Source organism: Coriobacteriia bacterium, assembly GCA_034370385.1.
GTDB lineage: Bacteria > Actinomycetota > Coriobacteriia > Anaerosomatales > PHET01 > JAXMKZ01.
Genome location: JAXMKZ010000044.1, coordinates 1 through 114,449, shown reverse-complemented (window position 1 = coordinate 114,449; position 114,449 = coordinate 1). Strand labels below are relative to the sequence as shown.

At 65.2% G+C, this 114,449-nt stretch carries 117 protein-coding genes and 1 riboswitch (1 of these 118 running past the window's edge); of the genes, 11 read left to right on the top strand and 106 right to left on the bottom strand.

Translation table 11 applies throughout. From position 1 onward, the window contains the following. A protein-coding gene (rnr, locus tag U1E26_09405; protein ID MDZ4169859.1) for a ribonuclease R crosses the window boundary here: on the bottom strand, positions 1-785 show its 5' end (the start). Its footprint begins 1,261 nt before the window's first position; only the first 785 of its 2,046 coding nucleotides appear in the window; the start codon lies at positions 783-785; its stop codon lies off the left edge, out of view. 9 nt (positions 786-794) lie between these two features. Between rnr and U1E26_09400 the strand changes: the two genes are divergently transcribed. Further along, positions 795-1,229 carry a hypothetical protein gene (locus tag U1E26_09400; GenBank protein MDZ4169858.1) on the top strand — a complete coding sequence of 145 codons (435 nt, stop codon included), beginning with the start codon at positions 795-797 and terminating at the stop codon, positions 1,227-1,229. Positions 1,230-1,242: 13 nt separating this feature from the next. Here U1E26_09400 and U1E26_09395 read toward each other — a convergent pair whose 3' ends face one another. The 32 genes from U1E26_09395 to U1E26_09240 all read right to left on the bottom strand — a co-directional run bounded on the left by U1E26_09395 (position 1,243) and on the right by U1E26_09240 (position 39,037). Continuing rightward, complete coding sequence (locus U1E26_09395; GenBank protein ID MDZ4169857.1) at positions 1,243-2,445, bottom strand: S41 family peptidase; 1,203 nt, start codon at positions 2,443-2,445, stop codon at positions 1,243-1,245. Between the two features lie 37 nt (positions 2,446-2,482). Further along, complete coding sequence (ftsX, locus tag U1E26_09390) at positions 2,483-3,397, bottom strand: permease-like cell division protein FtsX (GenBank protein MDZ4169856.1); 915 nt, start codon at positions 3,395-3,397, stop codon at positions 2,483-2,485. Next, the gene (gene ftsE / locus U1E26_09385; GenBank protein ID MDZ4169855.1) at positions 3,387-4,073 is read right to left on the bottom strand and encodes a cell division ATP-binding protein FtsE; all 687 of its coding nucleotides are present in this window, start codon (positions 4,071-4,073) and stop codon (positions 3,387-3,389) included. Before ftsE ends, ftsX begins: the two co-directional genes overlap by 11 nt. Before the next feature lie 186 nt (positions 4,074-4,259). Next, positions 4,260-5,189, bottom strand: coding sequence for a transketolase family protein (locus U1E26_09380; protein MDZ4169854.1), 930 nt, complete (start codon positions 5,187-5,189; stop codon positions 4,260-4,262). After that, complete coding sequence (locus U1E26_09375) at positions 5,190-6,023, bottom strand: transketolase (protein MDZ4169853.1); 834 nt, start codon at positions 6,021-6,023, stop codon at positions 5,190-5,192. A gap of 65 nt (positions 6,024-6,088) precedes the next feature. Then, positions 6,089-7,108 (bottom strand): polysaccharide deacetylase family protein, encoded by a 1,020-nt coding sequence (locus U1E26_09370; GenBank protein MDZ4169852.1) that lies wholly within the window; start codon positions 7,106-7,108, stop codon positions 6,089-6,091. A 9-nt stretch (positions 7,109-7,117) separates the two neighbouring features. Then, positions 7,118-8,014: a YitT family protein gene (locus tag U1E26_09365; GenBank protein ID MDZ4169851.1), complete on the bottom strand. Its 897-nt coding sequence runs from the start codon at positions 8,012-8,014 to the stop codon at positions 7,118-7,120. A gap of 3 nt (positions 8,015-8,017) precedes the next feature. Beyond that, positions 8,018-8,821 carry a PHP domain-containing protein gene (locus U1E26_09360; GenBank protein MDZ4169850.1) on the bottom strand — a complete coding sequence of 268 codons (804 nt, stop codon included), beginning with the start codon at positions 8,819-8,821 and terminating at the stop codon, positions 8,018-8,020. 5 nt (positions 8,822-8,826) lie between these two features. Continuing rightward, a complete protein-coding gene (prfB, locus tag U1E26_09355; protein ID MDZ4169849.1) occupies positions 8,827-9,966 on the bottom strand; it encodes a peptide chain release factor 2 in 1,140 nt (379 codons plus the stop codon). A gap of 9 nt (positions 9,967-9,975) precedes the next feature. Then, the gene (gene secA, locus U1E26_09350; GenBank protein ID MDZ4169848.1) at positions 9,976-12,741 is read right to left on the bottom strand and encodes a preprotein translocase subunit SecA; all 2,766 of its coding nucleotides are present in this window, start codon (positions 12,739-12,741) and stop codon (positions 9,976-9,978) included. A 388-nt stretch (positions 12,742-13,129) separates the two neighbouring features. Next, positions 13,130-16,252, bottom strand: coding sequence for a BTAD domain-containing putative transcriptional regulator (locus tag U1E26_09345; GenBank protein ID MDZ4169847.1), 3,123 nt, complete (start codon positions 16,250-16,252; stop codon positions 13,130-13,132). A 662-nt stretch (positions 16,253-16,914) separates the two neighbouring features. Continuing rightward, a complete protein-coding gene (locus tag U1E26_09340) occupies positions 16,915-17,460 on the bottom strand; it encodes a DUF5317 family protein (protein ID MDZ4169846.1) in 546 nt (181 codons plus the stop codon). Then, positions 17,457-18,551, bottom strand: a complete 1,095-nt coding sequence (locus U1E26_09335; protein MDZ4169845.1) for a hypothetical protein — start codon at positions 18,549-18,551, stop codon at positions 17,457-17,459. Before U1E26_09335 ends, U1E26_09340 begins: the two co-directional genes overlap by 4 nt. Before the next feature lie 14 nt (positions 18,552-18,565). Then, complete coding sequence (locus U1E26_09330; protein ID MDZ4169844.1) at positions 18,566-19,900, bottom strand: HD-GYP domain-containing protein; 1,335 nt, start codon at positions 19,898-19,900, stop codon at positions 18,566-18,568. A gap of 265 nt (positions 19,901-20,165) precedes the next feature. Further along, positions 20,166-20,837 (bottom strand): hypothetical protein, encoded by a 672-nt coding sequence (locus U1E26_09325; GenBank protein ID MDZ4169843.1) that lies wholly within the window; start codon positions 20,835-20,837, stop codon positions 20,166-20,168. A 196-nt stretch (positions 20,838-21,033) separates the two neighbouring features. Beyond that, entirely contained in the window at positions 21,034-21,594 is a 561-nt protein-coding gene (raiA, locus tag U1E26_09320) for a ribosome-associated translation inhibitor RaiA (GenBank protein MDZ4169842.1), read from the bottom strand. Positions 21,595-21,699: 105 nt separating this feature from the next. Continuing rightward, positions 21,700-22,467 (bottom strand): amino acid ABC transporter ATP-binding protein, encoded by a 768-nt coding sequence (locus U1E26_09315; protein ID MDZ4169841.1) that lies wholly within the window; start codon positions 22,465-22,467, stop codon positions 21,700-21,702. A gap of 5 nt (positions 22,468-22,472) precedes the next feature. Continuing rightward, positions 22,473-23,333 carry an amino acid ABC transporter permease gene (locus U1E26_09310; protein MDZ4169840.1) on the bottom strand — a complete coding sequence of 287 codons (861 nt, stop codon included), beginning with the start codon at positions 23,331-23,333 and terminating at the stop codon, positions 22,473-22,475. 94 nt (positions 23,334-23,427) lie between these two features. Continuing rightward, positions 23,428-24,270 (bottom strand): basic amino acid ABC transporter substrate-binding protein, encoded by an 843-nt coding sequence (locus U1E26_09305; protein ID MDZ4169839.1) that lies wholly within the window; start codon positions 24,268-24,270, stop codon positions 23,428-23,430. 197 nt (positions 24,271-24,467) lie between these two features. Further along, positions 24,468-25,310, bottom strand: coding sequence for a transporter substrate-binding domain-containing protein (locus U1E26_09300; GenBank protein ID MDZ4169838.1), 843 nt, complete (start codon positions 25,308-25,310; stop codon positions 24,468-24,470). Positions 25,311-25,624: 314 nt separating this feature from the next. Next, the gene (locus U1E26_09295) at positions 25,625-26,308 is read right to left on the bottom strand and encodes a phosphoribosyltransferase family protein (GenBank protein ID MDZ4169837.1); all 684 of its coding nucleotides are present in this window, start codon (positions 26,306-26,308) and stop codon (positions 25,625-25,627) included. 35 nt (positions 26,309-26,343) lie between these two features. Continuing rightward, complete coding sequence (locus U1E26_09290) at positions 26,344-27,252, bottom strand: AEC family transporter (protein MDZ4169836.1); 909 nt, start codon at positions 27,250-27,252, stop codon at positions 26,344-26,346. A gap of 9 nt (positions 27,253-27,261) precedes the next feature. Beyond that, complete coding sequence (mtnA, locus tag U1E26_09285; GenBank protein ID MDZ4169835.1) at positions 27,262-28,521, bottom strand: S-methyl-5-thioribose-1-phosphate isomerase; 1,260 nt, start codon at positions 28,519-28,521, stop codon at positions 27,262-27,264. Between the two features lie 148 nt (positions 28,522-28,669). Beyond that, the gene (gene ahcY, locus U1E26_09280; protein MDZ4169834.1) at positions 28,670-29,929 is read right to left on the bottom strand and encodes an adenosylhomocysteinase; all 1,260 of its coding nucleotides are present in this window, start codon (positions 29,927-29,929) and stop codon (positions 28,670-28,672) included. A gap of 135 nt (positions 29,930-30,064) precedes the next feature. Continuing rightward, entirely contained in the window at positions 30,065-31,645 is a 1,581-nt protein-coding gene (locus U1E26_09275; GenBank protein MDZ4169833.1) for an Ig-like domain-containing protein, read from the bottom strand. Between the two features lie 159 nt (positions 31,646-31,804). Further along, positions 31,805-32,362, bottom strand: a complete 558-nt coding sequence (locus U1E26_09270) for a DapH/DapD/GlmU-related protein (protein ID MDZ4169832.1) — start codon at positions 32,360-32,362, stop codon at positions 31,805-31,807. Between the two features lie 14 nt (positions 32,363-32,376). Then, positions 32,377-33,201, bottom strand: coding sequence for a purine-nucleoside phosphorylase (locus U1E26_09265; GenBank protein MDZ4169831.1), 825 nt, complete (start codon positions 33,199-33,201; stop codon positions 32,377-32,379). Further along, entirely contained in the window at positions 33,198-34,529 is a 1,332-nt protein-coding gene (locus U1E26_09260; protein MDZ4169830.1) for a glycosyltransferase, read from the bottom strand. Before U1E26_09260 ends, U1E26_09265 begins: the two co-directional genes overlap by 4 nt. Further along, positions 34,522-35,673 carry a glycosyltransferase gene (locus U1E26_09255; protein MDZ4169829.1) on the bottom strand — a complete coding sequence of 384 codons (1,152 nt, stop codon included), beginning with the start codon at positions 35,671-35,673 and terminating at the stop codon, positions 34,522-34,524. The genes U1E26_09260 and U1E26_09255 overlap by 8 nt, the downstream gene beginning before the upstream one ends. After that, on the bottom strand, positions 35,670-36,827 hold the full coding sequence (locus tag U1E26_09250; protein MDZ4169828.1) for a glycosyltransferase: 1,158 nt from the start codon (positions 36,825-36,827) through the stop codon (positions 35,670-35,672). Before U1E26_09250 ends, U1E26_09255 begins: the two co-directional genes overlap by 4 nt. A gap of 39 nt (positions 36,828-36,866) precedes the next feature. Then, the gene (locus U1E26_09245; protein MDZ4169827.1) at positions 36,867-37,649 is read right to left on the bottom strand and encodes a hypothetical protein; all 783 of its coding nucleotides are present in this window, start codon (positions 37,647-37,649) and stop codon (positions 36,867-36,869) included. Next, complete coding sequence (locus U1E26_09240; GenBank protein ID MDZ4169826.1) at positions 37,649-39,037, bottom strand: O-antigen ligase family protein; 1,389 nt, start codon at positions 39,035-39,037, stop codon at positions 37,649-37,651. Before U1E26_09240 ends, U1E26_09245 begins: the two co-directional genes overlap by 1 nt. 102 nt (positions 39,038-39,139) lie before the next feature. Between U1E26_09240 and U1E26_09235 the strand changes: the two genes are divergently transcribed. Further along, entirely contained in the window at positions 39,140-41,731 is a 2,592-nt protein-coding gene (locus U1E26_09235; protein ID MDZ4169825.1) for a SpoIID/LytB domain-containing protein, read from the top strand. 11 nt (positions 41,732-41,742) lie between these two features. Here U1E26_09235 and U1E26_09230 read toward each other — a convergent pair whose 3' ends face one another. The 8 genes from U1E26_09230 to U1E26_09195 form a co-directional block, all read right to left on the bottom strand. Continuing rightward, positions 41,743-42,162, bottom strand: coding sequence for a hypothetical protein (locus tag U1E26_09230; GenBank protein ID MDZ4169824.1), 420 nt, complete (start codon positions 42,160-42,162; stop codon positions 41,743-41,745). Continuing rightward, positions 42,122-42,772 carry a nucleotidyltransferase domain-containing protein gene (locus U1E26_09225; GenBank protein ID MDZ4169823.1) on the bottom strand — a complete coding sequence of 217 codons (651 nt, stop codon included), beginning with the start codon at positions 42,770-42,772 and terminating at the stop codon, positions 42,122-42,124. Before U1E26_09225 ends, U1E26_09230 begins: the two co-directional genes overlap by 41 nt. 94 nt (positions 42,773-42,866) lie before the next feature. After that, a complete protein-coding gene (locus U1E26_09220; protein ID MDZ4169822.1) occupies positions 42,867-43,901 on the bottom strand; it encodes a Fic family protein in 1,035 nt (344 codons plus the stop codon). A gap of 208 nt (positions 43,902-44,109) precedes the next feature. Next, positions 44,110-44,352, bottom strand: a complete 243-nt coding sequence (locus U1E26_09215; GenBank protein ID MDZ4169821.1) for a hypothetical protein — start codon at positions 44,350-44,352, stop codon at positions 44,110-44,112. Between the two features lie 17 nt (positions 44,353-44,369). Further along, on the bottom strand, positions 44,370-44,759 hold the full coding sequence (locus U1E26_09210; GenBank protein MDZ4169820.1) for a hypothetical protein: 390 nt from the start codon (positions 44,757-44,759) through the stop codon (positions 44,370-44,372). A gap of 82 nt (positions 44,760-44,841) precedes the next feature. After that, entirely contained in the window at positions 44,842-45,963 is a 1,122-nt protein-coding gene (locus tag U1E26_09205) for a polysaccharide pyruvyl transferase family protein (GenBank protein MDZ4169819.1), read from the bottom strand. Between the two features lie 3 nt (positions 45,964-45,966). Further along, entirely contained in the window at positions 45,967-47,037 is a 1,071-nt protein-coding gene (locus U1E26_09200) for an N-acetylneuraminate synthase family protein (GenBank protein MDZ4169818.1), read from the bottom strand. Further along, positions 47,034-48,674, bottom strand: a complete 1,641-nt coding sequence (locus U1E26_09195; protein ID MDZ4169817.1) for a hypothetical protein — start codon at positions 48,672-48,674, stop codon at positions 47,034-47,036. Before U1E26_09195 ends, U1E26_09200 begins: the two co-directional genes overlap by 4 nt. A 119-nt stretch (positions 48,675-48,793) precedes the next feature. On the opposite strand from U1E26_09195, the gene U1E26_09190 reads away from it, so the two are divergent. Further along, positions 48,794-50,626: a hypothetical protein gene (locus tag U1E26_09190; GenBank protein MDZ4169816.1), complete on the top strand. Its 1,833-nt coding sequence runs from the start codon at positions 48,794-48,796 to the stop codon at positions 50,624-50,626. On the opposite strand, the gene U1E26_09185 is transcribed toward U1E26_09190, so the two are convergent. The 4 genes from U1E26_09185 to U1E26_09170 all read right to left on the bottom strand — a co-directional run bounded on the left by U1E26_09185 (position 50,604) and on the right by U1E26_09170 (position 55,295). Next, positions 50,604-50,729, bottom strand: coding sequence for a hypothetical protein (locus U1E26_09185; GenBank protein ID MDZ4169815.1), 126 nt, complete (start codon positions 50,727-50,729; stop codon positions 50,604-50,606). The genes U1E26_09190 and U1E26_09185 overlap by 23 nt on opposite strands. A 36-nt stretch (positions 50,730-50,765) precedes the next feature. Beyond that, positions 50,766-51,734 (bottom strand): NAD(P)-dependent alcohol dehydrogenase, encoded by a 969-nt coding sequence (locus U1E26_09180; GenBank protein ID MDZ4169814.1) that lies wholly within the window; start codon positions 51,732-51,734, stop codon positions 50,766-50,768. 209 nt (positions 51,735-51,943) lie between these two features. After that, entirely contained in the window at positions 51,944-53,407 is a 1,464-nt protein-coding gene (locus tag U1E26_09175) for a GEGP motif-containing diheme protein (GenBank protein ID MDZ4169813.1), read from the bottom strand. 143 nt (positions 53,408-53,550) lie between these two features. Next, positions 53,551-53,671: riboswitch (molybdenum cofactor riboswitch) on the bottom strand. A gap of 52 nt (positions 53,672-53,723) precedes the next feature. Beyond that, complete coding sequence (locus U1E26_09170) at positions 53,724-55,295, bottom strand: oligosaccharide flippase family protein (protein MDZ4169812.1); 1,572 nt, start codon at positions 55,293-55,295, stop codon at positions 53,724-53,726. Between the two features lie 216 nt (positions 55,296-55,511). Here U1E26_09170 and U1E26_09165 point away from each other — a divergent pair, with 216 nt between their 5' ends. After that, complete coding sequence (locus U1E26_09165) at positions 55,512-56,837, top strand: UDP-glucose/GDP-mannose dehydrogenase family protein (GenBank protein MDZ4169811.1); 1,326 nt, start codon at positions 55,512-55,514, stop codon at positions 56,835-56,837. Positions 56,838-56,859: 22 nt separating this feature from the next. Further along, a complete protein-coding gene (locus U1E26_09160; GenBank protein ID MDZ4169810.1) occupies positions 56,860-58,083 on the top strand; it encodes a glycosyltransferase family 4 protein in 1,224 nt (407 codons plus the stop codon). A gap of 20 nt (positions 58,084-58,103) precedes the next feature. On the opposite strand, the gene U1E26_09155 is transcribed toward U1E26_09160, so the two are convergent. From U1E26_09155 to rpmE, 26 genes are all read right to left on the bottom strand, one after another. After that, on the bottom strand, positions 58,104-59,651 hold the full coding sequence (locus U1E26_09155) for an LCP family protein (protein ID MDZ4169809.1): 1,548 nt from the start codon (positions 59,649-59,651) through the stop codon (positions 58,104-58,106). A 95-nt stretch (positions 59,652-59,746) separates the two neighbouring features. Beyond that, complete coding sequence (locus tag U1E26_09150) at positions 59,747-61,042, bottom strand: nucleotide sugar dehydrogenase (protein ID MDZ4169808.1); 1,296 nt, start codon at positions 61,040-61,042, stop codon at positions 59,747-59,749. A 61-nt stretch (positions 61,043-61,103) separates the two neighbouring features. Then, complete coding sequence (gene fabZ, locus U1E26_09145; GenBank protein ID MDZ4169807.1) at positions 61,104-61,526, bottom strand: 3-hydroxyacyl-ACP dehydratase FabZ; 423 nt, start codon at positions 61,524-61,526, stop codon at positions 61,104-61,106. Positions 61,527-61,573: 47 nt separating this feature from the next. Further along, a complete protein-coding gene (murA, locus tag U1E26_09140) occupies positions 61,574-62,857 on the bottom strand; it encodes a UDP-N-acetylglucosamine 1-carboxyvinyltransferase (GenBank protein MDZ4169806.1) in 1,284 nt (427 codons plus the stop codon). Positions 62,858-63,001: 144 nt separating this feature from the next. Continuing rightward, positions 63,002-63,427, bottom strand: a complete 426-nt coding sequence (gene atpC / locus U1E26_09135; protein MDZ4169805.1) for an ATP synthase F1 subunit epsilon — start codon at positions 63,425-63,427, stop codon at positions 63,002-63,004. A gap of 6 nt (positions 63,428-63,433) precedes the next feature. Next, complete coding sequence (gene atpD, locus U1E26_09130) at positions 63,434-64,867, bottom strand: F0F1 ATP synthase subunit beta (protein MDZ4169804.1); 1,434 nt, start codon at positions 64,865-64,867, stop codon at positions 63,434-63,436. Next, a complete protein-coding gene (gene atpG / locus U1E26_09125) occupies positions 64,868-65,749 on the bottom strand; it encodes an ATP synthase F1 subunit gamma (GenBank protein ID MDZ4169803.1) in 882 nt (293 codons plus the stop codon). Between the two features lie 13 nt (positions 65,750-65,762). After that, positions 65,763-67,328, bottom strand: coding sequence for a F0F1 ATP synthase subunit alpha (atpA, locus tag U1E26_09120; GenBank protein ID MDZ4169802.1), 1,566 nt, complete (start codon positions 67,326-67,328; stop codon positions 65,763-65,765). Then, complete coding sequence (atpH, locus tag U1E26_09115) at positions 67,329-67,886, bottom strand: ATP synthase F1 subunit delta (protein ID MDZ4169801.1); 558 nt, start codon at positions 67,884-67,886, stop codon at positions 67,329-67,331. Next, a complete protein-coding gene (gene atpF / locus U1E26_09110) occupies positions 67,876-68,445 on the bottom strand; it encodes a F0F1 ATP synthase subunit B (protein ID MDZ4169800.1) in 570 nt (189 codons plus the stop codon). Before atpF ends, atpH begins: the two co-directional genes overlap by 11 nt. A 43-nt stretch (positions 68,446-68,488) precedes the next feature. Beyond that, on the bottom strand, positions 68,489-68,725 hold the full coding sequence (gene atpE / locus U1E26_09105; protein MDZ4169799.1) for an ATP synthase F0 subunit C: 237 nt from the start codon (positions 68,723-68,725) through the stop codon (positions 68,489-68,491). Between the two features lie 98 nt (positions 68,726-68,823). Further along, a complete protein-coding gene (gene atpB, locus U1E26_09100; GenBank protein ID MDZ4169798.1) occupies positions 68,824-69,675 on the bottom strand; it encodes a F0F1 ATP synthase subunit A in 852 nt (283 codons plus the stop codon). Between the two features lie 27 nt (positions 69,676-69,702). After that, a complete protein-coding gene (locus U1E26_09095) occupies positions 69,703-69,975 on the bottom strand; it encodes a hypothetical protein (protein ID MDZ4169797.1) in 273 nt (90 codons plus the stop codon). Between the two features lie 305 nt (positions 69,976-70,280). Next, complete coding sequence (locus U1E26_09090) at positions 70,281-71,372, bottom strand: MraY family glycosyltransferase (GenBank protein MDZ4169796.1); 1,092 nt, start codon at positions 71,370-71,372, stop codon at positions 70,281-70,283. After that, on the bottom strand, positions 71,369-71,833 hold the full coding sequence (locus tag U1E26_09085) for a cytidine/deoxycytidylate deaminase family protein (GenBank protein MDZ4169795.1): 465 nt from the start codon (positions 71,831-71,833) through the stop codon (positions 71,369-71,371). Before U1E26_09085 ends, U1E26_09090 begins: the two co-directional genes overlap by 4 nt. A 10-nt stretch (positions 71,834-71,843) precedes the next feature. Next, positions 71,844-72,485 carry a uracil phosphoribosyltransferase gene (gene upp, locus U1E26_09080; protein MDZ4169794.1) on the bottom strand — a complete coding sequence of 214 codons (642 nt, stop codon included), beginning with the start codon at positions 72,483-72,485 and terminating at the stop codon, positions 71,844-71,846. Positions 72,486-72,512: 27 nt separating this feature from the next. Further along, complete coding sequence (gene glyA, locus U1E26_09075; GenBank protein ID MDZ4169793.1) at positions 72,513-73,760, bottom strand: serine hydroxymethyltransferase; 1,248 nt, start codon at positions 73,758-73,760, stop codon at positions 72,513-72,515. A 53-nt stretch (positions 73,761-73,813) separates the two neighbouring features. After that, positions 73,814-74,263 (bottom strand): ribose 5-phosphate isomerase B, encoded by a 450-nt coding sequence (rpiB, locus tag U1E26_09070; protein ID MDZ4169792.1) that lies wholly within the window; start codon positions 74,261-74,263, stop codon positions 73,814-73,816. A 145-nt stretch (positions 74,264-74,408) separates the two neighbouring features. Further along, entirely contained in the window at positions 74,409-75,050 is a 642-nt protein-coding gene (locus tag U1E26_09065) for an L-threonylcarbamoyladenylate synthase (protein MDZ4169791.1), read from the bottom strand. A 47-nt stretch (positions 75,051-75,097) separates the two neighbouring features. After that, positions 75,098-75,964, bottom strand: a complete 867-nt coding sequence (gene prmC / locus U1E26_09060) for a peptide chain release factor N(5)-glutamine methyltransferase (protein ID MDZ4169790.1) — start codon at positions 75,962-75,964, stop codon at positions 75,098-75,100. Positions 75,965-75,978: 14 nt separating this feature from the next. Further along, the gene (gene prfA / locus U1E26_09055) at positions 75,979-77,052 is read right to left on the bottom strand and encodes a peptide chain release factor 1 (GenBank protein ID MDZ4169789.1); all 1,074 of its coding nucleotides are present in this window, start codon (positions 77,050-77,052) and stop codon (positions 75,979-75,981) included. Between the two features lie 88 nt (positions 77,053-77,140). Beyond that, complete coding sequence (locus U1E26_09050) at positions 77,141-77,482, bottom strand: type II toxin-antitoxin system PemK/MazF family toxin (GenBank protein ID MDZ4169788.1); 342 nt, start codon at positions 77,480-77,482, stop codon at positions 77,141-77,143. After that, entirely contained in the window at positions 77,476-77,727 is a 252-nt protein-coding gene (locus U1E26_09045; GenBank protein ID MDZ4169787.1) for a hypothetical protein, read from the bottom strand. Before U1E26_09045 ends, U1E26_09050 begins: the two co-directional genes overlap by 7 nt. Positions 77,728-77,829: 102 nt before the next feature. Next, positions 77,830-78,864 carry a DUF1385 domain-containing protein gene (locus tag U1E26_09040; GenBank protein MDZ4169786.1) on the bottom strand — a complete coding sequence of 345 codons (1,035 nt, stop codon included), beginning with the start codon at positions 78,862-78,864 and terminating at the stop codon, positions 77,830-77,832. Between the two features lie 4 nt (positions 78,865-78,868). Next, positions 78,869-79,552: an FAD-dependent thymidylate synthase gene (gene thyX, locus U1E26_09035; protein ID MDZ4169785.1), complete on the bottom strand. Its 684-nt coding sequence runs from the start codon at positions 79,550-79,552 to the stop codon at positions 78,869-78,871. A gap of 105 nt (positions 79,553-79,657) precedes the next feature. After that, positions 79,658-80,131 carry a 50S ribosomal protein L31 gene (rpmE, locus tag U1E26_09030; GenBank protein MDZ4169784.1) on the bottom strand — a complete coding sequence of 158 codons (474 nt, stop codon included), beginning with the start codon at positions 80,129-80,131 and terminating at the stop codon, positions 79,658-79,660. 202 nt (positions 80,132-80,333) lie between these two features. On the opposite strand from rpmE, the gene U1E26_09025 reads away from it, so the two are divergent. Next, a complete protein-coding gene (locus U1E26_09025; protein ID MDZ4169783.1) occupies positions 80,334-81,200 on the top strand; it encodes a Gmad2 immunoglobulin-like domain-containing protein in 867 nt (288 codons plus the stop codon). 147 nt (positions 81,201-81,347) lie between these two features. Here U1E26_09025 and rho read toward each other — a convergent pair whose 3' ends face one another. From rho to U1E26_08980, 9 genes are all read right to left on the bottom strand, one after another. Beyond that, positions 81,348-82,700 (bottom strand): transcription termination factor Rho, encoded by a 1,353-nt coding sequence (rho, locus tag U1E26_09020; GenBank protein MDZ4169782.1) that lies wholly within the window; start codon positions 82,698-82,700, stop codon positions 81,348-81,350. Beyond that, entirely contained in the window at positions 82,697-83,359 is a 663-nt protein-coding gene (gene fsa / locus U1E26_09015) for a fructose-6-phosphate aldolase (protein MDZ4169781.1), read from the bottom strand. Before fsa ends, rho begins: the two co-directional genes overlap by 4 nt. A 51-nt stretch (positions 83,360-83,410) precedes the next feature. Further along, a complete protein-coding gene (locus U1E26_09010) occupies positions 83,411-84,313 on the bottom strand; it encodes a 2-phosphoglycerate kinase (protein MDZ4169780.1) in 903 nt (300 codons plus the stop codon). Between the two features lie 5 nt (positions 84,314-84,318). After that, positions 84,319-85,668, bottom strand: a complete 1,350-nt coding sequence (locus U1E26_09005; GenBank protein MDZ4169779.1) for a 2,3-diphosphoglycerate synthetase — start codon at positions 85,666-85,668, stop codon at positions 84,319-84,321. Then, the gene (locus U1E26_09000; protein ID MDZ4169778.1) at positions 85,665-86,483 is read right to left on the bottom strand and encodes a metallophosphoesterase; all 819 of its coding nucleotides are present in this window, start codon (positions 86,481-86,483) and stop codon (positions 85,665-85,667) included. The genes U1E26_09005 and U1E26_09000 overlap by 4 nt, the downstream gene beginning before the upstream one ends. 19 nt (positions 86,484-86,502) lie before the next feature. Then, positions 86,503-87,573 (bottom strand): signal peptide peptidase SppA, encoded by a 1,071-nt coding sequence (gene sppA / locus U1E26_08995; GenBank protein ID MDZ4169777.1) that lies wholly within the window; start codon positions 87,571-87,573, stop codon positions 86,503-86,505. A gap of 119 nt (positions 87,574-87,692) precedes the next feature. Beyond that, the gene (thrB, locus tag U1E26_08990; GenBank protein MDZ4169776.1) at positions 87,693-88,610 is read right to left on the bottom strand and encodes a homoserine kinase; all 918 of its coding nucleotides are present in this window, start codon (positions 88,608-88,610) and stop codon (positions 87,693-87,695) included. A 4-nt stretch (positions 88,611-88,614) separates the two neighbouring features. Further along, positions 88,615-89,904 (bottom strand): homoserine dehydrogenase, encoded by a 1,290-nt coding sequence (locus U1E26_08985; protein ID MDZ4169775.1) that lies wholly within the window; start codon positions 89,902-89,904, stop codon positions 88,615-88,617. 120 nt (positions 89,905-90,024) lie between these two features. After that, on the bottom strand, positions 90,025-90,414 hold the full coding sequence (locus U1E26_08980; protein ID MDZ4169774.1) for a hypothetical protein: 390 nt from the start codon (positions 90,412-90,414) through the stop codon (positions 90,025-90,027). A 94-nt stretch (positions 90,415-90,508) separates the two neighbouring features. Between U1E26_08980 and U1E26_08975 the strand changes: the two genes are divergently transcribed. Continuing rightward, entirely contained in the window at positions 90,509-90,736 is a 228-nt protein-coding gene (locus tag U1E26_08975; protein ID MDZ4169773.1) for a hypothetical protein, read from the top strand. Positions 90,737-90,740: 4 nt separating this feature from the next. Here U1E26_08975 and lysA read toward each other — a convergent pair whose 3' ends face one another. The 22 genes from lysA to U1E26_08865 all read right to left on the bottom strand — a co-directional run bounded on the left by lysA (position 90,741) and on the right by U1E26_08865 (position 108,917). Next, positions 90,741-92,102 carry a diaminopimelate decarboxylase gene (gene lysA / locus U1E26_08970; protein MDZ4169772.1) on the bottom strand — a complete coding sequence of 454 codons (1,362 nt, stop codon included), beginning with the start codon at positions 92,100-92,102 and terminating at the stop codon, positions 90,741-90,743. 107 nt (positions 92,103-92,209) lie between these two features. Continuing rightward, positions 92,210-93,916 carry an arginine--tRNA ligase gene (argS, locus tag U1E26_08965; protein ID MDZ4169771.1) on the bottom strand — a complete coding sequence of 569 codons (1,707 nt, stop codon included), beginning with the start codon at positions 93,914-93,916 and terminating at the stop codon, positions 92,210-92,212. A gap of 124 nt (positions 93,917-94,040) precedes the next feature. After that, positions 94,041-94,256 carry a hypothetical protein gene (locus U1E26_08960; protein ID MDZ4169770.1) on the bottom strand — a complete coding sequence of 72 codons (216 nt, stop codon included), beginning with the start codon at positions 94,254-94,256 and terminating at the stop codon, positions 94,041-94,043. Positions 94,257-94,261: 5 nt separating this feature from the next. Then, on the bottom strand, positions 94,262-94,741 hold the full coding sequence (locus U1E26_08955) for a DUF4395 family protein (protein MDZ4169769.1): 480 nt from the start codon (positions 94,739-94,741) through the stop codon (positions 94,262-94,264). 127 nt (positions 94,742-94,868) lie between these two features. Further along, a complete protein-coding gene (rlmH, locus tag U1E26_08950; GenBank protein ID MDZ4169768.1) occupies positions 94,869-95,336 on the bottom strand; it encodes a 23S rRNA (pseudouridine(1915)-N(3))-methyltransferase RlmH in 468 nt (155 codons plus the stop codon). Then, on the bottom strand, positions 95,336-96,784 hold the full coding sequence (locus tag U1E26_08945; GenBank protein MDZ4169767.1) for a trypsin-like peptidase domain-containing protein: 1,449 nt from the start codon (positions 96,782-96,784) through the stop codon (positions 95,336-95,338). The genes rlmH and U1E26_08945 overlap by 1 nt, the downstream gene beginning before the upstream one ends. 165 nt (positions 96,785-96,949) lie before the next feature. Continuing rightward, positions 96,950-98,311: an NADH-quinone oxidoreductase subunit N gene (locus U1E26_08940; GenBank protein MDZ4169766.1), complete on the bottom strand. Its 1,362-nt coding sequence runs from the start codon at positions 98,309-98,311 to the stop codon at positions 96,950-96,952. Further along, a complete protein-coding gene (locus tag U1E26_08935; protein MDZ4169765.1) occupies positions 98,312-99,772 on the bottom strand; it encodes an NADH-quinone oxidoreductase subunit M in 1,461 nt (486 codons plus the stop codon). Position 99,773: 1 nt separating this feature from the next. Next, positions 99,774-101,684, bottom strand: a complete 1,911-nt coding sequence (gene nuoL, locus U1E26_08930; GenBank protein ID MDZ4169764.1) for an NADH-quinone oxidoreductase subunit L — start codon at positions 101,682-101,684, stop codon at positions 99,774-99,776. A 2-nt stretch (positions 101,685-101,686) separates the two neighbouring features. Then, on the bottom strand, positions 101,687-101,998 hold the full coding sequence (gene nuoK / locus U1E26_08925; protein MDZ4169763.1) for an NADH-quinone oxidoreductase subunit NuoK: 312 nt from the start codon (positions 101,996-101,998) through the stop codon (positions 101,687-101,689). Further along, entirely contained in the window at positions 101,998-102,504 is a 507-nt protein-coding gene (locus U1E26_08920) for an NADH-quinone oxidoreductase subunit J (protein ID MDZ4169762.1), read from the bottom strand. The genes nuoK and U1E26_08920 overlap by 1 nt, the downstream gene beginning before the upstream one ends. Continuing rightward, entirely contained in the window at positions 102,497-103,030 is a 534-nt protein-coding gene (locus U1E26_08915) for an NADH-quinone oxidoreductase subunit I (GenBank protein MDZ4169761.1), read from the bottom strand. The genes U1E26_08920 and U1E26_08915 overlap by 8 nt, the downstream gene beginning before the upstream one ends. After that, positions 103,027-104,028: an NADH-quinone oxidoreductase subunit NuoH gene (gene nuoH, locus U1E26_08910; GenBank protein ID MDZ4169760.1), complete on the bottom strand. Its 1,002-nt coding sequence runs from the start codon at positions 104,026-104,028 to the stop codon at positions 103,027-103,029. The genes U1E26_08915 and nuoH overlap by 4 nt, the downstream gene beginning before the upstream one ends. Further along, positions 104,025-105,230: an NADH-quinone oxidoreductase subunit D gene (locus tag U1E26_08905; GenBank protein MDZ4169759.1), complete on the bottom strand. Its 1,206-nt coding sequence runs from the start codon at positions 105,228-105,230 to the stop codon at positions 104,025-104,027. Before U1E26_08905 ends, nuoH begins: the two co-directional genes overlap by 4 nt. Continuing rightward, a complete protein-coding gene (locus tag U1E26_08900; GenBank protein ID MDZ4169758.1) occupies positions 105,230-105,694 on the bottom strand; it encodes an NADH-quinone oxidoreductase subunit C in 465 nt (154 codons plus the stop codon). The genes U1E26_08905 and U1E26_08900 overlap by 1 nt, the downstream gene beginning before the upstream one ends. Continuing rightward, positions 105,666-106,172 (bottom strand): NADH-quinone oxidoreductase subunit B family protein, encoded by a 507-nt coding sequence (locus U1E26_08895; GenBank protein MDZ4169757.1) that lies wholly within the window; start codon positions 106,170-106,172, stop codon positions 105,666-105,668. The genes U1E26_08900 and U1E26_08895 overlap by 29 nt, the downstream gene beginning before the upstream one ends. Next, positions 106,163-106,525, bottom strand: a complete 363-nt coding sequence (locus U1E26_08890) for an NADH-quinone oxidoreductase subunit A (GenBank protein ID MDZ4169756.1) — start codon at positions 106,523-106,525, stop codon at positions 106,163-106,165. Before U1E26_08890 ends, U1E26_08895 begins: the two co-directional genes overlap by 10 nt. Positions 106,526-106,907: 382 nt before the next feature. Further along, positions 106,908-107,330: a type II toxin-antitoxin system VapC family toxin gene (locus tag U1E26_08885; GenBank protein MDZ4169755.1), complete on the bottom strand. Its 423-nt coding sequence runs from the start codon at positions 107,328-107,330 to the stop codon at positions 106,908-106,910. Next, positions 107,318-107,593 carry a hypothetical protein gene (locus tag U1E26_08880; GenBank protein MDZ4169754.1) on the bottom strand — a complete coding sequence of 92 codons (276 nt, stop codon included), beginning with the start codon at positions 107,591-107,593 and terminating at the stop codon, positions 107,318-107,320. Before U1E26_08880 ends, U1E26_08885 begins: the two co-directional genes overlap by 13 nt. A gap of 91 nt (positions 107,594-107,684) precedes the next feature. Next, on the bottom strand, positions 107,685-108,140 hold the full coding sequence (locus U1E26_08875; GenBank protein ID MDZ4169753.1) for a hypothetical protein: 456 nt from the start codon (positions 108,138-108,140) through the stop codon (positions 107,685-107,687). Then, positions 108,137-108,541, bottom strand: a complete 405-nt coding sequence (locus U1E26_08870) for a helix-turn-helix domain-containing protein (protein ID MDZ4169752.1) — start codon at positions 108,539-108,541, stop codon at positions 108,137-108,139. The genes U1E26_08875 and U1E26_08870 overlap by 4 nt, the downstream gene beginning before the upstream one ends. Next, complete coding sequence (locus tag U1E26_08865) at positions 108,531-108,917, bottom strand: hypothetical protein (GenBank protein MDZ4169751.1); 387 nt, start codon at positions 108,915-108,917, stop codon at positions 108,531-108,533. Before U1E26_08865 ends, U1E26_08870 begins: the two co-directional genes overlap by 11 nt. Positions 108,918-109,086: 169 nt before the next feature. Here U1E26_08865 and U1E26_08860 point away from each other — a divergent pair, with 169 nt between their 5' ends. Beyond that, positions 109,087-109,413 carry a hypothetical protein gene (locus U1E26_08860; protein ID MDZ4169750.1) on the top strand — a complete coding sequence of 109 codons (327 nt, stop codon included), beginning with the start codon at positions 109,087-109,089 and terminating at the stop codon, positions 109,411-109,413. Here the strand turns inward: U1E26_08860 and U1E26_08855 are convergent. Next, complete coding sequence (locus U1E26_08855) at positions 109,410-109,655, bottom strand: hypothetical protein (protein MDZ4169749.1); 246 nt, start codon at positions 109,653-109,655, stop codon at positions 109,410-109,412. The genes U1E26_08860 and U1E26_08855 overlap by 4 nt on opposite strands. Positions 109,656-109,722: 67 nt before the next feature. After that, entirely contained in the window at positions 109,723-110,346 is a 624-nt protein-coding gene (locus tag U1E26_08850; GenBank protein MDZ4169748.1) for a DUF6088 family protein, read from the bottom strand. Between the two features lie 110 nt (positions 110,347-110,456). On the opposite strand from U1E26_08850, the gene U1E26_08845 reads away from it, so the two are divergent. Next, positions 110,457-110,660 (top strand): DUF1016 N-terminal domain-containing protein, encoded by a 204-nt coding sequence (locus U1E26_08845; GenBank protein MDZ4169747.1) that lies wholly within the window; start codon positions 110,457-110,459, stop codon positions 110,658-110,660. On the opposite strand, the gene U1E26_08840 is transcribed toward U1E26_08845, so the two are convergent. Then, a complete protein-coding gene (locus U1E26_08840; GenBank protein MDZ4169746.1) occupies positions 110,587-111,492 on the bottom strand; it encodes a nucleotidyl transferase AbiEii/AbiGii toxin family protein in 906 nt (301 codons plus the stop codon). The two genes, U1E26_08845 and U1E26_08840, sit on opposite strands and share 74 nt — an antisense overlap. After that, a complete protein-coding gene (locus U1E26_08835) occupies positions 111,489-112,106 on the bottom strand; it encodes a type IV toxin-antitoxin system AbiEi family antitoxin domain-containing protein (protein MDZ4169745.1) in 618 nt (205 codons plus the stop codon). The genes U1E26_08840 and U1E26_08835 overlap by 4 nt, the downstream gene beginning before the upstream one ends. A 212-nt stretch (positions 112,107-112,318) precedes the next feature. Here U1E26_08835 and istA point away from each other — a divergent pair, with 212 nt between their 5' ends. Together istA and istB are read left to right on the top strand one after the other, a co-directional pair. After that, complete coding sequence (gene istA / locus U1E26_08830) at positions 112,319-113,320, top strand: IS21 family transposase (GenBank protein MDZ4169744.1); 1,002 nt, start codon at positions 112,319-112,321, stop codon at positions 113,318-113,320. After that, positions 113,317-114,087, top strand: a complete 771-nt coding sequence (istB, locus tag U1E26_08825) for an IS21-like element helper ATPase IstB (protein MDZ4169743.1) — start codon at positions 113,317-113,319, stop codon at positions 114,085-114,087. Before istA ends, istB begins: the two co-directional genes overlap by 4 nt. The last annotated feature ends 362 nt before the right edge of the window (positions 114,088-114,449 follow it).

Genomic DNA, 114,449 nt, shown 5'->3' with positions numbered 1-114,449 from the left:
ACGCCGAGGCGCACGAGGCCGTCGACGTGCTCGATAGTGATCGCGTCGTCGAAGTCCCGAGCGTCGACCGGGTCGATGGTGAAGGTGAACCGGTCACGGATGTCGCGGCGCTCGGGTTCGGCCGCAAGCGCGCGGTCGACGTCGAGCGCGATCTGGGCCGCCTGCGCGCTCGCCTCCTCGGGGAACTCGGTGTGAAGCCCGTGCTCCCGGATGATGATCTCGATGCGCATGCCGGGATCGTCTTCGCGCCCGACGATCTCGTCGATGACGCCCTGCGCGGCCTGGGTGCGTGACGGGTACCCAACGAGACGTGCGACTACGATGTCTCCGGGGGTCGCGTCACCTATCGCGTTGTTCGCGATGAAGACGTCGGTGCGTATGCGGCGGTCGGAGGGCACGACGATGCCGATGGCCCCGTGCCGCTCGAATCGGCCCACGACCTGAGTCGTCGCACGCTCCAACACGCGCACGACGGTACCGCTGCGACCTTCACGACCGCGCTGGGATGAGGGGCGCAGCGAGACCATATCGCCGTGCATGGCCCCGTTCGTATCGCGGGCACCGACGTAGTAGTCGCCGTGCTCAGCGGCGACAAAACCATAGCCGCGCCGCGTGATCGAGATGCGTCCCACGATGAAGCCGGAGCGCCTGTTCTTCGCACTCTTGTTCGGCTTGGCCATCCGGCTCCTCCCGTCCTTTCGTCGCACCGAGTCTACCGCACGCCAGATGGCATGAGCATCGCTTCGCAACGGTGCTAGAATCTCGTCCAAGCGAAACGACCTCACGGAGTTGCCATGGAACAGCGTCGCCCACTTGCCCCCTGCCTCGTTGGACGAGGATCGTTGTCGAGCTTCCGCGATATGCTGCGGGCGCTTGAGACGATCGAGACCCTCGAGTACCGCTATCTTGTCGATGGCTCCGTCATCGACGAGGGCCGCGCAGCGCTTGTGAAGCTCATGGCGGACCCGGACTCCTCGACGATCGTGGTCAACGGGTGTCTCTTCCTCAACGTCGCCTCCTTCCGCTACCTGGACTTCGAGGCCGCGGGTGAGGACCGCTGGCGGTTCATGCTCCGCGGGGACGAGACCCTCCTCGAGCTCGTGTCGCTACCGGAAGAGGACGGCAACGGGGAAGACGTGGAGAGTCGTCGCCCTCATCTGCTCATGACCGAGGAGATGCAGGACTTCGAGAGCCTGATACTGCTTGACGACGAGGACGACGAGGACTGATCGTCAGCCCCCGCTACTTCGCGAGCTTCTTCGCCTCGACCAGCGCACGCTTGAGCTGAGCGTCCTTCTCTGGATCCATCTCATCCTCGATGTCCATCTTGACGACGACATCCGGGGTGAGTCCCTTTTTGTTGATGACACGGCTCTTCGGCGTCAGGTAGTGGGCTGTGGTGAACTTCATCGCCCCGCCGGTGGACAGACGCTTGATCGTCTGCACGCTGCCCTTGCCGAAGCTCTGCTCGCCAACGAGGATCGCGCGATCGTAGTCCTGCAGTGCGCCGCCGACGATCTCGCTCGCCGAAGCCGAGTTGCCGTTGACAAGCACGACGAGCGGGGCGTCCGTGATGGTCTTGCCGACGGCCCGATACTCGGTCTCGGGCTTGCCGCGCTCGTCAACTCGCACGATGACCCCGTCATCGATGAACAGCGAGCTTACGTTCACAGCCTGCTGCAGCGCGCCACCAGGGTTGTTTCGCAGGTCGAGCACGAACGACTTCGCGCCCTTCTTGGTCAACTCGCGAATCGCCTCGGAGATCTCGCCCGTGGCGTTGTCGTTGAACTGTGCGAGTCTGATGTATCCGACGTCGCCCTTGAGCTCGCTCTTGGTGTTGGGGAACGTGATCACGTCGCGAGTGAGCTCGACCGAGAACTCCTTGCCCGGCGTCCCCTTCTTGCCGGGACGGAGCATGGTGAGCTTCACCGGCGTGCCCTCTTCGCCGCGAACGCGCTTCACGACCTCATCGCTCGTCCACCTGTCGCGACGGACGTCGTCGATGACCACGAACCGGTCGCCTGACTTCAGGCCCCCGCCCTCGGCCGGAGTACCCTCAAAGACCTCGACGACGTAGGTCGTCCCGTCCTGCTCGCCAAGCGTGACACCGATGCCGCCGAACTCACCGGACATCTCCTGGTTGAAGTACTCGAAGTGCTTCGGGTCGAAGTACGCGCCGTACTGGTCGCCACCGCTCTCCAGCAGGCCCTGGAGGGCACCCGCGGTCGCCGATGTCTCTGAAGGCGGCTCGAGCGCCTCGGCCTTCAGGATGTCGAAGGCCTCGTTGACGTCATCGGTCAGCGCCGTGTCCTCCTCGGCCCCGACGGCCGGCATGAGCATCGCGCTGGGTGAGAATCGTGCAAACGCGTAGCCGCCGACGAATCCGCCTGAAGCAAGAATGACGACAAGACTGACCGCGACAAGGACCTTCAGCAGAGTATTCATGCGTGCTTGATGCCTTCTTCCGAGTGTGTCGGGCGCGCTAGACCTTCAGATACCTCGACATAGCGAGCCACGAGCCAGCAGCGCCGATGACGACCCCGCCTATGATCAACCACAGTGCGATCTGCGCCGTCGCGGCCCCCGAAAGAGACACGGCGAGGAAGGGCAGTGCCTCACCCAGCCTCGGGATGATCAGGGCCTGCAGACCGACCACCGTCAGAATAGCGAGGGTCGCGCCAATCAGCGCCTGCATCACGCCTTCGAGGAGAAACGGCGTGCGGATGAACCAGTTGCTCGCGCCCACGAGTCGCATGATGCCGATCTCCTTGCGGCGCGCGTAGATAGCCAGACGGATGGTGTTGTTGATGAAGATCAGGCTCACGACCGACAGCATCACGACGAACACGACCTCGATGATGCGAATGATGCGCGTGAAGGCGAAGAGCTTCTGCACGATCTGCTGACCGTACTTGAGCGACTTCTCAGGCTCGTCCGGGCGATCGGCCACCTTCGCAAACAGCGCGGCCTTCTTGATGTTGGCCACCGCCGCCTCGACCGTGCGGGGGTCCTTCAGAGTGACATCCAGTGACGCAGGAAGCGGGTTGCCCTCCAGTTGGTCGATGATCTCGGGCGACTGCTTCATGTCCTCTTTGAACTTCTTGAGCGCCTCGTCCTTGCTTGTGTAGTCCACGCCATCCACCAGCGCGTCAGCAAGAAGCACCTTCTGGAGCGCGTTGACGTCTTCGGTCGCTGCACCATCCTTCAGGAATACCTGGATGGTGACCTTGTCCTCGACGTCCTCCACCACGCTGTTAACGACGAATCCCGTGGCGATGAAGATGCCCACGAGAAGCAACGACAGGTAGATGGTGATGACGGCACCCAAAGACATGACCCAGTTGCGTCGGAAGTTCTGAAGAGACTCCCGAACGAAGTAACCGACACTAATCGACATACCCGTACACCCCTCGGTCCTGGTCGCGGATGATGCGGCCGCCCTCGAGGGCGATGACGCGCCTGCGCATGTTGTCGACCATCTCGCGGTCGTGCGTGGCAACGAGCACGGTCGTACCGGTCTTGTTGATGCGCTCGAGCAGTTTCATGATTCCAAGCGACGTCTGCGGGTCGAGGTTTCCGGTGGGCTCGTCACACAGCAGCAGCGGAGGGCGGTTGACGAACGCCCGCGCGATGCTCACGCGCTGCTGCTCGCCGCCTGACAGCTCATCGGGATAGCTGTCGACCTTGTCCTCCAGGCCCACAAGCCGCAGGACTTCGGGGACCTGGGTACGAATGACATGCTTGCTCTTGCCGATGACCTCCAGAGCGAACGCCACATTCTCAAACGACGTCTTGTTGGGCAGCAGCTTGAAGTCCTGGAAGACGCAACCGATGTTGCGGCGAAGGTACGGGACCTTCCAGCTCTTGAGCTTGACGAGGTCCTGGCCCGCAACGACGATCTGGCCGCGAGTCGGCAGCAGCTCGCGCAGCAACAGACGGATGAAGGTCGACTTACCTGAGCCCGAGTGCCCGACGATGAAGACGAACTCGCCTGACTTGATGTCGCAGTCGACATCGACGAGAGCGGGCTTCTCGGCCACGTAGGCCTTCGACACGCTCCTCAGGCTGATCATCGAGGGGCCGGTTCGCGTGGATGCTGCGACCTCAGGCACTGCCTGCGCAACACTCGACACGTCTGCGATATCACTCAAGGGATGCTCCAATTCGCGGCGACGATTCCCAACGGGATTCTACCAAAGCCGTGCCCTGCGACACCGATTCGGCCGATGGAGAGCCTGTGGATTCGGTCTGCGCGTACCTCACCCGACGAGCTCTGCGGCAGCTTCGGCTATGTGGTCGGCGGTCAGGCCGAAGTGCTCCATCAGCTCAGCGGGCTCGCCGCTCGTGCCGAACACGTCCGCTACCCCGATCCTGCGCGTAGGCACCGGGCACACCTCTGAGAGCACCTCGGAGACCGCCGACCCCATCCCGCCGAGCACACTGTGCTCCTCGCAGGTCACGATTCGGCCGGTCTTGGCGACGCTTGCGGCGAGGGTGTCGACATCGAGCGGCTTGACAGTAGCCACGTCGATCACCTCGGCCGATACACCCGCGGCCGCCAGGGTGTCGGCCGCCTTGAGCGCCTCTGCCACCATGATGCCGCACGCCGCGAGCGTGACATCGGCACCCTCACGCAACACGTACGCGCGACCGATCTCGAACTCGAAGCCCTCGCTATAGACATCGGCGAAACTCGTGCGCCCCAAACGGATGTAGAACGGCCCGGGCGTGGACGCTGCGGCGCGCAACGCCGCCTTGGCTGCCGTGAAGTCGGCCGGAACAAGAACCCGCATACCGGGCAGAACACGCATGAGAGCGATGTCCTCGATCATCTGGTGGCTTCCGCCATCCGGCCCGACGGTGATGCCGGAGTGAGTCGGTGCGAGCTTCACATCCAGACTCGAGTAACACACGGTGTTACGAACCTGATCGTAGGCCCGCCCGGTGGCGAACACGGCGAACGAACCCGTGAAGGCGATCTTGCCCGATACCGCCAGGCCCGCGGCAACATCGATCATGTTCTGTTCCGCGATGCCCACGTTGAAGAACCGCTCGGGGAACGCGTCGGCAAGCTTGGCGGTGGTGGTCGACTTGGAGAGGTCCGCTTCGACGGCTACGACGTCAAGACCCTCGGTCGCGAGCTCGACAAGTGTCTCACCGAACGCTTCGCGGGTGGCTTTGGGGCTCATCTACTGCTCACCTTCCGTCGGCGTGAGTTCGGCAAGCGCACGCTCGAGTTCGTCGGCGGAGGGGGCCTTCCCGTGCCATCCGGCCTGGCCTTCCATGAACGAGACGCCTCTCCCCTTCACGGTGCGTGCCACAACGACCACGGGATGCTGTTCGTGCTTCGCGGCGACAAGCGCCTCGCGCAGCGCGCTCACATCGTGCCCGTCGACCTCGATGGCATCCCAGCCGAACGCGACGAACTTCTGCGCGATGTGGCCAAGACACATGACCTCGTTGCAGGCGCCGTCGATCTGAAGGCCGTTGTCATCGACGATGGCGACGAGATTGCTCAGGCCGTGGTGAGCCGCGAACATCGCCGCCTCCCACACCTGCCCCTCCTGCAGTTCGCCATCACCAAGCAGGCAAAACACCGTGCGGTCGTCTCCGCCCGAGCCCCTGAGACCCGCGGCGAGCCCCGCGGCGATGGACAGTCCCTGACCAAGCGAGCCCGTCGACACCTCCACACCCGGCGTCTTCTTGCAGTCCGGATGGCCTTGAAGCATGGACCCCAACTTGCGCAGCGTCGCGAGCTGATCCCGACCGAAGTACCCAGCCTCAGCGAGCGCGGCGTAGAGTACCGGGCCTGCATGTCCCTTCGACAGAACGAACCGGTCGCGATCGGGCCAGTCGGGCCGCGCGGAGTCGTGGCGAAGCACGTCACCGAAGTAGAGAGTGGCAAGTATGTCGGCCGCGGACAGCGAGCCGCCCGGGTGGCCGGATCCCGCTGCGGCGATCATCTCCACGATGTCGCGACGCATCTGCTGCGCCTTGGATTCGACAACCCTGGCGTCGAACATGTGCTGGCTCCAATCGGCGTGGCTGCGTGGGAAACCTCGCAAGGATAGCACTCCCCTGCAGGCACTCAGCGCATCTCTTCTTCGGGCGCCGCGAGGAGTTCGGAAAGCGTCACGGCGCGATACCCCCGCCGGTCCAGCTCATCGAGCAGCAGCCTCATCGCGCCGTACGTGGCGGGCCGTCCCCAGTGGCACAAGATGATGGAACCGGGGTGCAGGTTCTTGAGCGCCTTGTTCATGCTGTACTCAGGGGTTGCGTTCTTGTAGGTATCGACGAATGACGCATCCCACAGGACGACACGGTAGCCGCGCTCGGCCGCGATGCGGTCGACGGTATCGTTGCGGGCCCCGTAGGGTGGCCGGAAGTACGGCGCTTGGTCACCGGTGATGTCGGTGATGGCGTCTTGGGTGCGCTTCAACTGCGACCGCATCTCAGACTCCGACATCTTGGTGAAGCTGTCGTGGTCCCAGCCGTGCGTCGCAATCTCGAAGCCGGCATCGTGCATCCGCTTCACGAGGGTCCGACGCGAGACCACGGCCTGGCCCAGCAAGAATGTGGTGACCGGAACATCCCTGTCGATCAGCAGGTCAAGGAGGCGCTCATCAATCGGGATCCCGTCGTCTATCGTGATCGCGACCAGCTTCTCGGCCGGATTGGCCGATTGGATCACTTCGGGCTCGACCGCGGGGGCACCGGGGTACTGAACCGCAGCCGCTGCGACGGGGTCCGGCGCATCATGGGCAGGCTCGGGCGTCGGCTTCTGGGTCTGGGTGACGGGCACGAGCTCCGGTGTCTCCGCGGCACCGGCGGCCGGTGGCGTCGGGGTCGCTTCCCCGGCGACATCTTCGAACTCGTAGCGTGGCTCGTCGGAGCCCAACGAGTTCTTGACCGCCCCTGCGCCTGCGCCAGCAATCAGGAGCAGTACCACGACGCCCGCAAAGCCTCGAACTTGGCGCTTGCGCCTCTCGGCGCTACGCCGTCGTTCGCGAGCCGCGGCGCGCTCGGCCGCCCACGCGGCGGAGTCGAAGCCCTCATCTCCGTCCCACGGAACGTGACCGCCCTGTCCCCGCTGGCGCCCGTAGTTCACACCGCACTCCTACCCAGGCATGGCCTTGAATCCCTCGCCGATGGTCTCGTGCACATCACTTATGACGACCATAGCAGTCGGGTCAAGGGTCGCGACAACCCGTTTGAGCGAGTCGATCTCGTTGCGAGAGAGCACCACGAACAGCATCCGGCGCTCATCGCCGGTCCATACTCCGGTGGCCTGCAGCATCGTGGCGCCTCGGCCCATCTCATGAACGATCGCCTGCGCGATCGCGTCGTTCTGGTCCGAGATGATGAATGCGGCCTTCTCGACCGGGATGCCTTCAAGTACCACATCGATGGTGACCGAACCGACGAAGATCGCAACGGCACCGTACATTGCCAGGACCGGCCCGAACGCGATTGCGGCAAGCAGCGTGACCGCCGCGTCCACTACCAGCATGATCTGGCCGACACCGAGCGGGAATCGGCTCGCCAGCAGCTGGGCCACGATGTCGGTCCCTCCGGTGTTGCCCCCGCCCTTGAAGACCAGCCCGACGCCAAGACCGCTGATGACGCCGCCGTACAGCGCTGCGAGCAGCAGGTCCTCGGAGCCAACGACCGGGTTGAACTGGGCGAACAGTCCGATGAAGATCGACAGACCGACGATGCCGAAGATGGTCTTGGCCACGTACGTCAAGCCGCGGGATTGGATGGCGATCACGAGCAGCACGACGTTCATGAGGAGCACCTGCAGTGCGATGCTCACCTCGAGTCCGGCGGCCTCCTGCAGCGTGTAGTAGATGACCGTCGCCAGGCCCGATACACCACCCGCCGCGATCTTGTTCGGAATGAGAAAGGCGTCGAGCCCGTAAGCGGTCAGCGCTAGGCCCACCGTCATGAGGGCATAGTCGCGTACGGGTCGGGCTCGCAGCACCCGTGAGGGGGTCAGCCCGGGCGACACCATCTCCTACACCTCCCCCGTCGGAAGTGGCCCTGCGTCATCGGCGGGCCACGTCCATTCGCCGCCGACCTCGAGGCGCGGGCGCTCGCGCTTGCCGATAAGAAACGCGAGCGTGGACTCGGCGTCGCGGTTCACGAGGCGCTCAGGGGTGATGCCCAGTTCGTTCGCGCACGCGACGGCCGCATCGAAGCGCCCCACGTGCAGCGCGTAGTGCGCATCGCTGCCGATGGCGATGGGCGCCCCCGCCTCAAGCGCCGCGGCGGCGAACTCCCGCTCACGCGAGATGGCGCTGGAACGAGCGCTCGTCGGCGCAAAGGAGTGGTCGTTGAGCTCCAGGATGACCCGGTGGTTGACCGCGGCCTCGACGACCGCATCGATGTCGAGCGGGAACTCGGCCTCATTGCCTGGATGGGTGATCTGGTCGACGTAGGGATTGGCGATGACGCGCAGGAGCACCTCGGTGTTCCGCGCGCGATCACGATCGTCGAATCCGGTGAGCGGGTGGAATCCCACCGAGACGAAGTCGAGCAGCCGGAGCAGCTCGTCCGGCAGGTCGATTCCGTTGTCCGTCCCTACTGAGGGGTTGGCCTCGCATCCCTTCAAGATGCGAACGCCATCGAGCACGCTCGGGACGACCTTGGAGTTCCAGAAGTACCACGGGTGCGCTCCCTGCGGCACGCTCGGCCCATGGTCCGTCACCGCGATAAGCTCAAGGCCCCTCGCACGCGCCACCTGGGCGAGCTCTGTGTACGTTGAGTACGCATGCCCCGAGGCGATGGTGTGGGTGTGGAGGTCGGCAAGCAGGCGCACCGGGGCTACTGCTCCCGACTGGCTGCGCCAACGGAATCGGCCTGCTCCTGGTGCACGCGCCACCGGTGGTAGCCGACCACGAACTGCTGGATGTCTCCATCAAGCACGGAGTCGACATTGCCCGTCTCAATGGACGTGCGCACATCCTTGACCAGCTGGTACGGGTACAGAACGTAGTTTCGGATCTGGCTGCCGAAGGTGATCTCGCGCTTCGGGCCACGCAGCTCATCGAGTTCCGCCTCGCGCTTCTCGCGCTCGATCTCGAACAGGCGCGAGCGTAGGATCTTCATCGCCGCGTCCTTGTTCTTGTGCTGCGACTTTTCGTTTTGGCAGGTCACGACGAGGCCCGTAGGCAGGTGCGTGATGCGCACGGCGGAGTCGGTCGTATTGACCGACTGTCCACCCGGACCACTGGAGCGATACACGTCGATTCTCAGGTCCTCTTCCTTGAGGTCGACCTCGACATCATCGGGAAGCACCGGCAGCACTTCGACGCCGGCGAACGTCGTCTGGCGACGCTTCTTCTCGTCGGTGGGGCTGATGCGCACCAGTCGATGCACCCCCATCTCGGAAAGCAGCATCCCGTAGGCGTTGCGTCCATGAACCGTGAACACCGCACGATCGATACCCAACTCGACTCCGGCGGGCGCGTCGTGAAGGTCAAGCTTCCACTTCTTGCGCTCGCAGTACTTCGTGTACATGCGGAGCAGCATCTCGGCCCAGTCCTGGGCCTCGAGGCCACCTTGGCCCGGAGTGATGGTGAGTATGGCGTCACCGGGGTCGAACTCGCCAGTGAACCAGCTAGCTACCTCAAGACCGTCGACGCGGCCCGCCGCATCCAACAGCATCGAGTCGATCTCGGTGGCCAGATCCTCGTCTCCTGCGTCCATGGCGAGTTCGTTGGCGACCTCAGCATCATCAAGCACCGCCACTACCGACTCGTAGGTCTCGATCTCGTCGCGCAGACCAGCGGCATGAGCCATGACGGTCTGCGCCTTGGACTGGTCGTCCCAGAAGTCCGGCGCCGCGCTGTTCTCCTCGAGGACCGCAAGATCGCCGCGCTTGGCGTCGATGTGCAGGTACTCAGCCATGCGCTCGACGCGGGAGCGCAATGCGGCGATGTCTTGTGTCCGGTCGTTGACCATGGCTGTCGACTACGCCCCTGCTCCGTGGCACTTCTTGTACTTCTTCCCACTGCCGCAGGGGCACGGGTCGTTTCGCCCGACATCGGCGAAGGGGTCTTGCTTGTCCTTCACCACGGTAGCGGCCTTGCTGGTGCCACCAGCCACAGCGGCAGCGGCGGCGATGGCGTCGGGCGACGGCGCATCGACGCCAACCGCGGCGGCTGCACCGGCAGCCGTCGCAAATATCGACGACTCGCTGGGTGCCGAGTAGTTCACGTTGCTGAGCACGGGAGCCTGCTCCGGCTCCGGCTCAAACGCCACCTGCATGTGCATGATGGTGCGCAGGAAGTCCTCGTTCACGCCCTGGACCATCGCGGAGAACATGTCGTAGGCCTCGTTCTTGTACTCGACCTTCGGATCGCGCTGGCCCATCGCTCGCAGTCCGATTCCCTCCTTGAGATAGTCCATCTCCTGGAGGTGCTCCATCCAGCGCGCATCGATGATCCGCAGCATGATGTGCCGCTCGAGCTCGCGCAGTTGGTCGGGGCCGATCTCGGACTCCTTGTTGGCGTACGCCCCGAGCACGATCTCACTGAGGGACTCCGCCAACAGGTGCGGGTTGTCCACGTCGCCGCGGGCGGCCTCGATCGGCTCGGACCCCATGCCGGTCAGGTCGTGGAACCACAGCTCGAGCGTGTCCCAGTCCCACTCCTCCGAATAGGTGCGCTCCGGACAGAACGTGAGCACATTGGAGGCGATGACGTCCCCGATGAGCTCTTCGACCCGCTCGTGTATGTCTTTACCGTCAAGCACGCGCTGGCGCTCTGCATAGATGACCTCGCGCTGCTTGTTCATCACGTCGTCGTAGTCAAGAACGTGCTTTCTGGCCGAGAAGTTCATCGCCTCGATCTGGCGCTGCGCGCTCTCGACGGCCTTGGAGACCATGCCAGCCTGGATGGGCATGTCGTCAGGGATGTCGGCCTTAGCCATGAACGCCGAGATCCGGTCCATCCGACCGCCTCCGAAGAGGCGCATGAGATCGTCCTCCAAAGAGAGGTAGAACTGCGAGACACCGGGGTCTCCCTGGCGACCGGAGCGACCGCGCAACTGGTTGTCGATGCGTCGCGACTCGTGGCGCTCAGTGCCGAGCACGGCGAGCCCTCCCGCACCCACGACGGCCTCATGCTCATCCGCACAGATGCGCTTGGCCGCCTCCAGTGCATCGGCCCGCTGCTCTTCAGTGGCATCCTCGGGCTGCACTCCGCGCTCTCTGACGATGTCCTCCCAGAGGAACTCGGGGTTGCCGCCGAGGATGATGTCGGTGCCTCGTCCCGCCATGTTCGTGGCGATCGTGACCGCCCCGAGGCGTCCTGCCTGAGCGACGATGAGCGCTTCCTGCTCGTGGAACTTCGCGTTGAGCACGTTGTGCTTCACGCCTTGCTTGGTCAGGAGACGCGAGAGTCGCTCGGAGTTCTCGATTGAGATCGTGCCCACCAGGCACGGCTGCCCGGCCTCATGGCGCTCAGCGATATCCTCGACGACAGCATCAAACTTCGCCGGGACCGTGCGATAGACGAGATCGTTGCGGTCGTCACGGACCATCGGCTGGTTCGTCGGAACGACCATGACGGGCAGCTTGTAGATCTCGCGGAACTCCTTGTCCTCGGTCACGGCGGTGCCGGTCATGCCCGAGAGCTTCTCGTACATGCGGAAGTAGTTCTGCAGCGTGATGGTCGCAAGCGTCTGGTTCTCCTCGCGCACGTGCACGCGTTCCTTGGCCTCGAGCGCTTGGTGGAGACCCTCTGAGTAGCGGCGCCCATACATGAGGCGACCGGTGAACTCGTCCACGATGAGGACCTCGCCGTCCTTGACCACGTAGTCGACGTCCAACTTGAACAGGAACTGCGCCTTCAGGGCCTGCTGGAGGTGGTTCACCATCTGGCCCGAGGGGTCCATATAGATGTCCTCGATGCCCAGCGCCTGCTCCGCCTTCTTGATTCCCGCCTCGGTCGGCGCGACCGTGCGCTTCGCCTCATCAAGATCGAAGTCCACACCCTCGCGCATCCGAGGGATCATCTTGGCGAAATCCTTGTACGCGTCAGCGGACCTGGTACCGGCGCCAGAGATGATGAGCGGGGTACGCGCCTCGTCGATGAGAATCGAGTCGACTTCATCGACCACGGCGAAGTGATGACCGCGCTGCGCGCGATCGCGCGGGGCTACGACCATGTTGTCGCGGAGATAGTCGAACCCGAACTCCGCGTTCGTTCCGTAGGTGATGTCGGCACGGTACGAAGGAACTCGGCGCGACGGATCCATCTGCGACTGGATGAGCCCGACATCCATGCCGAGCGCAGCGTACGCACGACCCATCCACTCGCTATCGCGCTTGGCGAGGTAGTCGTTGACGGTGACCACGTGGACGCCCTCGCCACGCAAGGCGTTGAGGTAGCCCGCGAGCGTCGAAACGAGGGTCTTGCCTTCTCCGGTCTTCATCTCGGCGATCATGCCGTCGTTGAGCACCATTCCGCCGATGAGCTGAACGTCGAAATGGCGCATCCCCAGTGCACGCTTCGATGCCTCACGCATCGCGGCGAACGCCTCGGGAAGCAGAGATGACAGGTCCTCCCCGCGATCGACTCGCTGGCGAAACGCAACGGTCTTGGCTGCCAGAGCCGCGTCATCGAGCTCCGCGACTTCGGGCTCGAGTTCGTTGACCTGGGCGACCAGGCCCTCGTACCCGCGAATCTGCTTGCCCTCACCGAGAGTGAGGAGCTTCTGCAGGATGTTCACCATGGTTACTGCGCTTTCTTGAGAGGGGTTGGGGGGCGCGAAAGCCCTGCAGATTCTAGCACAGGGATGCCGGGCGCCTGGGGCCTCCACAGGCTCCACACGGAGCCAAATCCACCCCTGAGCGGAGCCGGACCAATAGGTCATCCGACCCCGCCCCGGGGGAAGCCACGCAAGACTCCTTGGGTTCGAACGGGTACTTGACGGCCCTGGCGGTGCCCCTCTGGAACTCTCCCGCTCCACACCTGCAATGGACCGCGCCCCGCCCGTGAGATCCCTTGTCCGGGAAACCCGACGAGCCCTGCGCTGAATCGGGGGTCATCCGATCCGCGTGAACCGTATCAGGCGGGTCTTACCGCTTCCTTACCGCGCACATACCGGTTACCACCCGTCGCTAGCAAAGCCCATAGTCGTCGTAGCGCGGGCTGTCCTCCATGACGAGGATCTCTTGATAGAGCGCCATGGTCTGCGACGACGGATCGAGCCCCAGATCCTCTGAAAGCCGCCCGCGGCACTGGAGGAACGTCTCGATAGCGCCGCTGCGCTGCCCGGCGGAGATGTGGCACCTGAGCGCCAGCTGGTAGACATCCTCGCGCAGGGGGTCTGCTGCCAGTGCGCGCCGCGCGTAGACGAGGGCCTCACACGGATCGTCGCGCTCCAGCAGGAGCTCGGCCGCACGCGTCATCGCGTCGACGAACTGAAGCCGATAGTGGTCCCGCAGCGGGGCGAACCAGTCGTCGTAGATGTCTCCCGGCAGCAGGTCGCCTCGGTAGACGGTTGCCAGCAGCACGTAGCCGCCAAGCGCCCTATCGGTGTCGCCGGCGGCCTCTGCGACCCGCGCCGCCCCCAAGGCCTCCTCGAACTCGTCTATGTCGGAGCGCGCCACGTCGCTCACGACCCGGAGCCGCCCGCCCTTGTTCTCGAGGTAGGGGCACTTCGTCGCACGAGTCGTTGGCCCCATGAGCGCTTGCTTCATGGCACTCCAGACGACGTAGAGGTTGTTGCGCGCCCGCTCCTCGTCAAGATCGGGCCATAGGTGCTCAAAGATCTGTTCGCGCGGAACGTCGTGGCCGCGCTTGACCACGAGCATGGCAAACAGCAGTCGGGCCTTTCTCTTGGGCCAGTCACGCTCGCCCACGGTCCGATCCCCGACGACGACATCGAGACCGCCGAGCAGTCGGACGCGGCAGATTGGCTCGCCGTTGCGCCGCTCGAGCATCCCGAAGCCGGTCTCGCCAAGCGTGCGCATGCCCAGCGCCCGCCATTCGTCGGCGTCCAGCCACGCGCGGCACGCCCTCAGCCCGCGCTCAGCGTACTCCGGGAGGACCATTCGTAGCATGTGGACAGGAAGACGCTTCACTGTCACGGCTGCGGCAAGCATCCCGAGCAGTCCCGGAAAGGCTCGACAGTACATCGCCATCTGCCAGTTGGAGCTCTCAGACAGGATGTGCTCGGCGTGCCCGGCGAGCCGAGCGACCCCTGCTTCTACTTCGCCGTCGATGCGATCGCATTCGGCGAGGATCATCGCCGCCCGCAGGGCGTGGTAGCGGTTGCGGCCGAAACCCTCCGCTTCCACGGTGGCGACCCAGCGACGAGCCGCGTCGCAATCGCCAAGCGACAGCAGGGACGCAGCGACTTCGAGGGCCGCGAGACGACGGTATCCCATGTAGTCGACGACGCAGAGGTGCTCGTAGGCCCTCTCAGCCGCTGCGAGGGATTCATCCCGCTCGCCAGCCGCGCGCAGCACGGTGGAGATGTAGACCCTGTTGCCGGCCAGGTCGGCTTCAGAGCCCATCTCGGATGACGCGTGAATGCACTGGACAACCAGTTCGAGCGCCTGATCGACATCGCCCTTTCCAGCGAGGACGCAGAGCATAAGTGCCGAGTACCGAGCGAACGCATCTTCAATACCAGATGAGACCGCAGCGGAGAGTAGTGCCCCGGCACGTGCTAACCGCCCTGTCTCCATGAGTGCGAGCCCTAGGTTCCCACGTATCAGCGCGAACTCCCGCATCCAGACACGCGTTCGCGGGATCATGACTGCTAGATCAGCTGCCAGCACGTCGTAGCCGCCGGTGCACAACGACAGGATGCTCGCCCGGGCGTGCTCCCAGCGAAGGCGCTCGTAGTCGGAAACATCCAGCGCGAACGCCGTCGAAGAGAGGGCGTCCACGGCGGCGTACGCTTCCTGGGCACGACCGAAGTAGGCCTCCACGCAAGCCGCAGCCACGGACTCGGCTAGCGACCTGGTCCGCCTGTCGTCACCATCTTGCCGAATCACGGTTGCGGCCTCTTCAAAGCGCTGAAGACCCGACAACGCATCTATCAGCGTCACCCGCGCCCGTGACGCGACATCGGAGTCGCCATCCACGGCACACAGCCTGAGGCATGCCCTGGCTTTGGCCACCGCATCCTCCAGCAAGCCGGACCGATAGAGCGCCAGGGCCCACATGCCGACCAGGCAGGCGTGCTCCATCATCACGTGCACGGGAAGGTCGTCCATGATCTGCAGTAGCTCCCTGACCTTCGCGTCCGACTCGAACGCAACCGCGTCGCGAATCAGCAATGCCGCCGTCAGCTCAGGTACCCCGCACACCCCGATCGCCCGCAGCGCTCCTTCGTGGTCGCCCGCCTCGACGAGGGCCGGCACGACGGCACTGAGGACGCACTCCGTCTCGTCCCTTCCCTCCGAACGGAACGCCTCGACAACGGCGGCCGTGACCGTCGTCGAATAATCCTCCGACTGATGCAGCCCCTCGAGCTCAGGAAACGCGGTCTCGGGACTACGGCGCACCGGCGCCCGGCAATCGGGGACGACTGATCCCATCAACACCCGGTTGTAGAGCCGCAGCCGAGCATCCCACGAGCTCCCCAACACATGGCGTATGAGCCAGTCAGTGAGCCCATGCCCAGCGTCACCGAACTCGGTCGTATCGTGGACGGCAAGGCGCTTGATCACCTCAGGGTGGCCCGCTGCAAGCGCCGCCAAGCGGGGGCCCGCACTCGTCTCGATTCCGAACGAGGCCATCAGCGACGTAGCCTCCTTGCCCGAGAACCTCAGCTCGGCCACCCCTACGCACTGTGGGAGCCGGCTGCCCGGCGAGGCGTCGGAAGGGAACGGGCAGCGAGTGGTGACCACCAAGCGAGCACCCAAGCTCGCTAGGCGCGGTTGGAGCTCCATCAGCCCGTGAAGGCCATGCTCGCCAAGATACAGATCGTCGAGCACGACGATGCCAGACCCCGCCTTCTTGGGATCCAAGCACGCCCGCTCTCGCGCCCCCTCGACAGCTCCCAGCACCAGCTGCTCTGATACTGAATTCCCCGCAGCGTCGAGCCAGCACGTCCATCCGTTGAACCGCGCAGCATAGTGGGACGCGACCACGGTCTTTCCCCATCCCGGCGGCGCGGCAATCACACACGGGCGTCCGCCGGCCGAGTCGATCACTCGGTCCAATCTCACCCTGCGCGCCAACGAGGAGTAGTCGGGCGGCAGTGTGCACGCAGCATGTCCTGGCACGTCGAGACCTCCGCTCAGCCTGAAGGGGCGCCGCTTGCACATGGCGGCACCCAACCTGCCAGGCCTTCAGCCCTCTGACACAAGAGTATCGGAGTGCCCCCGAGCGGTGCCAGTGCTGGCCTGCCACGAGCCCCGCCCGGGGGAACCCTCGCAAGACTCCTTGAGTTCGAACGGCTACTTGACGGCCCTGGCGGTGCCCCTCTGGAACTCTCCCGCTCCACACCTGCAATGGACCGCGTCCCGCCCGTGAGATCCCTTATCCGGGAAACCCGCCGAGCCCTGCGCTGAATCGGGGGTCTTCCGATCCGCGTGAACCGTATCAGGCGGGTCTTACCACTTTCTTACCGGATCCGTGCGACCTCGCTGCCTCGATCGAGATGGACGGTAACTGCCTTGGCGCGGGCCGTCCCGATGCCAAGAGAACGCTGGCATGGTGCCGTGGTCCGCGACGACGGATCGAACCCGGAATCTTCCGAGAATCCCTCTTTGCGCTGGAGGAACGTCTCGACGGCGCCGCTGCGCCGCCTAAAGTCCATCGCGGCAAGGTGCCCCAGTATCCCGCGTGCGCGGCCGAAGCGAGGGTCCCACCCGTTCCGAATGTTGCGCAAAGAAGGACCACCCGCCGACTATACTGCCCCAGTTCTCTTGGTCAGCGAATAGGCTCAACGTCCAGCGCGGCCTGTGCCCGTTGTGGATCCATTCATGCCGGCCACGCTGCCTGCGACTATGAACACCATTACACCTATCCCGAGGAGGATATCGCCCAAGCTGAGCAGGTACGCACCGCTCGGGACTGGCAGCACATCGCCCAAGAACAGCAGGCTGGTCCCAATAGTGCCGGTCCGATAGAAGAAGGCACCTGAATCAAGAACGGCGCCGCCAGCAGCTACATAGGGCATGCCCTCGTTTGCCAATACGACGGTAAGGTTGGCGGCAATGCCCAGTATCGCGACCCCTATTCCAGGCAACTTCGCATCCGGAATCAACGTCGCAAGCAGCGCGAGGGAGGCCAGGCCCCAGAAGAAGACGGCCCAATCATGGGCTGCGCCATCCCAGAAGGGCAGTCGCCCGCGAAAGATGCTCTGACCGACGAAGAGTAGTGCGATTAGAAGCTCGTGACTGAGCCTGACCTGGGCGAGATTCGCGAACTTGCCGCCAGCCGCCCATGCGATCAGCAGCGCCCACGCGATCGCGCCAGCGGCAATCATCGAACCGCGGGTACTTGGTAGCCCAACGAAAGAGCGGCGCCCACTGCGGACGCCTTGACGGACCACGGGACGATGTCTGCGAGCGACGACACACTCCCCGCGCCGTACGCTCCGTGAGCAGCGTCATCGATGTCGCTGGCGAGGCCGACCACGAAAGCCGCCCGTACGTCAGCCGCGGAAGCGGACGCCTCCTCCGGCACGTGCCCGTCGAACACGCGCATCACGCGAACGACATCCTCGAAGAAGTCAACGCCCTCCAGGAGTTGCGATGAAGTCGTCGGCGTATAGTCGGCGGCCCCCTGCTCTCGAATTCTTGCTATGTCATGGAGAAGCGCAGCGTAGCTCACGCGCTCGATCTCCTTGCTTGGGAACGAGCACCTGATCGCTATTGCCCGCGCTATCGAGGCGGTTCTCTCGGCGTGACCGTGCCGATTCACGTCAGCGGCCTCGGCCGCCTCAACGAGCACCTCCACCGTCATCCGGTATGTCTCCTTCTCGCCCAGAAGCAGCCGATACGACTGACGAATGAGAAGGAGCAGGGCGACGGCTGTGACCAGACTCCACGACTGCATGTGCGGATAGACCACGGCAACGAGCGCGGCGGTCGAGAACTGAGCGAGCACAAGGGGCGCCTGCAGAGATAAGCCGCCCAGCACCTGTCGTCGAAGTGAACGGCGACTCCGCAGCGCCTCAGCGGTCTGACGTGCGAGCATCTCCGCCACGACGTAAACGGCTATGACGCCGAGTGTCTTGGCCCATCCCCCAAGTGATGCCCCCTCGACTGCACGCAGCAGTACCGCGACGGCGACCAGCCCCGCTACCCGCGATGCAAGCCCCGACAGCACACGTACGCCGCGACCAGCAAGGTGCCGGGCAATCATGGCAACTAGTGCTGCACCTAGGATCACCGGAACCGCAGCCCAGAAACCCAGCGCAAGCAGTGCCGCCGCCTCCAGCGCCCCGGTTACTCCAACCGAGTCGCCCCTAGGCAGGGAGATGTCGAAGTATCCGAGCAGTGCAATTGCCACCGCGAACCACAACGCTTCAAGGGTCGGCAACTGCTGCAGCGCGGCAAGGACCTCGGTAGACAAGAGACTCGTCAAGTTCACGACCCCATCACCGCCTCGACCTCAACCGGCAATTGCGAGCCGCCGACCACCGCGTGTTGAGGCTCCGGCACACCCACCCTGTGCTCGATGAATGCGCGCACCACATCTTGGTCAAACTGACTGCCGGCACCGCCCACGAGTTCGGCGGTCGCCTCTTCCCGTGACAGCGCCCGACGATACGGTCGATGCGTGGTCATGGCGTCATATGCATCTGCGACCGCAAGAATCCTCGGAGCGAGCGGGATGGCCACATCGACAAGCCCGCGAGGGTATCCGCTGCCGTCCAGGCGCTCGTGGTGCATGAGGACATTCTCCGCAAGCTTGTTCAGCGTCGGAATCACCTCCACCATGTGCGCGCCACGCTCTGGGTGCAGTCTAATCAGTTCCGCTTCCTCCGCCGACAGCGGGCCCTGCTTGGATAGCACGCTCGATGCAACTGACAGCTTGCCGATGTCGTGAAGCAGGGCCGATCGGAACAGTCGGTCCAACGAGGATGGCTCCATTCCCATTGCCTCGCCAAGCGACTTTGAGTATCCGGCGACACGCTCGGAATGCCCACGCGTATACGGGTCCTTCGCCTCCAGAGCGAAGACAAGGGATTTCACTGTGTCGAGATAGACCTCCTGCATGTACGAGTAGCGCTGGTAGACCTGGCGCGCCAAGAAGAGCGGAATTACGAAGAGCGGCAGGGCCACGACGGATATCGCAAGCACCTGAGCCATCAGGAAGCCAACGAAGGCAAGCGGAATCTGTGTGGGGAGAGCCCACCCCATCGAACGCAGCGTGGAGCCCACGGTACCTTGGCCCTTCAGACTCAGCCCGACCGATACCAGAACCATGTTCGCTCCGGCGGAAACCGTCGCAAGACCGAGCAAAGGAACCAGGCTGTCCGCGAAAGACCGCGCGTCCCACGGGATAAGCTCACCGCCGGACGCAAGCGGCTGCCCCCCTAGGGAGAAGTAGACGAACGAGCCCAGCAGTGTCGCAACCACCAACTGGCTCACGTTGAAGATGATGACTTCCAGCGTCTGACCGCGGCGTATGTCGGAAACGCTCACGCCAGAGACCGCGGCGACAGCGGCGCCCGGCACCGGGCCAAGCAGGACGACCGCTGCAAGGCTCAAGGGATACGACAGCCCAACATTGATGTCGGCAATCTCTGCGGTGTAGTTCTCCGAGACAAACACCCCGAGGACAAGGAGAACCAACAGACCCCATGCATCGAAGCCGCGCGCAGCATCCGAAAACAGAACGGTCAGCAGAAGCCCGGCTCCTGCAAGAACGACAACGAAGACTCGGAAGGGGCGAGGGGCTCGAGTCTCATCACTCATGCGGCACACCTCGCCCCTCCAAGTCGGACGGACCGGCGACGATCACATCTACCGAATCTTGAAGTAGGCGCCATTGGCCAGCACGACGGCTGCCAGCGACGCGAGAAGTACAAGAATTCGCTGCATGGTGAGAAGACCCCCTTTGTGGATTCAAGGTTCTGGTCTTCTCCCATCCCGCTAGTGATGGAAGAACGCTGTCCGCTCCGCTCGTGGTAGTGCGTACAGTGTTTGTTTCACGAAGCATGGCGCCGGTCCAAGAGGAAGGCTATTCGGTTGTCAGTAAACCGATGCGACGATTGATCGCATCGAGGGTTGCCCGGACTATCGAGTCCTTGTCGTTCTGCCGCACAAGCGCCGAGCCTGAGTACGACTGCTCACCGTTCGGCGTCACCAGCGTCACGCAGGCGACGGCGACTCGCTCGCGACCGAGCTGCAACACAGAGACGTCTTCAAGCGCGAAGGTGGTCCCATCCGGCGCATACATCGCCACGGCATCGAGCGCCGCCAGTGCGACGTGTCTGATGCGACCGGTCGTGCTTGCGGCGCCTGAAGCGCGACCCGTGTACTCCTCGCCGCCGATCTCGAGAGTGACAGCGGCTGATGCCTGAACGCCGGACACCGATGCGTTGATGCTCACGATGCGAGGACGAACGGCGCTTGGGCGCTCTGGATTGACCTCTTCGGGCGGCAGGAATTCGCTGCCGAGCTGGGCGATTGAGATCTTGCGGTGGTCGACAGGCAACCCGAAGCGCGCCATGAGTGCGGACTCGATGTCACGGACCAGCTGCTTAGGGGACTTGGAAGGGAGCGCGACCACGTGAATCTCGGTGATGTTGCCCTCAGGGGCCACCACTACACGCGCGGCCTTGATCTCACCTATCTGTGATAGCGCGAACTCGATGTCTTGTGCGCGGATGCGTCCTACGCTCTGCTCCATGCGGACAGGCCCCTCTGCTGCGGTGAATGCTATGTTGCCCCAGACCTGAGCCTCGCGACCTCCACGAAACTACGCGTAGCGTAAGTGTGCGATTCGTCACATGTCAACCAGGGTATGAATCGTGTTCTGTGTTCGGCTCACGCAGCGGGGCACCCCAAGGGGCGCCCCGCGCGATCGTCGTGCGATGATTCTGGGTCTACGCCCGCGGCTGAATCAGGCCGTAGTCGCCATTCTGCCGGCGATACATGACGTTCAGGGTGCCTTCCTCTGCGTGGTTGAACACGAAGAAGTCGTGACCCAAGAGCTCCAGCTGGAGTATCGCCTCTTCCTCGCTCATCGGCTTGGTATCGACAAGCTTCTTGCGCACAACTTGACCCTCCGGCTCTGGCTCGAGCGGCGGACCGCCTATCTCCTCGACGCCAGGTGCCGTCTTGACGGACGTCTTGCCGCTCCGACGGTCAAGGAGCTTCGCCTTGAACTTACGCATCTGACGCTCGAGCTTCTCGCTGACAAGATCGATGGCGGCGTACATGTCAGGTGCGGCTTCCTCGGCCCTGACGACGACGCCCTTCATGCGGGCCGTGACCTCTGCCACATCCCGGTTCTTGTTCGCCGGGTTCTTCTCGACATGAAGCACCACGTCGACAGTCATCTCGTCACGGTCATGAATCATCGCGGCCTTGCTGATCTTCTCCTCCGCATAAGCGCGGATCGAATCCGTCACTGGCATGTGCCGTCCGGTGATATTGATCTGCATCGCCAATGCCTCCTCGTCGGGATAGGACCTCTCTAGTGAGAAGATACCCCTCTGAGGGCGTCTGCCGATGCAGATTCGCGTCGCGGTTTCACTCGCGCCGGAGAATCAGGTGATGTGGCCCAAGAAGTCCTTCGTGCGGTCCGAGGTCGGGTGATCGAATACCTCGGTCGGAGAACCCTGCTCGACGATCACGCCTTCATCCATGAAGACGACCCTGTCGGCGACATCCCGGGCGAAGCCCATCTCGTGCGTGACGACCATCATCGTCATCCCCGCCTTGGCAAGCAGCTTCATGACATCGAGGACTCCGCGTACGAGCTCGGGGTCAAGCGCCGACGTGGCCTCGTCGAAGAGCATCACATGGGGGTCCATCGCCAAGGCTCGCGCGATGGCTACGCGCTGCTGCTGGCCACCCGAAAGCTGCGAGGGGTAGGAGTCGATCTTGTCGCCGAGTCCTACCAGCCTGAGCTGCTCCTCGGCCTTGGCTGCCGCCTCGGCCTTAGAGCGCTTGAGGACCTTCTGCTGCGCCAGCATGACGTTGCCCTTGGCCGTCAGGTGCGGAAACAGGTTGAAGGACTGGAACACCATGCCGATGCGTTCGCGCACCGCATTGATGTTGGTCTTCTTGGCGGTCACCTCGATGTCCTCGAACCAGATCTCGCCACCGGTTGATTCTTCAAGGCGGTTCACACAACGCAGCAGCGTCGACTTGCCCGAACCCGACGGACCGAGGATGACGACCACCTCGCCCTTGGTCACCTCAAGGTCGACGCCCTTCAGCACCTCGAGCTCGCCGAAGGCTTTGTGCAGGTTCTTGATTCGTACGATGGCCTGATCGCCGCCCTTACGAGCGGGAACGTGTGTCTCGGTCATCGCCATCACCTGCCGGTCTGTCGTTGATTGAGGGGGATCAAGTCACTGTGTGCGACGACATGCTCGGCGTCTATCGCGGGGGCGTCGATAGTCGGCGGTCGCTTGCCGCCTCCCCCGCCTTCGGACTCCGCCAACCTGTCTTCCAGGCGGCCCACAAGCCGACCGAGCGGAATCGTAAGCAACAGGTAGAAGCCCGCAGCGACCATGTACGCGGACTGGTTGAACGTGCTCGCAACGTACTGTCTGGAACGCATGGTCATCTCGGCCACGCCGACGGCGGCGAGCATGGAGGTGTCTTTGAACAGCAGGATGAACTCACTCATGAGCGTGGGAAGGATGCGGCGAATGGTCTGGGGGATGATGACGAACGTCATCGCCTGGGGTGTACTCATCCCGAGCGAGCGCGCGGCCTCGGTCTGTCCCTTCGGAATCGACTGGATGCCGGCGCGGAAAATCTCGGCCATATACGCGGCGGAGTTGAGCGATAGAACGAAGAACGCCCGCAGGTAGATGGTGGCGTCCATCCCAAACAGCAGCGGCTCCTTGACCGCCGGAACCTCCTTGATCAACGTCTGGTAGAACGGCAGGAGCGTCAGGCCGAAGTAGACGATCAGTATCTGCAAGAAGAGCGGAGTGCCGCGAACGACATCGATGTAGAACGTCGCCATCCACCTGATCGGGCGACGCCTCGACATCTTCATGAAGGCGAGCAGAAGCCCTCCAGGTATGCCGAGGAAGAACGAGCCGACGCCGATGAACACCGAGACCGGGAAGGCCGCGAGGATGATCGGGAACGCTTCGACCATGTGGCCGACGTCGAAGAATATGTCCTTGATCGTCTGGAGAGACTCGATCAGCGCATCCACGCCATGTGCTCCTTGCAGCGACTATCGGGTGGAGAAGAGAGGGCCGACGACCGTGGCCGCCGGCCCTCATCTAGTGTCTAGGCGTCCGTAGTCCCTAGGGGATGGACAGCGGCTCAGCGCCGAACCACTTCTTGTAGATCTCGACGTACGTGCCGTCGGTCTTGATCTCAGCAAGGGCGCCGTTGACAGCGTCACGCAGGGCGACGTTGTCCTTGTTGAACGCGAAGCCGTACTGCTCGCCGGTCGGAATCTCGGCGACGACCTTGGCCTTGCGGGCCTCGTCCTTGACGACATCCTGTGAGATCGGCGCGTCGTTGATGACGCCGACGATGTCGCCAGCGGACAGCGCGTTGAACGCGGCGAGAATGTCATCGTACGGGGTCACGACGATACCCTTGGGGGCGAGATTGTCGGTGGCCCACTTCTCGCCGGTGGTTCCGGACTGCACGCCGACCCGGTCACCGCTCTTCAGATCGTCCACGGTCATGACCGCTGAATCGGCGGCAACGGCGAGCGACTGGTTCGAGTTGATGTAGGGATCCGAGAAGTCGATGGCTTCCTTGCGCTCGTCCGTGATCGTCATAGCGGATGCGATCATGTCGAACTCGGTTCCGGCCTGCATGCCGGCGATGAGCGCATCGAACTTGTAGGTCTTGAACTCGACCCCGACGCCCAGCCTCTCGCCGACGGCATTCATCATGTCAACGTCGAAACCCTCGGTCACGCCATTGACGACGTTCTCAAACGGCGGGTAGGCCGTATCGGAACCGACGATGATCTTGCCCTCGGTGATCGTGGTGAAGGCAGGTGCCTCGGCGGCGGGCTCGGCGGCGGGCTCCTCAGCGGGCTCCTCGGCACCACACCCGGCAAGGCCCATCAGGCCAAGCGCAAGCATCAGTGCGAGCAGAAGCGAGAGCAGTTTACGACTCTTCAACATCATTCCTCCTCGTTCACGGTTGTCTGTCCCCTCGCGCCACAACCATCGGCGGCGCTTGCGAATCACAGTGCATAATCATACACCTCTTCTGCACGCCCGCGAGCCTGTTCCAGCGTATGCAAACGGGCAGTAATGGTATGCATTCACGTCGCTGATTCATGCAGGCGGACGCATCGGCTGTATACGAAACGAGCGTCCTAGGGCGCGGAGGTGGATGCCTCGGATGCCGGCAGCGACAGCTCGGGAAGCTCCCCCACCCACTTGCGCCGCAGCGTGTCGAGCACACCATCAGCAGCCAACACGTCCAGTGCCTCGCGAACCGCATCACCAAGTGCCGTCGCCTCGGAACCCGTCGCAACAGAGAGCGGTGAGGAGTCTCTGAGCTGTCCGGCGTAGTGCACGGTGGGCAGATCCCGCGCGATGTAGGCCGCAACGAACGCGTCTCCTGCCACGAGTTCGATCTCGTCGCGATCAAGCGCTTCGAGTGCCTCGCGCAGCGTGCCGTAGGACTCGACAGCCTCCTCGCCGAGCTCGTTTATGAGCGTCCAATACGCAAGGCTGTCCTGCTGAGCGCCGATGAGCTCAACGTCAAGGGTGTCGAGCGTGAGTGAGGGCTCCACGGATTGCGTGGAGCCCGTCGAGACGAAGAAGGCAGGCCCGTTGGTCGCATACGTGCCGGAGAGCGCCAGCGAGGAAAGCTGCGGACCGTCAAGTGGCACGGACAGCACCACGTCGACGGAGCCATCGGCGAGAGCCGTCGCCGCATCTGACGGCTTCACGTCCACGACGGTAAGGGTCAGACCGAGCTTGTCGGCGAGCGCCGCCGCCACATCCACATCAAGCCCCGCCTCGCGCCCGGCATCGACGCCCCCGAAGGGCGGAGTGGAGAGATCGATACCGGCGGTGAGCGTGCCCGCGGTGATGATCGCGGGAGGTGCCACCATCGGCGTCGGCTCGGGCTCGCTGGGCTTCGCGCACCCGGCAACGAGCAGGGCGCCTGCGAGCATCATGACCGCGAGTACAGGTACGAGCCGTCTCATGCCGCCCCCTTGTGTCTCCGGAGTGCTTCCGCCCGGCTGACCTGGTCTTTGACCCCACACTCGCATACCGGGGCGTTCGCTTGATGCAATCTCACTAGTGACCCTCTCGCCCGCCAGCCTGGATGGCCGGACCGAACGGTACGACTTACCCCTAAGACGCGCCATGCTCGCGCGACGCCACGAAGGCGCCGGCTTACGTGGGTCCTTTGGGCCGCGTCTACCATGGACTAGGGTGCTTGCGCACCCGCAACCACAGACCCGGGCGGAAGCGAGTGCGATTCTAGCACGCCGGACATCGCGCACGGCACAGCGCCTCACCACGCCCGGGCCAGCACCGCCGCTCGGACCGCCCCGGCACCCGCCGACAGGATCGCCTCGGCAGCGGCGTCAAGCGTGGCGCCCGTCGTCAACACATCGTCGACGATCAGCACGCGCGCTCCGACGGGCAGCTCCGCGTTCGCTACGGCGAACGTCCCGGCGGCGTTGCTGGCCCGATCGGCCTTGTCCAGCACACGCTGGTCACGGGCTCGCCCCCTGGTCAGGATCGCTCGCGGCTCAAGCCCGAACTCCTCGGCGACCGGAGCGGCGATCCCCCACCCGTGGTCAAAGCCGCGTCGCCTCATCGCAGCAGCCGTGGCCGGAACCCAGGTGACCACATCCGGCCACTGCGGCCACGCGCGGAGAGCAACGTGGGCGAGCATCCGGCCGAGCACCGCGCCAAGACGCCGCTCGCTCGCGTCCTTGTGGATGACGACGCTCCGAGCCAGTGCTCCGTCAAGCACGCCCAGCGACACGCACGCCTCGAATGCGAACTCGCTTCGCCAGCATTCAGTGCACACGAGAAACCCGAAGGGGGCGCCACACCGCGGGCAGGCATAGGTAGGCTCCACGCGCGGCAGCGAAGCGTCGCAGGCCTCGCACAACAGCGCTCCGGGCATCTCGCACCCGGCACACCGGGTCGGCGCGAACAACTCGGCTACTCCGTGTAGAAATGGCAAGGCGCCGCCCTTCGTTCAGCGACGCGCGGGCGAGGTTAGCCGACTACCGCCTGAATCAGCGGGATGGTCACCGCCGACAGCACGGTCGTCGTGAAGATCGCCGAGGCGATGAAGTCCGAGTCGAGCCCGAAGCGCTCACCCACCACGAGGGTGAGCATCATCGTCGGCATGCCCGCCTGCAATGTCGCAACCTGCAGTGCCTGACCACTCAGCATCACATCACCGACGAGCAGCGCGATCATCGGTGCCAGCGCCAGCCGCACCACGGAGACCAGCCCGACGTCGACGGCACCGCGCACGAGCGAGCGGGGTTTGAGAGCGAGCCCCACGGACAGCATGATGAGTGGCGCCACGAGATTAGCGAGCAGGTCCAACCCGGAACTTACCGCGCTCGGAATCGGCAGGGGCCGCGCGATCAGCCCCGCCGCAAGAGCGATCACCGCCGGGAAGGTGAGAAGCTCGCGAACCAGGTTGACTCGCGTGTTCCCGCCGCCGAGCCGGGCCGCGACAGGCAGCCCGATCAGGACCAGGGCGAACACCGTCCCGAACACGTCGGAGAACACCGCCATCGGGACAGCGGCGGCGCCGAGAACCGCTGCCGCCACCGGGTAGCCGATGAACCCCGTGTTGCCGAAGGCGGCAGCGAGGAGAAATGCTCCCCTGCGCTGCGGATCGTGGGCGCGCACGCGCGAGAGCACCCAGGCGATACCGAACGCCGCAGCGAACGCGATCCAGGCCACGGCGACCACCCGCCAGACATCGCCGCCGAGCTCAGCGCCACGGACGGCCTGGAAGATGAACACCGGAAGACCCACGTAGACGATAACCGCGTTGAGCGTCTTGGCATCCTCGGCGCGCAGAACTCGAAATGCCCTCAGAAGCGCCCCGACCCCGACGATCGCGGCAAACGTGAGGATCGTCGACGTAAGGACGCTCGGCTGCACCAGCGGTCCCTAGCGCTCGAGATCGAGTTCGTGCAGGCAACCCGAGCCAATACAGTGCACGGCGAGCGCCATCTCATAGTCAGGTTCCGGACGGATCACGCCACGCTCGGTGATGAAGGCGGTGATGTACTCGCCGGGTGTCACGTCGAACGCGGGGTTGTAGATCTCGACCCCCGGAGGCGTCGTCTTGAACCATGCATCGAAGCTGTATCCTCCGCCCTTGCGCTCCAGGAGCATCTGATGCCCCTTCTGCAGCGGTACCTGGTACGCGCCTTCCTTCGTGAGCAGGTCGAATGCCCGTGACGCGTCTTTGCTGTCCGGATCGAAGACGCCCGAGACCGTGACTCCTTCGACCTCGCGCGGGTCACGTTCCTCGATCACGATCTGCGAACCGTCCGACAGGGTGAGGTCAACCGTCGAGGAGGGAGCCGCGACGTAGAACGGGATGTCGTGGGCCTTGGCAAGCACGGCGAGTCCGTAGGTGCCGATCTTGTTCGCCGTGTCGCCGTTGGCGCAGATGCGATCGGCGCCCACGATGACCGCGTCGACCCACCCGTTCTTCATCACCGCCGCTGCCATGCTGTCGGTGATAAGCGCGCTCGGCACGCCGGCCACCATGAGCTCCCATGCAGTCAGGCGTCCGCCCTGGTTGACGGGACGCGTCTCGTCGACCCACACGTGCTCGATCTTGCCCTGCTCGTGCGCGGCGAACACGACGCCAAGCGCGGTACCGAAGTACGCCGTGGCGAGCGATCCGGCGTTGCAGTGCGTGAGTATCTTCGCCTTCTCGGGGAGAAGCGCCGCGCCGAAGTCCCCCAGAATGCGGTTGCGGGCCTCGTCCTCGTCAACCATGCTCGCGGCCTCTTGCACGATCAGTTCGCGCAGATCCTCGAGCGGCTTGTCACCGTTCTTGAACGCGAAGACGCGCATGCGCTCTGCGCCCCAGCGTAGGTTGACGGCGGTCGGACGGGCAGCGGTTATCTCATCCACGACCTCGACGAGACGATCGAGGTACTCGTTGGGATCGTCGTACTGAACGCCCTCTGTCTCGCTCCACAGCCCGACGGCCAGTGCCGCTGCGACGCCCAGCGCGGGTGCGCCGCGTACTGCGAGCGACTTGATGGCCACGATCACTCCGTCGTAGGTATTGCAGGCCAGCACGTCACCTTGCAGCGGCAGCCGCGTCTGGTCGATGAGATAGACGACCGGGCGGCCTGATGTCTCGTCCTCGCCCCACCAGATGGTCTTCGGGATGTCGTTGATGGCCATGCGATTCTCCTTGGCGTGTCGCGTGCGTGACGGCGAATAGGATAGCAGCGAATGCAAAGAGGGCGAGCCCGCGGGCGTACGAACGAGCGCCCCGGGCGGGTATGCCAAAGGCGCTCGATTACTCAGTATATGCGCGGAATCGAACCTTCTAGCAGGTGCCCTCTTCCCAAGAGCACAGGTACTTCTCCTGCTCCTCGGTCAGCACGTCGATGTGCACGCCCATCGACGCGAGCTTGAGCGCGGCGATCATCTGATCGATCTCCTCGGGCACGTCATAGACGCCCGGCTCGAGCTCGGCGGCCGCGGCAGCCATGTACTCGGCGCACAGGGCCTGGTTCGCGAAGCTCATGTCCATCACATTGGCAGGGTGACCCTCGGCGCACGCCAGGTTGACCAAGCGGCCGTCGGCGAGCAGGAAGATCTTACGCCCGCTCTCCATCACGAACTCCTCGACCAACGGACGAACCTCGCGGTTCGAGACGGCCATCTCACGCAGCTTGGGGATGTTGATCTCGGCGTTGAAGTGGCCCGAGTTGCAGATGATCGCGCCGTCCTTCATCACGTCGAACATCGCGACGTCGATGACGTTGATGTCGCCGGTGACCGTGACCCACACATCGCAGATCTTGGCGGCCTCGACGGCGGGCATCACGCGGTAGCCGTCCATGACAGCCTCGAGCGCCTTGAGCGGATCGATCTCACAGACGACTACGTTGGAGCCCATGCCGCTCGCACGCATCGCGATGCCGCGGCCACACCAGCCGTAGCCGGACACGACGAGCGTGCGGCCGGCGAGCAGCCGGTTCGTGGCGCGGATGATGCCGTCGAGCGTGGACTGGCCGGTACCGTAGCGGTTATCGAAGAGGTGCTTCGTCATGGCCTCGTTGACCGCGACGATGGGGTACTTCAGCGCGCCGTCCTCGGCCATGGCGGCCAGGCGGATCACGCCGGTCGTGGTCTCCTCGGTACCGCCGATGATGTGCTCGAGCTTCTCGGGGAACTCGGCGTGGATGCGGCCGACGACGTCCGCGCCGTCGTCCATCGTCATCTGCGGGTTGTGCTCGATGGCGGCGTCGATGTGCGCGTAGTAGCTCTCGGTATCCTCGCCCTTGATGGCGTAGGTGCGGATGCCGTAGTGCTGCACGAGCGCCGCGGCCACGTCGTCCTGGGTCGAGAGCGGGTTGCTCGCGCACAGCACGATGTCAGCGCCGCCGGCGGCCAGCGTGCGCATCAGGTTCGCGGTCTCGGTGGTGACGTGCAGACACGCGCTGATGCGGATGCCGTCGAGCGGCTTCTCGGTCTCGAAGCGGTCGCGGATGCTGGCCAGAACGGGCATGTCGGCATCCGCCCACTCGATGCGCGCCTTGCCGGCATCGGCGAGCGAGAGGTCCTTTACGTGGTGATCCATCATGATTCCCTTCGATACGTGGCGCGCGCGTCGTTGCGCCGCCCCGGTCATTCACAGCCGAGAGAGTATAGCAGCGTCGAAGGGCGCCGCGTGTGACCGGCACCCGCGTCCACCGGGAATCCCTCGCGTGATGAGTCAGTTGGTGACGGTGACCTTGCAGGTCATGCGAACTCCGTTGCGGACGGCGACGATCGTCGCCGTCCCCCGTCCGCGCCCGGTCACGACGCCGGTGCTGCCGACCGTGGCTACGGCACGATTCGTACTGGACCACCGAATCACACCCGATCCGCCAGTGACCTTCAGGGTCTGGCGCGCACCGCGCCGAAGCGACGTCTTCGTCCTACTCAATCGCGGATTCGTCACAACCACTTGGGAGGTCATCGATGCTCCTCCTCGGACCGCCTTGATCTCAGTCCAACCAGCCTTGCGCCCGGTCACGACGCCATCGGAGTTCACGGATGCGATGGCGGGATTCGCGCTGCTCCATATCGCAGAGCCCGAGCCGCCTAGGATCGTGAGAGTCTGCTTGGTCGCGAGCGGAAGGGATAGCTCGATTCGGTTGAGCATCGAGTCGACGGGAGTGACGAAGACGCTCTCGCGCCAAGACGGGACGTAGCCCTCGCCGCCGGAATCATATGCGTAGTTGTAGCCGATGCTGGCGTAGGCGAGTCCGAGGCGCTCGTTCACGCGAACCCCCGCCGGAGTCCATTTGTACGACGGCATCGAGCTGGTTCTGGTCGCCCCCGTTACCGTGTCATAGACGCGCAGCGTTCCGTTGGTGGTTGTCATCAGGACGATGTTCCTGCCCTCATCCACGGCGAGTCCCGTGAGGGGTTCCGAGGCGAATCGACGCAAGACCCGGAGCGTCGATCCATCCAACTCATAGACGCCGAAGCCATCATCTGGGGTCGCGAAATCACCCATGGTCGTGACGTAGACGCGGGCGGTGCGCTCGTTCGCCGCAACGAAGTACTGAGCCTCGGAAGCGGCTACCGGCAGTTCGATTGTCAGCGCGCCGAGCGTGCTCTCGTCGACAACAGAAAGGCCCGAGTCCAAGACCAGCACATAGACTTGTCTCGCCCTCGTGTCTACCGCGATGGCGGCCGGATAGCTCGCGGACGGAAGCGCGACGCGGGCGACGACTTGATTACTGCTGCAGTCGATGACCTCCAGGAAGTTGCGCGTTCCACCTTCATCGGAGTACTCACTGGACAAGGCATACAATCGACCCGTAAGTTCGTTCACAACCGGGGCGAGGTACGACAATCCCCTGAAGCTCATGGTCTGAACCGCACCCGTCGCTCCACTGACTGCGCTTATCGCATGCCTGCTGTCGTCCTCCTCGCTGTGACTGACGTAGGCCACCCCTGTTGCCTCGTTGACCGTCACCCCCGTCGGAGAGTCTCCGACGGGAACCGTTCGTACGTAGTACGTTGTGCCATCGATGATGCTCAGGGTGCCCGAGCCGTAGTTCGCAACGAAGATCCGGTTCGCGCGAGTGTCAACAGCGACAGCGGTAGGACGCAATCCGACACCGATAGACGTCACTGAGTTGGTCACACCGTCGATGATCGCAACAGAGTTCGACGAGGGGTACGCCACATAGGTCTTGTTCGTCACCTCGTTCACAGCGATGCCGGCTGGAACCTTGCCCCGCATCAGGAAGGCTGCTTCGGCCGTCTCAGGCGACGTCGCAATCGAAGCCGTGGCCAGCATGGCCACCGCCAGCACGCCTCTTGCGCAGATTCGAATTGTCTTAGATCCGGACCATTCCATCCAAGTCCCCCCGTTTCTTGAGCATTCGCTCGATTACCACGGTGATGTCTCCGTCGTAGTCCCCGTAGATTCCCGAGACGCCTTCTCCGCTGCTCTGGGCTAGTGGTACCTACCCTCAAGCTTCAGCCGCTCGTAGTGCTTCGGGTCGCGCTGCTTGATGGGGCGCGCCGGGTTGCCGCCGGCCACGGTCAGCGGCTCGATGCGACCTGCGACCACCGCACCCGCAGCAATGATGGCGCCTTCGCCAATGGAGGCACCGGGCAGCACAAGGACGTCGTCGCCGAACCACACGTTCTCGCCGATAGTGACGGGTTTGCGCACGACCTCGCTGTCGTACGGCAGTGCGGTCGCGCCCTCCCAGCGGTGGTTCACGGTGATGATCTTGCAGCCGCGCCCGGAGTGAAAGTTGTCGCCGAAGGTCACGCCGCCATCGCCGTGAACGGTCATGCCGTTGAAGTGGCAGTTTGCGCCGATGCGCACGGTGCGGCCCGGCATCTGTGTGCGACCGTTCACGCGCAAGCCCGGTCCCGCCTCGGCCGCGCGCAGCCTCACAAGCGACGTCCAGTAGGCTCGCGCCCACGCGCGCCGAGCGGGCTTCGTGAACCCGCCCACCTTGCCCGCGATGCGATGCCAGATGCCGAACAGTGCCTCGAGCAACGTGCGTCCCTTCCCTATTCCGACGTAAACCGCCCGAGTACCGCCTCGAGCAGGTCACTCATCGCTTCGGCGGCGTCGCGTCCGGCCTGGAGCACCTCCGCGTGGCTGAGCTCGGCTCCTCCCGCCACGTTCGTCACGAGTGAGAGTCCCAGCACGCGCAGCCCGAGCGCCCGTGCGGCGATGACCTCGGGTACGGTAGACATGCCCACGGTGTGGGCCCCGGTGCGACGCAGGTACTCCACCTCGGCGGGCGTCTCATAGCTCGGGCCGAGGAGTCCCGCGTATACGACCTCGGTGAGCTTCAGCCCGGCGCGGTCAGCCTCCTCGCGCGCGATCGCTCGCAACGCCGGGTCGTAGGCGTCGCCCATCGGCACGAACGGGGTGCCGCCGGGCGGCCCGGGCCATCCCACGAGCGGGTTATCGCCCGTGAGGTTGATGTGATCGGCGATAAGCGTGACGGAGCCGGAACGCAGCGACGGGTCGATGCCGCCCGCGGCGTTCGTGACGACGATGGTCTCGCACCCGAGCGCCGCCGCAAGGCGCGAAGGCCACGCCGCATCGAGCGCGGTCACACCCTGGTAGCGGTGCACGCGGCCGAGAAACGCCACGACCGGCGCTCCGGCCAGCGTGCCGACGACGAGCTCCCCGGCATGCCCGGCCACCCCCGCCTTCGGACGCGGGTGGCTCGCAAGCTCGGCGAACGGGATGCGTGCCGCGACGTCCATGCGGTCGGCGAGCATCCCCAGGCCGCTGCCCAGAACCAGCGCCACCCGAGGCGAGACCCCGCTGGCGAGAATGCGCTCGACATCGACCTGGTCTACCGCGAGCGTGTCGTTCATCGCGACTCCCCTCCTGCGACCTCGGACAGCGCCGCTGCCATCGCGGCAGCTTGACCTTGTCGGCTGTACCGGGCCACGGCTTCCCCATCGGGCTCGCTCAGTACGTTCCCCTTCGCCTTGAGTTCGGCGAGCCGCACGAGTTCGCGCGCAAGGGCCTCGACGTCGTCCGGGTGGATGACGCTGCCACCGCAGGTCTCGGCGAGGACCGCTGCGGGCATCCCGTCATCCGGACCCACGATGAGCACCGGCATGCCCATGCCGAGGTACTCATAGAGCTTGGCGGGGCACGACCCGGCCGCGCCGGGCATGTCGGCGATCAGCAGCACGCCGACATCAGCGCGCGCCGTGCGCTCAAGCGCTTCGCGATGCGGCAGGTAGCTGGTGAGCACCACCTCGTCGCTCAACCCGGCCGCTTCGATGCTCGCCTCAAGCCCGTCGGGCCACGAACCCACGATCTCGAAGCGAATCTCCGAGTCCGAGAGCTCGCGTGCGCGCGCAAGGGCGGTCAACAGCGGCGCCGGATCCGAGTGCCCCGCGTACACCTTGCCCATGAAGACAAGCGTCAGCGGGCCCGAGGAGTCGGGAGCGTGCGCCGGCAGGTCGCTCGCATCGAAGCCGTTGGCGATCACGCGCGTGGCGCGGGCACCGAAGCGGCGGGCCTCCTCGCCGATCGCCGGAGCGGTACACGTCACGAGGTCGGCCACGGGCAGAGTCTTGCGCTCGATCCGATTCGACAGCCAGCGATGAAACGCGGTGGGCATGCGCACCACGGGGTTCGTGTCCCAGCCGTCGCGCATGTCGAGTATCAGTGGCACACCAAGTCGGCGAGCGACGCGCGCGCCTACTACAAGCGAGGAGAACGGCGGACCTGTCGCGACGACGGCATCGACACCCGCTTCGCGCCCGAGCTGCTCGGCCGCACGGACCGCGCTGGAGCGCCAGAAGGCGGCGTCGTCGGGCACGGCGATGAAGCGGGCGATGCGGCTGGAAAGCGGCGTGCGAGTGACCCCGCGCGGCGCGGGAGCGCTGCCGACAGGCGCGGCGGGCGTGCCCGAGCGCCCGCGCACCTTGCGTGCGAGGCGCTTCGCAGGCTCGATGGCGGCGGCGACCGCTGCGGCGACATGTCGGTGCGGGATGCGCCGGACCTCGACGCCGACGACCTCGGCAAGCAGCGACTCATCGCGAGATCGCCGCGCGACCGGCTCGGCGGTCAGCACAAACGGCGTCCACCCTGATTCCGGCAGGTAGCGGCACATCTTCGCCCAGCGCTGCACGCCACCGCCGCCCGCGGGCGGGAACTCGTAGGTGATGACGAGGACCTTACGCACGTCGGCCGCCTTTGCCGCCGAGGCCCTCGTACGCCGCTACGAGCCGTCCCGCCGCGGCCTCCCAGTTCAGGTGCTCCTCGACGATCGCGCGGCCGCGCGCCCCCATCTCGGCGGCAAGCGAGGGATCGTCCTTGAGCCGCACCAGAACCGCCTCGACAGCGGCATCAGACGCCTCGACCGCGAATCCGATGCGCTCGGCCTCCACGTACTCGCCGACCCAGGTTCCAGAGCTGACGAGCGAGGGCAGCCCGCAGGCCATCGCCTCCATCACCTTGACCGGCATGTGGATGCGCGCGTTGCCCACCGCGGCGTCGTAGAGCGTGTAGACGCAGTCCTGACCGCGATACAGCGCGGGAATCTCGTCGTAGTTCACGCGCCCGATCACGGTGACGCGCGGCTTGCCCTCTGCGTGGCGAGCAACCTCCTCGGCCCCCACCCCGCCGCCGGCGAGCAGACACGTCATATCCTCGTGGCGCTCGACGATGTCGACGAGCAGCTTGAGCGAGTCGGTGTAACGCTTCTGGCCGATGTAGCACACGGCGAAGGGCCGGTCACCACGCGGCTCGCCGTCGGGCGAGTAGCGATCGAGGTCCGGCGCGTTATCGACTACGACCACCGGGCCATCGAAGCTCCGACGGTAACGATCGGCCATACCCTCCCAGGCGAGCACGACGAGCGAGGCTCGCTTCAGGCCCTGCCTCTCGACGCGGTCGACGCCCGCGCGCACGAGCGGCCCGATCACCGGCTTGCGCGGCACGACGCGCGATTCGCGATACAACTCGTGGAAGTCGAGCACGAGGTGAGCGCCCGAGTCCTCTACTGCAGCGAGGCCTGCGGGCACGGTGTCCATGTCGTGGCAGTGCACGGCGCTCGGCGAGAGTTCGCGTGCCCGCGCGGCGGCGGCGTCCCAGAACGCGCGGTACAGCGGGAGCGCCTTGGGGCCGGAGCCGTGGTTCGCGCGCGGTCCGAGGCGCTCGATGGCGATGCCGCTGCGCACCTCGCGCTCGGGCGCGGCGCCTGCGCGGTCCCAAGCCAGCACGGTAACGCGCCAGCCGGCGGCGATGAGCGCGACCGCTTCCTTCTCGACGCGCGGGTCGGTCACGAAGTCGTTCGTGAGCAGCATGACCACACTGCGCTCGCTCACTTGGCCCCTCCGCTCGCCGGCCGCAGGGTCAGGCCGCGATAGACGTCCAGCAGCCGCTCGCGCTCCAGTCCCCAGTGGTGGCGCGCCAGTGCGGCCTCGCGAGCGCGCGCGCCGATGGTGGCCAGCGGCTCCTCGCCATCCAGAAGCTCGCGGACTGCGGCGACGATCGATGCGGGATCGAGGGGGTCGGCGATGAGCGTGCCGACGCGCTCGTCGCGCACGACCGCCGCCATCTCGGGAAGGTCACTGGCGACGACGGGCACGCCCACCATCATGTCCTCGAAGAGCTTGTTGGGGGCCGCGTAGACGTACGAGAGGCACGAGCCGACGATCGGGATGAGACCGGCATCGGCGCTCGCGGTGTAGCGCATCATCGTCGCGTACGGCACGGCCCCGACAAGGTGCACGCGATCGCTCAGGTCGAGTTCGGTCACGCGGGCCGACAGCGTGTCGGCGAGCGCGCCCCATCCGACAAGCGCCAGCGCGCAGTCGGGCAGCTCGACCATCGCCTGCACCAGTTCGGGCAACCCGCGGTTCGGGGCGAGGATTCCCTGATAGATCAGCAGGTAGCGCGCGCTGTCACCGAGCATCGCGGCGCGCCACGGTTCGTTGCGCTCCACTACCTCGACGCGCTCGGGGACGTTTCTCACGACCACCGGGCGCTCGATGTCATAGGTGCATGCAAGGATGTCGGCACGCCCGTGATCGCTCGTGATGTTTGCGGCCGCGCGGCGGATGAAGAAGCCCTCGTACGCGGGCGCAAGCACCTTCCACCATCGTTTGGAGGTCCATGGCCAGTTCCGATGCAAGTTCAACTCATCAGAGTCATACACGAGTACCGCTCCGCGGCGCTTCGCTGCGAGCCAGCTCACCAGCAGCGGATAGATGTCGCGCGGGTTGTAGACGTCGGCGTCCTCGGCAAGCGCAGCACGATACGTGCGCCACACCGCCTCGACGAAGCGGGCCGGGCGCGTCCAGCGCGGCCACTGGCGCGACTTGAGCTCCACGCGGCGCACGACGTAGCCATCGCGCTCCTCGAACGCGGGCGTCTCGGCGTCCTTGATGGCGACGAGCACGACGTCCCAGCCGTCGGCGGCCAGCGTGCGTGCCGAACGGTCGACGCGCGCCAGATAGCGCGACGAGTTGTACTGCACGATGCAGACCTTGCGGCGAGAAGCCACGTTGCAGCCGGCCTACGCCACGGCGCTGCGCGTGCGCAGCCACTCACGGATACCGACGATGGCAAGCCCCACGAGTAGTCCCACGAGCGCGCCCTGCAGCAGCGCCGACAGCGCGAGACCGCCGGTCGTGGACTGCGCGACCGACGGCACGCCGGGCACCATGGACCGGAGGACCTGCAGCTCGGCGTTCTGCGCTGAGGCCAGCGCGTCGCTGGCGGAGAAGATCTGGTTGCGGTTGACGACAAGCGCCTGCTCGTAGCCAGCACGCTCGGCGCCGGTTGCCTTCGCCGCCAGCGCAAGGAGCGCCTTCTCGCCCTGCTCGAGCTCGGCCTTGCGCTCGGTCATGCGCTTGATGATCTCGCCTTGGACCTGCAGGTAGACATCGAAGCGCTGCAGAATGTACGCACTCGACGCGTCCGCGATCGCCTTGGCGTACGCCTCTGCATCCGCCTCAGAGCCCGCCTTCGCCGTGAAGATCACCGTGCGCCGGTCGCCGCTGTCGTTCTTCGCCGCGACCACGCCATCGAGCGCGCCCTTCTGAAGCCCCAGCGACTCCTCGGCATCGCGCCGCACGATCGCGAGCGTCGTAGCCCCGACCAGGTCGTCAGGACTCGGGGGATTCTGGGGACCTGATGCCGTGCCGGCGATAGTCACGCGCTGTGTCCCCGTGAAGCTCGTCGTGGGCATCTGGCGGGTGGCGAAGTACGCCACTGCGACGCCCACCAGCACGGACACGAGCACGATGACCCAGCCGCGCCGCACGGCGCCGGGCAGTCCCGAGCTGTCCTGCGTCATCAAGCACTCTCCTTCGAAGAGGTGAACGATGCGGCCGTGAGGCTCGCCCCGATAAGGAACCAGAGGAACTTGCTCGTCTCCATACTGTACGTCACCGACTGCACCAGCAGAACGGCCGCGCCCGAGGCCGTGGCCGCGAGCAGTACGCGCACGAGGTGCGGCGAAGCGGGCACGAGCAGCGCCCGAACCAGCCGCAACCCGGTTGCGGCGAGCGCGCCCACGAAGCCGATCAGCCCGAGGATGCCGACTTCCACGAGCAGCGTGAAGTAGGTGGTGTGGGACTCCAGCAGGTCAGCAGGCAAGTCATAGGGGCGGTACGCCGGGATGATCTCTTTCCACATGCCCGGACCGATGCCTATCGGGTTGTCGGCGAACATGGCCATCGCCGCCTGCGCCAGGTAGACGCGGTTGAGCGCGCTGCTCTCGTCGCCGATGCCGAGCACCTTGTCAGCGACCCAGCGCGGATCGAGCACCACCACCACGAACACGGCGAGCAGACCGGCTCCCGCACCGAGCAGCGCGATCTTGGTACGCGTCCTGACCGGCGACAAGATGACCGCAAGCACGCCACCGACCACGAGACCGAGGAACGCGCCGCGCGACAGCGTCGCCACAACGCCGAGCACCGCAGCGCCGACGAGCGCCCACAGCGCGGTGGCCCGAAGCCAGCGCTTCTCGCCAAGCGCAAGCGGCACCGCCGTGATCGCCGCGGCCGCCAAGACACCGCCGAAGATGTTGGGGTCCTTGAAGAAGACGCGTGCCCGGATGCCATCCGCAGTCGTCTTGTAGACCTCCTGCACCGAGAAGATGCCCACCCTCTCCGCCACGGCGAGCACACCGAGCCCTGCGGCGACCACCGCAAGCGCAACCAGCACGCGATAGAGCTGCTCCGGCGTCGGCGCCAGCAGCATCACGAGGTAGACGAGCACCACGCTTGAGGCGAGACTCACGAAGGCGACGGCTGAGGCGGGCCCATTCACCGCCGCCGGCACGACAGTCAACGCCGCTGCGAGCATCAGCGCGAGCCAACCGTCGATACCCGACGCGCTCAGCTTGGCGCGCCCGGTGAGGACGAGGCCGACGACGAACAGGAGCGTCAACCCCAGTACGGCCTGGTAGGCGGTCACCGTCGCCGGGCCCACCTTGGCCAGACGGCCCATCACGTCGAGGGCAGAGGTGGCCAGTAGCGCGCCGAGCGCGACCTCCGGATAGGCAGGCAGCCACAGTGCCCCCGCGACAGCGAGCAGAACCCCCGCGGCCAGCAAGGGGACGAACCCGCCCGGCATCAGCGCGACGACGCACGCAAACCCGGCGATGGCGCACCACGCGGCGGTGGCACGGCGATCGTCGGCGAGCAAGTGAAAGGAAGTGGCTGAAGGTTGCGTCATGACGTACGTGGTATTCTACCAAACGGTTCGTGGGCGTCTGAGCGCCTCTCGCACAGGCGCTAATCGCCACGATCCGTACAACCGATTCCGGGAGACGTAGTAGTGCATATCGCAGCCCACCGGATCGCGCGTTTCGTGCTCGGCGCCCTGTGCGCCGTATCCTCGCTGACGCTCGCCGCCCCTTCGCCCGCCCTCGCGGCAACCACCTTCCACGTGACCGGTCGCGGCTGGGGCCATGGCATCGGCCTGTCCCAGTACGGGGCACGCGAACTAGCCAGGCGAGAGAACCCCGACACCGGAAAGCCCTACACCGGTGCCGACATCATCCGCTACTACTACGGCAACACCTCGCGCACCAAGGTGGAGCTGGTGTCGCCCAAGAGCGTCTACGTTCGCGTGGACCCGGCCGCGTCGTCGTCCACCGCCTATCACTCGAAGAAGGCGTGGACACTGCGCGCCGGCAACACCGCCAACCGCCTCGTCGTCAAGGCGAGCAACCTGCCCACCGCCGGCGTTCCCGTGCCCGCGGACGGTTGGTACCGCTTCGTCCCCAACGGCGAGGGGATCGCGGTCTATCGCGGCTCCACGCAATGGAAGCCCAACGGCGTCTCGCGACTCAATGGAACCGTGACGGTCTCCGAGGTCGGCGGCGTCTCACCGCGGCTCGTCCAGGTCTTCGAGAAGACGGGCCTGTTCGGCAGGGCGTACAACCGGTACCGCGGCAGCATGCGAATCACCGCGCGCAGCGGACTGCTGAAACTGATCAACCAGGTCTCGCTCGAGGATTACCTGTACGGCGTGATTCCCCGCGAATCCCCCGCAAGCTGGGGCGACGAAACCCCGGCTGCACTGCAGGCCCAGGCCATCGCCGCGCGCAGCTACGCGTACCCGACCGTGGGCGAGCTGTTCACGACCACGATGAGCCAGGCCTACCAAGGACACTCGGCGGGGTCTGACCGCAGCGCCACCCAGATGTGGGAGGACCGCCGCACGAACGCCGCCGTGGACGCCACCCGCAGCAAGATCGCGCGCTACCACTGGCCCGACGGGCGCACCGAGATCATCCGCACGTTCTTCTCGGCCGCCAGCGGCGGTCACACGGCGAACCTCGAAGACGTCTGGACCAGCGGCACCCCCAAACCGTACTACGTGGGCGTGCCCGACCCCGACGTGTCGAGCACCTTCCACGCGAAGTGGCCCAACGCCATCTCGTACTCCGACGCCGCACTGGCGGCGAAGCTTCGCGCCGGCTCGCGCACCCGCTCGGCAAGCGAGCCCTCCCCCGCGACCGTCACCGGCGTCACCATCACCCGCGCGAAGAACGGCTCGGGCTACGCCGTATCGGTGAGAACGGCCTGGTCCAACGGCAAGACCCATACGACATCCGGCGACGCGTGGCGCAACGCGCTCGGCCTGCGCTCGACCAAGTTCTCAGTGGGCAAGAACTTCGTCCCCAAGCCGCCGGTCGTCGGTAACCCCGCTCCGCCTCCCCTCACGCGATTCGAGCAGTCCGAAAGCAAGCTCGCGACCACGGGTCCGTGGCTGACCTCCAAGAGTTCGATCTTTTCCGGGGGCTCGAGGCTGTACACCCAGACACCGAACGCGTGGTTCTCGGCACGCTTCAAGGGTACCCGCGTGCTGTGGACCGGCACGGTCGGCCCGGCCTACGGCATGGCCGACGTCTACATCGACGGCGAGCGCGTCAAGACGGTCGACCTCTATCGCGCCGAAAGCGCCACCAAGCGCTCCCTGTTCTCCGACTACGGACTCACTGACGGCGAACACCGGCTCGACATCCGCGTGCTCGACCGCCGCCATGCGTCGTCGAAGGGCTCGCGCGTCGACGTTGACGCGATCAGCATCACCGGCGAACTGCTGCAGGCCAGCACGCCACGCCGGCGCACCGACGACAGCAACCCCGTGCTCTCCTGGGTCGGTGGATGGGCCAAGACGAGCGAGGACCCTGAGCTGTACTTCAAGCGTCAGACCTACACCGACACCAAAGGCGCGAAGCTCTACTTCGCGTTCACGGGCACAGGTTTCGACTGGATCGCGCGCGTCGCGAACACCGGCGGCATGGCGAGGGTCACGGTCGACGGTAAGACCCCGGTGACGGTCGACTCATACAACGCCGAGACCGAGGCGGGCCAGATCGTTCACCGCGTCGAGGGACTCCCGTGGGGCCGCCACACCGTCAAGATCGAGACTCTGGGCACCAAGCGCGCCGAGTCGAAGGGCACGCGGGTGGCTGTCGACGCGATCGATGTGCTCGGTGGGCCGCTCACCACTCTGATGCCGCCCATGGTGCGCGTGCAAGATACGAACCCGGCGGTTGTGTATCGCGGGACCTGGGGAGCGCAGCCGGTGAGAGGCGCGTCCGGCGGCTACGAGAAGCGGGCATCGACTCGCGACGCGAGCGCCACCGTGCGCTTCGACGGGCGCGGGATCCGATGGATGGCGGCCAAAGGCCCCGACCGCGGCACCGCGACGGTCCACGTGGACGGGAAGCTCCGCGGTACCTTCGACCTGTACTCGACCAAGACGACCGCCCAGCAGACGATCTTCCGTGACCTCACGCTGGCGTCAGGCAAGCACACGATCGTCGTCACGGTGAAGGGCGCGAAGCGATCCACCTCGCGCGGTGCCTGGGTCGGCGTGGACGTGTTCGACGTGTGGGGCGTGGCGGTGCGGTAGCGGGGCGGGCGCTATCCGCCAGAAAGCCGGTCGGCGATCAGCGCCGATGCCCATCTGGTCAAGCGGTTCGCCTGGTCCACCATCTGCCTCGCTTCGACCTCGTTCAGCAGGCGCTGCTCGTATGCGACGACGTTCTTCATCTTGAGCAGGCCACCAAGCTGGCGCCGCTGCGTCGCGGCGAACTCCGGAACCAGCTCCTCCAGAAGCGCCATCACCACACCATGGTCCTGGGATGCGCTCCGGATGGTCTCCGAGGCGATCAGTGCAGAGTCCGCCGCACAGATCCCCGCGTGCACCGCGTTCAGACCCGCGGAGTTCCAGCGACCGCTCGCAAGCTCGGAAGCAGCGGCTGTGTTCATCTCGCTTGCCTTCAGCAGCGCGTTGCGAGCCTCAGCTCTGTCGACACCGCGTGTCTCGACCTTCTTCGGCAAGTCCCGCCCACTCCTTAGGTCCCACTCCGGCCACGACGATGGCATCACGACTTATCGACTCGAACAAGGCCGGGGCCCTGAGATGAAGCTCACCCGCTTCGTCAGTCGTATACACGAGCGCCGAAAGCGTCGCCCCGAAGCGTCTGCGAAAGCGCACGCTCTGCTCATCGAGGATTCGCTCCACCGCAGCGTGGGTTTCGCGAGCTGATACCAGGACTACATCCACATCGCTGTCCTCGCCCTGTTCGCCGCGTGCCTGACTCCCGAACAAGACAATGGACACCGTGGTGTTCGCGAAGAGACCGACCAGTTCCTCCTCGATGAGGCTCGGCAGCGCATGCTCAGCCTCAAAGACCGGCGATACGATACGTTCCACGTACACATTGTCCCTGACGAGCATGTGTGCCTTGGAGCGTCCGACTGGGGTCGATTGCACAAGCCCCATCGCTGAGAGTTCCGACAGCGCGTTGCCGACAGCGACTTTGGTGAGATGGGCAAGCTGCGCGATCTGGGTCGCATTCAGCGGAACGCTCACGCCATGAAGGATGCGCAGCACCCGCACGCGACTCCTGTTGCCAAGGATCGCCTCTATGGGGTAGGTAGATCTCATGCGAGTAAAGTGAACCATACCTATTGTAAAGTCAATCGCACCGGTCGACGCCATCGTGGCGTCCATGTGGGGTTGCCACGCGCGAGGGCCAGGCTCAGCGATCCTGCCCCGAGCCCTCAGAACCTACGCTCCGCAGCCGATACCGGCCCGTCTTCCGCGTCCCGACCTTCTCGACGAGCCCTGCATCGACGAGGGGGTTCAGCAGATCCATCGCACCTTGCCGGGATATGGCGAGCGCCTCCCATATCTCGCGGGGGGCCATACTGCCGGCGGCACTGAGCATCTGTAGGAGGCGCTCCTGCTTCGGCCTGAGCGCGATGCGGACACCATCCTCGCCGCCCGCTCGCCGAATCCGGTCCAGCACGGCCTCGAGCGTTGCGCGAATGCCGGCCGCCGCGTACTCCAGCCAGCTCGTCAGTTCGCCGTCCGACGCGTCGACCTTCGAGAGCTCAGCGTAGTAGCGCTCGCGACCCTGCCAGTAGAATTCGTCGACCGAGAAGATGTGGTGAGTGTCGAACCCGCGACGGTACAGCTCCCAGAGCGCCAGGGTCCGTCCGATCCGACCGTTGCAGTCGGCGAAGGGGTGGATCGCCTCAAGCCGATAGTGCACGACCGCTGAGGTCAGCACCGGCGAGAGCTCTCGCGACGGGCCGTTCCACCAGTCGATGAGCTCACGCGTGAGCTGTGACACCGCTTCGGGGCTGGGCGGACGGTGCCTGCCGACCTGCACGCTAATCGAGCGGTACTCGCCGGGAAACCCCTGATCCATGACGTCCGAGGCGAGGATCCGATGCAGTTGCAGAACCGAATCCTCGGTGATGCGCGCGGCATCGGCGTGCTGCTCGATGTAGCGCAGGCCGGCAAGGTAGTTCACCACTTCCTGGCGAGAGCGGGGTAGCCGGGCCGGTGGCGCCGTGTCGTCGGCGATCGCGCGGACCTCCGGCAGAGTGAGTGGATTGCCCTCGATCGCGGTGGATGCGTGCGTGTTGCGCATCCGACTGTCCTTCTGCAGCGCGGGGATCCACGCGAGCTCGACCGATGCGTCGGCGATCTGCTGCCGAAGCACGGCGACCTCCTCGATCGTGCCGAGCAGCTGCGGAGTGATGTCGAAAGAAGGCGAGTAGGACATGTTTTCAGTCAAGCATCTGTCAAGTTATGCGTCAAGCGGTGTGGACCGCGCCCCGCGACCGATTTCTCACCGACGCGGTAGTGAACGACCATTCCACGCTGCAGAGCACGCGGACCGAGACGCGGTGGCCGCTCTGCCTGTGTGAACCTGGCCATCCGGGCGGAAGACCGTCTTGGCCCCAACAGCCCAAGGTCCGGGTGCGGCAGAATCAAGGTGTTGCGGTACGCAAGAGCCGTGCAGTGATGATGGACCCCGCGAGCTTCAGTGCAGCCACAACGACGGCCAAGACCACGATCCACGTGTCAGCGACCCCGGTCGGCAAGAGCGCAATCATCCACACGGCCAATGCGGTGAGCACGATACGCAGGCTCAGAAGTGCAACGCGTGCCCATGGCCCCTTGGGCTGCACGAGGCCCAGCAGGGCAAGCCACCCCCCAGCGATAGCAAGCATCACCTCTGCCTGCAATATCACCACCCAGCAGGGCGCACGACCAATAGAGAGACCAGCAGAAGGATCAGCCAGCCGATGCCGGCGGCCAAGAGGCCGACACCGATGTAGCGACAGCCCGACCGCTTGCGTGAGTACAGCGTCGCCCCGGCCGCAACGATGCCCGGCACGATTACGACTCGCCAGTAGGGGCTGGAAAAGGCGTTCACGAACGAATCGAGAACCGTGGAGCCGCCCTCGACGAAGTCCAGCGCAGCGCCGACGAGCAAGGACACCAGGAGTCCTGCCGGAATCGCGAACCGTGAGGCGGACTCACGCTTGTGCACCCACCACGTCACCGACCAGCCGCTTGCCAGTAACAGGACGACATAACCGGCACTCCGCATCTCGTCGATCGCAGCCGGTCCCATGAGCCGATTCCCCGTAATCTCACATCGAAGTTGAGCGGACTCTTCGGCACAAGGCTGCGGCTTCCTGCCACGGCAGGTCCCCCTACACCCGCTCGATGAACCCCTTCATCACCGGATACGTGGCCTCGATCGCTTCGACGGCGCGCTCGTAGGGCGCGTCATCGCCGGCGATGAAGGCGTCAACCGCCACCATCGTCCGCTCGACGGTGTCCGGTGCGGCCTCGATGCGCGAGAAGCGCCTCTCCAGCCGACGCGGCGCATACGGCAGGGCCGGCAGCAGAGCGCGGCCCAGCGACGGGATCGTCCATGCGCGGATCGACGGGGCTGGCAGCACCTCGGCGAAGCCGCGCCCCCTGCCGTCCTCTTCGAGAAGCACGGACGGCTTGCGGCCCGAGATGAAACGCAGGTGGGCGTGCACGCGGTAGCCGATGTGGAAGTCGCAGTCATCGTAGAAGGCGATGTTGTCGAGGTCGTAGGAGACGTCGCGCACCTCGGCGCCGAGCTCGGCACACCGCCTCGCCATCTCGCCGAAGCGCTCGGCCTCGGCGGGCGTGGTGAACTCATCAGCGGCCAGACCGCGATGGAACGCGGCAATGACCTTCGCACCCGGGAAGCGCTCGATGACGGCGCGTAGCAGCTGAAGGTTCTGATCGGTGAAGCGGGGACTCTGCGGCGTCGTGTAGACGACAGTCTTCACGTCCGCCGGGCGTCGGTACGGCTCGCCCAGGTGACGCAGATCGTAGAAGACCGGGCAGCCCGACATCGTGACGTCGGAGAGCCCCTTGGCCAGCAGCAGGCGCCGCGTGACCGCATCGCGCGTGGATACGGCGAGCGCATCGCCTATCGTGTCGAGGAATGCTTTGGTTTCGGGCGTCCATGCGAAGCGGCGCATCTCGGCGGCATCACCGCGGCTGGCAAACCAACCGACACCCAGCAGCCGCAACGGCACGCCGAGCTCACGAAGCTTCCCCGGGTCGCTGAACAGCGGGTAGATCTGCGGATACATCGACGGCAGCACGCCCGGGCCACCGCCCACGACGACCGCCCGCGCCTTGGCGACGGTCTCTTCGTGCGCGTCGAGCGACTTCCACCTCGGCAGCACCACGATCTCCTCGCCGAGGATCGACTCGATGAGCTTGCACGCGCGATCGACGATCAGGAAGTCGCCGATGTTCTTCTTGGCGCCGGAGAGGACGACGAGCACGTCTTATGCACCGCCCGCCGTGTCGAGGTCCTCGAGCTGCACGAGGTCGTCGGCTGCCAGGTCGCGCGCCAGACGGCGGCCGAGCACCTCGGCCAAGCGAGCGGGCGAGACCCCGGTGCCAGGCCGCTTGAAGTCGACATCGGACTCGGCGAGCACCGTGCCTGCCGCCAGCGGGCGCGCCGCGACGATGCTGCGGCGGGCGAACGAACGGGCGGCCTGCTCGGCCTCGGTCATCTCGCCAAGGTCCTGCGACATGAGGTACGCCTCGCGGCAGTTCTTGACGAGACGCGCGAGTCCCTCGGCGTCGACAGCGTGGTAGTGGTCGTCGCCCAGCAGCGCCTTGTTGAGCGTGAAGTGTTTCTCGATGATCGATGCGCCCAGCGCGACGGCGAGCGGACACGTGAGCTCGGAGTCCTGCGGCTGCGTGTGGTCCGAGTAGCCCAGCACGACGCCGTCGAAGCGCGCGGCCAGAGTGCGCAGGCGCCCGAGGTTGGCGTCGGGCACGGCGGTCGGGTACGACAGCGAGCAATGCAGCAGCCCGACGGGTGCACCGGCGGCGCGCACGGTCTCGACCGCGACCGCGACCTCGTCGAGCGTCGAGGCGCCCGTCGACATGAGCACGGGGCGCCCGTAGGCGGCGACCGCCCTGAGAAGCGGCAGGTCGGTGATGTCGGCAGAAGCGATCTTGAAGGCCGCCATGCCCATGGAGCCCAGCATCGCAGCGGCGTCGGTGTCGAACGGCGTCGACAGGAACAGCACGCCGAGGTCCGCCGCGTAGGCAAACAGCTCGGTGTAGTCGGCCTCGGTAAGCAGGCTGCGCTCGGCGAAGATGTCGTGCTGCGTGCGGCCGGAGCCGTCGTTCCAGTACGTGGGTGCCCACGTCGCGGCGAGACGGTCAGCCGAGTACGTCTGGAACTTCACGGCGTCGACGCCCGCGACCTTGGCCGCCAGGACGTAGGCCTTCGCCAGCTCCATGCTGTTGCCGTGATGGACACCGACTTCGGCGATGGTGAACGGCTCGTGGCCGGGTCCGACCACCTTGCCGGCGATCTCCAGCGTGGGTGCGTACATCATGCGTCTCCTCGTTCGGATGCGGAGGCTAGGATCATCTCGGCGATGGCGTGGTTCGACCTCTCGGCCACGGCCTTGCGCATGCGGTCGTGCATCGACCGGCGCAGGCGTTCGTCTTCCATGAGCACGGCGAGGTGGCCGGCCAGCCCGTCGACGGTCACATGGGCGCCCAAGCCCAGGTTCATCACGCCGAACGGACCCGAGGCGTGCGTGTGCGTGAGTTCGCGCTCGTTCTGGCACAGCGCGAGGGTGGGCACGCCTTGCGTCATGAGCTCGGTGACGGTACGACCGGCCGACGTGAGCGCGATGTCGCTGTCATGCATGATCTCGGCGAGGTTGGTGGCGGCCCGGTGCACGCTTCCGGTCAAACCGAACTCCGCAAGCTCGAAGTCGTCATGCGAGTAGCCGGGGCCGAGCACGCACACGATCTCGCCGGCGAAGGCGCACTGGGCCAGCGCGCTCAGGGCGAGGCGCGTCAGATCGCACGGATCGCTGCCCCCGAAGGTGACGAGCACGCGCTGCACCTCCGACGCCACACCCTCGCGGGCCGGGGTCGCCTCGAACTGCGGGCCAAGCAGCGCGTACTGCACGCCGTACCAGTGGTTCTCGCGCGGATAGAAGTCGGTGTATAGATCGTTGATGACGAGGTCGGCGACGTGTGAGCCTTCGCCAAGGTCCTCGATGCATACGGTCCAGCCCGCGTGCGCCTTCACGCGCTCGACGTAGGCGCGCTCGGTGTCGAGGATGTCGAGCACGACGACGTCGGGCTCCCGCTCGGCGAGCAGCGCGAAGAATGCCTCCTCGTCGGCGATTCGAACAACGCGCGACGACGCGCCTTCGAGGAAGTCCGCTCCCAGGGCATGGTCGCCGTCGCCGCGCGTGACGATGACCAGGTCGTGTGCTGCGAGCGCGTGCTCGAGGGCAAGAGCGCGGTAGACGTGCCCCATGCCAAGCGTGGGCGCACCATCGGCGCGGATCACGATCGAGCGTCGTGCGGCGAAGTGCTCGGCCACAGCCCAATCGGCGAAGGTATCGATGTCGAGTGCCTCGACCGCGTCCAGCTCGAGCAACTCGACGGGCTCGAGGATCCGCGTGCCCTGCTCGGCGACCGCTCCGAGGCGGGCGGCGATCACGCCACCGGTCTCGGCGAACGTGGGCGCGAGCCACTGGCGGTTCACCCGCTCGGTGAACAGCGGTTCAGCCACTCCGTCGACGAGCGTCCAGCGCAGGTGCCTGTCGTCGGTCACCGACAGCACGCTGCCGGCGCCGTCATGCATCATGGCCGCGGCCCGCCGCAGCGAGTCGGGCTCGATGAAGGGACTCGTCGGCTGCACGGTGAGCAGGACGTCGTCGGCCAACGCGCCGCGCGAGATCAACTCGCGCGCGACCGCTGTGGCAACCTCATCGAGCGTGGTGGCGTCACCCGCCAGGCCCGCAGGGCGCTCGATAACCGTCGCGCCGTCCGGCGCCAGGCGCGCGACCGCAGGCTCGTCGGTGCTCACGACGATCGCCTCCGCGCCGAATGCGCGCGCGGCCGCCGCGTACGCGTAGGTGATGAGCGGTACTCCTGCGAGCAGACGCGTATTCTTGCCCGGCACGCCCTTGGATCCCCTGCGGGCCGGAATGAGTACCCAGTTCACGTCGGAAGTCCCTTTCGACGGCGAGGGCGCTGAAGCCACGCCCCGAAGTATAGTCGAGCCACCCCTGACGCCGCCCCTCAGAGTCTGTCATTCGTAGCCATACGGTATCGTATGGGCACATGGACACCACCCCCACATCCTTGCCCCAGGTGCCGACGCGCGTGCTTGTCATCGGACCTGATGCGGCGGCATCGACCTCCACCGCCACCGGCGCGGGAGTTCACACCATCTTCCTCGACTGGCAGGCATGGGCCGCATTATCCGATGCGGACCCCGACGCTTCGTGCGAGTACCTCGAGATGGACGCTGAGCGCCGCGAGATCGAGGCGGACGCGTGGAGATGGGCCTGCGACGTCGCACCGGTTGCCGCCCGTGCCACAGGGCACTCTGGCGAGCACGCCGAGCGCGTGGCGCTTGTGACTCGTCGCATCGTGCAGCACGGCATCGGCTTCGCTGCCGCTCGTGCTCGGCGCACGGCCGCCGCTGTGGCGAACCGCGTCCCAGCAGGCGCCGAGGTCCGCACGGATGGTCTCGACCCGTTGACGGCCGCTTTCCTCGCCGAACTCGTCGCCGATGCGCCTCCACCGCCCGTGGCGCGCCCATCGTTGCTTCCGGGCGTGAGCGCGCCGTTCGCACGCTCTCTCCGAGGGTCGCTTCGACACGCGCGTCATGCCTCCCAGCGCTCGCGCGCCCGCGCGGCCGCCCGCTCGCTTGCCGAGACTCGGGGACCGCTGGTCGGCTTCGTGACCCAGGCGATCCGCGACGAGGCGATCGCCGGCCCTGCGGTCGCGCTCCTGCGCGACCGTGGCCACGCTGTCGTCAAAGTCGACCTCTCCACTGACGGACGGACCCTGAGCAGCAGCTTCACGAGCGACTTGACCGTCGACGGCCGCGACTGGGTGGACCCCTATCCGCTCGGCATTCTCGCCCGATTCGCCGTGCGCCGCAGCGCAGCGGTTCGCTCCATCGAAGCCGACCTGCCCGAACAGCTCGCTCCGGTCGCCGGGGTCTTCGCCGCTGATGTCGCAGCGCACGCAGGCGTCACGGCTCCCACGTTGCTGTCGCGCGCAGGTCGAGTGCTCGACGATCTCGCGTGCGAGCGGCTGGTGTTGCTCGGCGAGACGAACCGCATCGTCACCCCCCTCACCTGCATGGCTGAGGCGCGAAACATCCCCGTCACCTGCGTGCAGCACGGCATAATCCACGACATCCCACAGTGGGCCGCCATGCCCTTTTCAACGTTCGCTGTCTACGGACCAGCCTACGCGGAGGTTCTGACATCGCTCGGTACCCCGAGCGCGCACGTAGTCGTCACCGGAGACCCCCGGCTCGACCGCGCGGTTGCGGCCCAGCCCCCCAGGCGCGAAGACGTACTGGCCTCGCTCGGGCTCAACGCCACCGAGCCACGGCGCCTGGTGACGTTCGCGGCCAACTACACGAGTCACCGGCTCTCCGGCAGCTCGATGGAGCGGGCGTTCGGCGCGCTGATCGGCGCACTCGCGTCGATGCCTGAAGCCCTCCTCGTCGTGAAGCTGCACCCCCAAGGCGCAGGCCGCGAACTGCCGTACGAGCGCGTCTTGGCTCGGAACCCCGAGCTTGCCCACGCGATCGCGCCGCGCGACTCCCGGTTGATCGACCTGATCGCGATATCGGACGTGGTGACCGTGCACGTGTCGTCGGTGGGCTTCGAAGCTGCCGCGATGGGCAAGCCACTCGTGGTCATCAACCCGGATGACGGCATCCAGGAGGTGCCGTTCGTCCGCGAGGGCATCGGGCGAGAAGGTCGCAGTGCCGTCGAAGTACGACAGCTGCTCGATGATGCGTTTGCTGGGCGTTTTGGCGGTCCGGACCCAGGGCAACTCGCCCGATTCAACGAGCGCTACAACGGGCCACTCGACGGTCGCGCGACCGAGAGGCTCGCGGACGCGATCATGGCGTCGAGGTGGGGCTAGGCGACGTCAGCTGAGCCGCCACCCAGCGAATCGCCGGGTACGGCACGAGCAGGCTCGAAACGAGCATGACGATGGGGACCAGCATGATCACGGCGATGAGCACATCGCCGCACCGCTCCTTGTCGCGATCACGCCGTCGCTACTCACCGTCGGGCCTCACTCGAATGACCACCTTCCCCCGCGCGTGGCCCGTGTCTAGGTACCGGAACGCCTCGGCGGTATCCTCTAGCGGGAGTGCACGGTCGATGAGTGGCGCAACCCTGCCAGCGTCGATGAGCTCAGTGACCCCGCGCAGGTTGTCGCTTGTCGCGAACGCAGTGAATGGTGCCCCCTGCTGGCGAACGACAACCGACTGTAGTCCCGCCGCGATGATCCACCCCATGCCCGCGTGGCCGCTGCTCGGGAGGTGTACCCCCTCAGGCTTCAGCGCGCGGCGAGCAGCCGACAGCGAATGGCTCCCCACGTTATCGAGGATCAGGTCGTAGCGCGGCCCGCCTTGGGTGAAGTCCTCCTTCGTGTAGTCGATGACATGGTCGGCTCCCAGCGAGCGCGCCGTCTCAACGTTGCGCGTGCTGCACACAGCCGTCACCTCCGCGCCCAGCGCCTTGGCGATCTGTACGGCAAAGGTTCCCACGCCACCCGACGCGCCGTTGATGAGCACGTGCTGCCCCGGCTGCACCTTGCCGTGCACACGCAGCGCCTCGTAGGCGGTGCACCCGGATGTCGGCACGGCCGCTGCCTGCTCGAAGGTGAGACCCATTGGCTTGGGCGCGAGACGGTCCGCCCGCGCAACGGCGTACTCAGCACACGCGCCGCGGCCCTCGCCGTAGACCTCGTCGCCCGGGCGAAACGCTGTCACATCGGGCCCCACCGACTCGACGACGCCAGCGAAGTCGAGCCCTACGACGTATCCCGGTTTCGGCTTGAAAAGCCCCATGATGAAACGCACGGGAAAAGGCGTGCCCCGCATCCCGTAGTAGTCGCCTGCGGCAAGCGAGGCCGCCATCACGCGGACGAGAACCTCGCCTTTGCCGGGCGTCGGCTTGCCGACCTCCGCGAGTTCAATCACGTCCGCCGAGCCGTACCCTGACTGGATGACCGCCTTCACGCTGAACCCTTTCCGTCTTCGAGCCTATTCCCCAGCCACACCGGTGCGGCGCGCCTCACGATCGAAGACTGCGGACGCCTTCGCCCAGCCCCTGCGGGTTGGCGTCCACTTCGCCGAGCCGGTCGAGCCTGAGCCGGGTCCACAGGTGACTGACACGCATAGGAAAGCGGGGGCCTGTCGGATGCAGGCCCCCGCCTTCGCGAAGCCACCTACCCCTCTATGGAGAGAAGCACGAGCAGTTCCTGCAGCGACCAGTAGATGCGCCGCTGGGCGCCCGGGTCGGTGACCCAGTCATTGCCATCCGGCGCGCCTGACTCGACCACGCCGTCGACCTTCGGCAACAGGTCGCTTGTGATCTTGTTGCTCGCACCATTGACGGCGCCCCGGTCGACCTGCTTGAGGAACGCACTGATCTTCTGCTCATACGCTCGGCCCAGGTTCTTCGAGCGCACGTCCTCTCTCCCAAGGGATTCGACGAACTCCAGTAGTCCCGCACCCTTGGCGAGAACCGTCGGTACCGGATCGATGGCGCCGTACACGACGACCTTGCCGTCACGAACGTACTCCCAGCCGGCCTCGAGCGTGTCGATATCGGTCGTCCCCGCGGGAAGCGGCCCCACCTTGACCACCGTCACGCATTTCGAGGAGAACCCAGCATTGTGGTCGGTGGTGATCTCGGCTGCATCGAAGGGCCAGATCACATCCTGTACAAGCGAGGTCGATGCTTGATCCGGCGGGCCGGGAACTCGCTGTGGAGGCACAACGCGGAAGGGACCCTCGCCAAGGAGCTTTCCGGCTGAGTTGATCGAGCCCGGGGTCAGGTGCTGCCCTTCGTACTTGTAGGCAAGCAGCAGACGACTCCCCCCATTGACCACGATCGGGTCGCCGTTGGTGCGTCCTGCCACCGACAGCGCGCTGTAGTCACACCAGCCGAACGGGTTGATCGCCTTGTCGGCCTCTTCGTCGTAGTAGAACGTGGACTGCGGGTATACGCCCCGCACGTGGTACCAGCCGGTCGTGGGATCGAGAGGGTGCGTGACTCCGAACCCGTCGGCGGCCAAGACATCGATGCCCGTGGCTGAGGACAGCATCCCGGCGTCGTCAAGGAGGTACTCCATGGGCACGCCGGTGTACTCGGCGTAGTAGTCGCCCGACTTGTGGGTGTTCATGAGCTGGAACTGCGTCTGTGAAGGCATGGCCTCGATCTCGGCCAGCGTGTAGACGCGATAGGGAGCTTCGACCTTGGTGGGGTCGTCGCCGGCGTCGCCAGGGTAGCGCACCGCAGCGATCTCGTCGTTGTTGCTGTACCCGTCACCATCCGAGTCCATACCATCGATCGCCGCCACCGCAGCGACGTCGCTCCCGGCGGCGCGATAGTCCATCCCGTAGGGATTGAGCGTGTTCGTGATGTCGCCATGCTCGTCGTACCCGTATGTGTAGTGGCACCACTCACAGCTACCAAGCGCCGCCTTACCCACCGTGCCGCCACGATGACACAGCGTGCAGGAGTCGAGCTTCGTCGCCTCGGCCTCCGGATGTGCGGTCAAGAAGTAGTCCGAATCCATCTCTCCGGCGTGCCGATACGCGGCCTGTGCACTCGGCGACACCGTCGCGACCAACACTAACGCCAGTCCCAGCACCGCCATCCCCAGTAGAACCAAACGTCTTTTCATCCTGCTGCCCCTTCCCCTCAGGTCGAACTCCTTCGACCGATTCGACCCCCTCTGCGGGGGGTCTCCGGGCGCACGCCGTTGCGCCCGCACCAGGGAAGAGAAAAGCCCTTCCCTTGGTCGGGAAAGGCAGACCGGGCGCAATGCTCCGCCCTCTAGGGTCCCCTTTCCGAACGGGAGGCCGGAGGGTTTCCACATCCGACCCTATCGGCTCTGCGACCGTGGGTTGGTTCCGTTAGGTCGCAGCGCTCGGAGACAGACGGAATATACCCACTCAACGCCGTGCTTGTCGGCGGAGTGATTCCAGCGCCGCCAACCCCTACCGCTGGTCGTCAGGGTCGAACCCGCTCGCGTCCGGCGACGCTCCCGCTGCCTCTGCCTCGCGGGCCTCAAGCGCCGCCTCATCAGCCTTCGCACGCTGCTTGCGTTGCGTGCGCGAGCGCACGCGCTCGATCATCTGGCGAACCTCGTCGCGCGTCACGACACCCATCACGAACAGCAGCCCGATGCAGCCGGCGAGCGCCGCGAGCGCCAGCGGGATGCTCGCCAGCGGACGAAGCTCCAACGCCATGATGCCGTAGGCGGCCGCCACCGAGACGAAGTAGACCACGATGATCCTGACGAGCCGTGAATCCTCGAAAGCGCCCGGGCGCAACCGTCCCGAGAACGTGCGCGAGACACCCGCCATGAACGCGTAGGCCACGAGCGTGGCCGCCGCCGCGCCCATCATGCCCCACAGGGGTATCCACCACAGGTTCAACGCGATATTGAGCACCGCGGCCGCCCCCGACACGAGCGGAACGTACTTCGTCTTCTTCGCATAGAAGATGGGTGTGGACAGCACCATGTACAGCGCAAAGAAGAAGTAGCCGGCCGCCACGAGCGGGATCACGATCTTCGCGCCGGCGAACGCGGGTGCGGCCAGTATCGGAAGCGCCTCGGGCGCCAGCAGCGTGAACGCCATCGCGATGCCGGCCACCGCGGCCGCATACACACTCGTGAGCCGCGGCAGCATTGCGCGGCCCTCATCCGAGTCCGACAGGTCGTAGTAGATCGGCCCCCACGCCTGATTGATCGCCGTCGAGAACAGGTTCAGCGCCATCGACAGGTTGTAGGCCACCGAGTACAGGCCCACGTCTGACATCGTGCCCAACCGCGCCAACAGAGCCCGGTCCGCGAACGCCAGCAGCCAGCCGGCGAAGTAGTGCGGCACCAGCGGCAGGCCGAAGCGCAGGCTCGCCTTGAGCCACGTCATCGAGAAGCGCGGCCGCATCTGCTTCGCCAGCATGATGAGCGCCACCGGCGCCACCAGCAGCGCAGCGGTCAGCGTGCCCTTGAGCGAGCCCGCCGGCCCCTGCCTGAGCGCCACCACGAAGTACAGTGTGAACGCCGTGTTGAGCGTGAACTGCGCCAGCTGGAACAGCGTGTGGGTCTTCGCCTGCCCCTTCGCCCTATTGACCGCCTGCTGCATGGCCAGCGGCAACCCGGCGTAGGCGATGAGCAGCGCCAGAATCACGTAGGGCGCGAACGTGAGCTCGCCGTTCTTGGTGATGTGGGGGACCAGCGCAGGCCCCAGCAGGTACAACACACCCAGCATGAGCGCACCGGCACCCATGACGAACGTGACCACCGTGAACAGCAGGTCGCGCGTCTCGCCCTCTTCGGCGATCTTGTGGCGCAAATGCAGCGTGAGCGAGCCGGGCTGCCCCAGCGCCATCACCACACCCACCATCGAGGCGATCATCATCGACAGCGAGTAGATGCCGTAGTCGGCTGTAGAGAGCACCCGCGTGTAGATGGGCATGAGGATGAGGCCCGCGGCCTTGGGCAACAGACTGCCCATGCCGTAGATGACCGTGTCTTTGAAGACTCGCCTGAGCTCTTTGAGCACGCGCGCCCTTCTCGGTGGCTTGAATACCCGATTACCCCAGGGGAATGGTAGCACCGAGCAGCGTGGTCGACGGTGACGTGCGGGTGACGAGTGGCCCCGTTACGGCCCCGTGACGGCGTGCGCAGCGTCAACACGGTGTCGGTCCGCTCTGGTAGGGTTGCACGCAGACGAAATCGCGCGCCTCTGCGCGCAGCCGATAGCGAAAGAGGGGCAAGGATGCAGGTCACCGTCGTCGGAACCGGATACGTCGGCCTCGTGCAGGGCGTGTGCCTGGCCGAGCTGGGGCACTCCGTCACGTGCGTCGACATCGACCCCGTCAAGATCGAGCGCCTCTCGCGCGGCATCAGCCCCATCTACGAGCCGGGCATCGAGGACCTCATCCACGCCAACGTCGAGGCCGGCCGCCTGAGCTTCGCCACACCCGAGAACGGCTGGGCGCCCCTGCTCTCTGAGGTGGTCTTCGTGGCCGTGGGTACGCCGATGGCGGAGAACGGAGCCGCTGACCTCTCCTACGTGCGCTCGGCGGTCGGCTCGATAGCCGATGCCGCGACGTCTGAGATGACGCTCGTCATGAAGTCGACGGTGCCCCCCGGGACGGGTGCGACGCTGCTCGCCCGCTTCCTGGCCCACGCGAGCGCCACGATCGGCTACGTGTCCAACCCCGAGTTCCTGCGCGAAGGCACCGCCATCCGCGACTTCTTCGAACCCGACCGCATCGTGCTCGGTGGATCGAGCCCGGCAGACATCGAGCGTGTGGCCGCCGTCTATCAGCCGCTCGTCGACCGTTGCGTCGCATCGGGCCTTGAGTGCCCCATCGTCAAGACCGATGTAGCGAGCGCCGAGACCATCAAGTACGCGAGCAATGCCTTCCTCTCCACGAAGATCAGCTTCATCAACGAGATCGCCAACGTGTGCGACTGCGTGGGCGCCGATGTGGACGCCGTGGCCGAGGGTATGGGCTTGGACGTGCGCATCGGGCGCCACTTCCTGGGCGCCGGCATCGGCTACGGGGGCTCGTGCTTCCCGAAGGACACGCGCGCGCTCGACTTCATCTCGACGCTCAACGGCTACCAGTTCGACCTGCTCAAGGCCGTCATCGATGTGAACAACCGCCAGCGCCTTCTGCCGGTGATCCACCTCGCCAAGGCCCTCCCCGACCTTCACGAGCGCACCGTCGCCGTCCTCGGGCTGGCCTTCAAGCCGCATACCGACGACGTGCGCGAGAGCCCCGCCATCGACATCGTCCCGCTCTTCCTTGAGGAAGGTGCGCGCGTGCGCTGCTACGACCCGCTCGCTGCACCGCTCGACTTGGGCGAGGCGGTGCGCTGCGACACCGTGTGGGAGGCGCTCGAAGGCGCCTCAGCGGCCATACTCGTCACCGAGTGGCCCGAGCTCGTCGATCTGGACTGGGCGCGCGTGCGCTCCGTGATGGCTGACCCGGCGATCATCTTCGACGGCCGCAATGCGCTCGACGGCGCCGCCGTCACCGCAGCGGGCTGCACCTACATGGCGGTCGGTCGCCCCGGCGCCCACCGCGGCTGAAGTCCCGGCAGGAGCTTCTCGAGTGCGCATCCTCTACATCCACCAGTTCTTCGCCACGCGCGAGTCCTCACTCGGGCTCATCCGCTCGTACGAGTTCGCTCGGCGCTGGGTGGAGCAGGGCCATGAGGTCACGGTCATCACCTCGGCCTCGCGGCTGCCCGCACCGTACTCCGAGCGCCTCTTCGCCGAGGGCGAGATCGACGGTATCCGTGTGCGGAGTGTGCGTGTCGCCTACGACAACCGCATGGGGACCTGGCGGCGAATCGGCGCCTTCGCCACGTTCATGACCGGCGCCACATGGCTCGCGGTCACGGCGGGTCGTCACGATGTCGTCTTCGCGACCTCCACGCCGCTCACGGTGGGCATCCCCGGGTGGCTCGCCGCCGCGCTTCGCAGGACGCCGTTCGTCTTCGAGGTCCGTGACCTGTGGCCCGAGGCTGCGGTGCAGATGGGTGCGATTCGGCGCGGCGGCATGCTCGAGAAGGTCGCTAAGGGGCTCGAACGCTTCCTGTACCGCCGCGCCAAGCGAGTCGTGGCGCTCTCGCCCGGGATGGCCGCCGGGGTCATCGGCGAGGGTATCCCCCCCGAGCGGGTCGTCATGGTACCGAACTCGAGTGATCTCGACCTCTTCTCGCCGGGGCCGCGCGACGCCGAACTCGTGGCACGCTACGGGCTGGGCGACCGCTTCGTCGTCGGGTACGCCGGTGCGATCGGCCCGAGCAATGCGGTCGAGGACAACGTCCCGGCGGCGGCAAGCCGCCTGCTGCGTGAGGGTCGGACCGACATCGTGTTCCTGATCGCCGGGGCGGGCAAGAGCGTCGACGAGCTGCAGCGCCGATGCGACGGCTTGCCCAACGTCGTCATCGCGGGCTCGATGCCCAAGGCCGAGGTTCCCCGCTTCACCCGCACCGCCGACGTGCTGCTCGTCCTCTTCGCCGACAAGCCCATCCTTGCCACCAACTCGCCGAACAAGTTCTTCGACGCGCTGGCCTCCGGTAGACCCGTGATCGTCAACTCCGACGGCTGGACACGCGAGATCGTCGAGAGTGACGGCGCCGGGATGTACTTCCCCGCCGGTGACGGAGATGCGCTCGCCGAGGCGGTCATCCGGCTGGCGGACGACGAAGCGGCGCGCGCGGACATGGGAACACGGGGGCGGGGGTTGGCCGAATCGCGCTTCGCTCGCGACATCCTCGCCGAGCAGGTGCTGACGACCCTTTCATCGGCGGCAGCTACCGACCGCTGACGGCGCGCAGGCGGTGACGGTCAGTTGGTCGTCACCGGCGTCAACGGGAGCTTCGCCACGTCCCAGTCCTTGCCGATGACCACGAGGATCTCGGAGTCGTACGCGTACATCCCGCGGCTCTCGACGATCTTGGTACCTCGGGGTAGCACACTCGCGACCAGTTCAGCCGCTGCGCGGTCACCCTTGAAGACGATGAGAGTCTTGTCGTAGACGAACTGCCCCGCGTTGCCCACGTCGCGGACGTCGAACGCACGCGCTTTGAGCACTGACGACGCCTGTTTGGCACATCCGGCGATACCCGCACCGTTACGTATGGTCACCGAGACATCCTTGGGCTGCGTCGGGGGCTTCTCGCTGGCTCCCTCGGGCGCATCCGCGGTTGCGCTGTCCTCCTCGGAGGGCTCGGGCTTCTCGAAGGGCTCACCCGCCCCGAACTTGGCCAGCAGCGTCTCTTTGTTCTCTTCGTCGGTGACGATATAGGGCGAGCTCCATTCGCCGCCGATGGTGGCGGTGTACACCCGCTGGCTGCCGGCGTCGCGCAACGCCGAGGCCGTGCGCAGCATCTCCATCAGGGACATGTCAGTGGAGATGAAGGGCGCCACCTTCGAAACGATTCCGGGCAGCTTGGTCGGGCTCGTTCGCTTCGCCACCTGATCGGCGACGGCCTTGAAGAACGTCTGCTGGTTCTTCATGCGGGAGACATCGGCATCCAGGTAGTCCCGCGTCCTCACGAAGGTGAGTGCGTGCTCACCGTCGAGGAGCTGGTACCCCGCATCGATGTGCGCCGCCCGGTGGCCGGGGCTCCGGTCGGCCTTGATGTCGTCGATCTCGTTGGGGACGTCGACCCACACGCCGCCCATCGCGTCGACGGCACGCTCGAAGCCCTTGAAGTTCACGCCCATGTAGTGGTTCACCTTGACGCCGGTGAATCGTTCAACGGTCTCGACGGCGAGCTCCTCGCCACCCAGCGCGAACGCGTCGTTGATCTTGCGCGTGCCGTGACCGGGGATCTCGACCCGCGTGTCACGGGGAATCGACAGCACCCACATCTGCTTGGTCTTGGGGTCGAGTTTGGCCAAGATGACCGTATCCGAGCGATACACGGTCTCAGGCGGTCGTCGATCGTAGCCCAGAATGAGCATGGTGAAGGGCTCCTGGGGAGCCGCCTTCTTCAGATCGAGATCGAGCTTCTCTTCTTGGAGCACCGTCCGCTGCATGGTGCGCTCGATGTGCTTGGCAAAGGCGAACACGCCTCCGGCCCCCAGCACAAGAAGCACCACGACAGAACCTGCGATCACCGCCGCGATGGTCTTGGCGCGCTGCCTGCGACGGTCACTCTCGGCGCGAAGACGCGCGGGAGCTGACTCGAGCGGTCCATGACGACGAGAAGCGGCGTCTGAGAGCTTCTTGCGGTCGCCAAGCAGAGCCGTCCGACGTGAGACGTCTGCGGGCACCCGGGCGCCGGAAACGGTCGTGGGCTTACGGCGACGCACCGGCTTGCCGCCGGGCACCGAACTGGAGCGACGACCAAACAGTCCGCCGCCGTGATTGTGGGAATGCTTACCCATGCTCCTCCGTGGATCTCCCCGAACGGTTGCCTCGTAGCAGATTACGTGCCTCGACGCCGATCATCACGCGTGCGGGCCTCGCCACCGCACAATCATCACAACCGTACGACATTCTCAGAATCGAATCGATTGAGAGCATCACGCGTGTCGAGAACGAGGTCCGCCGACCGCACGACGAGGTCGTAATCCACGTTGCGGTGGCCCGTCACGACCAGCACGGCATCGGCTCGGGACACCTCGTCGTCGGTGAGTTCGACGAAGGGCACCGCACGCCCACCCTCGTTGTACTCAGCTACCCACGGGTCGTGATAGACGACTTCGGCATCGTTCTCGATGAGGCGCTCGATGATCTTGATGGCGGGACTCTCGCGCATATCGTCGATGTCGCTTTTGTAGGCTACGCCCAGCACGAGGATGCGACTGCCGGCAAGCGACTTGCGCCGGCTGTTGAGCGCGCTCATGAGCCGCGTCACGACGTAGTACGGCATGTTCTCGTTGACCTTGCCGGCAAGTTCGATGAACTCCGTGTGAAAGTCGTACTCGCGCGCTTTCCAGGATAGATAGAACGGGTCGATGGGGATGCAGTGCCCCCCGAGGCCGGGCCCCGGGTAGAACGGCATGAATCCGAACGGCTTGGTCCGGGCCGCGTCCACCACCTCCCAGATGTTGACGTCCATGCGCTCGCACAGCATGAGCAGCTCGTTGACGAGCGCGATGTTCACGCAGCGGAAGATGTTCTCCAGCAGCTTCGTCATCTCGGCCGCGCGCGTGGTGGAGACCGTCACGATACTGTCGAGGAACGTGCCGTAGAACGCAGCGGCGACCTCAGTGCACTCCGACGTGACCCCTCCAACAACCTTGGGCGTGTTCTTCGTCTGGTACACGGGGTTGCCGGGATCGACGCGTTCGGGCGAGAAGGCGAGGTAGATATCCCCTCCGACCTTCAGGCCGCCCGACTCCACGATCGGCTGCACGATCTCCTCAGTGGTGCCCGGATACGTGGTGGACTCGAGCGTCACGAGCATGTCGGAGTGCAGATGGGGTGCGATCGCCTCGGTAGCAGCCACCATGTAGCTGACGTCGGGCTCCTTCATCTTGTTGAGCGGCGTAGGGACGCAGATGGCGATCGCGTCACACTCCGCCGCGCGCGAGAAGTCGGTCGTCGCAGTGATCAGGCCCGTTTGGACCAGCGCTGCAAGCTCTTCGGTAGGCACGTCCGGGATGTAGCTGTCGCCGGCGTTGACCCGGGCGACCTTCGCATCGTTGACCTCGAGCCCGATGACGCGGTGCCCCTCCTTGGCCATCTCCACGGCAAGAGGAAGCCCCACGTAGCCCAGGCCGACCACACCGTACACAGCCGTCCCGTCGTTCAAGCGCTCTCTGAGTCCCATTCGTCTCCCGCCTTGCGTCCGACTTCGAAGCGCCCGAGCCAGCCCGCTCCCTTGCGACCAGCTATTTTACCGCGAACATCAACTCGCCCGACACGGCGAGTTCTCCCTCGACAGTCGCGACGGCCTCGCCGAAGCCGATCGGACCGCGCGAGCGGACGATGCGACACTCCAGCCGAAGCGTCTCGCCCGGCACGACTTGGCGCTTGAAGCGCACTTTGTCGATGCCGGCGAAGAACGCCAGCCGTCCCTGATTCTCGGGCATCGACAGCAGCGCGACCGCACCGGCCTGCGCGAGCGCCTCCACTATCAGGACGCCGGGCATCACCGCGTAGGCCGGGAAGTGACCGGGCACCCAGAACATCGCCTCACGGACCTCCAGATAGCCCACGGCGCTTTCGCCGGGCACGTACTCCTCAACCCGGTCGAGCAACAAGAACGGGTCCCTGTGAGGAATGATGGCCTCAATCGCAGTGCGGTCGAGCATGTCGATCCTCCTTGCCGTTGGCTGGATGCCAAAAAGGGGGGTCCGAATCAGCAGGCCCCGTCGAAGTCGGTCACGTCCGAGCGTCGCATGATGTTGGCGCCCAGCGCGGCCAGCTTGTCACAGAAGCGCTCGTAGCCTCGGTCGATGTGTTCGATCTCGGTCACGACTGTTTCGCCCTGCGCTATGAGGCCCGCTAGAACCAGCGCAGCCCCGCCTCGTAGGTCAGTACTCTTCACAGGGGCCCCCGAGAGCTCATCGACTCCCTTGACGAGCGCGTGATGCCCCTCGATGCGGATGTCCGCGCCCATTCGACCCAGCTCACCCGCACACATGAACCGGTTCTCGAACACGTTCTCGGTGATGATGGCCCCGCCTTGGGCCACCGTCAGCATGGCCATGAACTGCGCTTGCATGTCGGTGGGAAAGCCGGGGAACGGGAGTGTCTGCACCTCGACGGAGCGCACGGGTCCCGTCCGGCTCACCGTGACCCGATCGACACCCACATCCAGATCGCAGCCACATTCCACGAGCTTACGCAGCACGATCTCAAGATGAGCGGGATCGAATCCCGTGACGGTGACGGGACCGCCCGTCATCGCCCCGGCGACCAAAAACGTCCCCGCCTCGATCCGGTCGCCCACGACCCTGTGTTCGACGGGCGAGAGCACGTCCACGCCCTCGACCGTGAGCACCGAAGACCCGATCCCGGTGATCCGGGCGCCCATCGAGACGAGAAAGTCAGCCAGATCGCCGATCTCGGGCTCACGGGCCGCGTTCTCGATGATGGTCGTACCCGACGCCGTCACCGCGGCCATCAGCAGGTTCTCGGTCGCACCGACACTAGGAAAGTCGAGAATCGTATGGGCACCTTGCAGCCCCGTTTCGGGCACGGAGGCACTGATGTAGCCGTGCGCAAGCTCCATCACCACGCCGAGCGCCTCCAGTCCGTGCATGTGCATGTCGATCTTTCGCGAACCGATGTTGCAGCCGCCGGGCAGGGCGACTCGGGCCAGGCCAAGGCGCGCGAGGAGTGGTCCCAGCACCGCCGTGGATGCGCGCATCATCGCCACGAGCTCGTAGGGAGCCTCGTGGCTCGTGAGCGTGGTCGCATCGATCTGGAGGGCATGGTCAGAGCGCTCGACGGAGGCACCCAGGCGCACAAGGACCTCCGCCATTATGTCCACGTCCGAGATCTCGGGTACGTTGGTGAGCCGGGTGACCCCGTCGACCATGAGAGACGCAGCCATGAGTTTGAGGGCGGAGTTCTTCGCCCCTTCGACGGCGACCTCTCCGCTCAGCCGCCGTCCGCCGCACACGATGATAGATTCCATGCGCGCAAGCATACCGCAGGCTCAGTCCACGCACCGCAAGCCGTCACCAGTCCGTGGAGTTCGAAGATCCCCGGTAGCGCGAAGGGTGGCTCGCTTTCGCGGGCCACCCTTCGTTCGTCAGTTATCCAGAAGTGCTGAGAGCGCCTACGAGCGGCGCTTGCCCGCTGCTTCCAGCTGCATCTCGCACCACATCAGATCGCGCTCGCACTGAGCGATCTCGTCAGTGGCATCCGGCGGCAGCTGCGCCATCTGATCCCGCACGCGCTCGCGCGACTCAGCCGCTCGGTCGCCATCGATCTGCGACACGGCCACAGCATCGTCGGCAAGCACGATGACCTTGTCCTCATGCACCTGCATGTAGCCACCGGAGATGGCAAAGTACTCCCAGTCCGCAGCGGCCGCACCGATCTTGAGTCGCAACTCACCAAGCGCCAGCACCGTCACCAGAGGAGAGTGCAGCGGCAAGATGCCGACTTCACCCATGCTCGTCATAGCGACGACCATCTGGACCTCAGCGTTGTAGACGATGCTCTCAGGAGTGACGATCTCACACAGTAGGGTTCTGGCCATGGGCTTCTACGCCGTCGCCTTCATCTTCTCGGCTGCCTCGAGGGCCTCCTCGAGGGTGCCTACGTAGCGAAACGCCTGCTCGGGCACGTCATCGTGCGTACCGGCGATGATCTCACCGAAGCCGCGGATGGTGTCCTCGAGCTTGACGTACTTGCCCGCCATGCCGGTGAACTGCTCCGCGACGAAGAACGGTTGCGACAAGAACTGCTGCACCTTGCGCGCCCGCGCCACCGTGAGCTTGTCCTCTTCGGAGAGCTCATCCATGCCGAGGATGGCGATGATGTCTTGCAGGTCCTTGTAGCGCTGGAGGATGGCCTGCACGCCACGAGCCACGCGGTAGTGCTCCTCGCCAACCACGTCGGCCGAAAGCGCACGCGAGGTGGACTCGAGCGGGTCGACGGCGGGGTAGATGCCGAGCTCAGAGATCGCACGCGAGAGAACCGTCGTGGCATCGAGGTGCGTGAATGCCGTGGCCGGCGCGGGGTCGGTCAGGTCGTCGGCCGGCACGTAGATGGCCTGAACCGACGTGATGGAGCCCGTCTTGGTCGACGTGATGCGCTCCTGGAGCTCGCCCATCTCGGTTGCCAGCGTCGGCTGGTAACCGACGGCGGACGGCATGCGGCCGAGCAGCGCGGACACCTCTGAACCCGCCTGCGTGAAGCGGAAGATGTTGTCCACGAAGAACAGCACGTCCTGCCCCTGATCGCGGAAGTACTCCGCGGCGGTCAGACCGGCCAGGCCGACGCGCAGGCGCGCTCCGGGAGGCTCGTTCATCTGGCCGTAGACGAGCACCGTCTTGTTGATGACGCCGGACTCGCTCATCTCCAGGAACAGGTCTGTTCCCTCGCGGGTGCGCTCGCCGACCCCGCAGAACACCGAGGTACCGCCGTGCGCCAGGGCGAGGTTGTTGATGAGCTCCATGATGACGACGGTCTTGCCGACACCCGCGCCACCGAACAGTCCGGTCTTGCCGCCCTTGATGTAGGGCTCGAGGAGGTCGATGACCTTGATGCCGGTCTCGAAGATCTCCGTCGTAGGCTCAAGCTCCTCGTACTCGGGGGCCTGGCGGTGAATCGGGTAGTACGCCTCAGCGTCAGGCGCCGGCTTACCGTCCACCGGCTCACCGATGACGTTGAGGATGCGACCGAGCGTCGACGGACCGACCGGCATCTGAATAGCCGCTCCGGTGTCGATGGCCTCAAGGCCACGCTGAAGGCCGTCCGTCGACGACATCGCGACCGCGCGCACCTGGTTGCCGGGCAGGTGTGCCTGCACTTCGGCGATGATGCTCACATGTCCGATAGGGGTGTCGGCTTCGACTTTGAGCGCGTTGAAGATCGCGGGGATCGCGTCCGCCGGGAACTCGACGTCCATGACCGGACCGACCACGCGAACGATACGTCCCACGTTCATAGATGCGTCCTTTACGTTCGTTGCCATCTAATCCTCCAGTGCGGCTGCGCCGCCGATGATCTCGGAGATCTCGGTGGTGATCGCCGCCTGGCGTGCCCGGTTATAGGTCCGGGTAAGTGTCACGATCATCTCCGATGCGTTGTCGGTAGCCGACTTCATGGCCTTGCGGCGCGCACCGTGCTCGGCGGCTGCAGACTCCATGAGGGCGCGGAAGATGAGAGCCTCGACATACGACGGGAGCAGGTCGCCCAAGACATCTTCAGGCCCGGGCTCGAAGAGGTACTCCGCCGAAACATCCGACTTTTCCGCCGCGTCCTCGAGCACGGTGCTCGAGATCGGCAGCAGCTTGTGAAGCTCGGGTGACTGGTCCGCGACGTTCACGAACCGGTTGAAGAGCACGACGACCTCGTCGATCTCGGCATCCGAGTAGGCCCGGATGACCTGGTTCGCGATGGCCTTTGCATCGGCGAACGTCGGCTTGCTGGAGATATCGCGGTACTGCGCGATCGGCGTGACTCCTCGATAGAGGAAGTATGACGCCGCCTTCTTGCCGACGGTGACCAGATCGACCTGGCTGCCCGATGCTGCTGCATCGCGCAGATACTCTTCGGTGAGCTTCAGGATGTTGCTGTTGAAGGCGCCGGCCAGTCCACGGTCGGATGTGACCGAGATGGCCACTACGCGGCGTCGCTCTTCACGAATCTCGAGCAACGGGTGCTGCGCACCGCTTGCGTATCGAGTCACGTTGCCGAGCAGCTCCATCATAGCGAGCGCGTACGGACGCGCCGCCTCGATGCGCTCCTGCGCCTTCTTGATCTTGGCCGTCGAGACCATTTCCATCGTCCGCGTGATCTGCCGCGTGCTGTTGACGCTCGTGATCCGCTTCTTGATGTCTCGAAGGTTCGCCATCGGTACGTATCCCCTAGCCTTCGGCCGTGAACTGGGCCTTGTACTCCGTGAGCGCTTTGCTGAGGTTCTCAGCGGTCTCGTCGGAGAGGACCTTCTCAGAGGCGATGGCCTTGCCGATCTCGGGATACGCGCTTTCGACGAACTCCAGGAAACCGTCCCTGAAGGCCTGAACGTTCTCAACAGGCAGATCATCGAGGAAGCCCTTTGAGCCGGAGAAGATCGCCATGACCTGACGCTCGACCGTGTACGGGGCGTACTGCCCCTGCTTGAGCAGCTCGACGAGGCGAGCACCACGGGCCAGCGTCTGCTGGGTCGACTTGTCCAGGTCGCTTCCGAACTGCGCGAACGCCGCGAGCTCGCGGTACTGCGCGAGGTCGAGTCGCATCGAGCCTGCGACCTGCTTCATCGCCTTGATCTGCGCGTTTCCACCGACTCGAGAGACCGAGATACCCACGTTGATGGCGGGACGAACTCCCTGGTAGAACAGGTCGGACTGCAGGAACATCTGACCATCGGTGATGGAGATGACGTTGGTCGGGATGTAGGCCGACACGTCGCCGGCCTGCGTCTCGATGACCGGCAGCGCCGTGAGCGACCCGGCGCCGTTGGCGTCAGAGAGCTTGACTGCGCGCTCCAGTAGACGGCTGTGCAGGTAGAAGACGTCGCCGGGATAAGCTTCGCGGCCCGGCGGGCGGCGCAGCGTCAGAGACATCTGGCGGTAGGCGACAGCCTGCTTGGAGAGGTCGTCGTAGATGCACAGGACGTGGCGGCCCGGGTTGGACTCGCTGGCCGGCTGGCCGTCGGCACCGTTGTACATGAAGTACTCGCCCATGGCACATCCGCCCATGGGAGCGATGTACTGCATCGGAGCCGGGTCCGAAGCGTTGGCGGCGACGATGATGGTGTACTCCATCGCGCCGTACTGCTCCAGCGTCTGCACGAGTCCGGCGACGGTCGAGGCCTTCTGCCCGATCGCGACGTACACGCAGATGACGCCCTTGCCCTTCTGGTTGATGATCGTGTCGACCGCGACGGCGGTCTTGCCGGTCTGGCGGTCGCCGATGATGAGCTCACGCTGGCCGCGACCGACAGGAATCATCGCGTCGATGGCCATGATGCCCGTCTGCATGGGCTCGTGGACCGGCTTGCGCTCGATGACTCCGGGCGCACGGAACTCGACGGGGCGATACCCTTCAGCCTGAATGGCACCCTTGCCATCGAGCGGCTGTCCCAGCGGGTTGACGATTCGGCCGAGGAGCGCGGGACCCGAGGGTACCTCCACGACGCGTCCCGTCGTGCGGACCGTGTCGTTCTCCTTGATGGCCGAGTACTCGCCCATGATGACCGCGCCGACTTCTTCCTCATCGAGGTTGAGAGCCATGCCCAACACGGAATGGCCTCCCTCGCCCACGAACTCGAGGAGCTCGCCGGCCATGGCGCCCTTCAGGCCGTCACAGCGAGCGATACCGTCACCGAGCTGCATGACGGTTCCCACCTCGCGGACGTCGACCTCGGGCTTGAAAGACTCGAGCTGCCGCTTGAGCACCTCGTTGATGGAGCTTGCGCTGATCTGAGTCACTTACGCCTCACCTCCCTGCGATGCGTTCGAAAGCGTGGCGCGCATCGCGTCGAGCTGTGAGGACAGGCTCCCGTCGAGCACGCGCCCGGCGACGTTGATGCGGATACCACCGAGAATCGCCTCGTCAACGCGCTCTCGCAGCGCGACGGGGCGGCCGAGAGCTGCGGCGAGCTTCTCGGTGAGCGACGCGCGAAGCGCGTCGGTGAGCGGTATGGCCGTGGTCACTTCCGCGACGACGATGCCACGCTGCGCTTCAGCGATCTCGCCGAAGCGCGCAAAGATCGCGCCCAGTGACCCGCCAAGGCCCCGCTCTATCGCTACGGCAGCGATTGCGACTGCCTCTGGTGCCACCGACCCGGAGAAGACGTCGCTCACGATGCCGCGCTTCTTCTCGGGCGTGATGGACTCGTCGGCGAGCGCATCCCGCAGCTCAACGCTGCCCACGACCGTATCAACGATCGTCTGCATACCGGCGCCTACGGCGTCGACTGCATCGGCAGCGCTGGCGAGCTCGAAGAGGACCCTGGCGTAGGTCCCGATGCTCTCGCTAGTTGTCATTCAGCCCGCCCACCTCTGCGACGTACTGCTCGATGAGACGAGCGTGGTCGTCGGCGGAGAGCTTCTCGCCGATCAGCTTGCCCGCGACAGCGACAGAGAGCTGGGCGACCTCGCCCTGGAGCTCGGCGATCGCGGCACGCTTCTCAGCTTCCATGGCCTCATGGGCCTTGGCTATGAGCAGGGTGGCCTCTTCGTTGGCCTTCGCGATGATCTCTTCCTTCATCGAGTCGGCGACCTTGCGACCCTGCTCGATGACCTTGGCCGCTTCGCCGCGAGCCTCGGCCATCTGCTTCTTGTAGTCCTCGAGCAGACGCTCCGCCTCGATCTTGGTCTCTTCAGCCTTCTCAAGAGACTCACGGATGCGGTCGGCTCGAGCGTCGAGCATGCCGAAGATCGCGGGAAACGCGAACTTGTAGAGCAGCGCGAACAGGATTATGAACGCGACCCACGTCGGCCATATCGTGGCCGGGTTCGGGTAGACCGAACCGAGTGTGGCCACCATCCCTTCGCCTCCACCTTCAGCGGCAAAGGCGGCCGCCGGAAACAGCAGTTCGTACACTTCGTGACCTCCGTCCTTAGGTGTGGTTCCTACAGGCTCTTGCTTAGCCCATAAGGAACGTGAGGACGAAGGCGAGCAGTGCGAGTGCCTCGGTGAATGCCACACCGATGAACATCGTGGTCTGGATCTTTCCGGCCATCTCAGGCTGGCGACCCATGGCCTCGACTGACTTGCCGGCGATGATGCCGATACCGATACCCGCTCCAACCGCCGCGAGACCGTAGGCCAGACCCTTACCGACGGCGACGAGACCTGCTTGTCCGGCGATAATCTCTTCCACTGATCTTCCTCCTTTTACGTTCTGATGCCTGCCTTCAGGCACAGATTCCACTTACTTCTCAAGCGGCCCGCCCAGGTGGCGGAGCGCCGTGATACCGACTAGTGCTCTGATGCGTGAACCGAACTCTGGATGTAGACCGCAGTCAGAATCGTGAACACATACGCCTGAATGAAGGCGACGAACAACTCGAACGCATACATGATGACCAGGAAGAGGAGCGACACGCTGCCTACCGCAAGCCCGCCGACCCCGATCTTTTGCGTGAAGATCACCACGAACGTCGAGAAGACACCGAGGATGATATGTCCGGCGTATAGGTTGGCAAAGAGTCGGACCGACAGCGTGAGCGGTCGGATGATGAAGGTCGACAGGAACTCGAGCAAGAAGATGAAGCCACCCAGGCCGATGCGCGCCGCAAGCGGCATCTCGCGAACGCCTGACGGAATCAGGCTCTTCATGTAGCCCATGAAGCCGTTCTTGGTGAAGCCGACCCACACGAAGGCGAGCCAGCTGATGAGCGCGAGAGCCGTTGCCCCGCCCATCGCGCCGCCGATCGCCTTTCCTCCGGGGATAAGTCCGAGCATGTTCGACGTGAGGATGAGGAAGAAGAAGGTGCCGAGCAGCGGCACGTACTTCGGGCCATCCTTCTGGCCGATGACATCGATTGCCATGTTGCGGATGAACTCGACACCCGATTCGAGCATTCCGACCAGTCGGTTCGCCGGCGCCAATGAGCCGACGTCACCGCCCGCAAGCACGATCTGTTTCTTCTCCCGATTCGCCACGATGACGAACAGCGTGACGATGACCACGAGCGCGACGATTCCCCAAACCACGTAGTTCGTGAGTTCCCAGGGCTGAACGCTGGCGCTGGCGGCGTGCATGTCGTCGTACGGAAGCACAGCTAGCTCGTGTATGAGCTCTTCGAGTTTCTCCGGCAGCATTTCCATTGGACTGGACACTCCTGCGACTCCCTCCTATCGATCTATGCCGGCAGGTCTGCGCACCTTGGTCAAGCGCGCGTAGCGGACCAGCTCGACGGTGTACAAGACGAGAAAACCCCCCGCGAATGCCAACGCGAAGGGTCGAAAACCGGTAGGAGCGGCCTGCTTGTAGGCCCAAAGGAGCACCGTCGCAACCGCCAGACGCGCGAACAGTGAGAGTGCGGCCAGTGCTATCCCCGCCGTCTCCGCCCCGGGTCGCACCATGCGCATCGACGCGCGCGACGCCCACAGGAAGACAGCCGCCATGAGCAGTCCAAGCACGAAGCCGACGAAAGGGTTCCCTAGGGCGTCGATGATGTTGGCGAGTACCGTGCTCAGCTTGAACTTCCCCTCTTGCAGCGCACTCGTCCCATCCGAGACAAGTGACCAGCGATGGCCCTTGTGCTTACCAGCGGGAGGTCAACCAACACCACCAGAGCCGTCGTCGGCTGCACTCGCGGTCGCCGGTGGCCCCGAGCGCGGCAACATCGTAGCCGAACCCCTACCGCGCGGCAAGGAATCCAAAGAACTCCCTCACGAACGCACCCTCCAGACGCGCGGACCGCACCGGCCTAAGAGTCCTTGGGATCGTCGTGATGATGAGCGGCCTCGAAGAGGCCCAGCCAGTGCGCCATGAATGCGGTCACCGAGAACAGGGCGAGCAGCGTGATGACCCGCAGCGAGCCGGGCGAGTACCGAACCGCATAGGCGGCCACCGCGAGTGCGGCCGACCAGATGTAGATGATGATGACCGTCTGACGCTGGTCGAATCCCCGACCAAGCAGACGGTGGTGGATGTGTCCGCGATCGGCCTCGGCGATGGGCCTCTTGTGCGTGATGCGCCGAATGATCGCCGAAGACGTGTCAAAGATCGGCACCCCGATGATCAGGAGCGGCACCGCAAGCGCGATCGTGGCGGTGGTCTTCATCACGCCGAGCAGGGATATCACCGCCAGGGTGAAACCGAGAAACATGGCGCCGGAGTCGCCCATGAAGATGGAAGCCGGGTGGAAGTTGTAGCGCAGGAAGCCGATGCAGGCGCCGATGACCGCCGCCGCCAAGACGGCGGCGTCGAGCCGGTTGCCCTGAATGGCCAGTATGAGCAGGCTCGTGGCGGCGATAGCCGTGACGCCCGCGGCGAGCCCGTCCAGTCCGTCGATCAGGTTGATCACGTTCGCGAAACCGATGAGGTAGAGCACGGTCACGGGTACGGACAGGATGCCGAGCATGATGAGGCCACCGGACACCGGGTTTCCCACGTAGGCGATGCGCAGACCCGCCCAGACGACGACCGACGCCGCCATGATCTGGCCGAGCAGTTTCGCCCCGGGTTTGAGGCTCACGAAGTCATCGATGAACCCCACGGCGAACATGAGCGTCAGCCCCGCGATGACACCCAACGTGCGCACGGAGCCACCACCCTGCAGCAGGTGGCTGTCCCATCCGAATCGCGCCTCGCCAAGCCACTGGACCCCGAGCGCCGCGAACACGCCTATGAAGATGGCCAGCCCCCCTATGCGCGGGATGAGCCCCTCGTGCACATTGCGTCCGCCGGGAGTAGCGACCGCCCCGATCGAGATACCGAATCGCCTCACGAGCGGCGTCGTGGCGAGGGTGACCGCGGCTGCCACCGCAAGAAGCAGCGCGTAGTGGCCGGCGCTCACAGTGAAGCGTCCCGGGCGATCTCAAGACGCCTCGGAACCACGCCGGCCTCTGCGAGCAGCTCCTCGGACAACGGGTCGGGATAGGGCTCGCTGAACACGATGTCGACGACGCCCGCATTGAGCAGGATCTTGGCGCACAGCACGCATGGTTGGTGGGTGCAGTAGGCGATGGATCCGTCCATCGCGATGCCGTGCTTGGCCGCCTGGATCACGGCGTTCTGTTCGGCGTGGATACCCCGGCACAGCTCGTGATGCGAACCGGACGGGATGTTGCGCTGCTCACGAAGACAGCCGACCTCGTCGCAGTGAGCGAGCCCCTTGGGGACGCCGTTATACCCGGTCGCGAGGATTCGCTTGTCCTTCACGAGCACGGCTCCGGTTGCGCGCCGAAGGCACGTCGAGCGACCCGAGACCTGCTCGGCTATGGCCATGAAGTACTCGTCCCACGAAGGGCGTGGCATCTGATCGACCCTACTTCGTGCCGAACAGCCGGTCACCGGCATCACCAAGGCCGGGGACGATATAGCCGTGCTCGTTGAGGTGGGAGTCGATAGAGCAGGTGAATATACGCACGTCATCACAGGTGGCCAGGACCTCCGCAACGCCCTCGGGCGCGGCTATCAGCACGAGGAGACTGATGTGACGAGCGCCCTTCTCGCGCAGGAACTGGATCGCAGCAGCCGCAGAACCGCCCGTTGCAAGCATCGGATCGACGATGAGCACGTCGCGCTCGGCGATGTCTTCCGGGAGCTTGCAGTAGTACTCCACCGGCTGGAGCGTGTCCGGATCCCGGTACAGCCCCACGTGACCGACCTTGGCCGCTGGAATGAGCTCGAGGATGCCCTCGACCATGCCCAGACCGGCACGCAGGATCGGTATGACGGCGACCTTCTTGCCGGCCAACACCTTGGTCGTGGTCTGAGTGATGGGCGTCGTGACCGTCGTCTCGGCGAGCATGAACTCGCGGGTGGCCTCGTACGCCTCGAGCATCGCAAGCTCCTTGACGAGTTCACGGAACTCCTTGGCGCCGGTTGCGACGTCACGCAGGATCGAGAGCTTGTGCTGCACGAGAGGGTGATCGACGACCACCACGCTGTCGGGGAAGTCCACCATCGTCGAAGTCTCCTCGGCTCGTCGGGACTACAGGTTGGGGTAGAGCGGATACTTGGCGATGAGCGCCTGTACTTCGGTTCGGATGGTCTCCAGGGCGGCTGCGTCCTCACGCTTGAAGATGGCATTGGCCATGAGGCAACCGATAGTGTGCGCCTCCCCCTCCGAAAAACCGCGGGTTGTCATCGCGGCGGTTCCAACCCGAATACCGCTCGTCACGAACGGGCTCTCCGGGTCGTTGGGAATGGCGTTCTTGTTGACGGTGAAGCCAACCGATTCGACGAGGGCCTCGGCCTCTTTGCCGGTGATCTGGGCAGGGCGGAGGTCCACGAGCATCAGATGGTTGTCGGTGCCGCCGGAGACGAGCCTCAGGCCGCACTCGACCATCGCGGCACCCATCGCCTTCGCGTTGATCACCACCTGGTCGATGTAGGTCTTGAACTCAGGCTGCATGGCCTCTTTGAACGCGACGGCTTTCGCCGCGATGATGTGCTCCAGCGGACCACCCTGCAGGCCCGGGAAGACCGCCTTGTCCAGTGCGGTGGCCCACTCCTCAGTACACAGCACGAAGCCAGAGCGCGGGCCCCTCAGCGTCTTGTGCGACGTCGACGTGACGAAGTCAGCGTGCGGAATCGGCGAGGGGTGCGCGCCCGTCGCCACCAGCCCGGCGATGTGCGCCATGTCCACCATCAGGACGGCGTCGACCGCCTTGGCGACCGCCGCGAAACGCTCGAAGTCGATGATGCGGGGGTACGCGCTGGCGCCGGCGATGATCATCTTCGGCTTGTGCTCGTGCGCGAGCCGCTCCATCTCGTCGTAGTCGATGGTCTCGGTCTCCATGTCAAGCCCGTAGGGCACGACGTTGAACCACTTGCCCGAGAAGTTGACCGGCGAGCCGTGCGTCAAATGCCCGCCCATGGCCAGGTTCATGCCAAGCACCGTGTCACCGGGCTTGCACACCGCGTAGTACACGGCCATGTTGGCCTGCGCTCCGGCGTGCGGCTGGACGTTGGCGTGATCTGCGCCGAACAGTTCCTTGGCCCGCTCACGAGCAAGGCTCTCTACCTTGTCGACCTCTTCGCAACCGCCGTAGTAGCGCTTGCCCGGAAGGCCCTCGGCGTACTTGTTGGTGAGAACGGTTCCCGCAGCCTCGAGCACCGCCGGCGAGACGAAGTTCTCGCTGGCGATCAGCTCGATCGTTGCACGCTGGCGCGCCAGCTCGGCGTCGATGAACGCCGCAACCTCGGGATCTTGGGCTCGGATGTGAGAAAGCGACATGTCCGGCGTTTCCTTTCGTCGGTGAAGGACGAGCTCCCCGTCATACGGACCGCCTACGTGTCGGATCCGTGGTCGGCGGCGCTGATCTTGGCAACCCTGTCCGCATGGCGACCCGCTTCAAAGTCCGTCGCGAGAAACGCGTCGACGATGGACCGATTGATCTCCGCGGAGACGAAACGTCCCGAGACGGTGATCACGTTGGCGTCGTTGTGCAGGCGGGCAAGTCGCGCGAACTCGGGGCTCGTGACGTTGGCTGCGCGCACGCCCTTGATCTTGTTGGCGGCTATCGCCATGCCGATACCGGTGCCGCATACAAGCACGCCGGCCTCGGCGTCACCGGAGGAGACCGCCCGACCGACGGCCATCGCGAAGTCGGGATAGTCGACGGATTCCTCCGAGCTGGTTCCGAGGTCCGCGACCACATGACCCTCCGCGACCAGGTGGTTCCTCAGCATCTCCTTGTGCTCGAAACCCGCGTGATCGGAGCCGATGGCAACGCGCATTGGTTCGTGACCCCCTCGATGACTCACGGTGCGGAGTGGACCGATTGTACCCCAAGGTTTCCGGTGCCTTCGGTAACAACAGCGAAACCCCGGCGCGTCAGTCCTCACCGGGGTCTCGGGTCACAACAACTGCATCCGGCGCGGCTCAGGCACCGCCGTGAGCAGCCTGCATGATGACATCAGGCGGGATGGCGCCTTCGCGCACGATGACGGGTTCATCGCCGGTGCACAGCACCACGGTGGAAGCACTCTGATGCTCGGTCTCGCCGCCGTCCAAGACGAGATCGGCAGCGGTCAGGATGCGCGGCTCGACCTCGTCAAACGAACCCGGGGCCGGATTGCCGTGCGTGTTGGCAGAGGTGGCGAAGATTGGGCTGCCGGTCGCCTGAAGGAGCTCGCGAACGACCTCATGGTCAGGGCTGCGCAGGCCGATGGTTCCGTCGGGCGCTCGAAAATCGCGGGGCACCTTTTCCGAGGCCTTCACAACGATAGTCACCGCACCCGGCCAGCATGCGCGCGCGATGCTGTGAGCGTACTCCGGCACGTCGACGCCCCAGATATCGAGTGCATCCTCGGTCTCGACCAGAAGCGGGATGGGGAGGTCGGCGGGTCGCACTTTGACTTCGAAGATCTCGTTGGGACCGAACTTCGAGTCCGCCAACGCACCCAGCCCGTACACGGTCTCGGTGGGGAAGACGACAATCCCGCCGTCAAGAAGTACCGTGGCGGCGAGATTGATGACGTCGGCGGAAGGGTTCTCCGGATCCACTCGATACTGTTTCGTCATATTTCGAGCCCTCCTTCTCAGCTGTGCTGATTCGGTGAAACGGGGCCTCACGGGAGTCGCGCGAGAAGAACACGGTCCCTGCCTGTGAGATCCCGAACACTCCTGACGTGTTCATACCACTGTAGCGCTTCTTCAGCCGCTGTCTTCACCGTTCTTTCATCAAGTTCGACCGCGAGAAGGCCGCCGGGAACCAGCCATTCCCGCGCGTCGGACAGTATGCGCCTGAAGATCGCGAGTCCATCCGGCCCTCCATCGAGCGCCAGGTGCGGCTCGAATCCGGCCACCTCGGCAGGCAGTTTCACCACGTCATCGCTCGGGATGTAGGGCGGGTTCGATACCACGACGTCCACGCGGCCCTTGAGCGCCACCTCGACGCCCGCGAACAGGTCGCCCTCGCTGATCAGCACACGATCTGACAGCCCGAGCCGCTGGGCGTTCTGCGCCGCCACCTCGACGCCGAGCGGCGACAGGTCGGTGGCATGAACCGTGACGCCGGGGTGTTCGTGGGCCACCGACAGGGCGATGCACCCGCTGCCGGTACACAGGTCGACGACAACCGACTCGTCTGCCCCCTCGAGGTAGGCCAGAACCTCACCGACGAGGATCTCGGTCTCGGGACGCGGGATGAGCACGCCCGGGCGGACGCGCACGACGATGTGGCGGAAGGCGACCTCGCCCGTCACATACTGCAGCGGCTCCCCTGCGGCTCGCCTCCTGACGGCGTCACGTAGCACGCGGCGTTCGTCAGCAGTGAGCGGGCGGTCATGGAAGGCATACAGCTCTATTCGGGACAGGCCCGTAGCCGCGGACAGCAGCCATTCGGCGCTCCGGCGAGGGTGCTCGTCACCTTTTTGGGTCAGATACTCGCGCGTCCAGTCAAGCGCGGCTGACACCGTCCAGACCGGCTCGGTCACCACGGAATCGTCTCTCAGGCCTCGGCGAAGGCGGCGAGCCGCTCTGCCCGATCCGCGGCGGCGAGGCCCTCCACCAGCGCGTCGATCTCGCCGGCCATGAGCGCAGGGATGTTGTGGACCGTGAGACCGATGCGGTGATCCGTGACCCGGTCTTGCGGATAGTTGTAGGTGCGGATCTTCTCAGAGCGATCGCCCGAACCGATCTGGCTCCGCCGCTGCGCACCGAGCTCAGCCTGCTGCTTCTCGAGTTCCTGCTCGTAGAGTCGAGCGCGGAGAACCCGCATCGCAGCCTCACGGTTCTGCAGCTGCGACTTCTGGTTCTGCGACTGCACGACGAGCCCGGATGGCAGGTGCGTGATGCGCACCGCGCTGTCCGTGGTGTTGACGCTCTGGCCGCCGGGACCGCTCGAGCGGTACACGTCGATGCGCAGGTCGTTGGCTTTGACCTCGACTTCGACGTCTTCAACTTCAGGCAGCACGGCAACGGTCGCCGTGGAGGTGTGGATCCGCCCTTGTGATTCGGTCACCGGCACCCGCTGAACGCGGTGAACTCCCGACTCGAACTTCATCTTCGAGTAGACCTTGTCGCCACGGATGCGGAACGAGACTTCCTTGAATCCGCCCGTGTCCGAACCGTTTGCGTCGATCTCCTCGGCTTTCCACTTCTGCAGCTCCGCGTAACGCGTGTACATGCGGTACAGGTCGCCTGCAAAAATCGCGGCCTCGTCGCCACCGGCGCCCGCACGGATCTCGACGATGATGTCCTTGTCATCGTTGGGGTCGCCCGGAAGCATCATCACCTTCAACTCGTCCTCGAGCGCAGGCAGCGTGGCCTCGATCTCGTGTACCTCGTCGGCGGCAAGCTCTCGCATCTCGGGGTCACCCTCGGCGCGCATGACCTCGCGCGCTTGGTCGAGCTCCTCAAGCTGGCCCACATACTCGCGCGCCTTGGCTGCGAGCGGTGCCTGTGATCTCTGCTCCTTGGCCAAACGCGCGTACTCCTTCTGATCGCCGAACACTTCGGGATCAGAAAGCCTCATGGTCAGGTCGTCATAGGCGACGAGTATCTTTTCGAGCTTCTCACGCATCTGATGATTCTTCCCTGATCGACCAATCGGTACTTCGGACGGGCAATGGTAGCACGCCTCAACGGTCGGGCTGCGGACCCGGTCGGCGTCACAGGCCGAACGATGCGGCGAGGGCGTCGTCGACCCTGAGCATGGTGACGCGGTCCACGTGTGCCATCGGCTGGGCAGTAACGCGGGAAAGGTCGATCGTGCGTATCTGCGCGCAGTCGACGAACGATGACCGCGGCAGCGTCCCCTCCGGCAGCTCCACCATGAACGGAAACGCACGGCTCGGGGCCTTGGTGGTGATGGCCGCCACGATCGTGGTGCGTGAGTACCGATTCCCCACGTCGTTCTGGACGACCAGCGCTGGTCGCACCCCACCTTGTTCGCATCCGATCACCGGCTCGAAATCGATGCGTAGGACATCTCCCCGCTTCAACGTCACCATTCGTCGGACTCCGCCCCATCCAGGAGTGTGGCGTCCCAGATGCGGCACTCCTCGCGGTGCTCGTCGGCCATCTCCAGGTAGCCCTGCTTCATGAGCTCCTCGAAACGCGTGCGCTTGTACTGCTCCAAGGCCTCAAGCACGACGTCGGTCTTGGTGACCCCGCGCTCGGCAGTCTCCTGGACAAGGAACTCGTGGGCCCACGGTGGCAACCGGAACTGAGCAGGCTTCGGCGTGTAGTCTGTCATCGCGCTCCTCTCTTCCAAGCAAGAGTACGATGCATACATACGCGGTGTCAATACAAAACGTATGTACGTGGCTGTGCTGACTAAGCCTGCCCGCAGAGCACGTTACGCCGGCTCGGCCAGCGTCTCCGCGGCTTCGGGCTCAGGCGCAACGTCCTCAGCGACGATCTCGCCGCCGCGCTCCTCAAGTTCCTCTCGCGCGACGACGAGCGACATCGCTGCGACGGCGACCTCGATCATCTCGTCGTCGGGCTCACGTGTCGTCATACGCTGAAGCTGCAGGCCGGGCCACAGCACCATCTTGACGATCGGGTTGCCCGAGTTCGCACCGGCCCACTTCACGGTGACCTCGTAGGCCAGACCCGCCACAAGCGGCATCAGGATGATCCGTGACAGGATGAGCAGCCCCAGGATCGCGAGGGTGTTCGTGATTCCCCACTGAGCGGCGATCGCCTTCACCGGCACGAGAGAGAAGACGAGGATGGCGATCACCATGACCATCAGCAGGAAGGAGGTCCCGCACCGCATGTGCTGCGTCGACCAACGCTGGATGACCGGTGTCTCAAGCGGCAGGCCGTGCTCGTAGGCATGGATCGTCTTGTGCTCCGCGCCGTGGTAGGCGAAAACGCGCTGGATGTCCTTCATGCGGCTGATCGCCCAGATGTAGAGGAAGAATGCGACCACGCGGAGCACGCCGTCGACGATGTTCCACCGGAACGGATTCTCGGTGGCGCGCAGTCCGGTGAGATTCGTGACGACCGCAGGCAAGATGATGAATATCCCGATAGCCAGGCCGATCCCCATCACGAGGGAGAAGGTGATCTCGCCGGGGGTGAGCTGCTCGTCCTCGGTCTCGCCAGCCAGCGAGGCCGAAACCGTGAACGCCTTCATGGCCAGCGCGAGGGTCTCGACAAGCGCGACGACGCCGCGGATGACCGGCTTGCGCATCCAGCCGTGCTTCTTGGCGGCTGAGCGCAGATCGTGCTCCTCGGTGTGGATCGATCCGTCCGCCGTGCGGACCGCGACCGCCCAGTTGAACTTGCCGCGCATCATGATGCCCTCGAGGACGGCCTGTCCCCCGATGTGCGTGTGGGTGATAGGGCAGTCCATGCGCTCGACTGCAGCTGCAGAGTCGCTCATCGTCCTACTCTCGTCTCGGGGCCTTGGGATAGGGATCGCCGCACGTCATCGCGCCCTCTCGGCATGCACCCCGCCGACATGATGCGCCGGCGTCGCAGAAGATGTAGGGTGCCGTGGGCTCAACGAGGTCAAGCATGACCAGTGCCAAGGCACGAATCTCCCACTGGGCGCGTCGGCAACAGCGCAGCTCGAAGAAGTGCAGGAGCTCGCGCACGTTCATGGTGACGACTATCTTCGTCTCGACGGCGTTGGGCAGCAGATAGCGCGCATCCTCAGCATCGACGCCTGAGTCGATCATCGCCCTGTATGCGGCGAACGCCGCGCCCGTCGCCTCGCCGAACCGCTTCGCGGCGTCCGGATCGGCGGCAACGCTGGGAGGCACAACGAACGTCGGCTCCTCGACAAACGAGACGTAGCGCTGCGACTGCTGGTTGTAACTGGCAAGGCGGTGGCGTACCAACTGGTGGGTCATCGCCCGGCTGACGCCATCGATGGCGAAGGTGTAGTTGACGTGCTCAAGCGCCGACAAGTGACCGGACGTCAGGATCGTGCGAAGAACCTTGGTTATGGCCTCGTCGCTCATCGCCTCCATGAGCTGCGCCGCCCCCACGGGCGCGTAGCACAGGCGCGCCGCGACCGCGACGGCGCGTTCGGGCTCGGGCGTGTGGTAGAGCAGTCGAACGTCCATGGGCACTCCTCGGTGGCCCCTCGGGACCCCTTGTGAAACAAGAGAGGCGTCGCACTGACCGCGACGCCTCCCCATTCTAGTCGTGCGAACCGCTCAACGGACGACCTACTCGGCGGCTTCCTCGCCGGAGTCGGCCGGCGCGTCAGCTACCACCTCGGTGGTCTCGGCGACGATCTCCTCGGCCGCCTCATCGACAACCTCGTCGACGTCAGTGGCCTTGGCAGCGCCCTTGGCGGACTTGACCTCGTACTCGGCAGCCTTGGCGGCCTTGGCGGCATCCTTGGCCTCGCGCTCCTTCTTGGCGGCCATCGCGGCCTCTTCAGCGGCCTTGCGACGGGCGTCCTTCTCAGCGGCTTCCTTCTCAAGCACGGCATTGGCCGCAGAGCCGAACTTGTCGCTGAAGCGCTGGACACGTCCACCGGTATCGACGAACTTCTGCTGACCGGTGAAGAACGGGTGACAAGCGTTGCACAGCTCAAGGTGCAACTCGCCGCCGGCGGTCGAGCGGGTCTCGAACCGGTTCCCGCATGAGCAGACGACCGTGGTCGCCTCGTAGTTCGGGTGAATGTCTTGCTTCACTTCTACACACCTCCGATAGCGCCTTGGTTTCCGACCAAGGCATGAGGACAGCCCGCGTATTCTAGCACCGTGGATACGGTTGGGCAAACGCCCCCTGCCCGCGATTATGACGTTCTGCTGACCAAAGCTCGTCAGTTGGGTGGCGCACGGGGTACAGCGTACTGCAGGGGGAATAAGCACCCTGTCGACCAGGAGGTGCGAGATGAAGCCCGGAACCCGCGTCATCGCCCTGATGTGCGCGCTCTCACTGCTCGCTGTGAGCGGATGCAGCGGAGGCGCCGATGTCGTCCCCACCCGCCAGCCCGGTATCCAAGAAACGGCCACGCCCCCGGCTCCTCCCCCTGAGTCGACGCGCATCCTCGCCTACTTCACGCGTGGCGAGCAGGTCGGCGTCGGTGCCCGCACCAGCGCGGCGAGCGGGACCGAGGCGTTGGCGGAAGCCGCGATGGAGGCCCTGCTCGCTGGACCGACCGCGGAAGAGCGTGAGTTCGGGCTCGGCACGACGATTCCTGAGGGCACGCGGCTCAACGGTGTCGCCGTTGACGACGGAGTCGCAACCGTTGACCTGAGCCCCGAGTTCGCGTCCGGCGGAGGGTCGCTGTCGATGCTGCTCCGTGTCACTCAGGTCGTGTGCACCCTCACCCAGTTCAGCGACGTGGACCGGGTCGCCTTCGCCCTCGACGGCGAGAAGGCCACCTCAATCGGCGGCGAGGGCATCGTCGTGGACCCGCCGGTCGACCGTGCGGCGTTCGAGGGGCAACTTCCCGCGATCCTCATCGAGTACCCGGCACCTGGCGAGACGGTCGCGAGCCCACTCACCGCGTGGGGCTCATCGAACGTCTTCGAGGCGACCCATCAACTCAACGTCACCGACCCGGATGGCCTGATCATCGTCGATACGTTCGTGACGGCGACGAGCGGTACCGGCACGCGCGGGACATGGAGCGAGACCGTGGAGTTCGGGCCGATCAAGCGCGCCGGACTCGGAGCGGTCATCGTGTTCGAGCTCTCAGCCAAGGACGGCAGCCAGCAAAACATCGTCGAGATTCCGGTGCAGATGACGGAGTAGGATTCCGGCGCACCGCATCGGCCTGCTAGCGCATGGCGCTCGGCGTAGGTCCGCCGCGAGTTCCGCAGCAAGAAGGCCGCCTCGGCGAGGCGGCCTTCGAAGCGAGGACTGTCTGAGCGCCGGACCTGTGCCGAGCGCCGTTGCGTGCTACAGGTCGATACCGTTGCGCGTGTCCCCCGCCTTGCGGGCCATCTTGGCCAGGAACTCCATGTTGCTGTTCGTCTGCTTGAGGCCCTTGATCAGCATGTCCATAGCGCGCTCGGGGTTGTCGATGCCGTGCAGGATGCGGCGCACGCCCCAGACGAACGGCGCCTCCTGAGGATCCAGCAGCAGCTCTTCTTTGCGCGTGCCTGACGTGATGACGTCGATCGCGGGGAAGATGCGGCGGTCGGCCAAACCACGGTCGAGGCGAAGCTCCATGTTGCCGGTGCCCTTGAACTCCTCGAAGATCACCTCGTCCATCTTCGAGCCCGTGTCGACGAGCGCCGTCGCCAGGATGGTGAGCGAGCCGCCGAACTCGATGTTGCGGGCCGCGCCGAAGAACTTCTTCGGGGGGTAGAGAGCCTGCGAGTCCACGCCGCCGGACAAGATGCGTCCCGACGCCGGCGAGGCCAGGTTGTAGGCACGCGCCAGCCGGGTTATCGAGTCGAGCAGGATGACCACATCGCGGCCGCTTTCCACCAGGCGCTTGGCCCGTTCGATGACGAGTTCGGCCACAGCGATGTGCTGTTCAGAGGGCATATCGAACGTCGAAGACACCACTTCGCCGTGAATCGAGCGCTCCATGTCGGTGACTTCCTCGGGCCGCTCATCCACGAGCAGGCACATGAGGTAGACATCCGGGTCGTTGGCGCTGATGGCGGCCGCGACGTCCTTGAGTACCGTCGTCTTTCCGGCCTTGGGCGGTGACACGATCAGCCCGCGCTGGCCCTTGCCGATGGGTGCGACGAGGTCGATGGTGCGCGCGGTCATGAACTGCGGACCGTGCTCCATGCGCAGTCGCTCATCGGGATAGATCGGCGTGAGGTCGGCGAACTTGGGACGCCCTCGATTCGCCTCGGGATCCTTCCCGTTGATCTGGTCCAGGCGCTGCAGGGCGGGGTACTTCTCGTTGTCACGCGGGGGCCGCACCTGACCTCGGACCATGTCGCCGCGCCGAAGCTCATTGCGGCGCACGGCCGACATCGAGACGTAGATGTCGCGGTCGCCCGGCAGATAGCCGCCTGTGCGAACGAATCCGTAGCCTTCCGGCAAGACGTCGAGGATGCCGGAGATCTCGATGAATCCCTCGGACTTCACCTTCGCCTCGAGCACGGCGTCGATGATCTCGTCCTTCTTCTTCAGCGGCTTGTGATCGATCGACAGCTCGATTGCCATCGCGCGCAGCTGCGCCACGGTGAGCTCGACGAGCTGCTCGCGGGTCACGCTGGGCTTGGGCGGCGCTTCCTGCGGCTGTCCACCGCTGCCGCGGCGGCCACGCTTGCGGGGACGTGCACTCATGCGTTCTTCACTTTCTCCCAGTCGGCCAGGAACGACTCCAGGCCTCTATCCGTGAGCGGATGCTTCACGAGGTTCTTCAGTACGGCGAACGGCACGGTCGCGATGTCGGCACCCATCAGGGCCGCCTGCGTCACGTGGTTTGCCGAGCGAAGCGATGCGGCGATGACCTCGACGTCGTGTCCGAAGTCGTAGTTGGAAAGCGCGGTGACGACGTCGGCCAGCTGAGCGATGCCGTCCTCGCTGATGTCGTCGAATCGGCCGACGAAGGGTGAGATATAGGCGGCTCCGGAGCGCGCCGCGAGCATCGCCTGCGGCACGGTGAAGCAGAGTGTCATGTTGACCTTGATGCCCTTGTCGAACAGCGTCTTGGTGGCCGCCAGCCCCTCGGGCATGGTGGGCACTTTGACGATCAGGTTAGGCGCGATGGCCGCCAACTCAAGGCCCTCGCGCACGATCTCATCGCGGCTCAGACCGACCGTCTCGCCACTGACGGGGCCGTCCACGATGTCGCAGATCCGCTTCAGGTGACCGTGAAAGTCGGCGAGCTTGCCTCCGACCCGCGCATACAGCGTCGGGTTGGTGGTCACTCCCGCCAGAACACCCCAACTGGCGGCCTCTTCGATCTCTGCGATATCGGCCGTATCCAAGTAAAACTTCACGATGAACGTGTCCCTTCTGCCTGTTGCGGCGCGCCTGGGCGCACCACGCTGCTACTCGTCGATCGCCTTCGTGACCACGCACTCGAGAACGTCTGCCACCGTCCTATCCAGCTGATGGCTGTAGATAAGCGGGACATCGTGCTCTCGCGCCATCTCCTCGATGTAGACGCCCAACGTCCGGATGCTCTTGAACCCCGTCCGGTAGCGCTCCAGCGGGCGTGTTCCCTCGGTCTGCACCTCGCGAATGTAGAAGTGGCTGAGGTGCGACTGTTCGTCATCGACTCCGATGACGATGTGAACGACCCGCGCCGCTGAGAACTGTCCCAGATCGAGGTAGCCCGGAACGAGGTGGATTCCCTCGATCACCATCGATGTCCCCTCGAGGACCGCCCGTTCGATGATCGCCTTGACGCCTGACGTGACGGCGGCGGTCTGCTCACGGAATCCGACGATGACAGGATCTGCGCCTTGCGGCACGGGAACTCGCAGACCTTGCCACGCAGAGAACGCGCTGTCGTGTATCGCGGGCATCAGGTCTTTGCTGAATATACCACGCATCACCTGGCGTATGGAATCGGTGGATGTGATTCGCGTGATACCGAGCCGGTGGGCCACCTCGGTGGCGATGGTCGACTTGCCTACACCGGTCGTACCGCCGATCAGGACGATCAGCGGCCTGTCGAGCCGGCTCACGTCGCGCAGCTTGAGGTAGCGCCGAGCGAACTCGTCGCCCGCCAACCGTTTCACGTAGTCGCGGGTCACCTCACGAAGCCGCTCGGTGGTCAGGCTCAGTTCCTCGCGCTCACGCAGGTCATCTTGGATGAGGGCGGCGATCTCGTATGCGCGGCTCGGCGCAAGCCCGGTCGCGGTCAGCGACTGGGCCAGTAGCCCCTTGCTGAACGGCAGGCCGTGCGCCTTGTCGGTGATGGTTATGGTCGGCCTTCGGTCTGACACGTGGTCTACCCCCTGCCCCTGCGCGCGGCGCCACGCTGCAGTGCGAGCGACGACACGCGATCGATGAGGTGCTCCAGATCGCCACCGTCGACAGCCACGGGAACGTTGTCACACAACACGGTGGGGACACCCGCGTCCTCGCCGGCCGCGGCAACCACATCGATGGCAGCCGCCTTGAGTTCCGTGAGCAGCAGGTCGAAGCGCCCCCGGTGGGCAGCCAGATCCTCCCTGAGCTTGATCCTATCTGACAGCGCGGTACTCACCGCAACGACCTCACACCCGTAGTGGGACTCAAGATGCTCGGCGAGCCGCGGCGCGATGGCCGCGGGGGCCGTGGTGGCGAACAGCACCTTGCGACCAGCAACCGGCTCGATCGGCGCTGGCCGCAGCGTGGTCGCGATGACAGGCACCTCGGGCGCTAGAGCCGCTATCGCGGCTCGAATCGCTTCCACATCCGCCTTTGTGGCCAGCGGCTCCTCGGCTGACGAGAGCACCACGAGGTCGGCGCGGCCAAGCCGGTAGGGGCCGAAGTAGTCACGGACGTAGCCGACCCCCTTACCGGCGCTGACGACGATGACGCTCGCATCGGCGTGCACCGGAGGGATCGCCGCACCGGATCCCTCGAGCACGATGAGCTCCTTGCCGAGCGTGTCGGCCAGGCGCGCTCCGTCGGGCACGTTACTGAAGAACGTCTCGCCCGCAAGGCCTCCGCCGCACCGTCGACACCCCACCGTCGTCACGCGGCTCATCACCGCATCTTCGTAGTTGTCGCTTGACGCGTGCTTGCCCTGGCGTGCCATTTCGAGCAGGTCTGATGTCGTGAGCGCCACCTGATCGCCATGAATGACCTCGGGCTCAGCGGGACCGCCACGGCCCATCGCCAGAACCACGATGTCACGGCCGGCCGCCTTGAGGGAGCGCGCGATGTAGGCCGATACCGCCGTCTTGCCGACGCGCTTCCCCGTGCCGATGATGCCGAGCGTCGGGGTGCGCGGCTCGACGCGCGAACGGGGCGGGGTGAAGACGAAGTCCGCCCCGCGGTACTCCACGCCCCTGCCCAAAGCGAGCGAAGCCAGCTTGAAGCGGTCGGCTGCGGACAGCACCGGCTCATCGGATAGATCGACAAGCGCGTCAGGCTCGTAGCGCGTGATCGCCGCAGCGATGACGTCGCTTGGGTCGCCGCCGGCAAGCACCGGAACCCCATAGGCCTCGAACCCGTTCGCGAGGTCGACCTTCTCGGTTCCTCCCACAAAGACCGCGGCGACCACCTCGTTGTCCTGCTCAAGGGCCGCGATCGCGGAGCGTACAACCGGCGGGTAGTGTTCGCCGTCGATGAGGGCTACGACCCGCCTCATCGTGGATCCCTGACCACTACCTCATCGAGGTCGGGCGCTTGCACGCCCGGACGCCAACGACAGTGCCGGCGGTTGATGTCGGTGAAGTCAGCGACCACCTCGCTGTCCACGTAGGGCTCCTTGAGAAGCACCCGCACTCGACCGTCGTCGTGGATCTCGATGATGTTGTAGCAGGGGCGCACCCTGCCGCGCAGGCGGTGCGTGCAGCAGGTGCCTGCGTTGATGATGAGCATATCTTCGAGCCGCCAGACGTTGGGCACGTGCTTGTGCCCGCACAGCACGATATCGGCCCCATTGTTGGCAAGAACGCGCAGCAGGTCGCCTGCGTCGTGGACGATGTTGCGCTCTCGGCCGGTTCCGGGCACCGGCACGAGATGATGATGCATGGCCAGGATCTTCACCTCGTCGAGGCACTCCGCGAAGCGCTCTTCGATCCAGCGATAACGCTCGCGGCCCACGCGGCCGGTGTCCAGATCGGGCTCACTCGAGTCGATTCCGAGCACGTGGACGCCCCCGTAGGACAGCTCTGAGCTCCGCGCCCCGAACAGCTCGATGTAGTGCTCGTCGCCGACGTTGCGGGCGTCGTGATTGCCCAGCAGCACCACCCTGCGATTGCAGGCGATCTTCTCGATAAGGCCGTGCGCCTGAACGAACTCGTGGCGAAAACCCATGTCGGTCAGGTCGCCGGTGACGACGACCATGTCCGGACACAGGATGTTGAGCTCATCGATGACGCGCTTGGCCAGTGAGGGTATGTGGTACCGAGACCCGCAGTGCAGGTCCGAGATGTGAGCGATGACGGTCGGATCTCCCACGGTCCTCGCCTTTCCAGCGCTAGCGGGGCAGTCGCCCGCGCGTTGACGTGTCCGGACCCGAGGCGGCCGCCTCCAATGAGGACAGCACCCGGGTGAGCCCCATGAGTGCTCCGAAGATATCTCCGAACTCGTCGTCGTAGGTGGTCACCTCGTACTCTCCTCGGATGCCACCCTTATCAGCAGCCGCATCGAGCGCGTCCTCGTAGGTGCCGATCTTGTCGACCAGCCCGAGCTCTTTGGCCCGCTCGCCGCTCCACGTCCACCCCGTCGCCAGGGACTCGACTTCAGAGCGCTCCATCTCCCGACCCTCGGCCACGATATCGATGAACTGCCCGTAGACATCATCGACCTCGCCCTGGATCAGCGCCTTCTCCTCATCGGTCAGGGGGCGATACGGGCTTCCCGTGTCCTTGTTCTCGCCAGCGGTGATGACCGTGAACTCCACGCCGAGCTTGTCGAGCAAGCCCGCGACGTTGGGGATCTGCGCGATCACCCCGATGCTGCCGACCGCGGTTCCGGGCAGGGCCCAGATCTCATCGGCCTGCGACGACACCATGTACGCACCGGACGCATTCACATCGCCGCTCGAGACAACGACCGGCTTGGTGCACTGGTCGACGTAGCGCGCGATCTCCTCGCTCGCCGCCACGGTGCCTCCCGGCGAGTCAACGCGCAGCACGATGGCCTTCACCGAGCTGTCCTCCTGCGCCCGGTCGATCGTGTCGTAGAAACGCTCGGGGGTCACGTAACCCGAGTAGGCGTCGCCGACTCCGGCGATCGGACCGTCGATGTGGATCACCGCTACCGCATCTCCGATACCCCTGGGCAGGGATGACGTTTCGCCGCCCATCATCAGCGCGAAGGGTACGGTGCACGAACCGATGAGCAGCGCGAGAGCCACGATGATGCCGATAGTCCACCCGATCCACGCGCGAGAGCGACGGGGAGCGGCGACACCGGCGGTCACAGGCGGCGTGGCGTACGGTACCGGCGGCGCGGCGTACGGCACAGGCGGCGCGGCGCCTCCCTGGACGGGGGGCACGCCGATAGGCGGCTGCTGCGAAGGATGCTGGGGGTCCTGATCCGACATCGGAGGCCTCTCTAGGGGAAGGTCGCGCCGCGATGCTGCGGCTAAGGGGGATACGGTTGATTCTTCCCCACACACGCTGGGCGGTCAACAGCGCGCCTGCGAAAGGACCCCGAAGTTCCCTACAGGATGCGCGCGCCCCAGCGATCGATGGCGAGCGCCTGCGGCGGACGTCGCGTGCCCAAGGCCGCGATACGGGCGGACGCCCGCTCGGCGATTCCGGCCGCGATCTCGTGAGCCGCGCGGTCGGTATCGCCGGCCACGAGACCGATGACGGTCGGACCCGCACCGGACAGGGCGACGCCCGCCGAGCCGCAGTCACGCAGGATCGACGCGACTTCGCTCAAGTCGCCGACGGCCGCCTCTCGATACGGCTCGTGAAGGCGGTCCGCGAGCGCGTCCCCGAACAGCTCGGGGCGGCCGGTGGCGATCGATGCCGCCAGAAGTCCGGCGTGTGCGACGTTGAAGGCGGCATCACGGTGGGGCACCTCTTCGGGGAGCATCGCCCGAGCGGCGGACGTCGCAAGCTCCTTCATCGCGGGAACCGCCACGACGGCAAGCCCGCGCGCGGGCTCGAAGCGTGCGAAGCGCACGCGGTCCTCATCCGACCAGCACACGGTGAATCCCCCGAAGAGCGCAGCAGCGACGTTGTCCGGATGGCCCTCGATCTCTGCCGCAAGCTCCAACCGACGCGCATCACCGAAGTCCGCTCCGACGAGCGCCTCTCCCAGCAGTAGTCCGCCGACGATGGCAGCGCTCGACGAGCCCAGGCCGCTGCCCGTTGGAACATGATTGGCACAGCCGATCTCGGCGAAGAGGCCGCTTCGTCCCGCCTCTGCGAACGCCCGCGCCATAGCGCGAGCGACCACATTCTCCTCGCCCGTCGGGAGCGCGCCCGCACCCTCGCCCTGCACATCCACGCGCCACGCCGAGGCCAACTGTGCCTCGAAGCGGTTGTGGAGGTTCAGCGCCAGCCCGAAGCTGTCGAAGCCCGGACCGAGGTTTGCAGAGGTGGCGGGGACGAGAACGGCTGCGCCCATGTGGCTAGAGGTCCTCTACCCTGATGACCGCACTGACCTCGCGGACCGCATCGCTCGCCTCGATTCGCGCAAGAGACGCACGCACGTCCGCCTCGAGCGCCGTATGCGTCACGAAGACGAGTTCCACGGTCTCGGACTCCTCTTCGCCACGCTGTATGACACTGGCCAGTGAGACGCCGTGGTCGCCGAAGTCCCTCGCGCACGCAGCAAGGACGCCCGGCGCGTCAACCACGAGCAGGCGCACGTAGTAGCGCGTTCTGAGCGTTGAGATGTCGCGGAGCGCGTGGTGCTCGGTGCAGGTACACCCGACGGTCGCGGGGCAGTCGGCCTGGATGTCGCGCGCGACCTCCACGAGGTCACCGACCACTGCGGAGGCGGCGGGCAGCGAGCCGGCGCCCTCACCGAAGAACATCGTCTCGCCGACCGCGTCGCCCACCACGTAGATGGCGTTGTAGACGCCGTCGACACTGGCGAGCGGGTGGGCCACCGGAATCATCGTCGGGTGAACGCGGATGTCGATGCCGTCGGGGGTGCGGTTGGCGATTGCGAGCAGCTTCACTCGGTAGCCGATCTCACGCGCGTAGTCGATGTCAGCGGGCGCAAGGCCGCGGATGCCTTCAGACGGCACCTGCTCCAGCGTGACCCGCGAGTTGAACGCGATCGAAGCCAGGATGGCGATCTTGGCGGCAGCGTCGTGCCCGTCGACGTCGGCGGTGGGGTCCGCCTCGGCGAAACCCTTGGCCTGCGCTTCAGCGAGCGCGGTGGCGTAGTCGAGCCCGTCTTGGCCCATGCGGGTGAGCATGTAGTTGGTGGTGCCGTTGACGATGCCCATGACCCGCGTGATCTCGTTACCGGTGAGCGAGTGCTTGAGCGGTCCGATGATGGGGATTCCGCCGCCGACGCTCGCCTCGAAGCGGATCTCGACACCGGCCGCCTCCGCCGCCTCCATGACCTCTTCGCCGTGCGTGGCCAGAAGGGCCTTGTTGGCGGTCACGACCGACTTACCCGCCTTGAGGGCGGAGAGCACCACGTCACGCGCCACACCCGTGCCGCCGATGAGTTCGATCACGACATCGACATCGGGGTCCGCAGTGACTTCGAACGCGTCAGTCGTGCAGGTGGCCGGATCGAGTCCGAGATCGGCGAAGCGCTCGGTAGCGCGATCTGCAAAACGGGTCAGACGTATGTCGACCCCGGCGCGGCGGCGAAAATCCTCCGCGTGACGAGCGATGATGTCGATGACCCCTGATCCCACGGTACCCAGGCCTATGAGGCCGACACGGATAGTGCGCATACGGTTAGTACCTCCTGAAACGGTCAGTGCGACCAGACATTCGGTGCGACTCTGAAGCGTCATTGTACCCGAGGCAGGACCCCGGGCCGACGCGTGCGACCGCGCGAAGGGCCGGACCGGTCAGTTCGCGCGCGAGGGCTCGGCGTCGACCGAAACCCAGATCAGATACTCCGTGAGGTCCGCTTCGACCGCGGCGTCGCCTTCGCCCTGCAGCTGGCGTCGGTACTCCGCGGCTGCGATCAAGTCGCGCGGATCCACGCGGGCCACGTCAACCCACATGCCCAGTTTGAGCAGGTCGCCGTCGCTCACCTTGAGCGCAGCAAGCATCAACCGGCAACTGACCAGATCACCCAGTTCCGAATCGCCGCTCGGGTCGTCGCCCACGAGCGCGCTGAGCAACACGGCGGCGTCCCGGGAATCGGCCTGGGCGAAGGTGTCCCTCAGGCGCGCGTCGACCACCGAAGAGGTCCAGAAGGGATGCTTCAACGCAAGCTCGTCGATGTCGTTCACCAGTTCTCCTGACTGACCGTCGGGCGTATACTCACCCTTGGACGAACCGCCATCACGTCCCCTCACAAGAGCATTCACCGGGAGGTCGATCCACGTGCGGCTGGAAACGAGTGAGGCACTCTACGAAGCGCATTCCGTCACCCACGTGCGCGTGGACAAGATCGGCGGCACCGCTGCCGGCCTGTGGTGGGTTGCGGTGGCATTCGAGGATGGGTCTTCGAAACCTGAGGGCTTGTTCACGACTCAAGACGAGGCGATGAAACTCGCCGCTGAACTCGCCGCGTCATGGCACGTCGAGGTCCAGGTCACGAGCGACCTGTAGGTCATCAGTCCACCTCGCACCGCATCAGATCGTCGTAGGACTCGCGCCTCACGACCCAGCGCCACTGGCCCTCCTTCACGAACACGACGCCCGGCCGCACCTGCTTGTTGTAGTTGCTGCTCATCGACTGGCAGTACGCACCTGTCGCACACACGCACAAGATGTCGCCCACCTCGGGGCACTGAAGCGGCGCGTCGTTGACCACGATGTCGCCACTCTCACAGTGCTTGCCGGCCACGGTGGCCACCATCTCGCGGGGCTGATCGGCCTTGTTGGCGAGCAGCGCCTCGTAGTGCGCGTCGTAGAGCGAGGTGCGGATGTTGTCGGACATGCCGCCGTCGACCGCCACGTAAGTGCGGATGTTGGGGATCTCCTTGATCGAGCCCACGGTGTAGAGCGTCACGCCCGCGTTGGCCACAATCGAGCGCCCCGGCTCGACGGCCATCGCGGGCACCGTCAGTCCGTACTTCTCGCACGCCTCTTTGATGCCGTCGACGACGACCTTGCCGTAGTCACGAATCGTGGAGGGCTCGTCCGGGATGCCGTAGGCGATGCCCAGGCCGCCGCCCGTGTCGAGCATGCGCACCTCGACACCGGTCTCGGCCTTGATCTCGGCGATGAACTCGACGATGACCTCGATGGCCTTGGAGAAGCTGTGCAGCGCGAAGATCTGGCTGCCGATGTGCATGTGCAGGCCGTCGAAATCGAGGCCGGGCAGTTCGATGGCGCGCTTGACCGCCTGCATGGCCAGGCCCTGGTTGCGCCCGAAGCCGAACTTCGAGTCCTCGGCGCCGGTCATGATGAAGTCGTGGGTATCGGCTTCGACGCCGGGCGTGACGCGGAGCAGGATCTTCTGGGTCGCTCCGCGCTCGGTCGCCAGCGCGCTCAGTCGCTCCATCTCCTCGAAGGAGTCGACGACGATCCTGCCGACTCCCGCGTCGAGACACTCGGCAAGCTCGACGGGCGTCTTGTTGTTGCCGTGCACGTAGATGCGCTCCATGGGAAAGCCCGCGCGGCGGGCGAAGGCGAGCTCGCCGCCGCTCGACACGTCCAGACAGCAGCCCTCCTCGGCCACCAGCTTGACCATGGCGAGCGACATGAAGGCCTTGCCGGCGTACACGACATCGACGTGGGGCCAGTGGTACGTGGTCCACTTCACGTACTCAGACAGCTGGAAGCGAATGGTCGCCTCATCCATCACGTAGACCGCCGTGCCCGCGTCGCGTGCTAGTTCAACCGTGTCGACGCCGCCGATCCACAGGTGACCGTCACGCACCTCAGCTGAGTTCGGCAGCACACTCAGCAGGTCGTGGCCCGTCTTGAGGTCGGCAACAGCGGGCGGACGGGGTCCGGTCGGCTTTCCCATGATGGATCTCCCCTCGATCGAGTACACTATTAGCATATGCTAACGGTAATTGTTCGCCTATGCTATTTCAGGCGACGGGGCGCGTCAAATGCTCCGTGACACACCCGCTACATGCGCTCTGGTGTGCTTACTCCCAGAAGACTCAACGCGCAGCGCAGCGCACGGCGGGTAGCGTCCACCGCGAAGAGCCGCGCCGCCGTCACATCGGGAGCATCGGGATCGACCACCCGACACTGGGCGTAGAACTGGTGGAACGAGGCCGCCAGCTCCTCGGCATAACGGGTCAGCTTGTACGGAGCCAGCTCACGCGAGGCAAGCTCGACCACTTCGCCGAACTCGTCGAGTTTGCGCATGAGAGCAAGCTCCGCGTCGGCCTGGAGCGCGGACAGATCGGTGTCAGGAGCGATCAAGGCGTCTGCGACGGCATCGACCGCATCCGCGTCGGCACCCTCCCCCGCCGCCTTGCGCAGGATCGAGCAGATGCGCGCGTAGGCGTACTGCACGTAGTAGACGGGGTTGTCGGCGGACTGCTGCTTGGCCACCGCGATGTCGAAGTCGACCTGCTGGTCTGTGGAACGCCGCAGAAACCAGTAGCGCGCCGCGTCGGGGCCCACCTCTGCAACGAGCTCCTCGAAGGTCACCATCTCGCCGGTGCGCTTGCTCATGCGCACGGCCTCGCCGTCACGGAACAGGTTGACGAGCTGACCGATGACCACGTCGAGCGCACCCTCGTGTCCGAGTGCGGCTACCGCGGCCTTCATGCGCGCCACGTACCCGTGATGATCGGCGCCCCAGATATTGATGACCCGATCAAAACCCCGGTCGTACTTGTTCTTGTGGTAGGCGATGTCCGCAGCAAAGTAGGTGTAGCTTCCGTCCGCCTTGATCAGTACGCGGTCCTTGTCGTCACCAAACGCCGTGGAGCGGAACCATACGGCGCCCTCCGAGTCATAGATGTGGCCGCGCTCGCGCAGCTCAGAGATCGCCGATTCGACCGCGCTGGCCGGGCCATCACTTCCCGCCTCATGCAACGTGCGCTCGGAGAACCAGACGTCGAAGTCCACCCCGAAGTCGTGCAGAACGCGCTTGAGGTGCGCGAGCACCTGCACGTAGGCACGCTCGCCGAAGTACTGCTCGCGGGCCTGCGGTGACGAGTCGAGCCAGCAGGTGCCCTCTTCGCCGAATATCTCGCTCGCAATCTCACGGATGTAGGTGCCGTGGTACCCGTTCTCAGGGAAGGGTGCATCGCTGCCGCACATCTCGAGGTAGCGCGCCGAGACACTCTGCGCGAACAGCTCCATCTGCACGCCCGCGTCGTTGACGTAGAACTCGCGTTCGACGCGCCAGCCGCTGTGCTCAAGGAGGCGCGCCATCGAGTCTCCGAGCGCAGCCCACCGACCGTGTCCGACGTGCATCGGCCCGACGGGATTGGCCGACACGAACTCGACCTGTACCCGGCGGCCTGCCCCAAGCTCACTGGCACCGAGAGCCGTATCCTGCTCGCGCGCCGCCCGCAAGACTCGCTGGAGCGCTGCGGCGGACAAGCGCAGATTGATGAAGCCGGGGCCGGCTATCTCGACCGCCGCAACGTCCTCATGTGATTCCAGGCGCTGCGCGATGATCTCGGCAACCTGCCGGGGTTGCATGCCGGCGGCCTTGGCGCAGCGCAGGGCGACGGTCGTTGCCCAGTCACCGTGCGAGGGATCGCGCGGGCGCTCGACACCCGCATCCGGCACACCATCAAGCGGCAGTTCGCCTGCCTCGATCGCTGCGGAAACCGCGGCGGTCACGAGCAGTTCGATAGCGTCTCTCACGAGCGGTCCTTCGCATCAGCACCTCGGGTCGTGCAGGTACGATACCCGATGCGCCGTTGCGGCGCCAAAGCAGGACTCCTCGGCTGCCTGGGGCCCGTGACATCAGCCCCTCACGAGTGGGGGGTTATGCGGTCAGAATCTCGTCGGCCTTGATCGAATCATTGGGATACAAGTCGCTCGGGACGCCGCCTTTGCCGAAGCGCTCGAACACACGGTGTCTGGCGCATGCTTCGCTGTCGCCCTGGCAGTAGTTCTTCTTGTAGATGTCGGCCATCGCAGGCATGTTCTCCATCTTGTCGAAGAAGAACGGGCAGCCCGCGAGGCACTCGCAATCCGCCATACCTCTCAAACCTCCTCGGTCGCACGTCGAACGAACGTCTCGGCCAGTCGATTGGGCAGCAGCGCAAAGATCCAGCAGCCCATGCAGAAGCCGAACGCGGCCTCCAGAAATGCGAAGAAGAAGAATACTCCGACCACCGCATAGTAGACCTGCGGGTAGGCAGGAAACGCGGACGCGGCCAGCAGACCGAGGGAGCTCATGAAGAGCGCAATCGACGCCGCGAGACGCTTGGGCGCAGAGTCGGCCATGGTGCGCTTGAGACGCAACCACGAAGCAAGACTCCCGGCTGCCATGCAGTTGGGACTACGCGCGAAGCCGGCAAACACCTTGAGGGCGAAGTCGACAACCAGGTAGACGAGCACCCAGCGGTACGGCGTCAGCGCGGCCACGAGTAAGAGCGCGCAGGTCAATGTGGCGTTGATCCGCGCCGAACTCTCGTCGATCATCTCGCCGCCTAGGGGGCAGCGTGGCGCGAACTCCCCCACTACTGACACCTCCCATCGACAACGAAAACGCCATACGGAACTCGCGCACCCACATTACAACCTAACGAAACCTTAGGGAATACGCGCAGGGGTATCCGTGAACGAAATCACGAACATGCGGCCCCGCTCACTTGTGGTACGGCTCGCCGCGGGCGATGCGGAAGGCGCGGTACAGCTGCTCGACGAGCACGACGCGTGCGAGATTGTGCGGCAGCGTAAGGGGGCCCAGCGACAGGCGGCTGTCAGCGCGCTCCAGCACGCTTGGGGCAAGTCCGTGGGACCCACCGATCACAAACGCGAGGGATGAGCGTCCTTCGACACCGTGGCGGGAAATCTCCTCGGAGAAGGCGACGCTGTCCAGGCTGCGACCGCGCACGTCAAGCGCGATGACGTGGTCGTCGGGCCGTATCGCTTTGAGCACGTCGACACCCTCGTCGCCCACCGCCCGGGCCTCGCCGCCTCGGCTCGGATCCCGATCCGCGACTTCGACCACCCGCACGTCGGCGTAGGATCGCAGCCGCTTGAGGTACTCGTCGACGGCCTCGGCCCAGAACCGCTCCTTGAGCCTGCCGACGGCGATGATGGTGATACGCATCACCGTCGATCGGCATCCGATCCGAGGGTCACCGCAAGCGTACGCCGCGCCTCACCTCGCACCAGCTCCACCCCGACCTCATCGCCCACGCGGTTCTCTCTGATCGCTGCGAACACGTCTTCGACGCCGCCGACGGTACGCTCGCCGATCTTGACGATGATGTCGCCCCGCTCGATACCAGCCAACTCAGCAGGAGATTCAGGCTGCACGAAGCGCACCAACGCACCTTCGGTCACGGGCAGACCGAACTGCGAGGCGACGCTCTGGTTGACGGTCTGCGTGCTGACGCCCAGGTACGGATGGACGGCACGGCCGTTGGCGATGAGCTGCTTGGATATGTCCACGGCAAAGTCCACCGGTATAGCGAAACCGATTCCTGCCGACTGCGGCGCTCCGACGGCTCCGGACGGCGACTGGATCAGCGTGTTGATTCCCACCAGCCGACCGCGATCGTCGACCAATGCGCCCCCGGAGTTGCCGGGGTTTATCGCGGCATCGGTCTGAATGAGGTTGGTGTATGTGGTGATCTCTTCGCCACCGCTCACTATGTCGGCTCTGTCCAGCGCGGACACGATTCCCACGGTGACCGACTTCTCCAAACCGAAGGGGCTCCCCACGGCCATGACGTACTCTCCGACGTTGAGTTCCTTGGACGAGCCCACTTCGATGGCGGGGTATCCGCTTCCCTCGATCTTGAGCACGGCGAGGTCGCTTGACGGGTCGGTGCCGACAACGGTCGCGGGGACATCATCCACGCCAACGGTCACGAAGACCCGATCCGCGCCTTCGATGACGTGGTTGTTCGTGAGGATGTAGCCATCCGAGCGCACGATCACACCCGAGCCGTTGCCTGCCGCCTGCTCCACGCGCGCACCCGTGAAGGGGTTGTATGCTTCGGACACGACGGTCACGTTGACGACGGACGGCACGACCTTGGCGGCGACGGCCTCAGACACGTCAGCCATGCTGCCCGGGCTGATGGTCACCTTGTTCACCGTGGGTTCGGCCTCTTTCGTCGAGGCCGTCAGCGGTTCGACTCCCGGCACCAACCCCAAGGCCCACACGAGTCCGGCCGCCACGAACAAACCTCCGACCACCGACCCCACTGCGGCCGCGGTGACGACCGCGGCACTCGACCAACGCCGCTGGACCGCGGGCTCTTCGCACGGCTCGTCATCGTCTCCCGTGTACTCGCAGACCGGAAGCGGCCCCATGACTGCAGGAGGCGTGACCTGATGGGCCTCGATATCCGATAGGTGGGTGTCGGCGTCGGCCATCCATGCGATGGACTCTCCCTCCGACCCCGTCGGCTCGGGCTCAGAATGGACGTGCCAGTCGGCACCTTGCACCTCACGTGAGATCTCTGCGGCGGTGCGGTGAGGATCAGGGGCGCCGGACTCATTCCTGGAGTCAGCGGGGGCAGCGGGGTCGTTGCCGAAGTCAGTCATGCGTCACCTCTGCGGTTCGCGGGTTCGATGTTCTGCAGGGGCGACGCAGACGCCGCCCGCATACACCGTACTCCTTCTCGCCCCGACCCCGTGGTGTGGCACACGGAATCCTCACGGTGGGTACGCGCCCGCTTCACAAGAACGCCGGCGCGGGCGCGTGGGCCGCTAGATGCCGAGCCACCCCAGCAGCGGACCGGCCGCGAGCCCCAGTGCCACCGTGGCGGCAACGCACGCCAGAATCGCGATGGATGCCGCAGGAGAGCTGGCCAGCGGAGTCCGCTCCTGCGCCGGCACCGCGAAGAATGCGGAGCGCACGATGCGCAGGTAGTACGCCGCCGAGACCACGCTCGTCAGTACCGCGACCACAACCCAGGGGGCGAGTCCGGCCGCCAGGGCTGAGGAGAAGACGTAGAGCTTCCCGAAGAAGCCCACGAGGGGCGGAATGCCGATGAGCGAGGCGAGCATGATCACCGTGCCCCACGCTGCGGCCGGGCGCCGGCTGAAGAAGCCCGCGAAGTCGTCAACGGTCACGCCCTCCTCGGCTACCAGCAGCATCAGCCCGAGCGAGGGTATCGCGTAGGCGAGCGCGTAGAAGACGGCGGCCCCGTAGCCTGCGGCGGTGATGCCGGCGGCCCCCAGCATGAGGTAGCCGGTGTGTGCGACACCGGAGTAGGCCATCATCCGCCGGATGTCGGACTGCGTCAGAGCGGCTAGGTTGCCGAGCACCATGGATGCGACCGCGGCGATGAGCACCATCGTGGCGCCGATGGGCGCCGTGGGCACGATAGCCGCCACGAGCCTCACGAACACCACCGCACCGGCCACCTTCGGGACGGTCGAGACGAAGGCCACCGACCACGCCTCTGCGCCCTCGTACGCATCCGGAGCCCAGTAGTGGAAGGGTGCCGCCGAGAGCTTCGCGAACACGCCTACGAACGTGAGCAGCATGGCAAGCAGGCCGAGGGTGCCCGCCGTGGACAGATCGAACTCAGACAGCCTGGTGGTGCCCGTGACGCCGTAGAGGAACGACAGTCCGTACATCATCACGAGCGATGTGAGCAGCGAGAGCAGGAAGTACTTGAGCGCTCCCTCAAGGCCGGTGAACCGATTCCGGCGGTAGCCGACCAGAACGTAGGCGGGCATCGTCGCCAGCTCCAGAGCGAGGACTATCGTCACCAGATCAGCCGCGCACGACATGAGCAGCGCGCCCATCGTCGCGAACAGCGCGAGTGCCGTGGCTTCACGCGTGCGGCCCTCTCCTCTGCCGGCGGTCCATAGCAGCCAGACCGCAGCCAGAACCAGCGTGCCCACGCGCGCGAAGCGTGCCGTCTCGTCAAAGACGAGAGCCCCCCCGAAGAGGGTCTGGCCGGCCGTCGCAAGCGCAGCGGCCACCGCCGCCACGAGCACCAGCACGACACCGACGTACGCCGCGCCCCGATCCCGCCCCGGAAGGTGCGAGGAGAACAGTCCCCACGCAATTGCGATGAGGACGAGCAGCTCAGGAACGAGGAGTGCGTAGCCCGTCATCTAGCCACCGACCACCTTCGCCAGGGCGGTCATGGCGGGATCCGTGAAGCGCAGCAGAGCGTCCCAGTACACGCCGATGACCACGATGAGCACGACGAGAGGCACGACCGTCGCGATCTCACGGATGCTTGCGTCCGGCTGATCGGCGACGACGTGACTGGGCTGACCCATGACCACACGCTGCAGCATCCACAGCATGTACGCAGCGCCGAACAGCACGCCCAGAACAGCCGCTATGACGAGCCACGCGTCGAGCGCGGTCGACTGCCACGCACCCAGGAGCGACAGGAACTCGCCCACGAACCCGGAAAGCCCGGGCAGGCCCATCGAGGCGAACGATGCGAACGCCATGAGCCCGGCGATGACCGGCATCTGGTTGGCCAGCCCCGAGAGCTCGGAGATCTGGCGGGTATGGGTACGGTCGTAGACCATGCCGATCATGAGGAAGAGCATGCCGGTTGTCAGGCCGTGGCTGATGTTGACGGCCATCGCGCCGTTGAGGCCCGCAGCCGTGCCCGCCGCTATGCCCAGCATGGCAAAGCCCATGTGAGACACCGAGGAGTACGCGACGAGCTTCTTCACATCAGTCTGCGCGAAGGACACGGCCGCACCGTAGATGATCGAGAACACCGCGATGACCCCGATGGCGAACTGCCACGACGCGAACCCCTCGGGCAGCACCGGCAACGAGATGCGCAAGAAGCCGTAGGTGCCCATCTTGAGCAGCACGCCGGCGAGCAGTACCGAACCCGCGGTCGGCGCCTCAACGTGGGCATCGGGCAGCCAGGTGTGGAGCGGGAACACCGGCACCTTCACGGCAAAGCCGAAGAAGAACGCGGCAAACAGCCACCACTGCACGTCGGCGGGCAGCGTGGGCCCCAGCTTCGCAAGCTCGGTGAGGCTGAAGGTGTCCAGCTGCAGGCGCAGCACGATGATGCCGATCAGCATGAACACCGACCCCAGCAGCGTGTAGAGGAAGAACTTGATGGCGGCGTACTCGCGACGCGGCCCGCCCCACTGTGCGATGAGGAAGTACATCGGGACCAGGACCAGCTCCCAGAAGACGTAGAACAAGACGAAGTCGAGTGCCGAGAAGACCCCGTTCATGCCCACCTGCAGCAGCAGAAGCATGGAGAAGTAGAACGCGGGCTTCTTGTCGATCTTCCAGCTGGCGACCACCGCCAGTAGCGTCAGCAGCGCAGACAGGGCCACGAGCGGTGCCGACATGCCGTCGACCCCCATCGTGTAGCGGATCCCGGCTTGCGGGACCCACGCCCTGTCAGTGACGAACTGCATTCCGCTTGCGGCCACGTCAAAGCGCAGCAGCATGAGGCTCGCCAGAACAAGGTCACCGACGGTCACCGCCAGCGCGATCCACTTCGCATTGTGTGCCTGGCTCTTCGGGAGCAGCGCACAGAGCGCAACTCCCAGAAGCGGCAGGAAAACGATCCAGCTCAGCACGCTAGGCCCCCCTTGAGACGATCACGATGAGCATGAGCACGACCACGGCACCTATGACAAGGCGCTGGTAGTTCTGGATTCGACCGGTCTGAAGGCGTCTGAACAGGCCGGCCAGACCGCGAGCGGCGGTCGCAAGGCCATTGACGGCCCCGTCGATCACGCCCTGATCGAAGCGCTCGGCGCCGCGCGCCGTTGCACTCCACCCGCGGCCCGCCCCGTTCACGGCACCGTCGACCACCGAAGCATCGAAGCGCGAGGCTCCCTCCGAGACGCGGAAGTAGTTCTTGATGAGCAGCTCATCGTAGGTGAGGTCGAAGTAGAGCTTCATCTTCAGGGCCCCATAGAAGTAGCCCATGCGCTCCTTCCACACCCGCGTGTTGACCACCACCGAGCGCCGACCGTAGAACCACCAGCCGATGGTGATGCCGATGGCGGCCACCGCCGTGGACGGCAATGCGACGATGAGCTCCGGCCACACGCCCTTGTGACCGAGGAACTCGGCAAACGTCGGGCCGGCGAACCCTGCCACCAGCGTGATCGCAGCCAGCACCGACATGGGCACGAGCATCGAGCGGTGGGCCTCATGGAGCTCTTCGGCCTGCTCGGGGCCGGAGAAGACACGGAACCACAACCGCGTGACGTAGAACGCGGTCAGGCCCGAGGCGAACAGGACGAATCCGATGGTGACGTAGTGGTGTTCGTGCATGAGCACGGTGATGATCTCGTCCTTGCTGAAGAAGCCGGCCAGCGGGAAGACGCCGGCCAGCGCCAGACTGCCGATGGTGAACGTCGCCGTGGTCACCGGCATGTGCTTGGCCAGGCCGCCCATCTCGCGCATGTCTTGGGTGTGGGCGGCATGGATGATGACGCCGGCGCCGAGGAAGAGCAGCGACTTGAAGAAGGCGTGGGTCGTCAGGTGGAAGAGTGCGGCCACCGCGCTCCCCGCCCCCAGCGCCACGAACATCAGTCCCAGCTGGCTGACGGTGGAGTACGCGAGAACCTTCTTGATGTCGTGCTGCACCGCCGCAAGCAGGCCCGCGGCGACTGCGGTGATCGTGCCGATCACCATCATCGCGGTCATGACCTGCGGCACCTCTTCGAAGATCGGCATCGTGCGGGCTACGACGAAGACGCCGGCCGCGACCATGGTGGCCGCGTGGATGAGCGCGGACGCCGGTGTGGGACCGGCCATCGCATCGGGCAACCACACGTGGAGCGGCATCTGGGCAGACTTGCCCATGGCGGCCCACAGCAGCCCGATAGCCACGACGAGCGCCGCTCCGGGAGCCCACTCCGGAGCCCCGTGCAGCACCTCGGCAAGATCGAACGTGCCCGCGTTCACATAGATGGCGAACAGGGCGATGAGGAAGCCCAGGTCACCGACGCGCGTCGTGAGGAACGCCTTCTGCGATGCCTTGCGCGGCCCTTCAAGCTCGTACCAGAACCCGATGAGCAGGTAGGAACAGAGCCCCATCATCTCCCACATGGCAAAGGTCAGCAGGAGGTTATCTGAGAGCACCAGCACGAGCATCGCCGACGTGAACAGCGACAGTACCGCGAAGTACCAGCCCTCACGCGTGTCGCGATGCATGTAGCCCAGCGAGTAGAACTGCACGCACGTCGCGACGATGGTCACCACCACCAGGATGGCAGCGGCACCGGGGTCGAGGGCCAGACCGAGCTCGAGCGGCTTGCCGCCCACGTGCCCCAGCGGCCACGCGATGCTCCACACAGGCTCTACGTGGTGCCCGCCGGGCCACACGCGCGCGAACGCGGCGAGCGCCAGAGCCGCGGAAGCCGACATAGCAAGCGGCGGCAGCCAGAGCAGGCGCTTGCGCAGGGCGCGGGAAAGCGGGAGCAAGACGAGGAACGCCGCTGCGGGAAGAGCCGGTATGAGGGCGACCCAGTCCATGCTCACCCCCTCAGCTCATGCACGGAGTCGACCTCGGACGAACGGGCCGCGCGGAAGATCGCCAACACCAGCGCCAGGCCCAGCCCGATCTCGGCAGCCGAGACGATCATGACGAACACCGTGAAGAACTGCCCCGTCATCTCCACCGGAGTCACGAAGCGCGAGAACGCGATGAGGTTCAAGTCAACGGCCACGGCCATGAGCTCGAGTGACATGAGCACCTGCACCGCTCCGCGCTTGGACACGGCGCCGTAGAGCCCTATCGAGAAGAGCGCCGCCGCAAGGAGCAGGTATGCCTCGAGTCCGAGAACCATCACTCCTCCCCCTCACGCGACCACCAGACCGCGCCGACGAGCGCAGCGGTGAGGATGAGCGAAGCGATCTCAAAGGGCAGGACCCAGCCATCGAGGGCAAACAGCTTCTCGCCGAACTCGAGGATTCCGGGGAACACCTCGGGGTCGGGGCTCTGCCTGACGGTGCCGCCGGCGACCGCCGCAACCACCACCGCGAAGAAGGTCACGGCGAGCGCCAGGCCGGCCCATGAGAAGTCACGGGGACGCACGGCGTCTTCTCGCCGGCGCAGCGTGATCATGATGGTGAAGAGGTTCAGGATGGCGACCGCGCCTGCGTAGACGAGCACCTGCATCAGCGCGATGTAGCGCGCCTCGAGAAGTGCGAAGAGCCCTGCGGCGGCCACCGAGACCGCAAGCAGGCAGTAGGCGGCGTGAACGACGTTTCGTGCCGTGATCATGCCGACGGCCCCCGCCAGGCAGGCAAAGGCCAGCAGGCCGAAAGCGACGAGTGTGAGGGTGTCAGTCACCGTCGACCTCCTTCGCGTCGGCGGGCTCGGTAGGCGCAGCGGGCTCGACGGGGGCAGCGGGCGCAGCGGGTTCGGCAGGCGCAGCGGGCCGCTCGGCAGCCGCCTTGCGCTTGGGCTTGGCCGCGGGCGCATCCACCAGAAGCGCCGTCACCAGATCTTCCACGTTCACGGTGGCGAGCTCATAGTCGTGACCCATCTCAACCGCGTCGAAGGAGCATGACTCGACGCACAGGCCGCACATCATGCACGCACCCAGCTCGTAGCCCCACCGGTCGATGTGCTTGCTGCGATCCTCGCCGGTGGTCACGTCGATCTTGATGATGTGGTCCGGGCACGCGCGCTCGCACGCCATGCACGCGGTGCACTTGTGGGCGCCGTCCTCGTCGAGCTTGAGCTGGACCGCCCAGCGCGCGCGCTCGGGTAGCTCGATCTTCTCGTGCGGGTACTTCACGGTGATGGGGCCGCGCAGCATGTTCTTCATCGTGATGCGCAACCCGTTGAGGATGCCGATGCCCCAGATGCTCACGAGGCACCCCCGAACAGCGTCGGCGCGAGCTTGACCGCAAGTCCGGTCACGACGATCCACACGAGGGCCGCGGGGAGCAGTACCTTCCAGCCCAACGAGAGCAGCTGGTCGATGCGCACCCGGGGCAGTGTTCCGCGAATCCACATCAGGACCGCGATTCCCAGATAGGTCTTGAGCATGAATACGACCGGACCACCCACGCCCGCCAGCACCCCGTCAGGTACGAACGGCAGCGTCCAGCCGCCGAAGAACAGCGTGACCATGAGCGCCGAGAAGATGAAGGTGTTGCTGAACTCGGACAGGAAGATCAGCCCGAACTTCATCGACGCGTACTCGGTGGCAAAGCCGGCCACCAGCTCGGATTCCGCCTCCGACATGTCAAACGGCGTCTGGTTGGACTCGACAAGCCCGGCGACCAAGAACAGTAGGAAGGCCGGGAAGCACGGGATGATGAACCACAGCGAGCCCTGCTGGACGCGCACGATGTCTGAGAGGTTGATCGACCCGGCGATCATGACCGGCGGCAGCGCGGCCAGTAGCAGGGGCACCTCGTAGGTGACCTGCTGCGCGATCGAGCGCATCGAACCCAGGAGCGACCACTTGTTGTAGCTGGCCCAGCCGGCCGCGAAGATGCCCAGCGGCACGAGGGAGAGGATGGCGAAGGTGTAGAGCAGGCCCGCGTCGAGGTCGGCGGCGACCGCCGTCTCAGAGAACGGAATGGCCGCGTAGGCGGCAAGCGACGGCACGAAGACGATCATCGGTGCCAGGAAGTACAGCGTGCGGTCGACCTTGCCGGGGGTGGGGTCCTCTTTCGTGAGGAGCTTGAGCACGTCGGCCGTCGTCTGGAACATGCCGGCCGGACCCAGCTCGGTCGGCCCAAGCCGCAGGTGCAGATGGCCCAGGACCTTTCTGAGCATGTAGATGAGCACCACGCCGTTCAGGAGCATAAGTCCCACGGCAGCCAGCACGCGAAGCACGGCTATGAGAAGGGGGCTCATCGGTCGATCTCCCCCAACACGATGTCGACGCTGCCCAAGATGACGACGGCGTCGGCCAGCAGCACGCCCGGCAAAATGGCCTCGGCAGCCTGCAGGGCGTAGAGCGCCGGTGGGCGGTAGCGCATGCGGTACGGGTTCTCGGTCCCGTCAGAGATCAGATGCACGCCCAGTTCACCGCGCGGCGACTCCACGGCGGCGTACGCCTCCCCAACCGGCGGGCGGATCACCTTGGGCACCTTGGCCGTGTGCTCGCCTTCGGGAAGCCCGTCGATGCACTGGCGCACGATGCGCACCGCCTGCCGAAGCTCCCCCATGCGCACGAGGTAGCGTGCATAGCAGTCGCCCTCGGTCGCAAGAGGTACCGAGAAGTCCATCTCCTCGTAAGCGGCGTAGGGCCGGTCCTTGCGCACATCAAAGCCCAAGCCACTGGCACGCAGGTTGGCGCCGGTCAATCCGAATCCCGCTGCCATCGGGCGCTCGAACACGCCCACACCCCGGGTGCGGCCCTGGAATATCTCGTTTCCGCCCAGCAGCGCTTCGTGCTCGTCGAGGTAGCCGTCGATCGTGGCGAGGAATGCTCTGATCTTGGGCTCAGCGGTGGTGGTAATGTCGGCCACCACGCCGCCCGGTCGCACGTAGTTGAACATCATGCGTTGCCCGGTGATGTCCTCGAGGATGTCGAGGAGCTGCTCGCGGTCGCGGACCGCGTAGAGGAACTGGCCCATAGCCCCGGTATCCAGGCCAAAGGTGCCGTACCAGACGAGGTGGCTCGCGATGCGGTTGAGCTCGGACAGCAGCACGCGCAGCCACTGGGCGCGGCGTGGGATCTCAACCGCCATGATGGCTTCAGCGGCCAGCGCGAACGCAAGCTCGTTGAAGATGCCCGAGGTGTAGTCGCCGCGGTCCATGAGCGTGCCCACGGCGTTGTAGCGCCGATGTTCGGCAAGCTTCTCGATGCCACGGTGCAGGTAACCGACGACCGACTCGGCCGCGACCACTTCCTCGCCGTCGAGCTCAAGCAGCAGGCGGAGCACACCGTGCGTCGACGGGTGCTGCGGACCCATGTTCACGATGAGCCGCTCGGTGTCGAGGGCGTCAACGCCCATGGGAGCGCGCTTGAGCGACGCCGGCACGAACTCGACGTCGGTCGGCGGGTTAGGCGTCAACCAGCCCGCATGGGAGACGAGGTGGCGCGGATCCATCAGCGGTTGCGCACCTCCTCGGGCGTACGGATGAGGTGCTGCTTGAGGAGGAACGGCTTCGAGCCCTCCGTGAGGAGCAGGTGCTTGGGGTTGGGATGGCCCGACAGCGTGAGGCCGAACATCTCGGCGCACTCGCGCTCGGGCATCAGCGCGGCCGGGAAGAGGTCCCACACGCTGGCGAGGTCGGAGCCGTAATCCAGATCGACCTTGACGAAGACCTCTTCATCGCGGGCGAAGGAGCGCAGGTGGTAGACGACGTCGACAGCCTCGGTCGTGTCGATGCCGAACAGGTCCACAAGGAACTCGAACCCGTCGTCTGACGCCTTGAGCGCGCTCAGCACCGGGCGGGCGTGGGCAGCGGACGCGTGGATGACGACGCCCAATGACGGGACGTCGTCGATCTCGATGCCCTTCAGCCCGGCGGCCGAGAGCGTCCTAGCTAGTGCTGCCGTGTCGGGCCGCAAGGCGCTCCTCCGTTTGCTTGCTGATCTTGTCCATGAGCTGGAAGAACCCGTACTGCACCGACTCAGGTCGAGGCGGGCATCCCGGGATATAGACGTCGACGGGCACGACCTCGTCAACGCCAAGAAGGACGTTGGGGTACTCGCGGAACGGACCGCCGGTCGACGCGCACGCACCCATGGCCACGACCCACTTGGGCTCGGGCATCTGGTCGTAGAGGCGCCTGACCGTGGGGGCCATCTTCTCGTTGACCGTGCCGGCCACGATCATGACGTCGGCTTGACGCGGACTCGCCCGGAAGAACACCCCGTGGCGGTCGAAGTCGAAGCGAGGACCCGATGCATGCATCAGTCCCTCGATAGCGCAGCACGCGATACCGAACGCCATGTACCACAGCGAGTGGCGCCTGGCCCAGTCGAACAGCTGCTCGCTGCGGATGAAGAGGAGGGAGTTCTCGCCGGTGAACTTGTCTATCGCCACTTGAGCGCCCCCTCCTTCCATGCGTACGCGAGCCCGCCCGCGAGGATCGAGATGAAGATGATCATCTCGATGAAGACGAACCAGCCGATTCCCGGACGGCCGAAGGTGACGGCCCACGGGTAGAGAAAGACCACTTCGATGTCGAAGATGACGTAGAGCAACGCGTACACGTAGTAGCCGGCGCGGAAGCGTACCCATGGTCCGCCCACGGGCTCGACGCCGCACTCGTACATGGTCGCTTTCTCCGGCGAGGGAGCCTTGGGCGAGAGCAGCCATGAGGAACCGAGCGCCAGCACGGTGAAGGCCGCGCCGATGACGATGAATCCCCCTATGACGATCGCTTCAAGATCCATCCGGCCCCTCTCGAACCCTCGGGACCCGGCGCTGCCGGGCGCCTCCCGTACCCCTCGTCGCGACTAGCGCGACCACACGTGCCCAACGCGAGCGGATTCATGCTCAGGGTGTTCGTGGGACACTACCATACACCGAGGCGCCGCTTGCCAGTCGAGCGGCAGCAATCATCGGTGAACGGCACGTCAGGAGCGGTGAGCGGCGCGGGGATACCCAGGGGCGTATCGGGGGCGGCGGTGCCATCGCAGACGCTTGATGGCTCGTGTGCTTCGACTGGTCCCTCTCAGCGCCTCGAGCTTCCGCGACTCCTCCCAGTTCCGTATGGCGATACGTCGGACATCGTGAATATGTTCCGACGTTTCCATCACATGCGGAGGGGCCTGATCAGCTAGTCGCCGAGGCGTCCGACCAGAGCTCCACGTCGAGCCCCGGAACGCGCTCGAACTCGCGGACGTTGGCCGTGACCATGGTCATTCCATGTGCGACACAGGTCGCTGCCAGCCACAGATCGTGCGGCCCGATGATAGTGCCGGCCTGGCGCAGCTCCGCCCAGAGCTGCGCGTGCGCACGGGCACAAGCCAGGTCCACGTCGAGCAACGGGAAGCGCTCAAGAATCCCCTCGACGAACGCCGAGCGCTTCATCTTCGCGGAAGGGTCAAGCGCACGATGGACCCCGTGGAGCAACTCGCTCGCAGTGACGACGGATAGGAAGGACTCTTCTCCGGCACGGCGTGCCACGTGAACGTCGAGCGCAAGCCTGCCGCGCTCAGCCTCGATGAGGATGCTGGAGTCGATCAGGACTGCCATGCGTCGCGCACCTCCGCAGCCGCAATCTCACTCTGAGCAGCCGCCAGGTCCTCAGCGAAGTCCGCCGCCTCGGACGCAGACAGGCGCGGAAGCGATGCGAAGATCGCCGGCAGCTCCGAGAGCAGCTTTCCTTGAGGCAGCGGTCGCAGTTCCGCGAGCGGCTTGTTGCCGCGCAGAAGCGTGAAAGACTCGTGACGGTAGGCAACGCGGTTGACGTAATCCGCGAAGTTGCGGGCGACTTGGGTGACGGTCACATCAGACATTCCGATTCCTCCATGCACACGATTCAGTCTGATAATCAGATTACATGACATCAGACGGATTGTCACCGGGGAGCAAGGCTGTCGCACACGACTACTCGTCCGCTCCATCCTCCGCAGATGTAGCCTGAATGAGCATTTGACCAACGTTGATGGCGGGGAGAACGATCCGACCTACCGGGCTTGCTGCGGAGAGATCAGCGTACATCGCCCGCACGGTTCCAATCAGCACTGTGATGCCGTTGAACACGAGCAACTGCTCCCAATCATCAGGGTGTTCCACCTTCAGATCGGACGTGTCGAAGAACCCCGCAACGACAACGCTCCCCGTGAATCCGGCTTCTTCAAACTGGCCCTCGTCACCGTTGAGCTGGACGGAGAGCTGGACCGCCATATCATCTGCCGATTCGTCAGACTGCAGAACAGCCGCGTCGATCTTGAGGTCGAGTTTGGACTTATCGAAGGCGCCGACACGCGGCGCAACTTCGAAGTAGGTCTTCATCGCCCTGTAGTCGTTCAACCTGAGTATCGAATCAACCCTCTGGCTCATACCGCTATCCGTTCTGTGACGACAGGCCTTCGGCCTAGGGCATCGCTGAGCTGTCGAGTCGTGCTGTAGGTGGCGAGGGTCTTGCCGCCATCTGCCACGTAGAGCCCTACCGGGCGGAAACCGCACGGCGCAAGTCCAGGATTGACATCGCAACCCAGCGCGTTCGCGACTTCGACCATGGTGCGCAGTGTCGGGCTCGAGGTATGTTGCATGAGCTGGGACACGCGAGCGCGGGAGACCCCGAGGCGCCGCGCAAGCTCCGACTGCGACACGCCCTGCTGGTCCATGAACCGCGCCAGTTGATTCGTGAAAGCGCTGATAGCAAGCTCGTGCTTGTACTCCGCTTGCGCCTTCTGATCAGACAGGAGGTCGTTCAGTTCGTCAAAGAGGTTATCCGACATATTTCTCGCCACTCCCCAAGAACTCGTCTATGAGCGTCTTCACGGCCTTCATCGTCTCGTTGAATTGCTGGTCGTTCATTGTCTTGTCTTCGATTCGTACAATCACGTATCCGCGTTCCGTCTGAGCAGCATACGCACGGCACGCCCTAGGGTGATGAACCTTGTACTCGCAGAGTCGCAATCCCCTGTGCTTGTGGGCGTCCAGCCAGCGAAACAGCTCTTGGTTTGCCGGCGGTCCGTTCTGGTCGACGTCTTTGATTCGCGCGAGCATACTGGGCGCTGTCTCGCGGTTCTTCCTGAGGTACTTGAGGGGCTGGCACTGCCCGGAGGTGGAGACGAGCATCCATGTGTGATCGCCTGCCTTCTTGGCCTCCACGCCCGATCCAATCTGTACATACCGCAGTATCGGCTATGTAAACAAATAACTTGACACCTGTCTACGCTTCCCGCCGAATCTACATGATCGGTCTTAACGTGAACCAATCTGCTCCTACTGGGTCGTCTCCGGTCCAGAAGTGTTCCGGCTCGTTGTCGAGTAGTGTTCTTTGGCATCGGCAGAAGCGCCCTCGATGCCTTCCTCGCTCAACACCGCCGAGGTCCCCGACGGGTGCGGCGTCGCCATCGAGTTCGGCGTCCCCTACACCTCGAGCCGCATCGACTTCCTGCTCACCGGCCGAGCAGGCGGCATCGCCGATTCCCCCGCCACCGACTCCGCCGTCATCATCGAGCTCAAGCAGTGGGAGTCGCTCGAAGCCATCCGCGAAGCCCGGACCGACCTGCTCCCCCTTCGCACGGCCGTTCAGAGTGCTGAGCATCACATCGGCAAGGACGCAGGCAACCGCTCCACCGTAACGAGTGCGCGTCACGCCTAGACGCTGCCGTTGATCTCCTCCTCCAGTTCGACCATGTACTCGAGAATCTCCTCCCACGACGGTCGGTCCCCCGTGATCATCTCCTGCATTGCTCCGTAGTCGCGTCGCAGTTCCGCCAACCTGTACTCAGGCGGCACCAGCCTCAATGTGGGCGGCAGTGCTTCTCCTAGGTTCGCCCACGGTGACCAATAGAACTTCTGCTTGAACTCAATCACGCGTGACAGAAGGCGGCGATCCGACAAGGCGGACGCCTTCACGAAGGAGTGCCCCAGCTTGCGCGCTCGTCGTTTGACAAGCGGGCAACAGTTCTCATTCTCTGCGGTCCCCCAAACTGATTTGCTTGGCGGCTCGACGCACCCACGCTGTCGCATGTCTGCTCTCATCCAGTAGTACCGTCTTCTGTTCGTCCGACAGGCGTCGGGCGATTGCCTCTATCTCGGCATCGCCAACAGCTTCCCGGCCAAGCGCCTTCAGCGCTTGAATCACCAGAAGCGTAGTCTCAGATAGCCCGGTCGTTTCACTGTTGACGCCGCGCTTGAAACGCAGATCGGCGCCCCTGAAGGAATAAGCCCTATAGGGTCCATCGCTGACATAGGTCCACAGCATCGGCACCTGCTCTGAGAGGCCTAGTTCATTCAGCGCCACCTGTCCGCTGGGTGCGATCGTCCACCTGTTGGCCCGCGCGATCGCACGCGCAACGTCGTCAGGCCGCGGCGGCACCGGCTCGCTCAGCACGGCGCTCATCTTAGGCTTGAAGTAGAAGCCCCGCAGGACCCGCTCGATTTGTCCCGCATCAGCTAGCGCTTTGATGGCCTGTCGAACCGAATCAGATCCGGCAACGTCCGAAAACTCTGCCAACCCGAACACAGTGCCTGGCGGCATCTCTTCGATCCGCCGAAACACCTCCGCTTTGTACCCGCGCGAGTTCACCACGTTATGCCTCCAGTCAAAATCACAAATATTGTACACTTTTCGTGATTTTCAACCAGTCCACAGCAGAGGGGATGCTCCAGAGGGGAGCGCATTCAACGTAGCAGCCGGCTCTGACATCAGCGGGGTGGAGTAAGCCGAACCTCCTCCGGATGGTGCAGTTCGCCGACTACTTCCCGGACGATGGAATTGTGCCGCCAGTGGCGGCACAATTGAGTTGGAGCCACTTCGCAGAAGTCATCATCATGACCATCCCGATGACGGTTGCCACGTCAGCGAGAAGCCGTCGCCTGCGGCGGCAGCAGGCACCATCATGAACATGATGATCACCTCGCAGACGTCCGAGAGCTCTGATGGCGCATCGACGTTCCTGCCATCGAGGAACGACCTCCAGCGCGCCTGCGTGTCGGCGTCGTCATGGAAGGCGCTGGTTAGTCCGGACGGTGTCTCGGTGGGCAGTGGCGTGCCGCGGTGTTCGAACGTCGCTCTAATGGCAGCACTGAGTTCAGCACCGTTGTACTCGTGCAGCGTCGAGAGGAGCCAGATGTCGTAGTAGTCCCTCAGCCGACTGTTGGCGAAGCCCCGGCTCACGATGGTCTCGAACTTCTCCGCTAGCGCGGTCGCCGGCTGGTAGGCCAGAATGCGCGGCGCGTCCAGTTGCAGAAGCGTCGGATAGTCCACCCACTCGGGGTCGGGAACGACGGCATCGTCGATACCGACATCGAGCTGGAGCTTGAAAGTGCCCCTGTCAAGGTTGCCGCGCACCACGACTCGCACGCCCGGATACCTGTCTGCGATGTTGATCTCCACGGTCTCGACCGCGGAATCGAAGACGAGCCCGTCATTAGGGTAGTCGACGGCGAGGCACTCCCGTACAGCGCGTTCGACGGCGTCCGGCGAGTTGTCCACGCGGCCGAGAAAGTCGATGTCTCGCGTCGGTCGTCCCAGCGGAGTACCCCAGGCGCGCAGCATGATGGCGCCCTTGACGACGAAGCGCTCTCCCCACTCTGTCTTGGACAGCCGATAAAGGAACCGCTCTATCGCGAAGTACTGGAGCGTCTGGTCGTAGGATTCGCCGCGCTGCTTCGCCTCTTGAAGCAGACGTGCGCGGACCGAGGCAGCGATGTTCTTCAGCTCTCGCTGGCTCACTCGATGGCCTCGAGATAGGGTCGCACGATCTTCGACACGCGGTCGACCTCTGCGTACTTCATGATCTCGTCTCGCGTGGCCTTGAGGCTTCGCACGCTTTCTCTGAGTGCTTCAAGCGCGACATCGAGCCCGACCTTGTTTCTGAACTTGAAGCAGTCGGCAACCGTCTTCGCCGCACTGAAGACTCTCACGTTCGTTCCGTCGACCGAGTGCTCCTCGATCCCAGACGTAAGTGCAGCGCCGGACATGCGGTATACGCGGACGGGCGGGTAATCGAGTTGCGGCTGTCTGTCTCTACGTCCGATCGCGATACTCACGCCCGACGGGATCTGCGTTCCTATCTCGTGAAAGTCCAGCGCACTGACAAGGCAGAGAACCGCGCCGGGCACCCGCTCGGCGACCGCGACCACGTCGTACTTGCCTGGTGCCTGGAGCTCGGTGAGCCGATAGACCCCCCGCGATAGCTGCTCGAGGAGCCCGGCCTCGCGCATGCCGTAGAGCGTCGAGTAGTGAACGCCCTGGTCAGCGGCCTCGCGCGTCCGGAGCGTGCCGCCATTTGCCCTGAATACTTCAGCGGCCTGGCGGATGGCGTTCTCTGACGGGAGTCTCTTCATGACCCCATTGTGATAGATATGTCGGACTTTGTGAAGATTGTCCGACGTTTCTATCACATCGCGTCAGGCTCCTCATGCCCCACACGAGGGGGCGGTTCCGCTATCACTCAATCGCTGTCGCTGACGGCTCAATACTGAACACCCTGTGACGGTCGAAAACTGACCACCCTTGTAGGCTCCTCGTATGGCGGCGCCGTGCGAGGAGGGTCAGTTTGCTGCGACTGGAGGAATGGGTGGACATCGTCTCGATGCACAAGGCCGGCGTCCCGATCAGCGCGATCGCCAGGCATCTCGGGGTCTCGCGCAACACTGTCAAGGCGACGCTCAGGCGCGACGGTCCGCCCGAGTACCACCGTGCCCCGATGCCGAGCAAGCTCGACCCGTACAAGGGTTACCTGCTCGATCGCCTGCGCGAGTTCCCCGAGCTTTCCGCCAAGCGCCTCTTCGAGGAGGTCCGAGCCCAAGGCTACAGCGGCGGAATCTCGATACTCAAGGACTTCACCCGTGAGCACAGGGTGCCCCGCAAGCGCACGGTGGTGCGCTTCGAGACCCCGCCGGGCGAGCAGGCCCAGTGCGACTACGCCGAACTGGGGATCCACGAGGTCCGCGGAGTGCCGACCAGGGTCTACGCCTTCACGATGCTGCTCGGCTTCTCGCGCCAGCTCTATGTCGAGTTCGCGACCTCGTGCGCGAGCGATGCCTTCCTCTCCGCCCATGCCCGCGCCTTCACCTACTTCGGCGGGATGCCGCGCCGCGTGCTCTACGACAACGCCAAGGTTGTCGCACTCGAGCACACGCGCACGGTCGTGACCTTCAACGAAGCGCTGCTCGACTTCGCGGGTCGATTCGGCTTCCGCCCGCAACTGTGCCGCCCCTACCGTCCCCAGACCAAGGGCAAGGTCGAGCGAACGATCGGCTATGTGAAGGACGCCTTCCTCGTGGGCCGGATCTTCACCGATGTCGACGACATGAACACCCAGGTCCTCGCCTGGCTGGAGAGTGAGGCCAACGCCCGGGTGCATGCCACCACCGGCGCGGTTCCCGCCGAGCGCCTGCTCCTCGAGGGGCTCACGCCCGTGAGCGAGGCCCTGCCCTGGATACCGACGGCGCGTCTCGCGCCACCGAGCGCACCCAGGCGTCCGACCTTCCTCTTCGCAGACGCGCCGTCTGTCGAGGTGCGTCCACTCACCGTCTACGAGGAGGTCTGCTCGTGAACCTGTCAGAAGAGCGGCTCGCGCACTATGCCGAGAAGCTGCGACTACCCGATGTACCGGGGTTGGTTCCGGCGCTCGCGCAGGAGGCGGCGGACAAGGAGTGGTCGTTCGCCGACTTCGCTGAGGCGCTTCTGCAGGCGCAGTCCGATGCCTCCGACGCCAGGGCCTGCGACACGATCCAGCGATTGGCGGGCTTCCCGGCCAAGAAGACCGTCGAGGCGTTTGACTTCTCCTTCCAGCCCTCCGTGAACAAGAAGCAGATCCACGAGCTCGCGAGCTGCTCGTTCGTCGAACGGGCGGAGAACGTGATCCTGCTCGGTCCTCCCGGCGTGGGAAAGACGCACTTGGCGATCGGTCTCGGGGTCGAAGCCTCCAAGCGGCGCCTGTCGGTCAAGTTCACCACCGCGGCGAGACTCGTGGCTTCCTTGGCTGAAGCTCGCACCGCCGGCACGTTCTCGAGGCGGCTCATGGGGTTCGTGCGCCCAAGCCTGCTGATCGTCGACGAGGTGGGCTTCCTACCGCTCGATGCCGGCGAGGCATCGCTGCTGTTCGAGGTGGTGTGCCGCCGCTACGAGCGAGGCTCGATCGTGCTTACGAGCAACAAGAGCTACGGCGAGTGGGGCGAGGTGTTCTCCGGCGACACCGTGCTCGCCACGGCGATCCTGGACCGTCTACTCCATCACTCGACGACGATCTCGATCAAGGGCGAGAGCTATCGCCTCAAGGACAGGAAGAAGGCCGGCATCGTTACGACGTCGGCCGGCTGAGGGTGGTCAATCTTCAATCGTCACGAGGTGGTCAGTTTTCGACCGTCATTGACACTTGCAGAGACTCGCTCATGTGCCGCCTCCTGCCCTCACGCTGAGGCATGACCGTGTCAGCGTTCGACCCTCGCCTGCGCCTAACGTTGTTGCGCATAAGCTGCGCGCCATACGTTTTCAGGTCGATTCTACCTTCTGCGCGTCAGCTTGATGCGCTTGTTAGGCGGCGCGGATTCAGATACTAAACGCAACACCCCCACCCGATGAGGGTGGGGCGGTCTGGGACACTCACGGTTCCTCCCTACCGCCAAGCAAAGGGGAACCGATGCATGCCCAGATCACCCTGGAAGAACGATACGCCATCAACG

What these genes read in the sequence shown, in the direction of transcription:
- U1E26_08880 (MDZ4169754.1), bottom strand. Translation starts at nt 107,593, where the DNA reads ATGTCTGATGTGACCGTCACCCAAGTCGCCCGCAACTTCGCGGATTAC.
- prfA (MDZ4169789.1), bottom strand. Translation starts at nt 77,052, where the DNA reads ATGCGTGAGAAGCTCGAAAAGATACTCGTCGCCTATGACGACCTGACC.
- U1E26_09380 (MDZ4169854.1), bottom strand. Translation starts at nt 5,189, where the DNA reads ATGAGCCCCAAAGCCACCCGCGAAGCGTTCGGTGAGACACTTGTCGAG.
- raiA (MDZ4169842.1), bottom strand. Translation starts at nt 21,594, where the DNA reads ATGCAGATCAATATCACCGGACGGCACATGCCAGTGACGGATTCGATC.
- U1E26_09215 (MDZ4169821.1), bottom strand. Translation starts at nt 44,352, where the DNA reads ATGCTTGCTATCGCTGGGGGGTGGCTTGCCCTGCTGGGCCTCGTGCAG.
- U1E26_08940 (MDZ4169766.1), bottom strand. Translation starts at nt 98,311, where the DNA reads ATGACGGGCTACGCACTCCTCGTTCCTGAGCTGCTCGTCCTCATCGCA.
- upp (MDZ4169794.1), bottom strand. Translation starts at nt 72,485, where the DNA reads ATGGTGGACTTCCCCGACAGCGTGGTGGTCGTCGATCACCCTCTCGTG.
- secA (MDZ4169848.1), bottom strand. Translation starts at nt 12,741, where the DNA reads ATGGTGAACATCCTGCAGAAGCTCCTCACTCTCGGTGAGGGCAAGCAG.
- U1E26_09330 (MDZ4169844.1), bottom strand. Translation starts at nt 19,900, where the DNA reads ATGAGTGATGAGACTCGAGCCCCTCGCCCCTTCCGAGTCTTCGTTGTC.
- U1E26_09375 (MDZ4169853.1), bottom strand. Translation starts at nt 6,023, where the DNA reads ATGTTCGACGCCAGGGTTGTCGAATCCAAGGCGCAGCAGATGCGTCGC.
- U1E26_09200 (MDZ4169818.1), bottom strand. Translation starts at nt 47,037, where the DNA reads ATGATGTACGCACCCACGCTGGAGATCGCCGGCAAGGTGGTCGGACCC.
- U1E26_09045 (MDZ4169787.1), bottom strand. Translation starts at nt 77,727, where the DNA reads ATGACAGACTACACGCCGAAGCCTGCTCAGTTCCGGTTGCCACCGTGG.
- U1E26_08945 (MDZ4169767.1), bottom strand. Translation starts at nt 96,784, where the DNA reads ATGACTGACTTCGGCAACGACCCCGCTGCCCCCGCTGACTCCAGGAAT.
- ftsX (MDZ4169856.1), bottom strand. Translation starts at nt 3,397, where the DNA reads ATGTCGATTAGTGTCGGTTACTTCGTTCGGGAGTCTCTTCAGAACTTC.
- rho (MDZ4169782.1), bottom strand. Translation starts at nt 82,700, where the DNA reads ATGAGTGCACGTCCCCGCAAGCGTGGCCGCCGCGGCAGCGGTGGACAG.
- U1E26_09275 (MDZ4169833.1), bottom strand. Translation starts at nt 31,645, where the DNA reads ATGCTGGCCACGGCTTCGATTGCGACGTCGCCTGAGACGGCCGAAGCA.
- lysA (MDZ4169772.1), bottom strand. Translation starts at nt 92,102, where the DNA reads ATGGGAAAGCCGACCGGACCCCGTCCGCCCGCTGTTGCCGACCTCAAG.
- U1E26_09395 (MDZ4169857.1), bottom strand. Translation starts at nt 2,445, where the DNA reads ATGAATACTCTGCTGAAGGTCCTTGTCGCGGTCAGTCTTGTCGTCATT.
- atpD (MDZ4169804.1), bottom strand. Translation starts at nt 64,867, where the DNA reads ATGGCAACGAACGTAAAGGACGCATCTATGAACGTGGGACGTATCGTT.
- U1E26_08890 (MDZ4169756.1), bottom strand. Translation starts at nt 106,525, where the DNA reads ATGGATCTTGAAGCGATCGTCATAGGGGGATTCATCGTCATCGGCGCG.
- rlmH (MDZ4169768.1), bottom strand. Translation starts at nt 95,336, where the DNA reads ATGCGTATCACCATCATCGCCGTCGGCAGGCTCAAGGAGCGGTTCTGG.
- U1E26_08985 (MDZ4169775.1), bottom strand. Translation starts at nt 89,904, where the DNA reads ATGCGCACTATCCGTGTCGGCCTCATAGGCCTGGGTACCGTGGGATCA.
- ftsE (MDZ4169855.1), bottom strand. Translation starts at nt 4,073, where the DNA reads ATGATCAGCCTGAGGAGCGTGTCGAAGGCCTACGTGGCCGAGAAGCCC.
- U1E26_09220 (MDZ4169822.1), bottom strand. Translation starts at nt 43,901, where the DNA reads ATGTCCTACTCGCCTTCTTTCGACATCACTCCGCAGCTGCTCGGCACG.
- ahcY (MDZ4169834.1), bottom strand. Translation starts at nt 29,929, where the DNA reads ATGGATCACCACGTAAAGGACCTCTCGCTCGCCGATGCCGGCAAGGCG.
- U1E26_09175 (MDZ4169813.1), bottom strand. Translation starts at nt 53,407, where the DNA reads ATGAAAAGACGTTTGGTTCTACTGGGGATGGCGGTGCTGGGACTGGCG.
- U1E26_08905 (MDZ4169759.1), bottom strand. Translation starts at nt 105,230, where the DNA reads ATGGATCCGCGCCACCTCGTCTCCCATGCGGGCTGGTTGACGCCTAAC.
- murA (MDZ4169806.1), bottom strand. Translation starts at nt 62,857, where the DNA reads ATGGAATCTATCATCGTGTGCGGCGGACGGCGGCTGAGCGGAGAGGTC.
- U1E26_09300 (MDZ4169838.1), bottom strand. Translation starts at nt 25,310, where the DNA reads ATGAGACGGCTCGTACCTGTACTCGCGGTCATGATGCTCGCAGGCGCC.
- U1E26_08885 (MDZ4169755.1), bottom strand. Translation starts at nt 107,330, where the DNA reads ATGGCAGTCCTGATCGACTCCAGCATCCTCATCGAGGCTGAGCGCGGC.
- U1E26_09225 (MDZ4169823.1), bottom strand. Translation starts at nt 42,772, where the DNA reads ATGAGATCTACCTACCCCATAGAGGCGATCCTTGGCAACAGGAGTCGC.
- U1E26_09340 (MDZ4169846.1), bottom strand. Translation starts at nt 17,460, where the DNA reads ATGATTGCCGCTGGCGCGATCGCGTGGGCGCTGCTGATCGCATGGGCG.
- U1E26_09265 (MDZ4169831.1), bottom strand. Translation starts at nt 33,201, where the DNA reads ATGAACGACACGCTCGCGGTAGACCAGGTCGATGTCGAGCGCATTCTC.
- U1E26_09050 (MDZ4169788.1), bottom strand. Translation starts at nt 77,482, where the DNA reads ATGGTGACGTTGAAGCGGGGAGATGTCCTACGCATCGATTTCGAGCCG.
- U1E26_09085 (MDZ4169795.1), bottom strand. Translation starts at nt 71,833, where the DNA reads ATGCCACGCCCTTCGTGGGACGAGTACTTCATGGCCATAGCCGAGCAG.
- atpC (MDZ4169805.1), bottom strand. Translation starts at nt 63,427, where the DNA reads ATGGCCAGAACCCTACTGTGTGAGATCGTCACTCCTGAGAGCATCGTC.
- U1E26_09315 (MDZ4169841.1), bottom strand. Translation starts at nt 22,467, where the DNA reads ATGACCGAGACACACGTTCCCGCTCGTAAGGGCGGCGATCAGGCCATC.
- U1E26_09305 (MDZ4169839.1), bottom strand. Translation starts at nt 24,270, where the DNA reads ATGTTGAAGAGTCGTAAACTGCTCTCGCTTCTGCTCGCACTGATGCTT.
- U1E26_09040 (MDZ4169786.1), bottom strand. Translation starts at nt 78,864, where the DNA reads ATGAGCGACTCTGCAGCTGCAGTCGAGCGCATGGACTGCCCTATCACC.
- prfB (MDZ4169849.1), bottom strand. Translation starts at nt 9,966, where the DNA reads ATGGTCAACGACCGGACACAAGACATCGCCGCATTGCGCTCCCGCGTC.
- sppA (MDZ4169777.1), bottom strand. Translation starts at nt 87,573, where the DNA reads ATGTCGGATCAGGACCCCCAGCATCCTTCGCAGCAGCCGCCTATCGGC.
- U1E26_09190 (MDZ4169816.1), top strand. Translation starts at nt 48,794, where the DNA reads ATGGACACCACCCCCACATCCTTGCCCCAGGTGCCGACGCGCGTGCTT.
- thrB (MDZ4169776.1), bottom strand. Translation starts at nt 88,610, where the DNA reads ATGGGCGCAGCCGTTCTCGTCCCCGCCACCTCTGCAAACCTCGGTCCG.
- nuoL (MDZ4169764.1), bottom strand. Translation starts at nt 101,684, where the DNA reads ATGGACTGGGTCGCCCTCATACCGGCTCTTCCCGCAGCGGCGTTCCTC.
- thyX (MDZ4169785.1), bottom strand. Translation starts at nt 79,552, where the DNA reads ATGGACGTTCGACTGCTCTACCACACGCCCGAGCCCGAACGCGCCGTC.
- U1E26_09240 (MDZ4169826.1), bottom strand. Translation starts at nt 39,037, where the DNA reads ATGACGCAACCTTCAGCCACTTCCTTTCACTTGCTCGCCGACGATCGC.
- U1E26_09210 (MDZ4169820.1), bottom strand. Translation starts at nt 44,759, where the DNA reads ATGGGACCGGCTGCGATCGACGAGATGCGGAGTGCCGGTTATGTCGTC.
- U1E26_09005 (MDZ4169779.1), bottom strand. Translation starts at nt 85,668, where the DNA reads ATGAGGCGGGTCGTAGCCCTCATCGACGGCGAACACTACCCGCCGGTT.
- nuoH (MDZ4169760.1), bottom strand. Translation starts at nt 104,028, where the DNA reads ATGAGCCCCCTTCTCATAGCCGTGCTTCGCGTGCTGGCTGCCGTGGGA.
- glyA (MDZ4169793.1), bottom strand. Translation starts at nt 73,760, where the DNA reads ATGTCGCTTTCTCACATCCGAGCCCAAGATCCCGAGGTTGCGGCGTTC.
- U1E26_08960 (MDZ4169770.1), bottom strand. Translation starts at nt 94,256, where the DNA reads ATGGCGGATTGCGAGTGCCTCGCGGGCTGCCCGTTCTTCTTCGACAAG.
- U1E26_09400 (MDZ4169858.1), top strand. Translation starts at nt 795, where the DNA reads ATGGAACAGCGTCGCCCACTTGCCCCCTGCCTCGTTGGACGAGGATCG.
- U1E26_09325 (MDZ4169843.1), bottom strand. Translation starts at nt 20,837, where the DNA reads ATGGAGCAGAGCGTAGGACGCATCCGCGCACAAGACATCGAGTTCGCG.
- U1E26_09165 (MDZ4169811.1), top strand. Translation starts at nt 55,512, where the DNA reads ATGCAGGTCACCGTCGTCGGAACCGGATACGTCGGCCTCGTGCAGGGC.
- rpiB (MDZ4169792.1), bottom strand. Translation starts at nt 74,263, where the DNA reads ATGCGCGTTGCCATCGGCTCCGATCACGCGGGTTTCGAGCACAAGGAG.
- mtnA (MDZ4169835.1), bottom strand. Translation starts at nt 28,521, where the DNA reads ATGGCCATCAACGACATCCCGAAGACCATCTGGTGGGGCGAGGACGAG.
- U1E26_08835 (MDZ4169745.1), bottom strand. Translation starts at nt 112,106, where the DNA reads ATGAAGAGACTCCCGTCAGAGAACGCCATCCGCCAGGCCGCTGAAGTA.
- atpB (MDZ4169798.1), bottom strand. Translation starts at nt 69,675, where the DNA reads ATGGAAATGCTGCCGGAGAAACTCGAAGAGCTCATACACGAGCTAGCT.
- atpG (MDZ4169803.1), bottom strand. Translation starts at nt 65,749, where the DNA reads ATGGCGAACCTTCGAGACATCAAGAAGCGGATCACGAGCGTCAACAGC.
- U1E26_09095 (MDZ4169797.1), bottom strand. Translation starts at nt 69,975, where the DNA reads ATGGCGGCTGTCTTCCTGTGGGCGTCGCGCGCGTCGATGCGCATGGTG.
- U1E26_08870 (MDZ4169752.1), bottom strand. Translation starts at nt 108,541, where the DNA reads ATGTCGGATAACCTCTTTGACGAACTGAACGACCTCCTGTCTGATCAG.
- U1E26_09025 (MDZ4169783.1), top strand. Translation starts at nt 80,334, where the DNA reads ATGAAGCCCGGAACCCGCGTCATCGCCCTGATGTGCGCGCTCTCACTG.
- atpH (MDZ4169801.1), bottom strand. Translation starts at nt 67,886, where the DNA reads ATGACAACTAGCGAGAGCATCGGGACCTACGCCAGGGTCCTCTTCGAG.
- fabZ (MDZ4169807.1), bottom strand. Translation starts at nt 61,526, where the DNA reads ATGCTCGACCGCACTGCGATTGAGGCCATCATTCCTCACAGGGACCCG.
- nuoK (MDZ4169763.1), bottom strand. Translation starts at nt 101,998, where the DNA reads ATGGTTCTCGGACTCGAGGCATACCTGCTCCTTGCGGCGGCGCTCTTC.
- U1E26_08875 (MDZ4169753.1), bottom strand. Translation starts at nt 108,140, where the DNA reads ATGAGCCAGAGGGTTGATTCGATACTCAGGTTGAACGACTACAGGGCG.
- U1E26_09155 (MDZ4169809.1), bottom strand. Translation starts at nt 59,651, where the DNA reads ATGGGTAAGCATTCCCACAATCACGGCGGCGGACTGTTTGGTCGTCGC.
- U1E26_09245 (MDZ4169827.1), bottom strand. Translation starts at nt 37,649, where the DNA reads ATGACGCAGGACAGCTCGGGACTGCCCGGCGCCGTGCGGCGCGGCTGG.
- U1E26_09365 (MDZ4169851.1), bottom strand. Translation starts at nt 8,014, where the DNA reads ATGGTGTCGCCCGGGCTGACCCCCTCACGGGTGCTGCGAGCCCGACCC.
- U1E26_09065 (MDZ4169791.1), bottom strand. Translation starts at nt 75,050, where the DNA reads ATGACGAAACAGTATCGAGTGGATCCGGAGAACCCTTCCGCCGACGTC.
- U1E26_09150 (MDZ4169808.1), bottom strand. Translation starts at nt 61,042, where the DNA reads ATGGGACTCAGAGAGCGCTTGAACGACGGGACGGCTGTGTACGGTGTG.